The organism is Streptomyces sp. NPDC044106, from assembly GCF_056433985.1.
The window spans coordinates 448,414-543,414 of record NZ_JBWKFZ010000003.1 but is presented as its reverse complement, the minus strand read 5'-3'; the positions used below and the strand labels follow the sequence as shown (position 1 = coordinate 543,414).

General features: G+C 71.8%; 87 protein-coding genes, 1 tRNA gene and 1 riboswitch (1 of these 89 only partly in view). Of the genes, 39 read left to right on the top strand and 49 right to left on the bottom strand.

The annotated features are described in order from the left end of the window. Positions 1 to 494: 494 nt before the first annotated feature. Positions 495 to 1,268: a GntR family transcriptional regulator gene (locus AC07DI_RS07580; protein WP_478902839.1), complete on the top strand. Its 774-nt coding sequence runs from the start codon at positions 495 to 497 to the stop codon at positions 1,266 to 1,268. Next, on the top strand, positions 1,265 to 1,828 hold the full coding sequence (locus AC07DI_RS07575) for a GNAT family N-acetyltransferase (protein WP_478902837.1): 564 nt from the start codon (positions 1,265 to 1,267) through the stop codon (positions 1,826 to 1,828). The genes AC07DI_RS07580 and AC07DI_RS07575 overlap by 4 nt, the downstream gene beginning before the upstream one ends. A gap of 210 nt (positions 1,829 to 2,038) precedes the next feature. Here the strand turns inward: AC07DI_RS07575 and AC07DI_RS07570 are convergent, their stop codons facing one another. Both AC07DI_RS07570 and phoU read right to left on the bottom strand, forming a co-directional pair. Continuing rightward, the gene (locus AC07DI_RS07570) at positions 2,039 to 2,254 is read right to left on the bottom strand and encodes a hypothetical protein (protein WP_384261200.1); all 216 of its coding nucleotides are present in this window, start codon (positions 2,252 to 2,254) and stop codon (positions 2,039 to 2,041) included. Positions 2,255 to 2,762: 508 nt separating this feature from the next. Next, positions 2,763 to 3,476, bottom strand: coding sequence for a phosphate signaling complex protein PhoU (phoU, locus tag AC07DI_RS07565; RefSeq protein WP_384261197.1), 714 nt, complete (start codon positions 3,474 to 3,476; stop codon positions 2,763 to 2,765). A 340-nt stretch (positions 3,477 to 3,816) separates the two neighbouring features. On the opposite strand from phoU, the gene phoR reads away from it, so the two are divergent. Together phoR and phoP are read left to right on the top strand one after the other, a co-directional pair. After that, a complete protein-coding gene (phoR, locus tag AC07DI_RS07560; RefSeq protein ID WP_384261195.1) occupies positions 3,817 to 5,082 on the top strand; it encodes a two-component system sensor histidine kinase PhoR in 1,266 nt (421 codons plus the stop codon). After that, the gene (gene phoP / locus AC07DI_RS07555) at positions 5,079 to 5,759 is read left to right on the top strand and encodes a two-component system response regulator PhoP (protein ID WP_030362171.1); all 681 of its coding nucleotides are present in this window, start codon (positions 5,079 to 5,081) and stop codon (positions 5,757 to 5,759) included. The genes phoR and phoP overlap by 4 nt, the downstream gene beginning before the upstream one ends. Before the next feature lie 107 nt (positions 5,760 to 5,866). On the opposite strand, the gene AC07DI_RS07550 is transcribed toward phoP, so the two are convergent. Then, positions 5,867 to 6,619 (bottom strand): copper chaperone PCu(A)C domain-containing protein, encoded by a 753-nt coding sequence (locus AC07DI_RS07550; RefSeq protein ID WP_478902834.1) that lies wholly within the window; start codon positions 6,617 to 6,619, stop codon positions 5,867 to 5,869. Positions 6,620 to 7,363: 744 nt separating this feature from the next. On the opposite strand from AC07DI_RS07550, the gene AC07DI_RS07545 reads away from it, so the two are divergent. From AC07DI_RS07545 to AC07DI_RS07520, 6 genes are all read left to right on the top strand, one after another. Continuing rightward, positions 7,364 to 7,846, top strand: a complete 483-nt coding sequence (locus AC07DI_RS07545; RefSeq protein WP_003953493.1) for a CarD family transcriptional regulator — start codon at positions 7,364 to 7,366, stop codon at positions 7,844 to 7,846. A 333-nt stretch (positions 7,847 to 8,179) separates the two neighbouring features. Continuing rightward, positions 8,180 to 8,911 carry a 2-C-methyl-D-erythritol 4-phosphate cytidylyltransferase gene (gene ispD, locus AC07DI_RS07540; protein ID WP_384261191.1) on the top strand — a complete coding sequence of 244 codons (732 nt, stop codon included), beginning with the start codon at positions 8,180 to 8,182 and terminating at the stop codon, positions 8,909 to 8,911. Then, positions 8,901 to 9,407: a 2-C-methyl-D-erythritol 2,4-cyclodiphosphate synthase gene (gene ispF, locus AC07DI_RS07535; protein ID WP_478902832.1), complete on the top strand. Its 507-nt coding sequence runs from the start codon at positions 8,901 to 8,903 to the stop codon at positions 9,405 to 9,407. The genes ispD and ispF overlap by 11 nt, the downstream gene beginning before the upstream one ends. Before the next feature lie 88 nt (positions 9,408 to 9,495). Next, positions 9,496 to 10,896 carry a cysteine--tRNA ligase gene (gene cysS / locus AC07DI_RS07530; protein WP_478902830.1) on the top strand — a complete coding sequence of 467 codons (1,401 nt, stop codon included), beginning with the start codon at positions 9,496 to 9,498 and terminating at the stop codon, positions 10,894 to 10,896. A gap of 110 nt (positions 10,897 to 11,006) precedes the next feature. Further along, entirely contained in the window at positions 11,007 to 11,954 is a 948-nt protein-coding gene (gene rlmB / locus AC07DI_RS07525) for a 23S rRNA (guanosine(2251)-2'-O)-methyltransferase RlmB (RefSeq protein ID WP_478902828.1), read from the top strand. Between the two features lie 95 nt (positions 11,955 to 12,049). Further along, positions 12,050 to 13,738 carry a DoxX family membrane protein gene (locus AC07DI_RS07520; RefSeq protein ID WP_478902826.1) on the top strand — a complete coding sequence of 563 codons (1,689 nt, stop codon included), beginning with the start codon at positions 12,050 to 12,052 and terminating at the stop codon, positions 13,736 to 13,738. Between the two features lie 106 nt (positions 13,739 to 13,844). Here the strand turns inward: AC07DI_RS07520 and AC07DI_RS07515 are convergent, their stop codons facing one another. From AC07DI_RS07515 to AC07DI_RS07505, 3 genes are all read right to left on the bottom strand, one after another. Next, a complete protein-coding gene (locus AC07DI_RS07515) occupies positions 13,845 to 14,567 on the bottom strand; it encodes a nucleotidyltransferase family protein (protein WP_384263952.1) in 723 nt (240 codons plus the stop codon). Between the two features lie 102 nt (positions 14,568 to 14,669). Then, complete coding sequence (locus AC07DI_RS07510; RefSeq protein WP_384263950.1) at positions 14,670 to 15,122, bottom strand: hypothetical protein; 453 nt, start codon at positions 15,120 to 15,122, stop codon at positions 14,670 to 14,672. A gap of 216 nt (positions 15,123 to 15,338) precedes the next feature. Next, complete coding sequence (locus AC07DI_RS07505; RefSeq protein ID WP_384263225.1) at positions 15,339 to 16,475, bottom strand: ABC transporter ATP-binding protein; 1,137 nt, start codon at positions 16,473 to 16,475, stop codon at positions 15,339 to 15,341. Positions 16,476 to 16,843: 368 nt separating this feature from the next. On the opposite strand from AC07DI_RS07505, the gene AC07DI_RS07500 reads away from it, so the two are divergent. Continuing rightward, positions 16,844 to 16,917: transfer RNA gene (locus AC07DI_RS07500), tRNA-Thr, on the top strand. A 113-nt stretch (positions 16,918 to 17,030) separates the two neighbouring features. On the opposite strand, the gene AC07DI_RS07495 is transcribed toward AC07DI_RS07500, so the two are convergent. Continuing rightward, on the bottom strand, positions 17,031 to 18,059 hold the full coding sequence (locus AC07DI_RS07495; RefSeq protein ID WP_478902824.1) for an aldo/keto reductase: 1,029 nt from the start codon (positions 18,057 to 18,059) through the stop codon (positions 17,031 to 17,033). 159 nt (positions 18,060 to 18,218) lie between these two features. Between AC07DI_RS07495 and AC07DI_RS07490 the strand changes: the two genes are divergently transcribed. Next, a complete protein-coding gene (locus tag AC07DI_RS07490) occupies positions 18,219 to 19,097 on the top strand; it encodes a helix-turn-helix transcriptional regulator (protein WP_478902822.1) in 879 nt (292 codons plus the stop codon). Positions 19,098 to 19,118: 21 nt separating this feature from the next. Here AC07DI_RS07490 and AC07DI_RS07485 read toward each other — a convergent pair whose 3' ends face one another. Then, positions 19,119 to 20,603 (bottom strand): NAD(P)/FAD-dependent oxidoreductase, encoded by a 1,485-nt coding sequence (locus AC07DI_RS07485; protein ID WP_478902820.1) that lies wholly within the window; start codon positions 20,601 to 20,603, stop codon positions 19,119 to 19,121. Between the two features lie 137 nt (positions 20,604 to 20,740). Here AC07DI_RS07485 and AC07DI_RS07480 point away from each other — a divergent pair, with 137 nt between their 5' ends. Further along, positions 20,741 to 21,607, top strand: coding sequence for a DsbA family protein (locus tag AC07DI_RS07480; protein WP_478902818.1), 867 nt, complete (start codon positions 20,741 to 20,743; stop codon positions 21,605 to 21,607). On the opposite strand, the gene AC07DI_RS07475 is transcribed toward AC07DI_RS07480, so the two are convergent. Further along, complete coding sequence (locus tag AC07DI_RS07475) at positions 21,585 to 22,307, bottom strand: rhomboid-like protein (RefSeq protein ID WP_478902816.1); 723 nt, start codon at positions 22,305 to 22,307, stop codon at positions 21,585 to 21,587. The two genes, AC07DI_RS07480 and AC07DI_RS07475, sit on opposite strands and share 23 nt — an antisense overlap. 34 nt (positions 22,308 to 22,341) lie before the next feature. Between AC07DI_RS07475 and AC07DI_RS07470 the strand changes: the two genes are divergently transcribed. Beyond that, on the top strand, positions 22,342 to 23,229 hold the full coding sequence (locus AC07DI_RS07470) for an aminoglycoside phosphotransferase family protein (protein WP_478902814.1): 888 nt from the start codon (positions 22,342 to 22,344) through the stop codon (positions 23,227 to 23,229). A gap of 134 nt (positions 23,230 to 23,363) precedes the next feature. Here the strand turns inward: AC07DI_RS07470 and AC07DI_RS07465 are convergent, their stop codons facing one another. The 3 genes from AC07DI_RS07465 to AC07DI_RS07455 form a co-directional block, all read right to left on the bottom strand. Further along, a complete protein-coding gene (locus AC07DI_RS07465) occupies positions 23,364 to 24,590 on the bottom strand; it encodes a GNAT family N-acetyltransferase (protein ID WP_478902869.1) in 1,227 nt (408 codons plus the stop codon). A 93-nt stretch (positions 24,591 to 24,683) separates the two neighbouring features. Next, positions 24,684 to 25,700: a zinc-binding dehydrogenase gene (locus AC07DI_RS07460; protein ID WP_478902868.1), complete on the bottom strand. Its 1,017-nt coding sequence runs from the start codon at positions 25,698 to 25,700 to the stop codon at positions 24,684 to 24,686. Positions 25,701 to 25,887: 187 nt separating this feature from the next. Further along, positions 25,888 to 27,135, bottom strand: a complete 1,248-nt coding sequence (locus AC07DI_RS07455) for an NAD(P)-binding protein (RefSeq protein ID WP_478902813.1) — start codon at positions 27,133 to 27,135, stop codon at positions 25,888 to 25,890. Between the two features lie 152 nt (positions 27,136 to 27,287). Between AC07DI_RS07455 and AC07DI_RS07450 the strand changes: the two genes are divergently transcribed. Both AC07DI_RS07450 and AC07DI_RS07445 read left to right on the top strand, forming a co-directional pair. After that, on the top strand, positions 27,288 to 27,962 hold the full coding sequence (locus AC07DI_RS07450; RefSeq protein ID WP_478902811.1) for a pentapeptide repeat-containing protein: 675 nt from the start codon (positions 27,288 to 27,290) through the stop codon (positions 27,960 to 27,962). Positions 27,963 to 28,308: 346 nt separating this feature from the next. Beyond that, complete coding sequence (locus tag AC07DI_RS07445) at positions 28,309 to 29,421, top strand: FAD-dependent oxidoreductase (RefSeq protein WP_478902809.1); 1,113 nt, start codon at positions 28,309 to 28,311, stop codon at positions 29,419 to 29,421. Positions 29,422 to 29,435: 14 nt separating this feature from the next. Here AC07DI_RS07445 and AC07DI_RS07440 read toward each other — a convergent pair whose 3' ends face one another. The 3 genes from AC07DI_RS07440 to AC07DI_RS07430 all read right to left on the bottom strand — a co-directional run bounded on the left by AC07DI_RS07440 (position 29,436) and on the right by AC07DI_RS07430 (position 31,945). Continuing rightward, complete coding sequence (locus tag AC07DI_RS07440) at positions 29,436 to 29,939, bottom strand: hypothetical protein (RefSeq protein WP_384263196.1); 504 nt, start codon at positions 29,937 to 29,939, stop codon at positions 29,436 to 29,438. Positions 29,940 to 30,053: 114 nt separating this feature from the next. Then, complete coding sequence (locus AC07DI_RS07435) at positions 30,054 to 30,737, bottom strand: response regulator (protein ID WP_478902808.1); 684 nt, start codon at positions 30,735 to 30,737, stop codon at positions 30,054 to 30,056. Next, complete coding sequence (locus AC07DI_RS07430) at positions 30,734 to 31,945, bottom strand: sensor histidine kinase (protein WP_384263190.1); 1,212 nt, start codon at positions 31,943 to 31,945, stop codon at positions 30,734 to 30,736. The genes AC07DI_RS07435 and AC07DI_RS07430 overlap by 4 nt, the downstream gene beginning before the upstream one ends. 218 nt (positions 31,946 to 32,163) lie before the next feature. Between AC07DI_RS07430 and AC07DI_RS07425 the strand changes: the two genes are divergently transcribed. Both AC07DI_RS07425 and AC07DI_RS07420 read left to right on the top strand, forming a co-directional pair. Next, on the top strand, positions 32,164 to 32,727 hold the full coding sequence (locus AC07DI_RS07425) for a GlcG/HbpS family heme-binding protein (protein WP_478902807.1): 564 nt from the start codon (positions 32,164 to 32,166) through the stop codon (positions 32,725 to 32,727). 72 nt (positions 32,728 to 32,799) lie between these two features. After that, positions 32,800 to 34,227 carry a M1 family metallopeptidase gene (locus AC07DI_RS07420; protein WP_478902866.1) on the top strand — a complete coding sequence of 476 codons (1,428 nt, stop codon included), beginning with the start codon at positions 32,800 to 32,802 and terminating at the stop codon, positions 34,225 to 34,227. Between the two features lie 76 nt (positions 34,228 to 34,303). On the opposite strand, the gene AC07DI_RS07415 is transcribed toward AC07DI_RS07420, so the two are convergent. The 4 genes from AC07DI_RS07415 to AC07DI_RS07400 all read right to left on the bottom strand — a co-directional run bounded on the left by AC07DI_RS07415 (position 34,304) and on the right by AC07DI_RS07400 (position 36,898). Further along, positions 34,304 to 35,383, bottom strand: a complete 1,080-nt coding sequence (locus AC07DI_RS07415; RefSeq protein WP_478902805.1) for a hypothetical protein — start codon at positions 35,381 to 35,383, stop codon at positions 34,304 to 34,306. After that, entirely contained in the window at positions 35,367 to 35,720 is a 354-nt protein-coding gene (locus AC07DI_RS07410) for a PadR family transcriptional regulator (RefSeq protein ID WP_384263181.1), read from the bottom strand. Before AC07DI_RS07410 ends, AC07DI_RS07415 begins: the two co-directional genes overlap by 17 nt. A gap of 129 nt (positions 35,721 to 35,849) precedes the next feature. Next, positions 35,850 to 36,227: a VOC family protein gene (locus AC07DI_RS07405; protein WP_384263178.1), complete on the bottom strand. Its 378-nt coding sequence runs from the start codon at positions 36,225 to 36,227 to the stop codon at positions 35,850 to 35,852. A gap of 95 nt (positions 36,228 to 36,322) precedes the next feature. Then, positions 36,323 to 36,898: a TerD family protein gene (locus AC07DI_RS07400; protein ID WP_384256824.1), complete on the bottom strand. Its 576-nt coding sequence runs from the start codon at positions 36,896 to 36,898 to the stop codon at positions 36,323 to 36,325. A gap of 209 nt (positions 36,899 to 37,107) precedes the next feature. Here AC07DI_RS07400 and arfB point away from each other — a divergent pair, with 209 nt between their 5' ends. After that, positions 37,108 to 37,536 (top strand): alternative ribosome rescue aminoacyl-tRNA hydrolase ArfB, encoded by a 429-nt coding sequence (gene arfB, locus AC07DI_RS07395; protein ID WP_384256826.1) that lies wholly within the window; start codon positions 37,108 to 37,110, stop codon positions 37,534 to 37,536. A gap of 170 nt (positions 37,537 to 37,706) precedes the next feature. On the opposite strand, the gene AC07DI_RS07390 is transcribed toward arfB, so the two are convergent. After that, positions 37,707 to 38,198 carry a flavin reductase family protein gene (locus AC07DI_RS07390; RefSeq protein WP_384257006.1) on the bottom strand — a complete coding sequence of 164 codons (492 nt, stop codon included), beginning with the start codon at positions 38,196 to 38,198 and terminating at the stop codon, positions 37,707 to 37,709. A gap of 528 nt (positions 38,199 to 38,726) precedes the next feature. Between AC07DI_RS07390 and cdgB the strand changes: the two genes are divergently transcribed. Both cdgB and AC07DI_RS07380 read left to right on the top strand, forming a co-directional pair. Next, positions 38,727 to 40,364, top strand: coding sequence for a diguanylate cyclase CdgB (gene cdgB / locus AC07DI_RS07385; protein ID WP_384256828.1), 1,638 nt, complete (start codon positions 38,727 to 38,729; stop codon positions 40,362 to 40,364). Positions 40,365 to 40,451: 87 nt separating this feature from the next. Next, entirely contained in the window at positions 40,452 to 41,459 is a 1,008-nt protein-coding gene (locus AC07DI_RS07380) for a carbohydrate-binding protein (protein WP_384256831.1), read from the top strand. Between the two features lie 65 nt (positions 41,460 to 41,524). Here AC07DI_RS07380 and AC07DI_RS07375 read toward each other — a convergent pair whose 3' ends face one another. The 5 genes from AC07DI_RS07375 to AC07DI_RS07355 form a co-directional block, all read right to left on the bottom strand. Beyond that, a complete protein-coding gene (locus AC07DI_RS07375; RefSeq protein ID WP_478902803.1) occupies positions 41,525 to 42,373 on the bottom strand; it encodes a class II fructose-bisphosphate aldolase in 849 nt (282 codons plus the stop codon). A gap of 49 nt (positions 42,374 to 42,422) precedes the next feature. After that, a complete protein-coding gene (locus tag AC07DI_RS07370; protein ID WP_478902801.1) occupies positions 42,423 to 43,364 on the bottom strand; it encodes a 1-phosphofructokinase family hexose kinase in 942 nt (313 codons plus the stop codon). Positions 43,365 to 43,523: 159 nt separating this feature from the next. After that, positions 43,524 to 44,669 carry an N-acetylglucosamine-6-phosphate deacetylase gene (gene nagA / locus AC07DI_RS07365; RefSeq protein ID WP_384256837.1) on the bottom strand — a complete coding sequence of 382 codons (1,146 nt, stop codon included), beginning with the start codon at positions 44,667 to 44,669 and terminating at the stop codon, positions 43,524 to 43,526. Further along, entirely contained in the window at positions 44,669 to 45,670 is a 1,002-nt protein-coding gene (locus AC07DI_RS07360; RefSeq protein ID WP_478902799.1) for an ROK family protein, read from the bottom strand. The genes nagA and AC07DI_RS07360 overlap by 1 nt, the downstream gene beginning before the upstream one ends. A gap of 273 nt (positions 45,671 to 45,943) precedes the next feature. After that, entirely contained in the window at positions 45,944 to 46,837 is an 894-nt protein-coding gene (locus AC07DI_RS07355; RefSeq protein WP_478902797.1) for an SIS domain-containing protein, read from the bottom strand. A 308-nt stretch (positions 46,838 to 47,145) separates the two neighbouring features. On the opposite strand from AC07DI_RS07355, the gene AC07DI_RS07350 reads away from it, so the two are divergent. From AC07DI_RS07350 to otsB, 3 genes are read left to right on the top strand one after another with little or no spacing between them, the layout of a single operon-like run. Beyond that, complete coding sequence (locus AC07DI_RS07350; RefSeq protein ID WP_478902796.1) at positions 47,146 to 48,411, top strand: ABC transporter substrate-binding protein; 1,266 nt, start codon at positions 47,146 to 47,148, stop codon at positions 48,409 to 48,411. Between the two features lie 38 nt (positions 48,412 to 48,449). Next, on the top strand, positions 48,450 to 48,773 hold the full coding sequence (locus AC07DI_RS07345; protein WP_478902794.1) for a DUF3263 domain-containing protein: 324 nt from the start codon (positions 48,450 to 48,452) through the stop codon (positions 48,771 to 48,773). A 19-nt stretch (positions 48,774 to 48,792) separates the two neighbouring features. After that, positions 48,793 to 49,668 (top strand): trehalose-phosphatase, encoded by an 876-nt coding sequence (otsB, locus tag AC07DI_RS07340; RefSeq protein WP_384256847.1) that lies wholly within the window; start codon positions 48,793 to 48,795, stop codon positions 49,666 to 49,668. Positions 49,669 to 49,693: 25 nt separating this feature from the next. On the opposite strand, the gene AC07DI_RS07335 is transcribed toward otsB, so the two are convergent. After that, positions 49,694 to 51,103: an alpha,alpha-trehalose-phosphate synthase (UDP-forming) gene (locus tag AC07DI_RS07335; protein ID WP_478902792.1), complete on the bottom strand. Its 1,410-nt coding sequence runs from the start codon at positions 51,101 to 51,103 to the stop codon at positions 49,694 to 49,696. Between the two features lie 131 nt (positions 51,104 to 51,234). Further along, a complete protein-coding gene (locus AC07DI_RS07330; protein WP_384256851.1) occupies positions 51,235 to 52,179 on the bottom strand; it encodes a glucosyl-3-phosphoglycerate synthase in 945 nt (314 codons plus the stop codon). Between the two features lie 142 nt (positions 52,180 to 52,321). Next, positions 52,322 to 52,467, top strand: a riboswitch (SAM riboswitch). Positions 52,468 to 52,484: 17 nt separating this feature from the next. Between AC07DI_RS07330 and thrC the strand changes: the two genes are divergently transcribed. The 4 genes from thrC to groL all read left to right on the top strand — a co-directional run bounded on the left by thrC (position 52,485) and on the right by groL (position 56,734). After that, on the top strand, positions 52,485 to 53,780 hold the full coding sequence (thrC, locus tag AC07DI_RS07325; protein ID WP_478902790.1) for a threonine synthase: 1,296 nt from the start codon (positions 52,485 to 52,487) through the stop codon (positions 53,778 to 53,780). A gap of 110 nt (positions 53,781 to 53,890) precedes the next feature. Continuing rightward, the gene (locus AC07DI_RS07320; protein ID WP_478902789.1) at positions 53,891 to 54,166 is read left to right on the top strand and encodes a MoaD/ThiS family protein; all 276 of its coding nucleotides are present in this window, start codon (positions 53,891 to 53,893) and stop codon (positions 54,164 to 54,166) included. Positions 54,167 to 54,585: 419 nt separating this feature from the next. Further along, on the top strand, positions 54,586 to 54,789 hold the full coding sequence (locus AC07DI_RS07315; protein ID WP_005315736.1) for a cold-shock protein: 204 nt from the start codon (positions 54,586 to 54,588) through the stop codon (positions 54,787 to 54,789). Between the two features lie 319 nt (positions 54,790 to 55,108). Then, positions 55,109 to 56,734: a chaperonin GroEL gene (gene groL / locus AC07DI_RS07310; protein WP_384256858.1), complete on the top strand. Its 1,626-nt coding sequence runs from the start codon at positions 55,109 to 55,111 to the stop codon at positions 56,732 to 56,734. An 87-nt stretch (positions 56,735 to 56,821) separates the two neighbouring features. Here groL and AC07DI_RS07305 read toward each other — a convergent pair whose 3' ends face one another. From AC07DI_RS07305 to AC07DI_RS07285, 5 genes are all read right to left on the bottom strand, one after another. After that, on the bottom strand, positions 56,822 to 58,096 hold the full coding sequence (locus AC07DI_RS07305) for an esterase/lipase family protein (RefSeq protein WP_478902788.1): 1,275 nt from the start codon (positions 58,094 to 58,096) through the stop codon (positions 56,822 to 56,824). A gap of 1,840 nt (positions 58,097 to 59,936) precedes the next feature. After that, the gene (locus AC07DI_RS07300; RefSeq protein ID WP_478902786.1) at positions 59,937 to 60,206 is read right to left on the bottom strand and encodes a type II toxin-antitoxin system RelE family toxin; all 270 of its coding nucleotides are present in this window, start codon (positions 60,204 to 60,206) and stop codon (positions 59,937 to 59,939) included. Next, entirely contained in the window at positions 60,203 to 60,490 is a 288-nt protein-coding gene (locus tag AC07DI_RS07295) for a type II toxin-antitoxin system Phd/YefM family antitoxin (RefSeq protein ID WP_478902784.1), read from the bottom strand. The genes AC07DI_RS07300 and AC07DI_RS07295 overlap by 4 nt, the downstream gene beginning before the upstream one ends. A 52-nt stretch (positions 60,491 to 60,542) precedes the next feature. Further along, a complete protein-coding gene (gene murQ, locus AC07DI_RS07290) occupies positions 60,543 to 61,553 on the bottom strand; it encodes an N-acetylmuramic acid 6-phosphate etherase (protein ID WP_478902783.1) in 1,011 nt (336 codons plus the stop codon). A gap of 103 nt (positions 61,554 to 61,656) precedes the next feature. After that, positions 61,657 to 62,595, bottom strand: coding sequence for a MurR/RpiR family transcriptional regulator (locus AC07DI_RS07285; RefSeq protein WP_384256869.1), 939 nt, complete (start codon positions 62,593 to 62,595; stop codon positions 61,657 to 61,659). A 109-nt stretch (positions 62,596 to 62,704) separates the two neighbouring features. Between AC07DI_RS07285 and AC07DI_RS07280 the strand changes: the two genes are divergently transcribed. Beyond that, entirely contained in the window at positions 62,705 to 63,064 is a 360-nt protein-coding gene (locus AC07DI_RS07280) for a hypothetical protein (protein WP_478902782.1), read from the top strand. Continuing rightward, positions 63,061 to 63,327, top strand: a complete 267-nt coding sequence (locus tag AC07DI_RS07275; protein WP_478902780.1) for a DUF4031 domain-containing protein — start codon at positions 63,061 to 63,063, stop codon at positions 63,325 to 63,327. The genes AC07DI_RS07280 and AC07DI_RS07275 overlap by 4 nt, the downstream gene beginning before the upstream one ends. Here AC07DI_RS07275 and AC07DI_RS07270 read toward each other — a convergent pair. The 4 genes from AC07DI_RS07270 to AC07DI_RS07255 form a co-directional block, all read right to left on the bottom strand. Further along, the gene (locus AC07DI_RS07270; protein WP_478902779.1) at positions 63,284 to 68,005 is read right to left on the bottom strand and encodes an HD domain-containing protein; all 4,722 of its coding nucleotides are present in this window, start codon (positions 68,003 to 68,005) and stop codon (positions 63,284 to 63,286) included. The genes AC07DI_RS07275 and AC07DI_RS07270 overlap by 44 nt on opposite strands. 10 nt (positions 68,006 to 68,015) lie before the next feature. Then, a complete protein-coding gene (locus AC07DI_RS07265) occupies positions 68,016 to 68,366 on the bottom strand; it encodes a Pepco domain-containing protein (protein WP_478902777.1) in 351 nt (116 codons plus the stop codon). Between the two features lie 137 nt (positions 68,367 to 68,503). Next, positions 68,504 to 69,580: a GNAT family N-acetyltransferase gene (locus AC07DI_RS07260; RefSeq protein WP_478902776.1), complete on the bottom strand. Its 1,077-nt coding sequence runs from the start codon at positions 69,578 to 69,580 to the stop codon at positions 68,504 to 68,506. Positions 69,581 to 69,624: 44 nt separating this feature from the next. Next, positions 69,625 to 70,278, bottom strand: coding sequence for an HD domain-containing protein (locus AC07DI_RS07255; RefSeq protein ID WP_478902774.1), 654 nt, complete (start codon positions 70,276 to 70,278; stop codon positions 69,625 to 69,627). A gap of 129 nt (positions 70,279 to 70,407) precedes the next feature. Here AC07DI_RS07255 and AC07DI_RS07250 point away from each other — a divergent pair, with 129 nt between their 5' ends. The 5 genes from AC07DI_RS07250 (at position 70,408) to AC07DI_RS07230 (ending at position 75,934) form a co-directional block, all read left to right on the top strand. Continuing rightward, complete coding sequence (locus AC07DI_RS07250) at positions 70,408 to 71,082, top strand: maleylpyruvate isomerase family mycothiol-dependent enzyme (RefSeq protein WP_478902772.1); 675 nt, start codon at positions 70,408 to 70,410, stop codon at positions 71,080 to 71,082. A gap of 124 nt (positions 71,083 to 71,206) precedes the next feature. Then, positions 71,207 to 71,854 (top strand): CatB-related O-acetyltransferase, encoded by a 648-nt coding sequence (locus AC07DI_RS07245; RefSeq protein ID WP_478902864.1) that lies wholly within the window; start codon positions 71,207 to 71,209, stop codon positions 71,852 to 71,854. 181 nt (positions 71,855 to 72,035) lie between these two features. After that, positions 72,036 to 74,342 (top strand): heavy metal translocating P-type ATPase, encoded by a 2,307-nt coding sequence (locus tag AC07DI_RS07240; RefSeq protein ID WP_478902771.1) that lies wholly within the window; start codon positions 72,036 to 72,038, stop codon positions 74,340 to 74,342. Positions 74,343 to 74,490: 148 nt separating this feature from the next. Then, positions 74,491 to 75,180, top strand: a complete 690-nt coding sequence (locus AC07DI_RS07235) for a copper homeostasis protein CutC (protein ID WP_384256885.1) — start codon at positions 74,491 to 74,493, stop codon at positions 75,178 to 75,180. A gap of 151 nt (positions 75,181 to 75,331) precedes the next feature. Next, positions 75,332 to 75,934 (top strand): DUF2165 domain-containing protein, encoded by a 603-nt coding sequence (locus AC07DI_RS07230; protein WP_478902769.1) that lies wholly within the window; start codon positions 75,332 to 75,334, stop codon positions 75,932 to 75,934. Here AC07DI_RS07230 and AC07DI_RS07225 read toward each other — a convergent pair. From AC07DI_RS07225 to AC07DI_RS07215, 3 genes are all read right to left on the bottom strand, one after another. Next, positions 75,931 to 78,063: a HelD family protein gene (locus AC07DI_RS07225; RefSeq protein WP_478902768.1), complete on the bottom strand. Its 2,133-nt coding sequence runs from the start codon at positions 78,061 to 78,063 to the stop codon at positions 75,931 to 75,933. The genes AC07DI_RS07230 and AC07DI_RS07225 overlap by 4 nt on opposite strands. Positions 78,064 to 78,567: 504 nt before the next feature. Beyond that, positions 78,568 to 81,177 (bottom strand): helicase-associated domain-containing protein, encoded by a 2,610-nt coding sequence (locus tag AC07DI_RS07220; protein WP_478902767.1) that lies wholly within the window; start codon positions 81,175 to 81,177, stop codon positions 78,568 to 78,570. Between the two features lie 107 nt (positions 81,178 to 81,284). After that, positions 81,285 to 82,031 (bottom strand): metallophosphoesterase family protein, encoded by a 747-nt coding sequence (locus AC07DI_RS07215; protein WP_478902766.1) that lies wholly within the window; start codon positions 82,029 to 82,031, stop codon positions 81,285 to 81,287. Between the two features lie 235 nt (positions 82,032 to 82,266). Here AC07DI_RS07215 and AC07DI_RS07210 point away from each other — a divergent pair, with 235 nt between their 5' ends. Further along, positions 82,267 to 83,907, top strand: coding sequence for a DNA repair helicase XPB (locus AC07DI_RS07210; RefSeq protein ID WP_384256896.1), 1,641 nt, complete (start codon positions 82,267 to 82,269; stop codon positions 83,905 to 83,907). A gap of 330 nt (positions 83,908 to 84,237) precedes the next feature. On the opposite strand, the gene AC07DI_RS07205 is transcribed toward AC07DI_RS07210, so the two are convergent. Then, positions 84,238 to 85,497, bottom strand: coding sequence for a glycosyltransferase 87 family protein (locus AC07DI_RS07205; protein ID WP_478902863.1), 1,260 nt, complete (start codon positions 85,495 to 85,497; stop codon positions 84,238 to 84,240). A gap of 167 nt (positions 85,498 to 85,664) precedes the next feature. Continuing rightward, complete coding sequence (locus AC07DI_RS07200; protein ID WP_478902764.1) at positions 85,665 to 85,874, bottom strand: hypothetical protein; 210 nt, start codon at positions 85,872 to 85,874, stop codon at positions 85,665 to 85,667. Between the two features lie 291 nt (positions 85,875 to 86,165). Between AC07DI_RS07200 and AC07DI_RS07195 the strand changes: the two genes are divergently transcribed. Next, complete coding sequence (locus tag AC07DI_RS07195; protein ID WP_478902762.1) at positions 86,166 to 87,368, top strand: HAAS signaling domain-containing protein; 1,203 nt, start codon at positions 86,166 to 86,168, stop codon at positions 87,366 to 87,368. A 57-nt stretch (positions 87,369 to 87,425) separates the two neighbouring features. Here the strand turns inward: AC07DI_RS07195 and AC07DI_RS07190 are convergent, their stop codons facing one another. Genes AC07DI_RS07190 through AC07DI_RS07175 form a run of 4 tightly spaced genes read right to left on the bottom strand, consistent with a single transcriptional unit; the run spans position 87,426 to position 91,379 of the window. Continuing rightward, positions 87,426 to 88,412: an ABC transporter substrate-binding protein gene (locus tag AC07DI_RS07190; protein ID WP_478902760.1), complete on the bottom strand. Its 987-nt coding sequence runs from the start codon at positions 88,410 to 88,412 to the stop codon at positions 87,426 to 87,428. Positions 88,413 to 88,423: 11 nt separating this feature from the next. Beyond that, positions 88,424 to 89,263, bottom strand: coding sequence for an ABC transporter ATP-binding protein (locus tag AC07DI_RS07185; protein ID WP_478902759.1), 840 nt, complete (start codon positions 89,261 to 89,263; stop codon positions 88,424 to 88,426). Further along, the gene (locus tag AC07DI_RS07180) at positions 89,260 to 90,384 is read right to left on the bottom strand and encodes a FecCD family ABC transporter permease (RefSeq protein ID WP_478902758.1); all 1,125 of its coding nucleotides are present in this window, start codon (positions 90,382 to 90,384) and stop codon (positions 89,260 to 89,262) included. The genes AC07DI_RS07185 and AC07DI_RS07180 overlap by 4 nt, the downstream gene beginning before the upstream one ends. Continuing rightward, on the bottom strand, positions 90,381 to 91,379 hold the full coding sequence (locus tag AC07DI_RS07175) for a FecCD family ABC transporter permease (protein ID WP_478902757.1): 999 nt from the start codon (positions 91,377 to 91,379) through the stop codon (positions 90,381 to 90,383). Before AC07DI_RS07175 ends, AC07DI_RS07180 begins: the two co-directional genes overlap by 4 nt. A gap of 116 nt (positions 91,380 to 91,495) precedes the next feature. On the opposite strand from AC07DI_RS07175, the gene AC07DI_RS07170 reads away from it, so the two are divergent. Beyond that, positions 91,496 to 92,125: an HAD family hydrolase gene (locus AC07DI_RS07170; RefSeq protein WP_384256911.1), complete on the top strand. Its 630-nt coding sequence runs from the start codon at positions 91,496 to 91,498 to the stop codon at positions 92,123 to 92,125. Here AC07DI_RS07170 and AC07DI_RS07165 read toward each other — a convergent pair. Continuing rightward, positions 92,118 to 92,369 carry a hypothetical protein gene (locus tag AC07DI_RS07165; RefSeq protein ID WP_384256913.1) on the bottom strand — a complete coding sequence of 84 codons (252 nt, stop codon included), beginning with the start codon at positions 92,367 to 92,369 and terminating at the stop codon, positions 92,118 to 92,120. The genes AC07DI_RS07170 and AC07DI_RS07165 overlap by 8 nt on opposite strands. Before the next feature lie 192 nt (positions 92,370 to 92,561). On the opposite strand from AC07DI_RS07165, the gene AC07DI_RS07160 reads away from it, so the two are divergent. Next, positions 92,562 to 92,945, top strand: a complete 384-nt coding sequence (locus AC07DI_RS07160) for a cold-shock protein (RefSeq protein ID WP_384256915.1) — start codon at positions 92,562 to 92,564, stop codon at positions 92,943 to 92,945. A 59-nt stretch (positions 92,946 to 93,004) separates the two neighbouring features. On the opposite strand, the gene AC07DI_RS07155 is transcribed toward AC07DI_RS07160, so the two are convergent. The 3 genes in view from AC07DI_RS07155 to AC07DI_RS07145 are tightly spaced (each overlapping or abutting the next) and all read right to left on the bottom strand, a layout consistent with a single transcriptional unit that may run on beyond the window. Next, positions 93,005 to 93,937: a 1,4-dihydroxy-6-naphthoate synthase gene (locus tag AC07DI_RS07155; RefSeq protein WP_478902756.1), complete on the bottom strand. Its 933-nt coding sequence runs from the start codon at positions 93,935 to 93,937 to the stop codon at positions 93,005 to 93,007. Then, positions 93,918 to 94,625: a futalosine hydrolase gene (locus AC07DI_RS07150; protein WP_478902861.1), complete on the bottom strand. Its 708-nt coding sequence runs from the start codon at positions 94,623 to 94,625 to the stop codon at positions 93,918 to 93,920. The genes AC07DI_RS07155 and AC07DI_RS07150 overlap by 20 nt, the downstream gene beginning before the upstream one ends. Then, positions 94,622 to 95,001: the 3' portion of a DUF2771 domain-containing protein gene (locus AC07DI_RS07145; protein WP_384256920.1), read on the bottom strand. It continues 130 nt past the right edge of the window; only the last 380 of its 510 coding nucleotides appear in the window; its start codon lies off the right edge, out of view — the gene reads right to left on this strand; the stop codon is at positions 94,622 to 94,624. The genes AC07DI_RS07150 and AC07DI_RS07145 overlap by 4 nt, the downstream gene beginning before the upstream one ends.

Below are 95,001 nucleotides of genomic sequence, written 5' to 3'. Positions count from 1 at the left end.
TGTGCTTGCTCTTGCCGAACATGGCGAGGTCCTCTCACGGATGCAACGGCATGAGCAGCGGCCCCGGTGTTCCAGCACCGGGGCCGCGCGCCGTTAGGAGGAAGCCGCACAGGGTGCGGCGGCGCGGTCAGCGAGTGCGACCGCAGCGCCCCGGGCGGGATTCGATCCCGCGCCCCTCACGGCGAGATACCGAGGCAGTAGAAGTGCGCGGACCTGGTCCGCGCGGTCCGTCTTTTCGACTCGGGGAGACGGGGCCCACCTATTCAGTTCTCAAACAACGACAGCTCCTCGATGAGCGCGGTAGCCGCAGCTCCCGTCCTCACGGGACTCACCAAGCACTGTCCTTACAGGCGGCACACTCAAGGGAATTGAACCGCTTGCTCAACTTGTTGGTACAAGCTGATGCAGTGATGCTGCACCCACGGACAGTGAGTCGTCAAGGGATTGGGGCCCACATGTACCAACAAGTTGCGCGAGTGCGTCATGATGAGGGCATGAACAAGCAACCGAAGTACCGGCAAGTGGCCGATGCTCTGCGCCGCGAGATCGACAACGGCACGTACCCGCCGGGGTCTCGGTTGCCGTCGGAGAGTGAGCTTTCCGCCCGGTTCGATGCGTCCCGGAACACGGTCCGATCGGGACTGAACCTGCTGGTCACCCAGGGTTTGATCTCGTCAAGCCAGGGGCTCGGATACGAGGTGACCAACCATGAGGTCTTCGAACTCAACGCTTCTCGATTCGAGAACCTGAGCTTCCCTCAGAACGGTGACGCGTACAGCACGGACGTGACGAACGCAGGACGCCGGCCGTCCCAGACCTTCCGGGTGGAGATGAAGCCTGCCCCCGTGTACATCGCGGAACGGCTCAAGGTGGAAGTGGAAGCCACGACCGTGCTCCGCTTCTGCCACCGCTTCGTCGACGACGTGCCGTGGTCGACCCAGGCGACGCACTACCCGGAATGGCTGGTCAAACAGGGGCCGCGACTGACGGAGCCAGGCGACATCGCGGAGGGTACGACTCGGTACCTCGCGAGCCTGGGCATCACGCAAGTCGGCTACTTCGACGAAATCGCAACTCGCATGCCCACCCCGGACGAGGCGCGGCTACTGGAGATCGGAGCGGGCGTCCCCGTCATGCTCTGGACCCGCACCGGCTACTCGGAAGACCAGCCGATTCGCTGCACCATCACGACCTTCCGGGGTGATCTGAACCGGATGAACTACGAGATCGGCGACCTGTCCGCCCGAAGCGAGAATGAGCCCCAGTGAGAATCATTCCTGCTCAACCCAATGACGTGACCAAGCTGCTGGCCTTCCGCGAGGAGGCTGCGGCTTGGCTCACCCGTCTCGGCAGCGACCAATGGCAGCGCCCGTATCCTGCCGACCGGCTGCTAGCCACGATCGAAGCAGGGACCGTCTTCATGGTGATGGATGGCGCGGATACGGCGGCAACCATCACCCTCACACCAGATGCGGAAGACGGGCTCTGGACAGCACGGGAGCTGCAAGAACCCTCTTTGTTCATCAACAAACTGACCGTGGCGCGTACACACGCGGGGCGGAACGTTGGTGGTCGCACGCTCGATTGGGCAGGCGAGCGGGCGTTCCATGCCGGCGCCAAGTGGCTACGCTTGGACGCCTGGACGACGAACGAGAGACTTCAGCACTATTACCTTCGCCAGGGGTTCGAGCACGTGCGCACCGTCAAGGAGGGCAGCGCTGTGAACGGAGGGCCGCGCGTCTCTGGTTGGCTGGCGCAGCGCCTCACCGGTCCGACGGAGCATGGATTCGAGGATCTGACGCCCGCGCCTGAGCCTCTTTCGCCCTGAGAGCCGGGCCGTCTCCGGGCCGTCCGAGGACAACCGGCAACGACCAATGACGACCAACGACGACCGTCGGTTCGCAGCTCAGTTGGTGTGTGCAGTCCGCTGACCAGGGGCGAAAAACGGGCCCACCAGACCCAGGGCAAGAAGAAGTAACTCTGCGGCTGCGACTGCACGCCCCCTGCCTGCGGGTTCCCCGTCGGTAGGGGGCTGCTCTCAGGGGCTGCCGGAGTCCGTGACGCCCTTCGCGAGGCTGCCGACCACGTCGAGGATCCACTGGCCGAAGGCCGTCGGGGCGATCAGTACGCCGAAGACGAGCACGATGACCACCGTCAGCTGCTCGTCATTGCGGCTGCGGGCCTGGGTTCGCCTCCGCAGGCGCAGCACGATGATGACGGCCAGAAGCACCGCCACGTTGATCGTCAGTACCACGACCAGACCCCCTCACGTGCGAACGTCCCGGCTTTCCTGTGTAACCCGGACCACCTTCCGTGGCCCCGCGGCCACCCTTAGTTGGCAGCAAACCGTTCATCGACGGCCGGATCGGCACGTGCACGACGTGTATGCCGTGGTCACGGCGGGGGGATTCCGGCGCGGTCGGCCTGCCCGCCACGCGCGCGTGCGCCGTTGATGCGCCCCGCCCCCCTGGGCATGCAATGGGAAACAGGCAGTACCTCGTACGCCTTCGAGGAGGAGACCATGGCCGAGTCCCCCGTGCGCGAATCCGTCCCCGAGCCGCCCGTCGACACGCCTGGGCTGCCCACCCTCGTACTCCTGGGAGCCTGCGGCTGCGGCTCGGGGTGCGGTTGCGGGTGTCAGTCCGGTGGGCCCTGCTCGTGCGGCGGCGGCTGCGGCTGACCCACGGCCGGAGCACACACGCGCACACGAACCGTGCCCCGCACGACACCTGATGTCGAGCGGGGCACATGGGTGCGGAGGGCTACGCGCCGCCGCCCTCCACCGGCGCCGGAGCCGCCGCCGGGCCCGCCGCAGGACCCGTCGCCTGGATCTCGTCCGCGTGTTCGCCCGTGACCAGGTACACGACCCGCTTCGCCACCGACACCGCGTGGTCCGCGAAGCGCTCGTAGTAGCGGCCGAGGAGCGTCACGTCGACGGCCGTCTCGATGCCGTGCTTCCAGCGGTCGTCCATCAGGTGCTGGAAGAGCGTGCGGTGCAGCTGGTCCATCTCGTCGTCGTCCTGCTCCAGCTGGAGCGCCAGGTCGACGTCCTTGGTGATGATGACCTCCGCCGCCTTCGCCATCAGGCGCTGCGCGAGCTGGCCCATCTCCAGGATCGTGGCGTGCAGGTCCCGCGGCACCGCCGAGTCCGGGAAGCGCAGCCGCGCCAGCTTCGCGACGTGCTGGGCGAGGTCGCCCGAGCGTTCCAGGTCGGCGCTCATGCGCAGCGAGGTGACGACGATGCGCAGATCCGTGGCGACCGGCTGCTGGCGCGCGAGCAGGGCTATCGCGCGGGCCTCCAGGTCGTGCTGCAGATCGTCGACCTTCTGGTCGGCGGCGATCACGCTCTCCGCCATCTTCAGGTCGGCGTCGAGCATGGCCGTCGTGGCGCGCCCGATCGCGGACCCGACGAGGCGGGCCATCTCGACCAGGCTCTCGCCGATCGAGTCAAGTTCCTCGTGGTACGCGTCCCGCATGTGGCTGTCCCTCTCTAGGTACGTCTCAGGGGGCTGGCCCCGAATACTCCAGTACGTCTCAGGGGGCTGGCCCCTACGCTCCAGTACGTCTCAGGGGGCTGGCCTCTACGCTCCCACGGTGCGGGCCCGACGCGTCCGTTTCCGGCACCCCAAATGAATCACCCCCGTCATCAAGGTGAACTGTGGGCGACGGAGGGCGACGACCCCGCCCGCACCCGCCCCCGCCCGGCCGGGGGAAGTGAACCGGCACCGTCCCCACGGTGAACTCTGGGCGACGAGTGTTCGAGGCGGCACCCGTTTGGCTGTGGGCCACGCTGACCAGGCGCATAACCTTGGACCCATGGACGTGAACGCGGCGGTCGCCGCAGCGGCAGCGATCGCCGGGGTGTGCACCGGTGTCATCGCCATGCTGGCGTTCCGATGGAGCGAGCGCGACCAGAAACGCCCCACCCGGACCTCCCTGCACACCGACCCCGTACTCCCGCCGGGGGTGGACACGGTGCTCTCCGTGCTGCGCTCCTCCGCGGTCGTCCTCGACGAGGCCGACAGCGTGGTCAAGGCCAGCTCGGCGGCGTACGCGCTCGGTCTCGTACGCGGCGGGAAACTCGCCGTCGAACCGATGCTGCAGATGGCCCGCGACACCCGCCGCGACGGGGAGATACGCCAGGTCGAACTGGACCTGCCGCGGCGCGGCACCGGCCGCGGCGAGGCCCTCGCGGTCTCGGCGCGCGTCGCCCCGCTCGGCTCCCGGCTCGTTCTGCTCCTCGTGGAGGACCTCACCGAGGCCCGCCGCATCGAGGCCGTACGGCGCGACTTCGTCGCGAACGTCAGCCACGAGCTCAAGACCCCGGTCGGCGCCCTCTCCCTCCTCTCCGAAGCCGTCATGGACGCCTCCGACGACCCCGAGGCCGTCGAGCGCTTCGCGGGCCGCATGCAGATCGAGGCGACCCGCCTGACCAGCCTCGTCCAGGAGCTCATCGACCTCTCCCGGGTGCAGAACGACGACCCCTTGGAGGACGCCGAACCGGTCCGTGTCGACGAACTGGTGGCGGAGGCGATCGACCGCAGCCGCCACCAGGCCTCGCACAAGCAGATCACCATGGCGGCGGGCGGCACCGCGGAGCTCCAGATCTGGGGCAACCGCGGCCAGCTCGCCGCGGCCCTCGGCAACCTCGTCGAGAACGCCGTCAACTACAGCCCCGCCCGCACCCGCGTGGGCATAGCCGCCCGCCGGGTCGCGGCACCCGGCGGCGACCTCATCGAGGTCGCCGTCACCGACCAGGGCATCGGCATCTCCGACAAGGACAAGGAGCGCATCTTCGAGCGCTTCTACCGCGTCGACCCGGCCCGCTCCCGGGCCACCGGCGGCACGGGCCTCGGCCTCGCCATCGTCAAACACGTGGCCGCCTCGCACGGCGGGGAGGTCACCGTGTGGAGCTCCGAGGGACAGGGCTCCACCTTCACCCTGCGGCTGCCCGAGGCGGCCGCGCACCGCGACCGCGGAACCGGTCGCGGCGGCGGCCTCGACGAGGAGACCGCCGCGGGCGACGAATCCGCCGCGAACACCGCGTACGAACCCATTCCTGCCCCGGAGGTCCTTCCGTGACCCGAGTGCTCGTCGTCGAGGACGAGGAATCCTTCAGCGACGCCCTGTCCTACATGCTCCGCAAGGAGGGCTTCGAAGTCGCCATCGCGGCGACCGGCCCGGACGGACTCGACGAATTCGAGCGCAACGGCGCCGACCTCGTCCTGCTCGACCTGATGCTGCCCGGCCTGCCCGGTACCGAGGTCTGCCGCCAGCTGCGCAGCCGCTCCAACGTCCCGGTGATCATGGTCACCGCCAAGGACAGCGAGATCGACAAGGTGGTCGGCCTGGAGATAGGAGCCGACGACTACGTCACCAAGCCGTTCTCCTCGCGGGAGCTGGTGGCCCGCATCCGGGCCGTCCTGCGCCGCCGCGGCGAGCCCGAGGAGGTCGCCCCGCAGGCCCTGGAGGCGGGCCCGGTCCGCATGGACGTGGACCGGCACGTGGTCACGGTCTCCGGCTCCAAGGTCGACCTGCCCCTGAAGGAGTTCGACCTCCTGGAGATGCTCCTGCGCAACGCGGGCCGCGTCCTGACCCGCATGCAGCTCATCGACCGCGTCTGGGGCGCCGACTACGTGGGGGACACCAAGACCCTCGACGTCCACGTCAAGCGCCTGCGCGCCAAGATCGAGCCGGACCCGGGGGCGCCGCGCTACCTGGTGACCGTCCGCGGTCTCGGCTACAAGTTCGAGCCGTAGGCCGTAGAAACGCAGGCGGCAGCCAGCAGGCCGTAGGCAGTGATGAAGGGCGGGACCCCGACCGGGTCCCGCCCTTCATCACTGCCGTGCTGCGTTACGTACGCCGATCAGTGCTCGGCGCCGGTGTCGGTACCGGTACCGGTGTTGGCACCGGCATCGGTACCCGCGTCGGTGCCCGTACCGGCGTCGGTACCCGCACCGTCGGCCTTGTCCGAAGGCTTCGTGCTTCCGCCGTCCGACGGCTTGTGGGAGCCCTTGCCGGAGTCGCCGGGCGCCGGCTCACCGGACTTCACGGGCTTGCCCGGCTTCCCCTCCGGCGACTGCGGGGCCTGGCTCGGGCCCCACTTGCTGAAGTAGCTGCCGGCGGGCACGACGAACGCCTTCATCTTCACGTCGCCGGTCTTGCCGAACGAGAAGGTGACCGGCTGCGCGTTGCCGTCCTTGATCGACTCGCGGCCGGCGGTCAGGACCGCGGAGGCGTTGTTCTTGCCGCCGATGACGATGGAGCCACCCGCCGGGATGGTCAGCGGACCGTTCGGCTTGGAGGCCTTGTCGTCCTTGCCCGCGGTGAGCTTGGCCTTCTTGGACGAGCCTTCGACCGAGATGGCGTTCAGGGTCTCGGGCTTGTCGCCGGCGTTGAAGATCGTCGCGGAGACCGCGGCCGGGCCCTCGGTCTCCTTGTCCGGCTGCGTGATGACCATGGCGTTCTGGATCTTGATGTCGCCGACGGAGGTCGCGGCGTTGTCCGGCTTGACCTCCATCGTCTGAGCGTTGTTGCCTGCGGCGCACGCGGAGAGCGACGCGAGCGAGAACGCGAGGGCGGTGGCGGCGAGGGCGCCGCGTCGAAGGCTGCGGCTCACGGCGGCGGCAACTCCTTGAACGTGGGCGGTACAGGACAGGACGGGCGACAGTAAAGCCGCCCTAAGGGTGTGTCAGCGCGCTTAGGTTACCGAGCCGTTCCCGCACCATCGCACCCGACCCGCCCCTTAGGGCACCCGGGCCACATCCGGACCGCACCCACGCCACATCCGGACCGCACCCGGACCGCACCTGGACCGCATCCGGACCGCGTCCGAGCCGCATACCGCGCCACATCCGCGCCGCCTCCCGGTCCGCGCGCCCCTTGCCTACTCCTCCGCCACCCTCCGCCTCACCGGCCCCAATGACCCCACCGCCACCATTCGCATAAGCGCCGTCAAGTGCTCCGGCGGGCCGTCCTGGGGATTTCCGGTAAGGAATGCATGGTGGTCCGGAGAATTGATCACACGACTGCTTGATCAATTCCGGAATCGCCGGGAAACGCTTCGGGTGGCGCTCAGCACACCTCTTCGACCCCCGAACGGAGTATCGAAAGTTCACCGCTTGGAACCGCGCAAACCGGGACGTTCGGCCGTCCTGGACGCTCTTGAGGGGCGCGCGGCAGGCGCGTTTCCGGCTCCCCGAAGAGCCGCTCCGACCTGCGAATACCCCGTTCCGGGAGCCCTCCGCAGCACGTTCCTGTTGCTGTTGTCAAGCCCCGAGATATGCCCTGACCTGCGAAAACGCCATTCAGAAGAGGCGATTCTCGTGTTAGGATGGATAGCCACGGAAGGGGTACCTGTCACATGACGTTCAAGGTTGGCGACACCGTGGTCTATCCCCATCACGGGGCCGCGCTGATCGAGGCTATCGAAACTCGCCAGATCAAAGGCGTGGACAAGACCTACTTGGTGCTGAAGGTCGCTCAGGGCGACCTGACGGTGCGTGTGCCAGCGGACAATGCGGAGTTCGTCGGTGTGCGTGATGTGGTCGGGCAGGACGGCCTCGACCGGGTCTTCGAAGTACTGCGCGCGCCGTACGCCGAAGAGCCCACGAACTGGTCGCGTCGCTACAAGGCAAATCTCGAGAAGCTCGCCTCCGGCGATGTCATCAAGGTCGCGGAAGTCGTGCGTGACCTGTGGCGTCGTGAGCGGGAGCGGGGCCTGTCGGCCGGCGAGAAGCGCATGCTCGCCAAGGCCCGCCAGATCCTGGTGAGCGAGCTCGCCCTCGCGGAGAACACGAACGAGGACAAGGCCGAGGCCCTGCTTGACGAGGTCCTCGCGTCCTGACGCGGACGGTCCGAGGCGCCTGCCTCGGCGGTCTCGCGCCGCATCGGCGCAGCGCTGCCCGGTGCGGTAATGATCGGCGCAATAATGCCGCGGTGCCCGCTGACCCTTATGGGAGTCGCCGGGCGCTGCGGCATGTTCGTACCCAGCCGTGTGCGGCCCCGTGGGAGCCGTGTTGGGCGTGCCGGGCTCCGGCAGCCGACTCGACCAGATGTCACGGAAGGGGTCCGGTCGAGGCTCGTGCCCGGCACTCCCCTGGCTCCGCACTGCGCTCGAGCCGGGGGCACGCCCAGGCCATACCCACGTCGGTCGAGCACACAAACCTGAACGGAACCGATGTCTAGCGAATCCCGTACCGCGGTGGTCATTCCCGCGGCTGGGCGGGGCGTGCGCCTCGGCCCTGGCGCCCCCAAAGCGCTTCGCGCGCTGAACGGCACCCCGATGCTCATCCACGCCGTGCGCGCCATGGCGGAATCCCGGGCCGTCTCCCTCGTCGTCGTGGTCGCACCGCCCGACGGCGCCCCCGAGGTCAAGACCCTCCTCGACGACCACGCGCTGCCCGAGCGCACCGACTTCGTCGTCGTACCCGGCGGTCAGAGCCGCCAGGAGTCCGTGCGCGCCGGTCTCGACGCCCTGCCGCCCGGCTTCGACATCGTCCTCGTGCACGACGCGGCCCGCCCCCTGGTGCCCGTCGACACGGTCGACGGCGTCATCGAGGCCGTACGCGAGGGAGCGCCCGCCGTGGTCCCCGCGCTGCCCCTGGCCGACACCGTCAAGCAGGTCGAACCGGCCACGGAGCCCGGCGGCCCCGAAGCCGTCGTGGCCACCCCCGAGCGGGCCCGGCTGCGCGCCGTGCAGACCCCGCAGGGCTTCGACCGCGCCACGCTCGTCCGCGCCCACGAGAGCGTCACCGGCCAGGTGACCGACGACGCCGGAATGGTCGAGCAGCTCGGCCTGCCCGTCGTCTGCGTGCCGGGCCACGAGGAGGCCTTCAAGGTGACGCGGCCCCTCGATCTGGTGCTCGCCGAGGCCGTCCTCGCCCGCAGGAGGGCCAACGATGGCTTCTGACGCCCACCAGGTGCCGCTGCTGCCGCAGGTCGGCATCGGCACCGACATCCACGCCTTCGAAGAGGGCCGCGAACTGTGGTGCGCGGGCCTGAAGTGGGAGGACGAGGGCCCCGGACTCGCCGGCCACTCCGACGCCGACGTCGTCGCGCACGCCGCCTGCAACGCGCTCTTCTCCGCGGCGGGCCTCGGCGACCTCGGCGCGCACTTCGGCACCGGACGCCCCGAATGGTCCGGCGCCTCCGGTCTCACCCTGCTCACCGAGGCCGCCCGCATCGTCAGGGCCGCCGGCTTCACCGTCGGCAACGTCGCCGTGCAGGTCATCGGCGACCGCCCGAAGATCGGCAAGCGCAGGGAAGAGGCGCAGAAGGTGCTCTCCGAAGCGGCCGGAGCCCCCGTCAGCGTCTCCGGCGCCACCACCGACGGCCTCGGCTTTCCCGGCCGCGGCGACGGGCTCGCGGCGATCGCGACCGCCCTGGTCGTCCGTACACCGGCGTAAGAGCCGCAGGACGCGGCGACGTCACAGTTCGGTGCCCTGTGGCCCAACGGGGCACAGGGCACTGCCCGGCGCCCACTACCCTGGAGTGGTGACGATTCGCCTGTACGACACCAGCGCCCGGCAGATCCGTGACTTCAGCCCCCTCAACGACGGCTGTGTCTCGATCTACCTCTGTGGTGCCACGGTGCAGGCGGCCCCGCACATCGGGCACATCAGGTCCGGCCTGAACTTCGACATCATGCGCCGCTGGTTCACCTACCGCGGGTACGACGTGACGTTCATCCGGAACGTGACCGACATCGACGACAAGATCATCAAGAAGTCGGCCGACCAGGGCCGTCCCTGGTGGTCGATCGGGTACGAGAACGAGCGCGCCTTCAACAGCGGATACGACGCGCTCGGCTGCCTCCCGCCCACCTACGAGCCGCGCGCCACCGGGCACGTGACCGAGATGGTCGAGATGATGCGCGGCCTCATCGAGCGCGGCCACGCCTACGAGGCCGACGGCAGCGTCTACTTCGACGTGCGCTCCTGGCCCCAGTACCTGGAGCTCTCCAACCAGGACATCGACGACCTGCGCCAGCCCGACGAGGGCGTCGCGGGCAAGCGCGACTCGCGCGACTTCGCCATGTGGAAGGCCGCCAAGCCCGGCGAGCCCGCCTGGGAGACCCCGTGGGGCCGCGGCCGTCCCGGCTGGCACCTGGAGTGCTCGGCGATGGCCCACAAGTACCTGGGCCGCGAGTTCGACATCCACGGCGGCGGCATCGACCTGATCTTCCCGCACCACGAGAACGAGATCGCCCAGGCCAAGGCCTTCGGCGACACCTTCGCGCGGTACTGGGTGCACAACGGCTGGGTCACCATGAGCGGCGAGAAGATGTCGAAGTCCCTCGGGAACTCGGTCCTCGTCAGCGACATGGTCAAGCAGTGGCGCCCCATCGTCCTGCGCTACTATCTCGGCACCCCGCACTACCGCTCGATGATCGAGTACAGCCCGGAGGCGCTGCGCGAGGCCGAGTCCGCGTTCTCCCGCATCGAGGGCTTCGTGCAGCGCGTGGTGGAGAAGGCCGGCGGGATCGTCGAGCCCGCCGCCCAGGTGCCGCCCGCCTTCGCCGACGCCATGGACGACGACATGGGCGTACCGCAGGCGCTCGCCATCGTCCACACCACGGTCCGCCAGGGGAACTCCGCCCTGGCCGCCGACGACAAGGAAGCCGCCGTGGCACGCCTCGCCGAGGTGCGGGCCATGCTCGGCGTCCTCGGCCTCGACCCGCTCGACCCGCACTGGGCCGGTGGCCAGAGCGACCGCGGCGACGACCTGCACGGCGTCGTGGACACCCTCGTCCGTCTCGTCCTCGACCAGCGCGAGGCCGCCCGCGGCCGCAAGGACTGGGCCACCGCCGACACCATCCGCGACCAGCTGAACCAGTCGGGCCTCGTCATCGAGGACAGCCCGACAGGGCCCCGCTGGACCCTCGGTCCGCGCTAGGCGACACCGCTGATGTGCCGCCCGGCCTTTCGGGCGGCACACTTCATAGACGTACACCTCCGTGCGCGTACGCATGTACGCGCCCACGCACCACAACAGACAGGTAGGTCATGGCCGCTAACAACCGCCGCATGTCCGGCAAGAAGGGCGCGCAGGTCGGCAGCGGCGGCAATCGGCGCCGCGGCCTCGAGGGCAAGGGTCCGACGCCGCCCGCCGAGGCGCGCAAGGGGCACGTGAAGAACCGCATCGCCACCGCCAAGGCCAAGAAGGCGGCCGGCGGCCGTCGTCCCGCGGCCAGGAACCGCGGCGGCAAGGGCACCTCCGAGATGGTCGTCGGCCGCAACCCCGTCTTCGAGGCGCTGCGCGACGGCGTGCCCGCCACCACGCTCTACGTCCAGCAGTTCATCGACAACGACGAGCGGGTCCGCGAGGCGCTCCAGCTCGCGGCCGAGCGCGGCGGCATCCACCTCATGGAGGCCCCGCGCCCCGAGCTCGACCGCATGACGAACGGCCTCAACCACCAGGGCCTCGTCCTCCAGGTCCCGCCGTACGAGTACGCGCACCCCGAGGAGCTCGCCGCCGCCGCGTACGACGCGGGCCAGGACCCGCTGATCGTCGCCCTCGACGGCGTGACCGACCCGCGCAACCTCGGCGCCGTCGTCCGCTCCGTCTCCGCCTTCGGCGGCCACGGCGTCCTCGTCCCCGAGCGGCGCGCCGCCGGCATGACGGCAGGCGCCTGGAAGTCGTCCGCGGGCACCGCCGCCCGTACGCCGGTCGCGCGCTGCACCAACCTGACGCGCGCTCTGGAGGCGTACAAGAAGGCGGGCGTCGCCGTCGTCGGCCTCGCCGCCGACGGTGAGCACGAGGTCGGCGACCTCCAGGCGCTCAGCGGCCCGGTCGTCATCGTCGTCGGCAGCGAGGGCAAGGGCCTGTCCCGCCTCGTCGGCGAGACCTGCGACTTCCGCGTGCGCATCCCGATGCCGGGCGGCGCCGAGTCGCTGAACGCCGGTGTGGCGGCGGGCGTCGTGCTCTACGAGGCGTCGCGCCACCGCAGCTGACCGGCGGCGATGTCCGGGCCGCGGTGATCTCTTGACGCGGCCCGGACACTTCCCCATGGTCAAGGCAGTGTCCTAAACACACATCACTCGGTTAGATGAGTGTGGACACCAGAACACCCCGCACTCCCACGGGGGGAAGCTCGTCAGGTTTCGACGATGCTCCCGCGCTGAGCATGGTGAAGGTGCCGAGCGACCCGGCGCAGGTCATCGTCAATCACGCGAGTTTCCGCGTGCAGCTTCCCGCCGCTGGGCGCACTCAATCCCCGCGCATCTCACGGCACTTGGGCATCCCCGACGAGACGGTGCGCATCCCCGCCACCGGGGCCGCCGCCAAGCGCCGCGCGCCCGTCGTCTGGAGCGGGAAGTCCGATCCGGACGACACCGGCGCGATCAGACTGCTGCAGGCCGTACGCGGCAACAGCGTGCGCCGTTCGGCCGAAGAGGCAGGACCCTACGACGACGCGGGCGCCACCCAGGTCATCCCGCGCATCGAGGACGAGGGCCCCGAGACCGCCGAGACACCCGCCGTCATCGGACCCCGCACCCCCGCCTCCGGCACCCGGTTGCTGCCGCAGATGCGGCTGCCCGGCAGCGACTACGACGAACGGCTCGCCCAGCAGGCCGACGAGAACGCCCACGACGCGTACGACGGCTACGACGACGGCTACGACGAGGGCTACGACGAGGAGGGCGACGAGGGCGAGGAGCGCCCCCGCAGGCGCGGCTCGGACCCGGTCCGGCACGCCTACTACCCCGGACGCCGCATGAACCTCGGCGTCGTCCTGCTCCCGCTGCGCGTCTTCCTCGGCTTCATCTCCATCTACGCCGGGATGGGCAAGCTCTGCGACCCCGTCTACTTCGACGGCGGCGAACGCGGCTCCATGGTCAAGTGGCTCACCTCACTGCACCCCTGGGCACTCGCCGAGCCACTGCGCGACTTCGCCCTCCAGCACCCCGTGGGCGCCGGACTCTGCATCGCCTTCCTCCAGGTCGTCGTCGGCGTCCTGACGGTGCTCGGACTCTGGCAGCGGGTCGCCGCCTCGATCGGCGTGCTGCTCTCGGCCGCGCTCATCGTCACCGTGAGCTGGAAGACCGTCCCCGCCTACGACGCGCCCGACATCATCTACCTCGCCGCCTGGTCACCGTTGATCATCGCGGGCGCGCCCGTCTACTCCGTCGACGGACGCCTCGCAGGTGAGGCCTGGCGCACGCTCGGGCCCCGCGTCGACATCTGGGACCTGCGACGGCGCGTGCTGCGCCGCGGCGGCCTGATCGGGGCGGTCGTGGTCGGCCTCACCCTGCTCATCGGATCGATGCTGGGCGGCGCGGTGCGGGACGCGGACCGGGTCACCGCGCCGGGTCCCGGCGAGGCGCCGCGCAACGAACTGCCGGGCTCCCCGCTCCCCGGAGACCCCGCGAAGAAGCGGCAACACCGCCAGTCGCAGAGCCCCACCGCATCGGCGGGCCCCTCCCCGACGCAGGGCAGCTCCGCGAGCCCCACGCAGGGCGCCACGGCGCCGGGCGCGGCCCGCTCCCGCGAGAGCGGCACGGTCGGCTCCACGCAGCCCAGCCAGCCGCAGGGCAGCAGCGGCACGGCGGGCCAGGCCCCGCCGCAGCAGTCGGCGCCGCAGCGACAGCAGCAGCCGGCGGCCACGACCGCGGGCCCGTCGTCCAGCGGCGGTTCCGGCGGCGCGGGCGGTGCGGCGGGTGGCGCCGGTACGTCGGGTGGCTCAGGGGGCGGCGAGGAGCCCCGCGGACTGCTGGGCGGAGTGCTCGGCCACTGACGCTCCGACGTCCCGCCCACGCCTGTTCCGCCTACGCCGACGGGGCCCCGCACACGTATCGTGCGGGGCCCCGTCGGCGTATCCGGAAGGGAAACCTCCTGGGCCCTCAACGGCCCTGTGCGGCGAGCTCCTTGGCGGCCTCGGTGAGGTCCTTGGCGGTGTCGATCGCCCGCCAGTAGGCGCCCTGCGGCAGCGGGAACCCCGCCAGGCGCTTGGCACGGGCGAGGCGCGGGAACGTGGTGCGCTCGTGGTCGCCGAGGTCCGGCAGCAGCTCGGTGAAGGCCGCCGAGAACACGTACACGCCCGCGTTGATGAGGTACGGGGACGGCGGCGCCTCGATGAAGTCCGTGATGTGGCCGAACGCGTCCGTCTCCACGGCGCCCCACGGGATGCGAGGGCGGGCCAGGGCGAGGGTCGCGGTGGCGTCGCGCTCGGCGTGGAAGGCCGCCATGTCGCGCAGCGAGAAACGGGTCCAGATGTCGCCGTTCGTCGCGTACCAGGGCTGGTCGGCGTGCGGCAGGTGACGGGCGGCGTACTTGAGGCCGCCGCCGCGGCCGAGCGGTTCCTTCTCGACGACCGTGGTCACGTTCAGCGGGAGGTCGGCGGCGTCCAGCCACTCCTGGAGGACCTCGGCGAGGTGGCCGCAGGAGACGACGGCGTCCGTCACGCCCTCCGCGGCCAGCCAGGCAAGCTGATGGCCGATGATCGGGGTCCCCGTGCCGGGGATCTCGACCATCGGCTTCGGCCGGTCGTCGGTGTAGGGGCGGAGGCGGGAGCCTTGGCCTCCGGCGAGGATCACGGCTTGCCTGGGAGGCGGGTCAGCAGTCATGCACTGCACGATAAGCGGACAGCGCGGAGCTCTGCCCCCGGCCCCACCCGCTGCCCCGCTTCCCGCCCCGCCCCCGGCTTCCGCTCCCGGTCGCGGGACGGCTCAAGAGGCGTACCGGGCGACGCCTGTGGCGTAGGACGTGTCGCAGACGGGCCTGGCGTACGACTGGGCGCGGCTCGGGCCGTACACCCGCACTGCGGCGCGGCCGAGTGCGCGGGCGAGCGAGGCGCAGTGCCGGGCCAGCGAGGGGTGGCGGTTCACCTCCTGCTGAAGGTGGGTGAGCGCGACGCCCGGGTTCTTCTCCTGCAGTTCCAGGAGGAGCCGGTCGCGCAGGATGTCATGCGGGGCGCGCGACTTGGCGGGCTTGGAGAGGTTGTCGGCGGACGCGGTCAGCATCGAGTCCGAGGAGTCTCCCGACCAGTTGACGCTGGTGACCGCGAGGGTCCCGGAAAGCACCAGCATCACGGGCAGGACGAGGGCGAGCGTGCGGCCGATGCGGCGGGCGGGTCCCCGATGGGATCGGCGCTTCTGGGTGTAGTTGGCGGAGTGCGTCACGCGAGTGAGCGTAGCGCTCGGTGATGATTTGGCGACATTTAGTCACTCGGTTGAGCGACAGAGAAGAATGTTTTCCTGGAGCGGTGTTGACGCGGCCCCGGTGAAATGACCCGTTGTGCCGGGGTATTTGTCGACACCCGCACCCCTGTGCGGCAGGCCGTACGCGAAGGGCCCCGTACCTGCGGTACGGGGCCCTGTCGGCTGTTTGACGGTGCGTCAGTCGGTGAGGCGCTCGCCCGTCGACGTCGAGAACACGTGGGTCTCGCCCGGCCGCGGCACGACGTGCAGCTGGGCGCCCTTCTCCGGGACCCGGCGGCCGTTCACCCGGACCACGAGGTCCTGGTGCTCGCCGCCGACCTCCGCGGAGCCGTAGACGTAACCGTCGGCGCCGAGCTCCTCGACGACGTTCACGGAGACGGCCAGACCGGCCGGCGCGTCGGCGGTCTCCTTGGAGAGGGTCTTCGCGGTGGTGCCGTCCTGCTCGACGATGTCGAAGTGCTCCGGGCGGACGCCGACGGTGACGGTGCGGTCGCCGCGGTCGGCGGCGGCGGACAGCGCCTCGCGGTTCACCGGCACCACGGAGTTGCCGAACTTCACGCCGCCGTCGGTGATCGGGACCTCGACGAGGTTCATGGCGGGGGAGCCGATGAAGCCCGCGACGAAGAGGTTGGCCGGGCGGTCGTACATGTTGCGGGGCGAGTCGACCTGCTGGAGCAGACCGTCCTTGAGCACGGCCACGCGGTCGCCCATGGTCATGGCCTCGACCTGGTCGTGCGTGACGTACACGGTGGTGATGCCGAGACGCCGCTGGAGGCTCGCGATCTGCGTACGGGTGGACACGCGCAGCTTGGCGTCGAGGTTGGAGAGCGGCTCGTCCATGAGGAAGACCTGCGGCTCACGGACGATCGCGCGGCCCATCGCCACGCGCTGGCGCTGACCGCCGGAGAGCGCCTTGGGCTTGCGGCCCAGGTACTCGGTGAGGTCGAGGATCTTCGCCGCGTCCTCGACCTTCTGGCGGATCTCGGCCTTGTTGACGCCGGCGATCTTCAGGGCGAAGCCCATGTTGTCGGCGACGGTCATGTGCGGGTACAGCGCGTAGTTCTGGAACACCATGGCGATGTCCCGGTCCTTCGGCGGCAGGTGCGTGACGTCGCGCTCCCCGATGCGGATCGCGCCCTGGTTCACGTCCTCGAGCCCCGCGAGCATCCGGAGCGAGGTCGACTTGCCGCAGCCGGAAGGGCCGACGAGGACGAGGAACTCCCCGTCCGCGACGTCGAGCTCAAGCTGGTCGACGGCGGGCTTGTCGCCACCCGGATAGATGCGGGTCGCCTTGTCGAACGAAACAGTGGCCATGGTGAGGGCCCCCTTCACCGGCAGGAACGTGCCGGACGATCCGTTGTAAAGAGAGGAGTGGTGTAGTCCACCTGAGCGAACTGCTCGGACGGTACCCCGGGGGGGACCGGTCTGTCAGTAGTCGTGCGCGGGCGACCTTCGAGGAACATTTCGAACTTGGCGGAGCGGTTACCTTTTGGCTCGGGCCCCCGGAACGCAGGGCCAACCCTTCGTTGCTCCTTGGTGGGGCTCTTTATAGGCGACGCCGGGCGGGCGTGGTGCTTGCGTCGGTCGGCGATGCCGAGCGCCTCGCGCTTGGCCTGTGGCTTCGGGAAATATGCGCTGTGTACAGTGGGAGCGCCTCGGGCCAGCCTTGTGCTGTGCGTGCTGCCCCCTTAGCTCAGTTGGCCAGAGCGGGTCACTTGTAATGATCAGGTCGTCGGTTCGATTCCGACAGGGGGCTCGAAAAGCCCAGGTCAGAGTGCATCTGGCCTGGGCTTCTCCATGTCGTGAAGTATCTCCCGTGCGGTACCTCCCGTGCAGTACCTCTCGTGCCCGCGTCGAGCTCCTGCCCTGTCAGCGGCGGCGCAGCGTCCTGTCCGTGAGTGCGGGCGGGTCGTAGTGGGTGACGTCGTGGTTTAGATCGGTGCCGGGAGGCACGATCTCGTCGATGCGGTCGAGGATGTCGCCGCTCAGGGCCGTTCCCGCGGTGCCGAGCAGCGAGGTGAGCTGGTCGTGGGTGCGGGGGCCGATGATCACGGAAGTGACGGCGGGGTGCGACAGGACGAACCCGGTGGCCAGAGCGGGCAGCGTCAGGCCGGCGTCGGCGGCCACCTTTCGCAACTCGGTGACCGCGGTGAGCTTGGCGGCGTTGCCGGGCAGGCTGGTGTCGAACAGCTGCGGCAGGAAATTCGAGCGGGTGGCTTCACCGGGGGCCGCGCCGTCCGGTCCGCCGTACTTGCCGGACAGCCAGCCGCCTGCGAGGGGGCTCCAGGTGAGGACGCCCATGCCGTACTTCTGCGCGGTGGGGAGCACCTCCCGTTCGATGGCGCGGGCCAGGATCGAGTACGGCGGTTGCTCGCTGCGGAAGCGGACGTGGCCGCGCTTCTCGGCGACCCACTGGGCCTCGACGATCTCACCGGCGGGAAATGTGGACGAGCCGATCGCCCGGACCTTGCCGGAGCGCACGAGGTCCGACAGCGCCGACAGGGTCTCGTCGATGTCGGTGTCCGGATCGGGGCGGTGCACTTGGTAGACGTCGATCCAGTCGGTGTCGAGGCGGCGCAGGCTGTTCTCGACGGCGCGGACGATGTAACGGCGGGAAGCGCCGCGTTGGTTGGCGTCCGTGCCCATCGGGTTGCTGAACTTGCTGGCGAGGACGATGTCGTCCCGGCGGCCTTTGAGGGCCTTTCCGACGATCACCTCGGACTCGCCGTCGGAGTACATGTCGGCGGTGTCGAGGGTGTTGATGCCCGCGTCGAGAGCGGTGTGCACGATGCGGACGGCCTCGTCGTGGTCCTTGGTGCCCCACGCGCCGAGCATCATCGTGCCGAGGGTGTACTCGCTGACGGAAATGCCGGTGCCGCCGAGAATCCTGCGGTTCATGAGTGCTTCCCTGTCCTTCTGTCCTGCGTGCAGCTGGTGTCGTGAGTGATCACCAGGTCTCGTGGTCGACCTTGCCCGCCGGTCGTGGCGGCTGCCAGGCCCGGCGGAGCCTGGTACCCGCAGGGCCTGGTTGGGCCGGGGGTGCCGGAGAATGGCCGGATGCATGCCGAGCCGGAGATCAACGCGTTCTTGAAGGCCCGCAGGGCGGCCCTGGACCCGGCCGCGTTCGGCCTGCCGTCCGGCGGGACGCGGCGAAGGGTGCGCGGGCTGCGCCGCGAGGAGGCGGCCCGCCTCACCGGGATCAGCGTGGAGTACTACACGCGCATCGAGCAGGGCCGCGGCGGGAACGTCTCGCCGGAGGTGCTTGACGCCCTCGCCCGTGGGTTGCGGCTGACCGCTGCCGAGCACGAGTACCTGCGGAACGTGGCGCACCGGGCGGCGCACAGCGGGGCCGCACGGCGGCAGGTGCGGGAAGAGCCGCAGGTCGTACGGCCCGGTCTGCGGGTCGTGCTCGATGCGATGGACGGTGTCGCTGCCCTGGTCTACGGCCGGGCCATGGACGTTCTGGCGTGGAACCGCCTCGGCGGGGAGCTGGGGTGCGACTTCGCGCAACTGCCCCCGGAGGAGCGCAACATCGCCAAGCAGATGTTCCTGCACCCGGACGCGGAGGCCACGCACCCGGAGGCGGCGCAGATCCGCCGCGAGATCGTCGCCGTGCTGCGTGCCGAGGCCGGCCGTACTCCGGATGGTGAGCGGCTGTGTGTGGTGGTCGGTGAACTCCGCCAGCGCAGCGCGGAGTTCGCGCGGTTGTGGGAGTCGCAGGAGGTCGAGGAGAAGGGGCACGGTGTCAAGCGCGTCCGGCATCCGGAGCACGGGTTGATGGAGCTGCATTTTCAGGCGCTGCGGCTGCCGCCGCCCGACGAGGGGCTGACGCTGCTGCTGTACGCGGCCGAGCCGGGCTCGCCGTCCCATGCGGCGCTGCTGGCGCTGTCGGGCGGGGCCCGGCCCCTTGCGGACGCCGGTGGTCCGGGTCGCTGAAGCCGCACCTGCGCGGGCGTGTCAGTGGCGTCCCGACAAGCGGTCCGCGATGCGGGCGAGCCGGGGGGCCGTGCTGGTCGGGGTGGTCAGTTCTTGGCGGTCCGCGTTGCGGTAGGTCGCGTACATGCCGTGGACGCCGAGCCAGCGGAAGGGTTCCGGTTCCCATTTGCGGACCTTGTGGTTGACCCAGGGGAGGGTGGTGAGGTCCGTGGGGCCTGCCTGGCCGGAGTCCTGTTGGATCAGGTCGCGCAGGGTGCGGGCGGCGAGGTTGGCGGTGGCGACGCCCGAGCCGACGTAGCCGCCGGCCCAGCCGAGGCCCGTGGCGCGGTCCAGGGTGACCGTGGCGCACCAGTCGCGGGGGACGCCGAGGACGCCGGACCAGGCGTGGGCGACGCGGATGCCCGCGAGTTGGGGGAAGAAGCGGGTCAGGATGGTGTGGAGGGCCTCGATGGTGGGCTGCTGCGTGCGGCCGTCGTTGTCCGTCTTCGAGCCGTAGCGGTACGGGACGCCGCGGCCGCCGAGCGCGATGCGGCCGTCGGCGGTGCGCTGGGCGTACATGTAGGCGTGGGCCATGTCGCCGAGGGTTTCGCGGCCCTCCCAGCCGATCGACTTCCACTGGGCGTCCGTCAGCGGCTCCGTGGCGATCATGGAGGAGTTCATGGGGAGCCAGGTGCGGCGCTGGCCCTTGAGTGCTGCGGTGAACCCTTCGGTGCAGCGCAGGACGTAGGGGGCGCGGACCGTGCCGTACGGGGTGACCGCGTGCTTGGGCCTGATCTCGGTGACGGGGGTCCATTCGTGGATCGTCACGCCGAGCGCATCGACGGCCGCCGCGAGGCCCTGCACCAGTTTGACCGGGTGCAGGCGGGCGCCGTGCGGTGTCCAGGTCGAGCCGACCGCGCCGGTCACCCGTATCCGCTCGGCCGTCTCGCGGGCGCCGTGCAGGGTGCGGTCCTTCTCGCCGTACGAGAGTTCCGTGTCGTGGAAGGCCTTGAGGCGGCGCAACTGGGCGGGGGTGTAGGCCACTTCGAGTACGCCGCCGTGGTGGATGTCGGCCTCGATCGATTCCTCGGCCGCGGTCCGGATCACCTCGTCCACCGTGTCGTTCATCGCCCGCTGGAGGCGGACCGCCGCTTCGTGGCCGTGCAGGCGGGCGTAGCGGTCGCGGCCCGCGATGCCGTTGTAGAGCCAGCCGCCGTTGCGGCCGGAGGCGCCGTAACCGCAGAACTTCTGCTCGAGGACGGTGACGCGGAGGAAGGGGGCGGCCTTCTTCAGGTAGTACGCGGTCCACAGGCCGGTGTAGCCGCCGCCGACGACGCAGACGTCCGCCGTCGCGTCGGAGGTGAGGGGTTCGCGGGCGGCGGGCAGGCCCTGGTCCGCGTACCAGAACGATATGCCGCCGTTGACGGTGCCGGTTCCCGTGCTGGTGCTGGTGCTGGTGCTGGTGCCGGTTCCCGTGTCCGTGCCCGTACTTCCGCTTGTGCTGCTCGTGCTCCTCGCGCTGCTCATGGGCGGACGTTACTGCGCAGGTGGGGGCCGTGTGGAGGGGGTGAGTCGGGCGGTGCTCGGGGCGCGGGATAGATTCCGATACTTTGAGCGGTACCTGACGAAATGCGGTACCTGTCGACATCTGGAGGGCTCAACTCATGGCCGTACACAAGGCCGGGCGGATGGCCGGAAGCAGGGCCGGTCGCGTCGCCGTCGCGGTCGCCGCGGCGGCGCTGATCGGAGTGACCGCGTCCGCCTGTGGCCCCGATGACGACCACAATGGCAGCACGCTCGGCCGCGTGAGCGAGAAGCCGGCCGCTTCGGCTTCGTCCGGCGAGAAGAATCCGGAGCCCGGCGCCCCGGCTTCCGGCGGCTCGGCGTCCGGTGGCTCGGCTTCCGACGATCCCGGAACCGGTGGCCCCGAGGCCAAGGCACCCCCGGCCGCCAGTGCCCGAATCGCCAAGGTCCCCGCCTCCGTGAAGGGAGGCGTGATCACCGTCGGCGATCCGAAGGCCAAGCATACGGTCAAGGTGTACGAGGACCCGCGCTGCCCGTTCTGCAAGAGGTTCGAGGACGGCGGGGCGCAGGCGCTGGTGAAGCCGGTCGCCGACGGCAAGGTCAAGGTCGAGTACACGATCGCGTCGTTCCTCGACGGCAGCCTCGGCGGCAGCGGCTCGGTGAACGCGGCCAACGCCCTGCGGGCGTCCGTGGACGCGGGCAGGTTCCCGCAGTTCCACGCCGCCGTCTTCGCCAACCAGGCGGCGCAGGAGACGGACGACGCGTACACGCCCGCCTTCCTGCTGAAGATCGCGGGCAAGGTCGAGGGCCTGCGCGGCGGTGCCTTCGACAGGGCGGTCACCAACGGGACGTACAAGAAGTGGGTCGGGGAGGCGATGAAGGCCTTCTCCGAGGACGGCATCACGGGCACGCCGACCGTCCTCGTCGACGGTGAGAAGTCCGACGGCAACTCCCTCTACGAGCAGGCGGCGTTCGCCGAGGAGCTCAGGGCGGCGGGCATTTCCTGAGGTGCGGGCGCGGGCGCGGAGTCCGTGCGGCGCCCCGTGTCAGCGGGTAGCAGGCCAGACCGATCAGGACCGAGGTGAAGTGGCCCAGGTCGGTGAAGGTCCTGCCGGTGATCAGCGGGGTGCCGTACACCGCGAGGACGACGAGGAGGTACCCGTACCGCCACGGCGTCGGGACGCGATACGTGAGCACGGCGACCACGCCCGCGAGCGCGTAACTCACGCCCACGTCAAGGGTGTTCACCGACGAGCGGGGTGCGGCGCCGTGGTGGACGGCGAGCGCGAGGACGCCCTCGCTGACGAGCGTGGCGAGGACGTGGGCGGGCACCGCCACCGCCAGCCAGCGCCGGGTGCCGAGCCACCGCTCGGCGCTCGCGTGGAACACCGTGTACAGGACGGCGTACGGCAGCCAGCCGCCGCCGTCGATCCAGAACGCGCTGGAGATCAGCACACGCACCGGGTTCCGTGACAGCTCGTGGATGTTGGTGGAGCGCTGGCGCAGGAAGTCGGCCTCGAACTCCGGCGACATGTGGCGCATCGCGACGGTCGTCACGAAGAGGACCACCAGCCAGATGTACGTCCCCGGGGCGCTGCGGACGTACGAGGCGATCCCCCGGACCGTGCCCCGGGTCGCGCCCCGGGTCCCGCCCCGGGTCCCGCGCAGCCCCCGTCCCCCCTGGATCGTGCCCCGGAAAATCCTCATGCGGTGATTCACGCACGTCGGTAGGGTCGCGCTCGTGATCGACATTCGGATTCCGGACGAGCTGGTCGAGTCGCAGCACAGGTACGCGGGGGAGCCGGGGCGGGCCTTCATCGCCGCGCTGCCGGAGCGCGTGGAGGAGATCGTCGAGCGCTGGGACCTGACGCTCGACGGGGAACCCATGCACGGCATGGCCGCGCTCGTGCTGCCCGTGGTGCGCGCCGACGGTACGCCCGCCGCGGTGAAGTTCCAGCTCCTCGACGAGGAGACCGAGGGCGAGCCGGTCGCGCTGCGGCTGTGGGGCGGCGACGGGGCGGTCCGCCTCCTCGACCACGACGCGGCCACCGGCACCATGCTGCTCGAACGCCTCGACTCCGGGCGGATGTTGTCGACGATGGCCGACACCCGCAAGGCGGTCCTCGTCATCGCCGAGCTCCTCGCCAGGCTGACGGCCGGGCCCGCGCCGGACGGCATGCGCCGGCTCGGCGACATCGCGGCCGAGATGGTCGACGACCTGCCGGGCGCGCTGAAGTCGGTCGCCGATCCGGCCGAGCGCGCGCTCGTGGAGCGGTGCGGGGGCGCGGTGCGCGAGGTCATGGGTGAGCCGGGCGACCGGATGCTGCACTGGGACCTGCACTTCGAGAACGTACTGGCGGGCGAGCGCGAACCGTGGCTCGCCATCGACCCCAAGCCGCTCGCGGGGGACCCCGGCTTCGATCTGTGGCCCGCCATCGACAACAGGTTCGACGCGGACGACGTGCTGTGGCGGTTCGACGCGATGACCGAGGTGCTGGGCCTGGACCGCGAGCGGGCGCGCGCGTGGACGCTGGGGCGGGTCCTGCAGAACGCGCTGTGGGAGATCGAGGACGGGCGGCCGCCGGTGGCCGACGACATGGAGATCGCGCGGCGGCTGCTCGGACGGTGAGACGGCGTTGTGTGCGGAGTTCCAGGTCATGTGGCGGAGCCACCTGTCCTGGGGCTCCGTGCGCCGAGCGTGCGTGCCGGGCGCCGGGGCGCAGGCGGGGGTTCAAAGACAGGCTATTAGAGCCTCCACCAGGGTCAGAACTCGTCGACCGTGTGCGGGAGTCGCGTGGTGTGCAGCGCCGCGTCCAGCGCCGCCGTCGTCCCCGGCGTGTGTTCCGTCGCCAGGCCCGCACGGACGAGGGCGTCGATCCGCGTACCGCCCAGGTAGGCCGCGGCCAGGTCGCGCGCGTCGATGGTGAGGTCCGCCGGGCGGCTGTGCGCCCTCTCGTACGTACAACCGTCGGGGGACGCCGTCAGGCGGTGGCGGCCCGCGTTGGCCGGGAGGCGGTCGTCCCGTACGTCGAGGACCGCGTCCACCGGCGCCGCCCAGGAGCGGGCGGTGAGCGCGGCACGCACGTCGATCAGGCGGAGCCACAGGGCGGGGAACTCGCCCGTGACGCGCACCTGGTCGCGGTCGGCGGCGAAGAGGTGCAGCGGGTCGTCGACGGGGCGGCCCCAGGCACGGATCAGGCCCGTCAGGTCGATCGACGCGAGATAGCGCCAGAGCGCGGCCGCGGCGGCCGGTGTGTCGGCCTCCAGCTCGTCCAGGCGGACCAGGCCGGGGGCGTCGTCTCTGGTCTTGGTGCGGTAGACCGCGTACCCGGCGACCGGTTCTCCCGGGGCGCCGAGGACGACCACGCGGGCCGGTGACAGCTCGTCGTCCTCCTCGTCCTCCTCCACCAGCCACTCCTCGCGCCACCACGCCTCACTGCGGGCGATGCGTCCCGCGCGCTCGGCGCGTGTGCGGTCGTAGTACTCGCCGAGCAGGCCGGGGGCGTCGGCCGGGGGGATCAGGCGCAGCGGGCGGTCGTCGGGGGTGATGCGCAGGGCCAGCGGGCGCCGGGAGTCGATCTCGATGGTGTGGCCGTAGGTGGCCGTGCCGAAGCCGAACCTGCCGTAGATCGAGTCCTCCGACGCCCACAGGGACGCGATCGGCGAACCCTCGCCCGCCGCTCTCGCGAACAGCTCCGCGAGCATCCCGGACAGCACGCCGCGCCGTCGGTGGGTCGGGGCGACCGAGACGAAGGTCAGGCAGGGGCAGGGCAGTTCGCCGCCCGGAACCGACAGAGTGAAGGGGAAGGCGGCGACGAACCCGACGAGTTCGCCGTTCTCGTACGCGCCGATGCGGGTGCAGCCGCGCAGCAGGTCGTGGTGGTGCTTGCGCTTCTCGTCCTCCGGGCTCTCGTGGAAGACGAGGTAGGCGAGGGAGAGCGCGCGGTCGATCGCCGTCTCGGGGATGTCGCGGAACTGGACGGTTTCCATACCCATATAACGGACGGTAGTTCCCGGAATGGGGACGGGCATCCGAATTTGTGCGCCAACCCCATCGCGTCGCGGGGGCGCGGGGTCGCGGGATCACGGGATCAGGACCACCTTGCCCATCGTTTCGCGGTTGCGCAGCGCGCGGTGGGCCGCTGCCGCCTCCGCGAGGGGGTAGCGCTGCACGGCCGGCGTGAAGTGGCCGAGTCTCCCGGCGGTGAGAGCGGCCAGTTCGAGGGCTCGGGTGGGGTTGTCGCCGCCCGTCCTGCGCATCATCGCCGGGCCGAGGACGTCGATCCGCTTGATCCCGCGAGCGGCCAGCTCCCCCTCGGTGAAACTGAGTTCCGCGCCGTCGCCGGAGCCCCGGCCGGACCAGCCGAAGACGAGGTGGAGGCCGCCGGGGCCGAGCAGGTCGACCGCGGCACGGCCCGCCCTGCCGCCCACGCCGTCGAAGACGACGGTGGCCGCGCGGCCGTCCAGCTGCTCCGCGAGGTACGCGCGGACCTCCTCCGGCCACGCCGGGTCCGTGTAGTCCACGGCCAGGTCGGCGCCGTTCGCGCGGACCCGGTCCGTCTTCTCCGGGCCGCCCGCCAGGCCGATCACCGTGGCGCCCCGGTGTGTTGCGTACCTCGTGAGGAGCGTGCCGATGCCGCCCGCGGCCGCGGGGATGACGGCCACGGAGTTCCGGGTCAGCTTCGCGAACTGGAGGATCCCCATCGTCGTACGCCCCGTGCCGATCAGGGCGACCGCCTCCGCGGGGTCGAGCCCGTCGGGGACCTCGTGCAGGCGGGACTCCTCGGTGACGGCGCGCTCGGCGTATCCCCCCGGGGCGAAGCCCATGTGGGCGACGACGCGCTTGCCCAGCCAGTGCGCGGGGACGCCGTCGCCGAGCGCGTCGACGGTGCCCGCGACTTCCCTGCCGGGGATGGTGGGCAGGGTGGGGAGCGCGGGGAGCGGGCCCTGTATGCCCTCGCGGATCGTGGTGTCCAGGAGGTGCACGCCGGCTGCCGCCACGGTGATACGGACCTGGCCGGCGGCCGGTTCGGGGATCTCCGTCTCCTCGTGTACGAGGTTCTCGGCGGGGCCGAAGGCGTGGAGGCGGATGGCGTGCATGGTGGGGGTGGGGGTGGGGGTGGGAGTGCGGGGGGTGTCCGTGGTGTCTGCGGTGGCGGTTCTGGTGGGGGCGTGTGTGGCAGCGTGTGTGGTGGGCATCGGGGGGCTCCTCGCTGGGTTCGGCCGGTGCGTGGTGCGGGTCGGCCGGGGGGGCGACTGGGGAGGCGTCGGTACGTCCCCTCACCCTTCAACCTGAAGTGGACTTGAGGTCAAGGGCCGACGATCCGGCCAGCGCGAGCGTGACCGCTTCCAACGCGCTGTTGAACGACACCTCGGACAGCAGGCCCGGCGCCGCGACCTGGTCGCCCGCCAGGTAGATCCCGTCACCGCGGTCGATCGCGGGGCGGTCCCGCCACGTGGTGCCGGGGCGGTCCAGCGCGCCCGTACGGCCGTTGGCGATCGTGGCGCGGCGCCAGGTCAGGCGTTCGCGCCAGCCGGGGTAGCCCAGGTCGAGCAGGCGTTCGGCGCGGGCCACGCCGTCCGCCTTGGTCTCGCCAGGGGCGAGCGGGATCTGCGCCTGTACGAGTTGTTCGCCGTCGGGGGCGAGCGTGTGGTCCTGGGCGGTGAAACGTTCGACCCAACCCGTCCCGTCCAGGTCGGAGATGACGAAGGCGTCGCCCCTGCGGGAACGGAACGCCACGTCGACGAGTGTCGTGCGGCCGCTCTCCCAGTGCAGGGACTCGTCGCCGAGCAGGCGGCGCGCCGAGTCGAGCGACGTCGCGACGACGACCGGGCCGTTCTGCGGCAGTTCGCCCAGGTTGTCGACGCGGTCCAGCGTCTCCGTGCGTACGCCCATGTTCCAGGCGAGCGCGGCCATGCGGTCGATGAGCGAGCCCCAGCCGCCGCGCGGGTAGTGCGCTTCCGGGGGCAGCTTGGCGGCGCGGCGCAGGCGCTCGTGCACGAAGCGGGCGGAGAGCGAGCCGGGGTCGTGGTGGAAGGTGGCCACGGCGACGTAGTGCGCGGCGGCGCGTGCGCCCTCCTCGCCGACCTCCTCCGTCGCCCAGCTCGTGAAGTCGCGGTCCACCGGCGCGTGTTCCGCCTTGCGGCGCAGCAGCTTGAGCATGGCCAGGGGTGGCATGCGACGCAGCTCGCCGTGGTGCAGCAGGCGCAGACGGGCCCCTTCGAGGGGCGGCAGGGGAGCGAGCGGGCCGATGAGGTTGCGCTGCTTGAGCCAGGTCCAGTGCGGGCCGCCGTTGTAGAGGGCGTGCGGGCCCTCGTTCGTCTTGTACGTGCCTTCGGAGGTGCGGGCGCGACCTCCGAGCGTGTGGTGGGCCTCGCGGAGGGTCACGCGGGCGCCTGCCTCGGCGGCGGTGATGGCAGCGGTGAGACCGGCGAAGCCGCCGCCGATGACGGTGAGGTGGCGGGGGCGCGGTGCGGTGCTGGGTTTGGTGCTGGTGTTGGTGGTGGCGTCGGTGTTGGTGTTGTTCTGGGGCATGGGGGTGATCTCCCTGGGGAGTGCTTGGGCTTCACCTCTTGGACGCTCGGGCGTGGGCCGGATGTGACATCGGGATGGGGCGATCTGTCGGGTCGGGGGCCGGGAATGGCTGGATGAGGGGCGTTGTCAGTCCTGGCGTGCACGATGGGGGCATGACTCCGAAAGCGAAACCGGCGCGTGTGGTCAAGGCGGCACAGCGGGTCCAGGTGCGGTTGCCTCCGCTCCGGCCCTTCGACGGAGGCGGTCTCGATCCCGACGGTGACTACGACGGGGTCGAGTTCCGCGGCCTGGACCTCGGCGGGCAGGACGGCGGCGGCGCGCTGTTCATGGACTGCGCGGTGACGGGGTGCGCGGTCGACGGGACCCGGCTCGTCCGGGCGCGGTTCGTCGACTCCGTGCTGACGGAGCCGCGGGGTGTCGGTACGGACCTCGCCGAGGCGTCGCTGCGGGACGTGGAGGTGGTCGACGCGCGGCTCGGTGGCGTACAGATGCACGGGGGCGTGCTGGAGCGGGTGGTCGTGCGGGGCGGGAAGATCGACTACCTGAACCTGCGGCAGGCGCGGTTGCGGGATGTCGTCTTCGAGGAGTGCGTGCTGGTGGAGCCGGACTTCGGGCTTGCCACGCTGGAGCGGGTGGAGTTCCGGGGGTGTGTGGTCCGGGGGGTCGACTTCACGGGGGTGAGGATGACGGACGTGGACTTCCGGGCGGCGGGGGAGCTGGAGATCGCTCGGGGGATCGAGTCTCTGGCCGGGGCGGTGATCAGTCCTGGGCAGTTGGTGGAGTTGGCGCCGGTGTTCGCGGCGCAGGTGGGGGTTCGGGTGGCGTAGGGGTTGCGGGTGCGGGTGCGTTGTGGCTGGGGCGCCTGTTGTTCGGTTGTGGGGCGGGGCCGCGGGGGTATGTGCGTACTCGCTATCCCTGCGTCGCGCTGCCCGAACAATGGGGCTATAGCGTGCTCAGTGCTCCGTTCGCACATACCCCCACGTCCCCTCGCGTCTCGCGCGCGACCGCGGCCCGGTGGGGGTGTAGCCGTGCACACGGCCGGGGGGTTCGGCCCCGGTGTCGGGTGGATGTCGGTGGGGTCGGTGATCTGTCGGTGGTCTGTCGACGGCGGGGCGGACATTGGTGGTGTTCGGCGCCGCTCAAGCGGCGGGCCACCACCTGGAGGAAGTCCCCATGAACACTGACGTCACCATCATCGGTGCCGGGCTCGGCGGCCTCGCGCTCGCCCGGGTTCTGCACGTTCACGGCATACCGGCCACGGTCTACGAGGCGGAGTCGTCGCCGACGGAGCGTTCGCAGGGCGGGATGCTCGACATTCATGATTATAACGGTCAAATCGCCCTTGAGGCGGCCGGGTTGATGGAGGAGTTCCGGGGGCTCATCGTCGAGGGCCGTCAGGCGTTGCGGGTCCTCGACCCGGACGGGAACGTGCTTCTGGAGATGCCCGACGACGGTACCGGCGGGCGTCCCGAGGTGCAGCGCGGTGAGCTGCGGCAGATGCTGCTCGACTCGCTCCCGGCCGGCACCGTGCGGTGGGGTCACAAGGTGAGCGGTGTCCGTTCCCTCGGTGGAGGACGGCACGAGGTGACGTTCGCCGATGGCGGCACCGTCGTCACGCGTCTCCTTGTCGGCGCGGACGGCGCGTGGTCCAAGGTCCGGCCGCTGCTCTCCGACACCGTGCCCGCCTACACCGGCAAGTCGGTCGTCGAGATCTACCTGTTCGATGCCGACACCCGGCACGTGGCCGCCGCGAAGACGGTCGGCGGCGGGTCCATGATCGTGCCCACGCCGGACAAGGACCTCTTCGCGCACCGGGAGAAGGGCGACACCCTGCATGCCTACGTGGGGCTGTCCAAGCCGGAGGAGTGGTTCGGCGGCATCGACTTCAGCGATGGTGCCGCGGCCGCCGCGCGGATCGCGCGGGAGTTCGAAGGATGGGCGCCGGAGCTCGTCGCGCTGATCACCGACGGCGACACCGCGCCGATCCTGCGCCCTCTCTACGCGCTGCCGGTCGAGCACCGGTGGGACCGCGTGGCCGGAGTGACCCTGCTCGGCGACGCCGCCCACCTCTCCGCTCCGAACGGTGAGGGCGCCAACCTGGCCATGCTCGACGGCGCCGAACTCGGCAAGGCCCTCGCCGCCCACCCCGACGACGTCGAGACCGCGCTCGCCGCGTACGAGCAGGCCATGTTCCCGCGCAACGCCGAAGTCCACGAGGCCCACGCCGACCCGGACCAGGACCCGATCGCCCAGTTCACGCAGCATGAGCAGGAGACCAGGCTCTAAGGGGAAGGGCTGGGCTAGCGCGGGAGCCGGGGGAAGCGGGACAGGAGGGACCAGAGCGCGGGGTTGTCCGCGAGGGAGTCGTGCAGGTCCGTGAGGTCCGCCACGAGGTCGTGGAGGAAATCGCGCGCCTCGCGGCGGAGCTCCGCGTGGGAGAAGGAGAGCGGGGGCTCCTCCGGATCCATCCAGTCCGCCTCGATGTCCACCCAGCCGAAACGGCGGGCGAACAGCATGCGGTCGCTCGACTCCGTGAAGTCGAGCTCCGCGTACTGGGGGCGGGAGGCCCGGCTCCCGAGCGGGTCCTTGTCCAGCGTCTCCACGATGTCGCACAGCGCCCACGCGAAGTCCAGGACGGGAACCCATCCCCAGGCTGTGGAGAGTTCCCGGTCCGCCTTGGTGTCCGCCAGGTACACGTCCCCGCAGAAGAGGTCGTGCCGCAGCGTGTGGACGTCCGCTCGGCTGTAGTCCAGCTGAGGGGGGTCAGGGAAGCGGGCGGAGAGCGCGTAGCCGATGTCGAGCACGGTGCCGATGGTGTCATGGCCCGGGCGTGGGGGCGGGAGCGAGGTTCTGACCTGGGGTAATGGTGCCGGGCAAGCGTTCGTATGGTCCGTGCGGCCGGTTCGACCCGAGCGCGGTCACCGCAGCAACCGCTGCTCCTTCGCCACCGCCACCGCGCCCGCCCTGGTGTCCACGCCCAGCTTGTCGTAGATCCGGCCCAGGTGCGTCTTCACCGTGGCCTCGCTGATGAACAGGGCGCGGGCGATCTCGCGGTTGCCGAGGCCCCGGGAGAGCTGGCCGAGGATGTCCCGTTCGCGGTCCGTGAGCGTGGGGTGCGGGGTGCGCATGCGCGCCATGACGCGGGAGGCGACCGGGGGCGAGAGCGTGGTGCGGCCCCGGGCCGCGGCATGGATCGCGGAGAAGAGTTCCTCGGGGCGTTCGGCCTTGAGCAGATAGCCCGTCGCACCCGCCTCGATGGCGCGGGTGATGTCCGCGTCCGTGTCGTAGGTGGTGAGAACCAGGACGTGGGGGGAGGAGGCGTCGTGAGGGGAGGGGGGCCGGGCCGTGATGCGGCGCGTCGCCTCCACGCCGTCGATGCCGTCGCCCAGCTGGAGGTCCATCAGGACCACGTCCGGCGTCAGCTTCGCGGCCAGGGCGATCGCCTCTTCACCCGTGCCCGCCTCACCGACCACCTCGATGTCGGGGGCGCTGCCGAGCAGGGCGAGCAGACCGGCGCGTACGACGGCGTGGTCGTCGCAGACCAGCAGGCGGACCGGGCGGTCGCCGCGGCTGTCGGGGCGGGCGGCGGGGGCGTTCGTCACTGCGGCTCCAACGGGATCGATACGGAGAGGACCGCGCCTTCGCCCGGCGCCGACTCGACCGTCAGTGTGCCGCCGAGCTGCCCGGCCCGGGCCCGGATCGCGGGCAGGCCGTGTCCGCGTACGCCACCGGACGCGTCCGACGGTGCGGTCCTGGTGGGAGGTGTGAAGCCCCGGCCGTCGTCCGCGATGTCCAGGACCACCTGGTCGTCAAGGAGCGTGAGGGTCAGCGCCGCGGTGGTCGCGTGCGCGTGCTCGCGTACGTTGGCCAGCGCGCCCTGCGCGATGCGCAGCAGCGCCGAGCTGACCCGGTCCGGCAGCGGCACGGGGGCGCCCTCCGCGTGGAAGCGGACCGTGAGGCCCGCGTCCGACTCGCGCTCCGCGAGCGCCCGCAGCGCCTGCGCGACGCCACCGCCGTCCGCGAGGTCGGCGGGCGCCAGGTCGTGCACGAAGCGGCGGGCCTCGGCGAGGCCGTGCTCGGTGATCGACTCGGCGGTACGGACGTGGGTGCGGGCCGTCGCCGGGTCCGTGTCCCAGAGGCGGTCCGCCGCCTGGAGCAGCATCTGCTGGCTGGACAGGCCCTGCGCGAGGGTGTCGTGGATCTCCATGGACAGGCGCTGGCGTTCGGCGAGGGTGCCTTCGCGCCGCTCGGTCGCGGCCAGTTCGCGGCGGGTGCGGAGGAGATCGTCGATCAGTTCGCGCTGGCGGGCCGCCTGGCGCTGCATGTGCAGGAACACGGCGGTCGCGACGGCGGCCCAGGCGGGCGGCGCGAGCAGCAGGTTCGGGTCGAAGCGGCCCGCGAGTTGCAACTGTGCGACCACCACGAGGGCGGTCAGGACGGCCACGAGGAAGATCGCGGTGCGCGGCGGGAGCGTACGCAGGCCGGTGTAGAAGAGCGGCACCGCGCACCACGCGAAGCTCGGCGCGAGAACGACGAGCACGACCCAGACGGCGACGACGAGCGTGAGCCAGCCGAGGCGGCGCGGTGCGGTGGGGCGGGCGCCGATGGCGGGGCCGAGTACGTAGAGGAGTGCCAGGGACGCCGAGAGCACGATGATCCACGGCGTACGCGGTTCGCCGGGGTGCCGCATCAGGAAGCGGGCCAGCGAGGAGGCCAGGAGCAGGAAGAACGCCGTGTGCATGACGGCTGCGAGCCAGCGGGCGTCGGGGTCGGGGCTCCGGAGGGCGGGACCCGGCGTGCGCTGTTCCATGTGGGGCACCTCCCTTGCTGAGCTGGGCAAACACCTTCATTGTGGCCCGCTGGGGCCACGAGGGGGTCGACCGATCGGTTGACCCTGGTGTCGGCCGAGTCGCGCGCGGCTGCCGACCGGTATGTCGAGGGGTACGGGAGGGAGTCGGCCGGAGGATCGATGGCAGAGGGAAATCACCCCCCTACCCGGCACCCACGCCCCACTCCCAGGAGTCACCGATGAACAAGCCGTCGCACCGCGCCCGCACCCGCGTCCTCACCCTCGCCGCCACCGCCGCCGTCCTCGGTGCCGGTACCTTCGGAGCCGTCTCCGCCACCGCCGGTACCCCCGACGCCGCCGCCAAGGCCGCCGTCACCGCCGACGCGGGCGACAAGAACCTCACGCAGTCGACGCACCTGACCGTCGCCGCGGCCACCAAGGCCGCGCAGGCCACCCTCGACGCCGCGAAGAAGGAGAACCAGCGCGTCTCCGTCGCCATCGTCGACCGCAACGGCAACACCGTCGTCACGCTGCGCGGTGACGGCGCGGGCCCGCAGTCGTACGAGTCCGCCGAGAAGAAGGCGTACACCGCCGTCTCCTGGAACGCGCCCACCTCCGAACTGGCCCAGCGCCTGGAGAAGACCCCGAACCTGAAGGACATCCCCGGCACGCTATTCCTCGCGGGCGGCGCGCCGGTCACGGCCAAGGGCGCGCCCGTCGCGGGCATCGGTGTCGCGGGCGCCCCGAGCGGCGACCTGGACGAGAAGCTCGCGAAGGCGGGGGTGGCGGCGCTCAGCCGTTGAGCCGGACCCCAGGTCAGAGCCCCCTACAGATGCCGTATCGCACATTTGCCGCATAAGATCACCGCCGTGGACCTGCGATCTCCGGCCGCCCGAGCCGCCACCGTCACCTGCGCCCTCGCCCTGCTCGCCGCGACCGTCGGCGCCTGCGGCGCGGGCGTGGACGGCACGCCGGGCGCCGACGGGGTGCGCGACCCGTACTTCCCGAAGCTGGGCAACGGCGGGTACGACGTGGCGCACTACGGCCTGACCCTCGACTACGAGCCCGGCTCCCGGCACCTCACGGGCACCGCCGAGATCACCGCCCGCGCCACCAAGAACCTCAGCTCCTTCAACCTCGACCTCAAGGGCCTGGACGTCTCGGGCATCACCGTCGAGGGCAAGGCGGCCCGCTTCCAGCGCGCCGGTCAGGAGTTGCGGGTCCGTCCGGCCGACGAGCTCGACCGGGGCGAGACGTTCCGCGCGACCGTCCGCTACTCCGGCACCCCGCAGACCGTCACCGACAAGGACGACTCCGAGGAGGGCTGGCTCAGGACGGCGGACGGCGCGCTCGCGCTCGGTGAGCCGGCCGGGTCCATGGCGTGGTTCCCCGGCAACCACCACCCGAGCGACAAGGCGTCGTACGACATAGAGATCACCGTCCCCAAGGGCCTGAAGGCCGTGTCGAACGGTGAGTTGACCCGCGAGTCGGCCAAGGGCGGGCGCACCACCTTCGCCTGGCACAGCGCCGAGCCGATGGCGAGCTATCTGGCGACCGTGGCGATCGGGAAGTACGAGATGCGGACGTCGACGACGGACGACGGGCTGCCCGTCGTCACCGCCGTCGACTCCACGCAGGTGAAGGAGGGGAAGAAGGCGATCGCGAAGATTCCCGGCATCATCGAGTGGGGGGAGTACAACTTCGGTCCGTACCCCTTCTCCTCGGTCGGCGCGATCGTCGAGCGCGAGGGGGACGCGGGGTACGCCCTGGAGACCCAGACCCGGCCCGTCTTCCCCGGCGCCCCCGGCACCGAACTCCTCGTCCACGAGCTGGCCCACCAGTGGTTCGGCGACTCCGTCACCCCCAAGTCGTGGCGCGACATGTGGCTCAACGAGGGCTTCGCGACGTACGCGCAGTGGCTCTACGAGGAGGACCACGACGGCGACAGCGCGCAGAAGACCTTCGACGCGCTCTACAAGGGCGACTACTACGAGGACGCGGAGGACAACGAGGCGATCTGGGCCTTCCCGCCCGCCAGGCCCACGGACGCCGCGCACATCTCCGATCCGCCCGTCTACGACCGGGGCGCGATGGTGATCCACAAGATCCGTCAGGCGGTCGGCGACGACGCGTTCTACGAGATCGTGCAGGGCTGGACGAAGACGTACCGGCACAAGAACGCGGACACCGGGGACTTCACCGAGTACGTCGAGAAGCACGCTGGCGGCGACGCGGCGCGGCGGAAGGTCGGCCGGATCTGGGGCGACTGGCTGTACGGGGACGGGAAGCCGGACCACCCCTGAGAGCCTGTCCGGCGAGACGCGCCGGACAGGCCACCCTTGGCCGACGCGCTCCTCGTCCGGCCGGCGCGCTCCTCGTCTAGCCGACGGGCTTCTCGTCGCGCGTCTCGGGGGCGCGTCGCAGCTTGCGCAGTTCACGCCACTCGCCGACCGCCGCCCAGGCCGAGCAGCCGAAGGCGCCGATGTAGCAGGCGAGCCAGCCCGAACCGCGCTCCGCGTCGAGCATCAGGTCCACGGCGAGGGCGGCGAAGAACAGGGACGAGAGAAGGGAACCGGTCAACTTCTGGCGGGCGATGCGCTGTTTCCTGCGCGGGCCTGCGGAGAGGCGCATGGCGTAGATCTCGACGTCACCGAAGACGTCCTTCGCGGGCCCGGCCTCCGGGTCGCTGGCGAGATGCTGCCGGGCCTCGCGCACATGGCCGCGCGCCTCGGCGGCCCGCATGCCGTGCCGCCCGCGCAGGAGGCCTTCCAGTCGGGCGAGCCAGCGTTCGTCGTCGGAGCCGCCGTCCGCACGCGCGGGCGTGAACCAGCTGTTGATGGTGTCCTCGGGGAGCAGGAAGGCGCAGGCGGCCCAGGCGGCGCCGATCAGCATGACCACCGGGGCGGGCACCCGGAACAGCTCCCCCTCCGGCATGGCCGCGGCGATCGCGGACCCGCCCGCGATGGCGGCGACCATCCCCGCGAGGAAGGCCCACATGCCGCGCAGCCGCCCGGCCGAGCGGACGATGAAGGCGAGGCACAGGAGGGAGACGGCGACCACGACGGCCGCGCTTCCGGCGAGCGAGGCCCAGCTGATCCCGATCCAGAGCCCGTCCTGGATCCAGTAGAGGCCGAAGAGGGCGAACACGAGGAAGCCGAACGTCCCGAATGACGCGACGACCCGGTCGCCGGGGCGCATGCCGTGTGTGTCGATGCCGGCCCGGTACCGCTCGCTGACGCGCTCCTTGGCGACCGTACGGGCGTACGCGACGGGGTCGCCGAGCACGTCGACGGCGGGCTGCCCGGCCTCGGCCACGAGCTGGTGGGCCTCGGCGAGTATCTCCTCGGCGAACCCGGCCGGCGCCTCCTCGTCGAGCGCGAGCCGCACGTGGACGGTGTCGGCCCAGTCCTGGTCCTCCTCGCGTTCCCAACGGAGTTCGGCGTTACGTGTCTTGGTCATCGTCATCCCCCTTCGCCGGGAGGAGCGAGGCGACGGTCCGGGAGAAGTCCCCCCAAGCGGCCTGGTCACGCCGCAGCCTCGCTCGCCCCTCCTCGGTGATCCGGTAGTACTTGCGTCCGGGCCCGCCTTCTCCGGCCCCCCACTCGACCTCGACGGCACCTTCCTCTTCGAGGCGGGTGAGCGCGGGGTAGAGGGTCGCCGCCTTGACTCCTTCGAGCCCGGCGTCACCGAGCCGGCTGAGCAGGGCGTACCCGTAGCTCTTCTCCTCACCGTCGAGGATGCCGAGCAGGCACAGGGGGAGGGCGGCACGGGTCCAGACGGCTGGCGCGGAGGTCACGGGTCCCGGCTTTCTGGATAGTGGACTATTTGGGTTTCCGTAATAGTAGATCATCCGGAAGTGAGAGGCTGCCGCGCCGCGCCCGCGTGCCGGGCGTCGGGGCGCAGACGGGGGTTCAAAGACAGGCTCTCAGTGGCGAACCAAGCAGAACGGGTGTCCCGCCGGGTCCGCGTACACCCGCCAGCCGCCGCCCCCGGACTCCTTGTCCAGGACCGTCGCGCCCGCGGTCAGTACCTGCTCGTGGGCGGCTTCGAGGTCGGGGACCTGGAAGTCGAGGTGGAACTGTTGGGGAGCGGACGGGTCGGGCCAGCGGGGCGGGGTGTAGGGCGTCACGCGTTGGAAGGCCAGGACCAGGCCCGTCGGGGTGTGCAGGGTCGACCAGTGTTCGCCCAGGGACCAGCGGGGATCCGGGGAGTTCACCGAGCCGCCGATGAGGGCGCGGTAGAACTCCGCGAGGGGCAGGGGCTCGGCGCAGTCCAGGACCACGCACTGCATTTCGGCGATCATGGGCGCACAGCGTACGGCTCCGGCCCGGGCACGCCGAAGGGCCCCGGCGGCGGTCTTGCCGGAGCCCTTCGGGTGTGTCAGCAGGTCACGTCGTGTCAGACGTTGACGCCGAAGTCCTGCGCGATGCCGACCAGGCCCGAGGCGTAGCCCTGGCCGACCGCGCGGAACTTCCACTCCGCGCCGTTGCGGTACAGCTCGCCGAAGACCATGGCGGTCTCGGTCGCGGCGTCCTCGGAGAGGTCGTAACGCGCGATCTCCGTGCCACCCGCCTGGTTGATGATGCGGATGAACGCGTTGCGGACCTGGCCGAAGTTCTGCGAGCGGTTCTCGGCGTCGTAGATCGAGACCGGGAAGACGATCTTCTCGATGTCGGCCGGCAGGCCTTCGAGGTTCACGTTGATCTGCTCGTCGTCGCCCTCGCCCTGGCCCGTGACGTTGTCACCGGTGTGGACGATGGTCTGGTCCGGCGTCGCCTTGTTGTTGAAGAAGACGAAGTGGCCGTCCGAGTAGACCTTGCCCTGCGTGTTCACCGCGATCGCGGAGGCGTCCAGGTCGAAGTCGGTGCCAGTGGTGGTGCGGACGTCCCAGCCGAGCCCCACGGTGACGGCGGTCAGGCCCGGAGCCTCCTTGGTGAGCGAGACGTTGCCACCCTTGGACAGGCTTACTGCCATTGTTGGGAGTCCCTTCCCTCGTTTACGACGCACCGCCCTGCGCGGGCCGTGCGTACGGGCTTCGTACTGGGGACGAAGCTACCTTCACTCCTACCAACGCCGACCGGGGTCCCCAAGGTTCCGCTTCGCTTTACTTTCTTTACCCGTAGGTTTCCGCGCCCCGGGAAAAGAGCGTGACGTGAGCCCGACAGGCGCGCGACCATGGAGGCATGTCCGGTCCCTATGTAATCCGCGGTTCGGTCTCCCTGCCGGAGGCCGAGCTCATGTGGCGTTTCTCGCGGTCTTCCGGGCCGGGCGGGCAGCACGTCAACACCAGTGACTCCCAGGTCGAGCTGCGGTTCGACCTCGCGGGCACCGACGCGCTCCCCGAGGTGTGGAAGGAGCGCGCCCTGGAGCGCCTGGCCTCCCGGCTCGTCGACGGCGTCGTCAGCGTACGGGCCAGTGAGCACCGTTCGCAGTGGCGGAACCGGGAGATGGCCGCCGCTCGGCTCGCCTCCCTGCTCGCCGAGGCGAGTGCGCCGCCGCCCAAGCCGCGGCGCGCCACGAAGGTTCCTCGCGGCATCAACGAACGGCGCCTCCGTACGAAGAAGGCGCGCAGCGAGACCAAGCGGGGGCGCTCCGGGCAGGGGTGGGGCTAGCGCTGTCCCGACAGGGGTGCGGGTGCGGGGCGCTGCGTGGTCCGTGGTCCGTGCCCCACACCCCTCACGGAGCCGCAGGCGCGTCTGCCGGGGTCCCGGGTGTTGCGGCTGCGGCCGCGTCGTGGTTGCTCGCACAGTTCCCCGCGCCCCTGACGGGCCGCTCGCGCGCCCTACCCCAGCTGGCGGTACTTGCCCCGGAAGTACGTCAGCGGGCCGCCCTCGCCGCTCGGCAGCGACGCGGTCAGGACTCGGCCGATCACCAGCGTGTGGTCGCCCGCCGTCACCGTCTGCTCCGTGCGGCACTCCAGGGTCGCCAGCGCGCCGCCGACCAGCGGGGCGCCCGACACCGCACCCCGCACGTACGGGATGTCCTCGAAGAGCAGGCGGTCGCTGATGCGGCCCTTCATGGCGAAGCGACCCGCGATGTGGCGCTGGCTCTCGGCCAGGACCGACACCGCCCACAGCGGCTGCTCGGCGAGCAGGTCGTCCATGCGGGAGCCCTCGCGCAGGCTCACCATGACCAGGGGCGGGTCGAGGGAGACCGACAGGAAGGCCGTGGCCGTCATGCCCACGTCCTCGCCCGCGGGGGCGCCCGGGTCGTCCGGGTCCAGGCCCGGCTCGCGCGCCGTCACCAGGACCACCCCCGCGGCCAGCCGGGACATCGCCGCGCGGAACTCGTCGTTGCTCACCCCATCAGCATGCCCATCCGATGACGGGTGCCGTGGGGTGGGCGGGGCCGGGAGAGTCTTCAGTACGTGAGCCACGAGTTCGAAGCTAGCCCGTGCGCACGCCTCGAAACATCGGGCTCTGGGCCCAGACCGGTCCTAGGTCCGACGGCCGACACCACCGGGAGGGACCGGGAAGGACTCGAGTGGCACGCAGTGCCTCTTGCCGGTGGACTAGTCCAAGGGACTGGACCAACGGCGGCGCCCCGCCTGTGACTTGAGTCACAGGGCCCATATTTTGTTGACCCTGTGTACCGAGTGGGCAGCTCGCTGTGATTCAGTGACGGTGGCAATAAGACACTGAGGGCACCAATGGCACAAGGGCGCGGAAGAGGCCACTGCCGCAGAGGCGCCGGAGAAGCACGAATCACGCCGGAGAAGCACGCATCACGAAGCACGGCACAGAGGAACACTGCGGGCGCTGCGCATCCTGGAGTTGCTGTCGAGGTCTCGGGGAGAACGAGCATGGAGACCGAGTCGGAGCCGTACGTCCGTCTTGCGACCCTGCGGCAGCTGCACCAGGTGGTAGCGGAGCTGAATACGGCCCGGAGCCTGGCGGACACGCTGCAGACCGTCGCCGACGGCGTCGTCAACGGCCTTGGCTATGAGCTGGCCTGTGTCAATCTCGTGCGCCCGGACGGCGACCTCGTCGTCGCCGCCTTCGCGGGCAACCCCTCCGCCGAGGCTCTCATCACCGGACGCGTCGGCTCCAGGGACGCCTGGGAGCGCCGCCTCGCCATGGGCGAGGCCTGGGGCGCCCTGCGCTTCATCTCGTACACCGAGGGCTGGGTCCTCGACGACGACGACGTACCGCAGTGGTACACCGAAGGGCCCGAGCCCCGCTTCGAGGACGAGTGGCACCCCTCGGACCGGCTCTTCGCCCCCATGTACGCGACCGGCGCGGCCGGCGGCGAACTGCTCGGCGTGATCTCCGTGGACCGGCCCCGCAACGGCCGCAGACCCGGCGCCTGGGGCCGTGAGGCCCTCCAGATGTACGCCTTCCAGGCCGCCATCGCGATCAGCAACGCCCGCCTGCGCGCCAACATGCAGCGTGCCCTGGTGCGCCTGGAGCGGGAGCAGCAGGCACTGCGGGCCAGCGAGGAGAGCTTCCGGCAGGCCTTCGAGTACGCGCCGTCCGGCATGGCCATCGCCGAGATGGGCGGCGACCAGCACGGGCGGATCCTGCGGACGAACGACGCGCTCTGTCGACTCCTCGGCAGGCCCGCGTCGGCCATGCGGCGCTACTCGTTCTCCGATCTCGTGCACCCCGAAGACATCGGGACGCTCCTGCGCACCTCCGCCGAGGGCGGCCGCGCCGAGCTGCGCCTCGCGCGGCGCGACGGAACGTACGTGTGGGTGAGCCTGCGCAACTCCGTCGTGGCCGACGCCGCCGACGGGCCCCGCTTCCTGCTGACCCACGTCGAGGACATCGAGGAGCGCAAGCGCCGCGAGCTCCAGCTCGCCCACCGGGCCAGCCACGACTCGCTGACCGGACTGCCCAACTCCGCCGAACTGCGGGCCAGGCTCGGCGCCCGCCTCTGCCGCAGGCCGCACGCGGGCCGGCCAAGCGCCGTGGACTCCCTCGACGCCGCCTACGAGCACGGCTTCGACTTCGGGCCCGCCGCCCACCAGCAGGACGACGGGTTCGACCACCACGTCCACACCGTGGCCCCCGAGGGCGGGGAGAACGACGTGGACGACGGCACCAAGGGCCTCGCCGTCCTCTTCTGCGACCTGGACGGCTTCAAGTCGATCAACGACAGGTTCGGGCACCACACCGGTGACGCCGTGCTCATCGAGGTCGCCAGGCGGCTGACCAGCGGGGTGCGGGACGGTGACACGGTGGCGCGGCTCGGCGGCGACGAGTTCGTGGTGCTCGCCGACGGGCTCGGCCGCGCCGACGCGCAGGACCTTGCCGTCCGGCTGCGGAACGCGATCATCCCGCCGATCCGCGTCGATGGACGGGCCGTCCGCGTGGGGGCCAGTTTCGGCATCGGCTGGGCGCACTGCGGGATGTCGGCCGACGAGGTGTTGCACTCGGCCGACCAGCGGATGTACGTGGAGAAACGCTCCCGTGCCAAGCAGCACCGGCGGGCCGGGTAGCGGTCTCGATGAGGTGGACGCCACCCCTTGGGCCCGTGCGGACCGGGTAGGCTCCCCGCGTCAGCGATGTGAGGGAGTGACCAGGGAATGACGCCCGGCAATAACGGCGAGACCACGCCGAGCGCGCCGCAGGGCGACGACGATCCGTTCGGCTACCTGTACGAGGACGGACAGGCGGCCGGAGCGACCCCGCCCAGCGGTGGGGGCGGCTACGGGTACCCGGGTCCCCGCTCCTCGTACAACCACGTCAGGGCGGTCGGCGACCGGCGCCCCTACACGCCGCAGCAGGGCCAACAGCCGTACGGGCAGCAGACGTACGGCCAGCAGGTGCCGCAGCAGCAGGCCCAGCAGCCCTATGGGCGGCCCAACGCCCACTACACCGCGCCGGAGGCCCAGCCAGGCGGCGCGCCCGTCACCTCGCCGCAGTACGCGCCCGCGGGCGGCGGCGGGGGCCGCGGCCGGGGGCCGAACACGAAGGGGCTGCTGATCGCCGCCATCGCCGTGGTGGCCGTGGTCGCCATCGGCATCGGTGCCGCGATGATCTTCGGTCGCAACGACGACAAGAGCGGCGGCGACACGGACGCCGGCGGGAAGCCGACGCAGGCCGAGTCCGTCAAGCCGAGCGAGAAGCCGAGCAAGAAGCCCGAGAAGAAGGTCGACCTGCCCAAGACGGACGCGAAGGCCCTGAAGCTGGAGGGCGGCACGACGACGGCGTCCGACGTGGCGGGCGCCAAGGCGGACGGCGGCGTCTACGTGGCCGGGTTCGACAAGGTCGGCGCCCAGGTCACCTGGACCGTCAACGGCATCCCCAAGTCCGGCTCGTACAGCCTGCGCGTGAACTACGGCGTGCCCGGCAAGGACTCCAACGCCACCATCCTCGTCAACGGCAAGAAGCAGACCCGCCCCCTGAACATGACGAACTTCGCCCACGCGGAGGAAGGTTCCTGGGACAAGGGCTGGACCAACACCTGGGCCGTGGTCCAGCTCACCAAGGGCACCAACACCATCACGCTCACCTGCGCGCAGAGCGACCTGTGCGGGACGACCGGGGCGAACATCGACCAGATGTGGCTCGTGAAGGGCAGCAACGGCTAGGGCCTGTCTTTCGGATCAGGCCGGACCCCGCGACCCCATGGGGCCCTCCTGGGGTTGCGTCAGCGTTACGTCAGCAGCCCCAGGAAGCCCGCCACCGTCCCGGCCATCGCCTCGCGAGCCGGGGCGAGGTATTTCCGGGGGTCGACGCCCTTCTCGTGGGCGTCCAGGTAGGCGCGGACCTCGCCGGTGAACGCCGTGTTGAGGGCCGTGCCCACGTTGATCTTCACCATGCCGGAGGCGATGGCGCGGCGGATCTGCTCGTCCGGTACGCCACTTGAGCCGTGCAGGACGAGGGGCACGGGCACGGCCGCCGCGAGGGCGCCGATCAACTCGTGGTCCAGGGACGCCGTGCGCTCCGTCATCGCGTGCGAGGAGCCGACCGCCACCGCGAGGGCGTCGACGCCCGTCTCCGCCACGTACGCGGCCGCCTCCACCGGATCGGTGCGGACACCCGGCGCGTGCGCGTCCAGCGGGGCCTCGCCCTCCTTGCCGCCCACCGTGCCGAGCTCCGCCTCGACCCAGATGCCGCGCTCGTGGCCCCAGCGCACCGCGTCCGCCGTCGCCTTCACGTTCTCGCCGTACGGCAGCTTTGAGGCGTCGAACATGACGGAGCTGAAGCCCTCCGGGTGGGCCGCGCGCAGCAGTTCGGCGTCCGTCACGTGGTCCAGGTGGAGGGAGAGCCGCGCCGTGGAGGCGCGGGCCACCGCCGCCGTCGCCGCCGCTATCGCGGAGAGCCGGCCGCCGTGGAACTTCACGGCGTTCTCGGATATCTGCAGGATCGCCGGGGCTCCGGCCCGCTCGGCGCCGAGCGCGACCGCCTCCGCGTGCTCCAGGGTGATGACGTTGAACGCGGCGACGCCGTGCCCCGCCGCGCGCGCCCGCGTGACGAGTTCTCCGGTGCTGACCAGTGGCACGTGCTCCCCAATTCCCGGGGCGCTGCACCCCGTTGTGCGGTGGGCTGCTCTACATGGGTACGGACGCCGCGGTGCTCACCGCGACCCGCGGCAGGAGCTCTTCGTACGCGGAGGGGTCGAACTCACCCGCCACCGGCGCCACCACCGTCGCCGCCGACAGCGCCACGGCGCGGGCGAGCCGGTCCGGCCACGGCAGCTGTTCGGCGAGCCCGGAGAGCAGCCCCGCGACCGCCGAGTCACCGGCGCCGGTCGGGTTGCCGCGCACGCGCTCGGGAGGCCGCGCCTGCCAGTTGCCGTCCGGCGTCACGGCGAGGAGCCCCTCGGGGCCGAGCGAGGCGACCACGGCGTGCGCGCCCCTGCGGCGGGCGTCGCGGGTGGCCCGGGACGGCTCGTGGGTGCCGGTCAGCTCGGCGAGTTCGTCGGCGTTGGGCTTGATGATGTCGGGGCGGGCGGCGACGCCGCGGCGCAGCGGTTCGCCGCTGGTGTCGAGCAGGACGGGGACGCGGGCGGCGCGTGCGGCGCGTATGAGCAGGGCGTACGCGCCGACGGGGACGCCGGGCGGCAGGCTGCCGCAGAGCGCTATGGCCGCCGTGCCCGGGCGGTGCGCCAACTCCTCGTAGGCGGCCAGGAAGGCGGCCCATTCGGCGGGCGTGACGGTCGGGCCCGGCTCGTTGAGCTGGGTGGTGTCACCGGTCGCCGCGTCGACCACGGCGAGGGTGCGGCGGGTGGCGCCCGAGATCGGGGCGAGCGCGTCCGTGACGCGGGGTTGTTCGGTGGCGAGCCGCGCGCGCAGGGAGCGGCCGGTGTCGCCGCCCGCGAAACCGGTGACCGTCACGTCGTGGCCGAGGGCGGCGAGCACGCGGGCGACGTTCAGGCCCTTGCCGCCGGGGCGCTCGGTCACCTCGGTGACGCGGTGCGAGGCGTGCGGGGTGAGGGCGGGCACGCGGTAGGTCAGGTCGACGGCGGCGTTCAACGTGACGGTGAGGATCATCCGTGCCACCCCCCGAAGTGCCTTGCCGACGACCCGTACACGAACCTGATCATGCCAAACGGAAGGCGGTTGGCCCAGGGGTGAGGACCGACCGCCTTCTGTCACGCGGCGAGTGAACGGGTGGCCGGTTCACCCGTGTTGGGGCTTTCGGCAGCGGCCCTAGAGGGGCTCAACCACCCATTCGCCCTTGCGCATCACGCCCTTGACGTCGAACGACGCGTCCAGGACCACCAGGTCCGCGTCCTTGCCGGGCTCCAGGGAGCCCACCGTGTCGTACATGCCGAGGAGCCTCGCCGGATTGGCGGAGATGGCGCGGACGGTGTCCTCGACGGACAGCCCGTCGACGGTCACCGAGCGCTTGAAGGCGCGGTCCAGGGTCAGGGTCGAGCCCGCGATCGAACCGCCCTCGACCAGCCGCGCCACGCTGTCCTTCACCTCGACCTCCAGCGGGCCGAGCATGTAGCGGCCGTCGCCGAAGCCCGCCGCGTCCATCGCGTCGGTGATGAGCGCGACACGGGCCGCGCCCGCGTGGTGGAAGGCCAGCTCGAAGGCGGCGGGGTGCAGATGGGTGCCGTCGTTGATCAGCTCGACGGTGATCCGCTCGTCCTCCAGGAGGGCGGTGATCGGGCCGGGGTCCCGGTGGCCGAGGGGCGGCATGGCGTTGAAGAGGTGCGTCGCGACGGTGGCGCCCGCGTCGATGGCCTCCACCGTCTGCTCGTACGTCGCGTCCGTGTGGCCGATGGCGGCGATGACGCCGTGCTCGGCGAGGAGACGTACGGATTCGATGCCGCCCGGCAGCTCGGTGGCGAGCGTGCACATCTTCGCCCGGCCGCGGGCCGCGTCGATCAGCTTGCGGACGTCGGCGGGGTCGGGGTGCCTGAGCAGGCCCTCGCTGTGGGCGCCCTTGCGGCACGGGGAGATGAAGGGGCCCTCGAAGTGGATGCCGGCGATGTCGCCCTGCTCGGCGAGTTCGGAGAGCAGGGCGGCGCGCTCGGCGAGGAAGTCCATCTCGCCGGTGACGGTGGAGGCGACGACGGTGGTGGTGCCGTGCAGGCGGTGCGTGTGGACGCCCTTGAGGACGTCCTCGACGGTGCCGGAGGTGAAGGAGGCGCCGCCGCCGCCGTGGTTGTGGATGTCGACGAAGCCGGGGACCACCCAGTGGCCGGTGAGGTCGAGGGTCTCGGCGTGCGCAGGGGCGCTTCCGCTGATGCGGGTGCCGTCGACGATCACTCGGCCGTTGGTGAGGGTTCCGGTGGGCAGTACCACCTGGGCACCGGCGAGAACCTTGCTCTTGCTAGTGGCCATCAGGTGGTTACCTCCGTGGGGTCGGTGTCGGTGTCGTGATGGGGGTTGGGGTCTCGGTCGGGGTGTGGGGTGGCGGGTGTTCGGTCGAGGAGGTCCCAGGCGAGCAGGCCCGCGCCCAGGCACCCGGCGGTGTCGCCGAGGGCCGCGGGGACGATGTCCGGCAGCGTCTGGAACTGGACGACGCGGGCGGTGACGGCGGCCCGCAGCGGCGTGAACAACGTTTCCCCGGCCTCGGCCAGACCGCCACCGATGATCAGGGTCTGCGGGTCCAGCAGAGTGAGGGCGGTGAGCAGGCCGTCGGCGAGGGCGTCGACCGCGTTCCGCCAGACCTCCTGGGCCCTCGGGTCGCCGGACTCCACGGCCTTCGCGCAGTCCGCGGCGTCCGCCTGCGGGTCGCCGCTCGCCTCGGCCCACGCCTCGCTCACCGCGGACGCGGAGGCGAGCCGCTCCAGGCAGCCGCGCTGGCCGCAGCCGCAGGGCGGGCCGCCGGGGCGTACGACGATGTGGCCGATCTCGCCGGCCGAGCCGTGGGCGCCGGGTTCGATGGCGCCGCCGATGCCGATCGCGCCGGCGATGCCGGTGCCCAGCGGTACGAACAGGAACCGGTCGGCGCCCTTGCCCGCGCCGATGCGGCCCTCGGCGAGGCCGCCCGTGCGGACATCGTGGCCGAGGGCCACGGGGACGCCTTCCAGGCGGGTGCTGAGGAGGTCCCTCAGAGGGACGTCGCTCCAGCCGAGGTTGGCCGCGTACACGGCTGTGCCGCGCTCGGCGTCGACGATGCCGGGGACGGCTACTCCCGCCGCGGCGGCGGGTTCGCCGAAGTGGGCGATGCCGTGGGCCCGCAGGTCCTCGGCGAAGCCGAGGATGCCCTCCACGACGGCGTCGGCGCCCCGTTCGCGTCCGGTGGGCCTGCGCGCCTCGTGCAGCAGGGTGCCGTCCGCCCCTACCAGGGCGGCCTTCATTCCGGTGCCGCCCACATCGAGGGCGATGACGTGTCTCACGGGGGACAGTCTCGCGCGTCACCCCGTGAGAGGTCTAGTCCACTTTGGGGTCGGCGTGGTGCGGGTGGGGGTTTTTGGTGGGAGTGTCCTGGGGTGGGGGCGGCGACGCGGGCGGGGGGAAACGAGCCCCGCCCCCGTCCAAGGCGCCCCGCCGGCACCTAGAGCCTGTCTTTGAACCCCCGTCGTCCGCGCGAAGCGCGGGCGCAGCGGCGGTCCGTGCGCCGAGGGCGCGTGCCGGGCGTCGGGGCGCAGACGGGGGTTCAAAGACAGGCCCTAGCTCAGAATCACGCTCCGCGTAAGGTTCCGCGGCCGGTCCGGGTCGAAGCCGCGGGACTCCGCGAGGGCCACCGCCAGGCGCTGGGCGCGGACGAGGTCGGCCAGGGGGTCCTCCTCCTCGCGGGCGACCAGCTCGCCGCCGACGCGGGACACGTCACCCGCGAGGCCGTCCGGCAGTGTGCCGAACATCCACGTCACCCGGCCGGGGCCGGTGATGGAGATCGGGCCGTGGCGGTACTCCATCGCCGGGTACGACTCCGTCCACGCGCCCGCCGCCTCCCGCATCTTCAGCGCCGCTTCGAGCGCCAGCCCGTACGTCCAGCCCCGCCCCAGGAACGTCCACTGCTCGGCGCCAAGGACCGGCGCCGGCAGCGGCTCGGTCACCGCGAGTTCCGCGTCGAGGGCCGCCTCGTCCACCGTCTTGAGGCCGGGGACGGCGCCGAGCCCGGCCCGCAGGAAGGCGAGGGCCGTCGTCGCGAAGCGGGTCTGGACGACCGACTCCTCGTCGGCCCAGTCCAGGACGGCGACGGTGTCCGCCGCGTCCATGACCGGGGTCTTCGGGTCGGCGGTCAGCGCGAGCGTCGCGACCTTGCCCTTCAGCCGGTTCAGGAGCTCCAGGACCTCCGTCGTCGTACCGGAGCGGGTGATGGCGACGACCCGGTCGTACGTCCGTCCGGCCGGGAACTCCGAGGACGCGAAGGCGTCCGTCTCGCCGAGACCCGCCGCCTCGCGCAGGGCCGCGTACGCGATGGCCATGAACCACGACGTCCCGCATCCGGTGACGGCGACCCGCTCACCCGGCTTCGGCAAACCCTCGAAGGAGGCGGCCGCCTCCACCGCCCGTCGCCAGCAAGCGGGCTGGGTGGCTATCTCTGCTGCGGTACGCGACATGCGCCAAGGCTCCTCGGTCAGTGCGGGACTGGTGCGGGGTTTCCGGTGTGCTGTGCAGGAACGTGCTGTGCAGGAACGTGCTGTGCAGGGACGTGCTGTGCAGGAACGTCACGTGCATAGCAGCAGCCCGACCGGCCCGGCAATGGCGGCCCGCCGAGCCGGGGCCGCTGTGGCCCCTGGGACCGCCGTTGCACAAGTGATATCCGGGTGGTGTAGACCTTGTGTCCGGACTCGGGGGAAACTCGCAGTTCAAGGGCATTGGGGCGCAGAGCGCCCCGGAACGCGGAAGCGATGAGGGTGGGACAGCTGTGCAGCGGCGCGTGACAGGACTGACCGCGGCGGTGGCCGCACTTGGCATGGCGGGTGTACTCGCCGGCTGTGGCGGTCCCGGCGACTCCGGCGACGTCACCCTCAAGCTGGTGGCCGCCGACTACGGCGACTCCGCGGCGAACAGTTCCAAGAAGTACTGGGACAAGCTGGCCAGGGGATTCGAGAAGGAGAACCCCGGCATCAAGATCGACGTGACCGTCCACTCCTGGAACGACGTGGACCGCGAGGTCAAGGAGATGGTCAAGAAGGGCGACGCCCCCGACCTGGCGCAGATCGGCGCGTACGCCGACTACGCCGCGCAGGGCAAGCTCTACGAGGCCGACGAGCTCCTCTCGATCGCCACCCAGGCCGACTTCCTGGCCCCGCTCTCCCGGGCCGGCGAGGTCAACCGCATCCAGTACGGCATGCCGTTCGCCTCCTCCACCCGCCTGCTCTTCTACAACACCAAGCTCTTCAAGGACGCCCACCTCACCCCGCCGCAGAGCTGGAGCGAGCTGCAGGCGGACGCGAAGGCCCTGAAGGCGCGCGGCGTGAAGATCCCGTACGCGCTGCCGCTCGGCCCCGAGGAGGCGCCCGCCGAGACGCTGATGTGGATGCTCAGCGGCGGCGGCGGTTACACCGACAACGTCGGCTCGTACGACGTCGACTCCAAGCAGAACGCGAAGACGTTCACCTGGCTCAGGGACAACCTCGTCGGACAGGGACTGACCGGCCCGACCGCGCCCGGCGAGATGAACCGCGCCGAGGCCTTCGCGGCGTTCTCGCGTGGCGAGGTCGGCATGCTCAACGGCCACCCGACGCTGATGAAGATGGCCGCCAAGAAGGGCGTGAAGTTCGGCATGGTGCCGGCGCCCGGCATCAACGGCAAGGCGCAGGCCACGATGGGCGTCGCCGACTGGATGATGGCGTTCAAGCAGAACGGCCACCGCAAGGAGGCCGGCAAGTTCCTCGACTACGTCTACAGCAAGAAGAACGTGCTCGACTTCTCGAACGAGTACGACATCCTGCCGGTGACGACCTCCGCCTCGCAGGCGATGGCCGAGGACCGCGGCCACACCGAGCTCGGCAAGTTCCTCGACGAGCTTCCGACCTCGCAGCTCTACCCGGTGGGCAAGACGTCCTGGGCGCAGGTCTCCGCGGACATCAAGAAGGAGATCGGCAAGACGGTCGAGAAGGGCAGCAGCCCCGACTCGGTCCTCAAGCGCATCCAGAACCGCGCGGTGACCGAGGAGAACGCCGAGTAGGGCGACGGCAGGAGCAGGCGTAGGGCTAGCGTGTCGGTATGAGCGACCAGGGCGATCAGGGCGACCAGAGTGCTCAGGACCCGCAGGGTTCACGGGATCCGCAGGGTTCACAGGACCCGCAGGACCCGGGGGGCCCATCCGCCCTCTCCGCGCGCGACCGGGCCGTCCTCGCCCTGGAGCGGCGCTCGTGGCCCGGTCCCGGCGCCAAGGAGCGCGCCATCCGCGAGGAGCTCGGCATGGTGCCGGTCCGCTACTACCAGCTCCTGAACGCCCTGCTCGACGACGCCCGCGCGCTCGCCCACGACCCGATTACGGTCAATCGGCTGCGTCGCGTGCGGGAGTCACGGCGCGACGAGCGCTGACCCGGTTAAGGTCGGGCCCATGGGTGACCCTACGTACACGCAGCCCGACAGGCCCGGACGTCCCGGCCTGCCCGAGCCCGTGACGCCCGCAGGGCGCGACGGTCTCGCCGCCCTCCTCGCCCGGCCCGGACGGGCCGTCGTGGCGCTCGACTTCGACGGCACGCTCGCGCCGATCGTGTCCGACCCCGAACAGGCCCGCGCCCACCCCGGCGCCGTGCCCGCGCTCGCCGCGCTCGCCCCGCGCCTGCGGTCGGTCGCCGTGGTCACGGGCCGCCCGGCGGGTGTCGCGGTCCGCTACGGCGGCTTCGCGGGCGCGGCGGGTCTTGAGCACCTCGTCGTCCTCGGGCACTACGGCGCCGAGCGCTGGGACGCCGTCACCGGCACGGTGCACGCCGCCGAACCGCACCCCGGCGTCGCGGCCGTCCGCGCCGAGCTGCCCGGGTTCCTCGACGCGATCGGCGCCTGGCGCGGCACCTGGATAGAGGAGAAGGGCCGGGCCGTCGCGGTCCACACGCGCCGGGCCGCGGACCCGCAGGCCGCCTACGAGACGCTGCGCGAGCCGCTCGCCGAGCTCGCGGGGCGGCACGGCTTGATCGTCGAGCCGGGCCGGATGGTCCTCGAACTGCGGCCGCCCGGCATGGACAAGGGCGTGGCCCTGGAGGAGTACCTGCGCGAGGTGGGGGCCGAGTCCGTCCTCTACGCGGGCGACGACCTCGGCGACCTGCCCGCCTTCGGCGCGGTGGAGAAGCTCCGCTCGGACGGTGTCGCGGGCCTGCTCGTGTGCAGCGGCAGCGCGGAGGTCGAGGAGCTGACGGGCCGGGCCGACCTGGTGGTGGACGGCCCGGCGGGGGTCGTGGAGCTGCTCTCGTCGATCGCGGCGGCCGTCGGCGGCTGAGCGCCGTCCGGTCGCGGGCCGAGCGTCAGCCCGTGAGCGCCCGCAGCTGGTCCAGGAACCACTGGGCCGGCGGCAGCGCCGTGGCCGCCGACGCCAGGCGCTTGGTGCGCTCGGCCCGCTCCTCGGGGGCCATGGTGAGCGCCGTGTGCAGGGCCTGTGCCGTGCCCGTCACGTCGTAGGGGTTGACCGTGATCGCGTCCTCGCCCAGCTCCTCGTGGGCGCCGGCCTCCCGCGAGAGCACCAGCGCGCAGCCCTCGTCCGAGACCACCGGGACCTCCTTGGCGACGAGGTTCATGCCGTCGCGGATGGGGTTGACCAGGGCCACGTCCGCCATGCGGTAGGCGGCGAGGGAGCGCGCGAAGTCGTCGTCGACGTGCAGCAGGACGGGGGTCCAGCCGGGCGTCCCGTACGCGGAGTTGATCGACTCTGCGACCCGGGAGACCTCCGCGGTGTAGTCGCGGTAGACCGAGAGGTCCTGCCGTGAGGGGTAGGCGAAGGCGACGTGCACGACGCGCTCGCGCCACTCGGGGTGGGTGTCGAGCAGCTCGCGGTAGGCCAGCAGGCCCCGCACGATGTTCTTGGACAGCTCCGTCCTGTCCACCCGGACGATCAGCTTCCGGTTCTCGCCGTCCTGCTCGCCCGCCTGCTCCCGCAGCGTCCGCATCCGCTCCTCGACGTCGTCCCGCCGCGAGCGCTCCCGCAGGAAGTCCGCGTCGGCGCCGAGCCCGTGCACCCCGATCCGGGTCCCCGAGGTCCCGCCGACGATCCGCACGCAGCACTCGGTGAACGCGTCGGCCCACCGCCCGGTCAGGAAGCCGAGCCGGTCCGCGCCGAGCATCCCGCGCAGCACCTGCTCCGCCACGTCGTCAGGCAGCATCCTGAAGTAGTCCACGGGCGCCCACGGCGTGTGCGAGAAGTGGCCGATGCGCACGTCGTCGCGCAGCTCCCGCAGCATGCCCGGCACCAGCGTCAGGTGGTAGTCCTGCACCAGGACCGCCGCCCCCGGCGCCGCCTCCGCGGCCAGCGCCTCGGCGAACGCGCGGTTGTACGCCTCGTACGCCGCCCACTGCGCGCGGAACTCCGGCCCGAAGGCCGGCTCCAGCGGGGTCTGGTAGAGCATGTGGTGGACGAACCACAGCACCGAGTTCGCGATGCCGTTGTACGCGTCCGCGTGGACCCGCGCGTCGATGTCCAGCATCCGTACGCCGGGCTCCCCGACGCCGCGCCGCACCGCCTCGCGGTCGCCGTCGCCGAGCGCCGCGCACACCCACAGGGCGTCCGCGTCGCCGCCGATGGCGCTGAGCCCGGAGACCAGGCCGCCGCCGCCGCGTCTGGCGCTCAGCTCCCCGTTCTCCTCGACGGTGTACGAGACGGGGCCGCGGTTGGACGCGACCAGTACCTGCGCTGCTGCTGTGGATGCGGACTCGGAGACCATGTGGCAACACGTAGCCCGTCCAGGGGCCGGGCAAACGTACGACCGGACTCCGCGTGGCGCCCGGCTGGAATGTGTTCCGTGCCCGGTGGGGGCGGGATCATGCGGGCCGGGCGGTTCACCGGCCACCGCGGTCACGCCACGCGTCGGTGCGCGTACTCCGCGACGTCCGTCATCGGCGGCCTCTCCTCGGTGTCGACCGCGTACGTCCGCGGGACGAAGCCGTGCTCGCCCCGCTCGAACTGCGTCAGTTCGGGACGTACGAGATGGCCGCGCGCGAGCCGCAGCTGCGCCGTGCGGTAGATGGCCGCCGCCATCCGGCCGAGCGCCTGCCCGTCCTGATGGCGGTGCCTGCGCACCCCCACGTCGACCTGCGCGAGTGCGTCCAGGCCCACGGTGTGCAGCGCGTCGACGAGCAGCCCCAGCTCCACGCCGTACCCGACGGGGAACGGCAGCCGCTCGAGGAGCGACCTGCGCGCCGCGTACTCGCCGCCCAGCGGCTGGACGAACCCCGCGAGGCGCGGCCAGTGCATGTTCAGGAGCGGGCGCGCCATCAGCTCCGTCACCCGGCCGCCCTGGCCCGCGGCCTCGCCCAGCGGACGGTCGTACATCGCCTTCACGAAGGCCACGTCGGGGTCGGTGAGCAGCGGGCCCACTATCCCCGAGACGAAGTCCGCGGAGAACTCCCGCAGATCCGCGTCGACGAACGCGACGACGTCCCCGCTCGTCACGAGCAGCGAGCGCCACAGCACCTCGCCCTTGCCGGGTACGGCCGCGACACGCGGCAGGATCTCGTCGCGGTGCACGACCTTGGCGCCCGCCGCCGCCGCGACCTCGGCCGTACGGTCCGTCGAGCCGGAGTCGATCACCACGAGCTCGTCGACCAGCGGGGCCCGCTCCATCAGGGCGCGGCGGATCTCGGCGACGATCTCGCCGACCGTCCCCTCCTCGTCGAGCGCGGGCAGCACGACACTCACCGAGGTGCCCGAGGCACGTTTGGCGGCGGTCAGAAGGTCCAGCGGACGATCGGCGACGGACCAGGAACGCCTGCTCAGCCAGTGCTCGGCCTCTTCCAGCACGGTCGCGGTCCTCCCATATGTGATCCATCTCGCGGTTCGGACGACTATCTCAAGGGTCCGGGGCTTCGGTTACAGTCTTGAACAACGCCGGAGACCATCGCATGCCGGGGTCACCACGGCGTTGAGATCAACAATCGAATACCGCTCATCCAGAGGGGCAGAGGGATACGGCCCGTTGAAGCCCCGGCAACCATCCAGTCGGTCTCGTACGTCATCGTCGCGAGGCTCCCGGCTAGGGAAGGTGCCAATTCCGTCTCGCGGCGAAATGCGTCGCGAGGAAGATGAGGAGAAAGGGCCTCGCCTCCATGGCTGTGCAGACCGTCGCCACCGAAAGCACCACCTCTCCCGTAGACCTCGGTCCCGCCTCGGGCCTCTCCTGCCGGGAATGCGGCACCAGGTTCCCGCTCGGTCCGATCTTCGCCTGCGTCGAGTGTTTCGGCCCCCTCGAAGTCGCGTACGACCTGCCCCTCGGCGACCCGGAAGCCCTGCGCAAGCGGATCGAGGCCGGCCCCGCCAACATCTGGCGCTACGCCCCGCTCCTCCCCGTCCCCGCCGACGTGGCCGACAAGCCGAACCTGAACCCCGGCTGGACCAAGCTCGTCAAGGCCGACAACCTCGCCGCCGAACTCGGCGTCCAGCAGGGCAAGTTGTTCGTCAAGGACGACTCCGGCAACCCCACGCACTCCTTCAAGGACCGCGTCGTGGCCCAGGCCCTCGAAGCGGCGCGCGCCTTCGGCTTCACCACCCTCTCCTGCTCCTCCACCGGCAACCTCGCGGGCGCCGTCGGCGCCGCCGCCGCCCGCGCCGGCTTCCGCTCCTGCGTCTTCATCCCGCACGACCTGGAGCAGGGCAAGGTCGTCATGGCCGCGGTCTACGGCGGTGAGCTCGTCGGCATCGAGGGCAACTACGACGACGTCAACCGCTTCTGCTCCGAGCTCATCGGCGACCCGCTGGGCGAGGGCTGGGGCTTCGTCAACGTCAACCTGCGGCCGTACTACGGCGAGGGTTCCAAGACCCTCGCGTACGAGATCTGCGAGCAGCTCGGCTGGGAGCTGCCCGACCAGCTCGTCATCCCGATCGCGTCGGGATCGCAGCTCACGAAGATCGACAAGGGGCTCAAGGAGCTCATCGCGCTCGGCCTCGTCGCCGACAAGCCGTACAAGATCTTCGGTGCTCAGGCGGAGGGCTGTTCGCCGGTGTCGGCGGCGTTCAAGGCGGGCCACGATGTCGTACGCCCCCAGAAGCCGAACACCATCGCCAAGTCGCTTGCCATCGGCAACCCCGCCGACGGGCCGTACGTCCTGGACATCGCGCGCCGCACGGGCGGGGCGGTGGAGGACGTGAACGACGAGCAGGTCGTCGACGCGATCAAGCTTCTCGCCCGCACGGAAGGGATCTTCGCGGAGACCGCGGGCGGGGTGACGGTGGGCGTCACGAAGAAGCTCGTCGAGGCGGGCCTCATCGATCCCTCGCTGACCACGGTGGTCCTCAACACGGGTGATGGCCTCAAGACGCTTGACGCGGTCGCCGATACGTCGCAGGCCACCGCCACGATCAAGCCGAGCCTTGAGGCGTTTCGCTCCGCGGGGCTCGCCGGCTAGTCGCCGTAGGGCCTGATCGGCGTCGTCGACCGCCGGTCGTGGTCCGTCCTCGCGCAGTTCCCCGCGCCCCTTCCAGGGGCGCCCCGCCCCCGTACTTCTGAGGTGAACCCATGAGCGTCAACGTCCGTATCCCCACCATCCTTCGTACCTACACCGGCGGGCAGGCCGAGGTTGCCGCCGAGGGGGCGAATCTCGGGGAGGTCATCGCCGATCTGGAGAAGAAGCACAGCGGCATCGCGGCCCGCGTCCTGGACGACCAGGGCAAGCTGCGCCGCTTCGTGAACGTGTACGTCAACGACGACGACGTCCGCTTTGAACAGGGCCTGGAGACGGCCACCCCGGACGGCGCGGGCGTCTCGATCATTCCGGCCGTCGCCGGCGGCTGATCCTTTTCCGCAAGAAGCCTGCGTAACCCGAATTGCCCTCTCCGCCGAGAAACGGAGGGGGCAATTCTGCATGGTTGAGCGCGGTACAGTTGGGAAGAGTGCTTCGCCGTTAATGCCGTGTGCATATACGAAGTCGGCCCGGGCCGACAAGAAGTAGCCAAAGAGCGCTGCCCATGTGAACCTTATGCGGCTTTCGTATGGCCCGACTTGCCCTGAATCCTGGCGAATTCTCCGCATATTACCGTTCGGGCGTGCCCAGAATTCTCGTCCGATTGACCTGTTGCAGACGGCAGTTGGACAGATACATTCAGCGGCGGTCGACGCGTTCCGGCGCACACCCCCAGGCATTGGGGGGTGAGGTCTGACCCGGGTCCGCGAAGTGCGGTCCTGTGCAAGGGCCAGTAATAGGGGAGTTAGGCATGGCTCAGGGCACCGTCAAGTGGTTCAACGCGGAGAAGGGGTACGGCTTCATCGCGGTCGACGGTGGTGCGGATGTTTTCGTCCACTACAGCGCGATCCAGATGGACGGGTACCGCACCCTTGAAGAAGGTCAGCGAGTCGAGTTCGAGATCTCGCAGGGCCAGAAGGGTCCGCAGGCGGACATGGTCAAGCTCGCCGTCTAGCTCGGCGCGACCGACCACCGAAGCAAGCATCGCGAGGGGCTCGTATCCCAACAGGGGTACGGGCCCCTCGTGTGTGCGGGGCGCGCCCGGCGCGCGCCCGGCGGCGGGGCGGGGATCCTTGAGAGGCGCTTGCACTCGCAGGGGTCGAGTGCTAATCATTGGGCTTAGCACTCTACGAGTGAGAGTGACAGAACTTGGGTCGGGTCAGCGAGGCCCGCGAGCCGCGTGGGGCAAGGAACCACACGGCACGCAGGCCGTCCGTCGCGGGCGCGGGCACGATCCGTTTGCGTTTCCACCCCGTCCGGGAGGACCACTTCACATGGCCAAGATCATCGCGTTCGACGAGGAGGCACGGCGCGGCCTCGAGCGCGGCATGAACCAGCTCGCCGACGCCGTCAAGGTGACCCTGGGCCCCAAGGGTCGCAACGTCGTCCTCGAGAAGAAGTGGGGCGCCCCCACGATCACCAACGATGGTGTTTCCATCGCCAAGGAGATCGAGCTCGAGGACCCGTACGAGAAGATCGGCGCCGAGCTGGTCAAGGAGGTCGCGAAGAAGACGGACGACGTCGCCGGTGACGGCACGACGACCGCGACCGTCCTGGCCCAGGCCCTGGTGCGCGAGGGTCTGCGCAACGTGGCCGCCGGCGCCAACCCGATGGCCCTCAAGCGCGGCATCGAGAAGGCCGTCGAGGCTGTCTCCGGCGCCCTGCTCGAGCAGGCCAAGGACGTGGAGACCAAGGAGCAGATCGCTTCGACGGCCTCCATCTCCGCCGCCGACACCCAGATCGGCGAGCTCATCGCCGAGGCGATGGACAAGGTCGGCAAGGAAGGCGTCATCACCGTCGAGGAGTCGCAGACCTTCGGTCTGGAGCTTGAGCTCACCGAGGGCATGCGTTTCGACAAGGGCTACATCTCGGCGTACTTCGCCACCGACATGGAGCGTATGGAGGCGTCGCTCGACGACCCGTACATCCTGATCGTCAACTCCAAGATCTCGAACGTGAAGGACCTCCTTCCGCTCCTCGAGAAGGTCATGCAGTCCGGCAAGCCGCTGCTGATCATCGCCGAGGACGTCGAGGGCGAGGCCCTGTCGACCCTGGTCGTCAACAAGATCCGTGGCACCTTCAAGTCCGTCGCCGTCAAGGCCCCGGGCTTCGGTGACCGCCGCAAGGCCATGCTCGGCGACATCGCCATCCTCACCGGTGGCACCGTCATCTCCGAGGAGGTCGGCCTCAAGCTGGAGAACGCCGGTCTCGACCTGCTCGGCCGCGCCCGCAAGGTCGTCATCACCAAGGACGAGACGACCATCGTCGACGGCTCCGGTGAGAGCGACCAGGTCCAGGGGCGCGTCAACCAGATCCGCGCCGAGATCGAGAACTCGGACAGCGACTACGACCGCGAGAAGCTGCAGGAGCGCCTGGCGAAGCTCGCCGGCGGTGTTGCGGTCATCAAGGCCGGTGCCGCGACCGAGGTCGAGCTCAAGGAGCGCAAGCACCGCATCGAGGACGCCGTCCGCAACGCGAAGGCGGCCGTCGAAGAGGGCATCGTCGCCGGTGGTGGCGTCGCCCTCCTCCAGGCCACTTCGGTCTTCGAGAAGCTGGACCTGCAGGGTGACGAGGCGACCGGCGCCAACGCCGTGAAGCTCGCCCTGGAGGCCCCGCTCAAGCAGATCGCCGTCAACGGCGGTCTCGAGGGTGGCGTCGTCGTCGAGAAGGTGCGCAACCTGACCGTCGGCCACGGCCTGAACGCCGCGACCGGTGAGTACGTCGACATGATCGCCGAGGGCATCCTCGACCCGGCGAAGGTGACGCGCTCTGCCCTGCAGAACGCCGCCTCCATCGCCGCGCTGTTCCTCACCACCGAGGCCGTCATCGCCGACAAGCCGGAGAAGGCGGGCGCTGCCCCGGCCGGCGGCGGCATGCCGGGCGGTGACATGGACTTCTGATCGACCTCTGGTTGATCACTGTCCTTCACGTACCGAGGGCGGCACTCCTTCTCACGAAGGGGTGCCGCCCTCGGGCGTTTCCCGCTCCTACGGCAGACGGTCCAGGATCCAGGTGCAGAGTTCTTCCGTCACCAGGGTGTGCGGCTCGTTCCGCGACGCGCAGAGGAATTCGTCCAGCTCGCTCTCCTCCTCGGCGGAGGCGGTGACCGGGGAGTACAGCTTCTCGTGGGTGTCGATGTCGCGCAGGGCGATCGCGCTGACCACGGGCACGAAGCAGTGCTCGCGGATGTCCGCCTCGGAGCCGAACCCGATGATCGCCGGGATCTTGTCCAGCTCGTCGGCGAGGATGCCGAAGCCCTCCAGGGTGCCGCCGGGGGCGCCGTCCGTCTCGGGCAGGCCGGAGGTGCGGATCTGCGGCTTGCGCAGGGTCACCACCCGCAGTTGCGCGACGAGTTGGTTCTCGCCCGCGGACTGCGTGTGCAGGCGGGTGCCGGTGATGGCGAGGCCCTTGCCGCGGAACGCCTTCTCGCCGCCGCGGATGCCGTTGCCCTCGCCCGTGCGCACGCCGTTGGCGACGCCGATCGTGTGGGGCTGCCGGGGCCAGCCGCCGACGCGGTCCAGCTCGGCGAGGAACTCCACCCGCTCCTTGTCCGTCTCCGGGGTGTCGTCCCACTCGGCGATGTGCCGGCACAGGAGCTGGCGGGCGGCCGGGCTGTTCATCTGGTTCGAGAACGCCGCGTTGAGACGCCGGATGTAGTGCGCGAACGACTGCAGCGCGATGGGGATCCAGGCGCCGCGGTGCGGGCTGTCGTACGAGAAGTAGAGGGCCGTCTGGTGGTTCTCGCCGTCGTGCTCCATCTTGGCGAGCGCGTACCGCGTGACGAGACCGCCCATGCTGAACCCGCCGACCGTCAGCGGCCGGTCGCCCCGGCGCCGCGCGATCGCCTCGAAGATGGCGGACCGTGCGACCTGCGCGTTCTCCAGGATGGACGCGCTGCGCTCGTCGAAACCGAGCAGGACGACGTCGTAGCCGCGTCGGCGCAGCTCGCTGACGAACGGGTACGGGCCGCGCTCCAGGATCTCCCACGAGAAGTCCAGCTCGCTGGGCCCGCTGTTGAACCCGTCGCCGAGGATGACGGGGCGGGTCAGCCCCTGGGCGGGGTCGGCCAGGTACACCCAGGCCCTGCCGTTCGGCAGCGTCCACTCGTCATCCGGCTCCGGCGCGGCCGCGGGGGCCTCCCTGGCCTCCCTCGGGCCGGGGGCCAGGGTGATGCGGGCGGCGACCCCGAAGGCTTCGGCGATCTGCGGGTCGGCGGGCTCATGCGGTTCGTTCGACGCGTTGGGATCGGTGGGCTTGCTCATGAGGGTCCCCTCCGGTTGTGCGCTTCGATGGCGTACGCGTACGGGTAGGGGCATGCGTGGCCGTGCCCCGGTTACGTGCGGTGCCATCTTTGGTACGTGCGGTAGTCGCCGGGTAGGGGGAGTCCCCGATTCGGACGGGCGCGGGGGTCCTTTCGGACAGGGCGGGTTCGGCCGTTTACGGGTGGGGCGATTGGGGTTCGGCGGCCTGGCCAGGGGTGTGCGGGGGCTGTTGGCGGGTGCGGGCGCTACGGGTGCTGGCGCGTCGGCCAACCTGGCGTCCTTGTCTCTCGCGAGGCCCGCCTCGAACCGGGGGAACTATGTCGTGAAGTGGAGGGGGCGGGGGGTGGGTCTTGGGCGGCGTCTTTGGTGGGCCGGTGCCTTTGGGGGTGGGCGGGGCCGTCCGGGGTTTTGCGGAGTGTGGCGGTTCCGGGCCGGGAGTAAAGGGCGCTCCGCTGCGCTGCGCGTCGGCTGCGCCGATTCCGCTGCGCTCCACCCTTGACTCCCGTCCCTCCACCGCACGTTGACTGTGACCCGGACGCCCAGGGGTGGGGCCGCCGGGGGGGCGTGGGATGGGTCATTCCCTTTCGCCGCCGGGTGCGGCCCGGTCCAACGCGAGCCGACGTCACGGTCGGGGCGCGGCTGCCCCTGCGGCCTAGCCGCTCGGGCCATCCCTTTGCGCTGCCGGGTGCGGCCCGGTCCAACGCGAGTCGACGTCACGGTCCGGGCTCGGCTGCCCCTGCCGCCTCGCCGCTCGGGTCATCAGCCTTCACGGCCGGGTGCGGACCGGCCCATCGTGAGTCACCGTCACGCGCCCGGGGTGCTGCCGAACACTCGGGTCGCCGCCCGGTCCGGCATCTACTTTGGGAAAGTTGCGAATCCATCCGCCGCGCGCCCCCCTGTCACGCCCCGCACGCCCCGCCCGTCTCGGATACGCGACCTATCGCCCGGGGGGGGGGCATCAACTTTCGCTAAGTTGCGAAGCGGTCCATCGCGCGCCCTCCTGCCACGCCTCGCGCGCTGCCTCATGCGCCTCGGCAGACTCCCATCCGGGGCGGCGCATTGGGAGTGAGGAGGGGGCGCGCGGCGACTCCATTCGCAACTTTCCCAAAGTAGGTGCCCCGGAGCGGCAGGCGACCGCCCGGCGATGAATGGTCTGACCGAGCGCGACCCTGGCGCCCGCCCACGATGGGCCGATCCGCACCCGGCAGCGCGAGGGGATGGCCCGAGCGGCGACGCCGCAGGGGCAGCCGAGCCGGGAACGTAGCGTGCGCTCGCGTTGGACCGGGCCGCACCCGGCAGCGCAAAGGGATGGCCCAAGCGGCGACGCCGCCTGGCCGACCCAGCCGGGGCCGTAGCGTGCGCTCGCGTTGAGCCGGGCCGCACCCGGCAGCGATGGCTGATGGCCCGAGCGGCTGGGCCGCTGGGGCAGCCGAGCCCGGACCGTAACGTCGGCTCGCGTTGGACCGGGCCGCACCCGGCGGCGAAAGGGAATGACCCATCCCACGCCCCCCGGCGGCCCCACCCCTGGGCGTCCGGGTCAAAGCCAACGTGCGGTGGAGGGACGGGAGTCAAGGGTGGAGCGCAGCGGAATCGGCGCAGCCGACGCGCAGCGCAGCGGAGCGCCCTTTACTCCCGGCCCGGAACCGCCACACTCCGCAAAACCCCGGACGGCCCCGGTGACCATCAACGTTCCCGGCCCACCGAAGCCCCCGGCTTGCTTGATGCGCGTCACGAAAGCGGACCAGCTCGCGGCGCAGTTGGCCGATGAATGAGCCACTGACAAGGAGCTGAACTGAACCGACAGGTCCAGGCCCGGCCCGGTGAGCGGGATCATCCAGGTTCACAGGCCGCGGTACACGTCCCGGCGATTGCCGACGTGGACGACGAGGATGACCAGGACGTCGTTCCGGATTTCGTAGACGATGCGGAAGCTGCCGACACGGAGGCGATATAGACCGTCGTGCCCGGCGAGCTTCGTGGTGTCGGCGTCGTCGCGGTGCGGGTCCTCGCCCAGCGAGGTGAGGGCGGTGAGGATGCGCATGGCGTCCTGCCGGTCGATGGACCGGAGCTGGCGCTGCGCGTGCGTGGTGAAGCGGAAGGCGTACTTCACGCGGCGTCGCCCGCGGTGGTGGCGCCGTGGTCCTTGCCGTCGCCTTCGAAGAGGTCCGCCAGGAGTTCTGCCATGCCGACGGTGGGATCGTCACGGTGGCGTTCGGCCTCACGTGCCGCGAGTTCGTCGGCCGCTTCGTCCAGCGCGTCCAGTACCTCTATGGGCACCAGGGCGGCGACACGCTTCCCCTTGCGGGTCAGTACGGTCACCTCCCCCGCCTCGGCCTTGTCGACGACCTCGGCGAGGTGGGCGCGGGCTTCCCGGATGGTGACGTACTCACTCATACCTCAAGCGTACACACCGGTGTGTACACGTGCGGGGCTGGTCGCCGGGGGTCTACTCGGCGGGGGGCCGGGTGGCGGCGTGGTCGAGGGCCGCGCGGAGGTGGCCGTCCGAGGAGGTGAGCAGGTCGGCGGCGGTGGGGCCGTCGACCCGGCCGAGGATGGTGAGGATGGCGTTCTTCACCTCTCCGTCGGTGGCGGCGAGGGCGGCCTCGATCTCGTCGTCCGCGGCGCCGGTGGCGAGGGCGACGATGCGGCGGGAGCGGGCGCGCAGCTTGTCGTTGGACGCGCGCACGTCCACCATCAGGTTCCCGTACGTCTTGCCGAGCCGGATCATGGTGATCGTCGACAGCATGTTGAGGACGAGTTTCTGGGCCGTGCCCGCCTTGAGGCGGGTGGAGCCGGTGAGGAGTTCGGGGCCGACGACGACCTCGATGCCGTGTTCGGCGGCGGCGGCGAGCGCGCTGTCCGCGTTGCAGGAGAGGCCGATGGTGAGCGCGCCGTACCGCTCGCGGGCGTGCTCGACGGCGCCGATCGCGTACGGGGTGCGTCCGGAGGCGGAGATGCCGACGACGACGTCGTCCGCGGTGAGGTCCAGGCCGTCCAGATCCGCCGCCGCCAGCTCCTTGCTGTCCTCGGCGCCCTCGACCGCCTTGACCATGGCGCTCGGGCCGCCCGCGATGAGGCCGAGGACCTCGCTCGGGTCGGTGTTGAAGGTGGGCGGGCACTCGGAGGCGTCGAGCACCCCGAGCCGTCCCGCGGTGCCCGCGCCCGCGTAGACGAGCCGGCCGCCGCGGGCCATGCGCTCGGCGGTGCCGTCGATGGCGACGGCGATGGCGGGGAGCTGTTCGGCGACGGCGGCGGGGACGGTGGCGTCCTCGCCGTTCATGATCCGGGCGATCTCCAGGGTGGGCAGCCGGTCGATCTCGGAGAGCTCGGGCCGGAACGCCTCGGTGGTGAGGGTGGCGAGCTGGGCGCGCAGCTCTCCGTAGGTGGCGTTGTGGTTGTCGTCCTGGTGGGAGGGGGTTGCGTCGGGGGCGTCAGGGGCGTCGGTGGTGGAGGTCATGGCGTCTGCGGCTCTTCCGTGTCTCTCGTGGCCAAGGGGGGGCGACGCGGGGTCGGGCGGCTGGCGGTCGGTGGTTCGGTGGTTCGACGGTTCGGTGGCCGGTTCAGCGGTTGCGGTTGCCGTTGCTGTTGCCGCGCGGGCTGTGGCGGTGGGCGAGCGCTTCGTAGGAGGCGGCGAGCGCGGGCGCCGCCGTCTCGTACGTCCGCTGGGCGACGCCCACGAACAGGCAGTCCACGACGAGGAGTTGACTCGTGCGGGACGACATCGCGGCGGGCCTCAGCTCGCTCTCGCGGGCCGTGGACGTGGTCAGTATGTGATCGGCGTACTGGGAGACGGCGGCGCCGGGCCGGCCGGTGACGGCGATGGTCGTCGCGCCGTGCTCGAAGGCGACGCGGAGGGGTTCGATCACGTCGCCCGTGGACCCGGAGTGGGTGATGGCGATGGCGACATCCTTCGCGCGGAGCGTCACCGCGTTGGTGACGGCGAGGTGCGGGTCGGAGTGCGCGTGCGCGATGTGCCCGATGCGCAGGAGCTTCTGGGCGAGGTCCTGGGCGACGAGCCCCGACGCGGCGACGCCGTAGATCTCCACGCGGCGGGCGGTGGCGAGCGCGGCGACGGCGGCGCCGAGCTGCACGGTGTCGAGTCCGGCGGCGGTGTCGGCGAGGGTCTGCTGCTCGTCGCGGGCGAGCTTGGCGACGACGTCCGCGATGGGGTCGTCGACGGCGATGTCCGCGGTGACGGCGGGCGCGCGGCCCGACTGCTGCTGGGCGGCGAGTCCGGCGAGGGCGAGGCGCAGGTCACGGTAGCCGGGATAGCCGAGGAGGCGGGCGGTGCGGACCACCGTCGCCTCACTGGTGCCGGTGAGCTCGGCGAGGCCGGTGACCGTGAGGGCGGCGCATCCGGCGGGATCACCGGCGACGGCCTCGGCGACCCGCTGCATGGAGCGGGTCATCGACGGCGCCAGCGTCCGCACCTTCGCCGCGAGGGCGGCGGGGGCGGGCGGCGCGACGTCCGCGAAAATTTCCTTCACGCTATGGGTCACGCCTGAAAGGTATTTTCGGACTGTTGACCGGTCAAGACCCCGAAGGCCGCGGGCTCCGTCCTGTCGGCGCGTTGTCGCGGTCGCCGCGTACCGGGTGACAATGGGCTGCATGGACGCGATCGACCCCTTGGAGCAGGCGTTGCACGCCGCCCGCGCACTCGTCCTCGCCGACCTCGTCGCCCGTGAGGTCGCCGAGGCCGAGGTCGTCTCGATGGTCGAGGAGGCGGTGGCGCACCGCCGCTGGTGGGTCGAGCAGTGGCCGGAGGGCGTCGCGTACGTCGCGGGCCTCATCGCCCAGGACGTCCAGGACGCGCTCCTGGAACGCTACGGACGGTGGCCGCTGTGCCCCGTGTGCGGCTCGGGAGACCCCCACGCGCTGGACGTGGAGCCGGAGCTGGGGGCCGATCCGCACTGGGTGTGCGGCAAGGCGGGGGTCGTGGTGGCGCCGGTGGGCGGTCTGACGGCATGACGCTCTACATAGACCCGCCGACGTGGCCGGGCCACGGCCGCATGTGGTCCCACCTGGTCAGCGACGTGTCGTACGAGGAACTCCACGCCTTCGCGGCCACCCTCGGCTGCCCGCCCCGCGCCTTCGACAGCGACCACTACGACGTGCCCTCGGAGCGGTACGCGGACGCGGTACGGGCGGGCGCCGTGGAGATCGGCTCGAAGGAACTGGTGCGCAGGCTCACGGGGGCGGGCCTGCGACGGCCCAAGGGACGCCCGGCGTAGCGGTTCCGGGTGCCGGGCCCTCCGGTGGGGCGAACCAGCCCTCCGCTTCGTGGCGCAGGCCGAGGGCGGTGGCCCCGCGGGCGACCTCGTGGAACGGGAGTAAGAGCCGGGCGGCGACGGTCACCAGGGTGGTGAGGGTGAGCGGAGGGTGGTCCTCGTCGCCCAGCGCCAGGTCCGGGGTGCCGCTCTCGAGGGACCGGGTCAGGCTCCACTCGGCGTCGCGGGCGCGGCTCCACTCCGGTGTGCCGGGGGCCAGCTCGTAGCCGAGGCCGTGCAGGGCCCGCGTCATGTCGTCGATATCCGCGTACTGGCCGGTGTGCAGGGCGATGGCGTACTGGTCGGGGAGGGATACCGGGCCGTGGCGGTCCGGGTCGGGTACGCCGTACCCGTAGCGCACGACGCTGATGTCCTCGGGCCGCAGCGAGGCGAGCACCGCCGCATCGGGCGCGCAGGTGAACCCCAGAGCCGTCAACCGCTCGGCTGCCTCGGCCAGCGAGACATCGGCTTCCTGTGCCACCTCCGCGATGTCGGGCAGCGACAGGGGTGGCTCCTCACGGCCGACACCCGCCAGCGGACCGAGGAACTCGATGTCGCTCTTGGACAGCCCCTCCTCGGCCGGCCGGGGAGGAGAGACCTCGAAGCCGAGCGTCCGCAGCCGGTCCGCCGCGCTCTCCAGCGACCCGAACCGACCGGCGACAGCCACCACATAGGCCCACGGCACGGGGCTGTACGGGGAGGGCTGCGTTCCCTCGTAGTCCATGAGCGACCGGTCGTCGTCGGTCAGCTCGGTCTCCGGGGCATCGACGCCGAATCCGAGGCCGGCAAGGAGTTCGGCGGTCTGCCGGATGGAGAGGCCGGAGCCGTAGGCAACGACCGCCAGTTCGGCGGACGAGACTCGGTGCGGTGCGCCTGAGGGCGGGGGTTCGGAGCGCGCCGACCACCAGTACCGGACCACCGCCCGATCCTCATCGCTCCAGGTCTTCCGGACGGGGACGTCCGAGGGCACGGTGAAGCCCAGCTCCCGCAGCCGCTCGACGGCCTGCTGGGTCGGCCAGTCGGCGCGTACCGCGCTGACACACACCTGCGCGGTGGTGAGCGTCGACCCCGGCGCCAGCCAGTGGCCGAAGGGGGCGGTGGCCAGCAGAGGGAGGTCCGCCCGGCGGACGGCCGAGCATCCGTGGAGAGGTTCGACGCGGTAACCGAGAGCGGTGAGACGGGCTGTCACCTCCGCGGCGGGCAGTTCGGTGTGCGCGACGCGCCGGAAGATGTCGTCGGCCGTGAACGTGGTGTTCGCATCCCACCAGGAGAACAGCAGCCTGAGGCTGGGCGCGCCGGTCCGGACCAGGGTCGGCGACGGGTGTATCCCGGACCTGTTCGAGCCCTGCTGCCAGGCGGCGAAGTCATCGTCCCAGCGCTCGAACCTGCCGTCCCTGCTCAGCAGCGCCACGTCCGACGGGCGGGCACACGGATCCGGCATGTCCGGGATCTCACCGGTGAGCGGCACGCCGAGACCCGCCCGGTACAGCGCCGCCAGACGCCAACGCAGCACAGGCGATGGCACGTTGGACAAGTACGACGCCGCCCCCGGGGAGGCCTGCCCGGTGAAGTCGCCGGTGACCAGGGGGAGCAGTGCCGCGTCGGGCGGGAAGAAGCCGACCGCGCCGAAGGGCAGGACGATCTCGTCGGTCATCTTCCACGGCACGTCCGCCTGCCGGGCGTGATCGGCGACGCAGTCGGCCAGGTCCACGGACAATTCGCAGAGCCGGGTGAGCCAGGACACCGTCGGCAGGGGGCGCGGAGAGGTGAAGAGGCTGGGCACGGCCGTGATGACACGTTCCTTGACGTGCTCCCAGTCGAATCCTTGGATGCTGGAGCGGCTGACGCTCAGCTCGGGCTGCCGCTCCCCGTACAGGTTCAGTACAAAGCCGTGCGGCTCGGCGTAGTTGCGCATGGCGGCCCACAGGCCGTCCGCGAGGAGCCAGCCCCGGCCGTCCACCCACCACAGATCGGGATCGGACGACGGCAGGACGGTGCTGCAGCGCCTGCTCGCCGGAACGCTCTCCCGCGGTGACCTCTGGACCATCTCCACCCCCACGAACGAGGGCTCGCCCGGCACCCACTCATGGCGGCGCGCCCCGTGCTCGGCCGTCGTGCGGTAGGGGGCGACCCAGAGCACCTGTTGCAGCACGTCCACGCAGGAGACCGGCCTGCTGTGCCGGGTCAGCAGCAGCCGGACCGTCGTGCCGCACTCCGTTCCCGGCCCCAGGTCCTCGACCCGGAAGAGATTGCCCGGCCCGGCGATCGACACCTGCAGCAGCCGCCCGGGGCGGCCGTCCCTGCCCAGCCGGCACGTGCGTACGACGATCTCGTCGGCCAGCATGAAATAGCTCAGCACCCCGATGCCGAAGCGGGAGTTGGGATACAGCTCGATCCTCGGCTCGGGCAGCTCTGCCCAGGCCGCCTGCTCCTCGATGTACTCGGGGAGGTCGACGAAGCGGGCGCCGCCCTGGGAGAAGACATCGCGCAGCTCCCGTACGCCCATGCCGATGCCGTTGTCGCGGCATTCCAGGTAGGGGCGGCCGTCGTCGTCCCCCACGCCCTGGACGAATTCGATCCGTCCCTCCCATGGCGCGGTCGGGCGCTCGGTGCGGCGCAGGAACTCGCGGCGACGGTCCGCGTAGCGCACCGCGTCCAGCGCGTTCTGGTAGATCTCACGGACCGCCAAGTCGCGTTCTCCGTACAGCTCCTCGCCCATCAGCAGCTCCTGGACCCGGTCCTCCGCGAGCTGGAAACGGATGCCGTCGGCGAGCTGTTCCGGTGTGTTGCCGCCCAGGCGCACGCGCGAACCGTCCGCATAGGGAGGCAGGCCGCCCAGTGCCATCAGCGTCGGGTTCTTCGCGCTGTTGATGTCGCGGAGCAGACCGTCCACCCGCGACGCGTGCTCGCGCAGAGCGATCTGCACTGCCGGGTGCCCGCACACCGCGTTCAGGGAGCGGCCCGTGCCCGACGTGCGCCAGTCCGAGGAGCGCACCGTGGTCAGCAGTTCGTCGAGGTCCACGCTGTCGGAGATGCCGAGGTGCTCCACGACGATCTCGGGCAGGTCGACGGGGTCCACCGCCATCGCGTACGCCGCTTTGGTGAGCGCCGCGACCACCGGCTCGCGCACCTCGTGCTCGTCGGCGGCGCTCGCGGCGACCGTGTCGTGGTCGTGGAGGCCGTCACCGCGCGAGGTGGCGAAGGGTGTCGCGCGATGCTCCTGGAGGAAGCGCATCAACCGCTTCTCGGAGAGCGCCTCGGTCACCCAGCGGGGGTGGTCGCAGGTGTGCGCCGGGCCGCCGACGAGTGCCTTCAGGGATTCGGCGGCGTACACCTCGGGCTGCTGGATCAGCCAGCGGTGGAAGAGCCACCAGCGGATGCGTTCCACCGAGCCGTCGGCGGGCTTCGCCTGCTCCAGGGCGCGCAGCCTGCGCTTGATCCGGGGAAAGCCCTGCGCGAATTTGCGGAAGCGGTCGCGGTCCGGGTCCGCGCCCCGTCCGTCCTCCGCCAGGACGCCTCGGCGGCGGTCCGCCTCCTGTGCCCAGAAGGTCTGCTCGACCAGGGGCAGCAGGACGGCGAGGGCGGCCTCGGTCGGCGACAGCTCCACGTCGTCCCTGAGCCGGTGGGTCAGGAAGCCGAGGCGTTCATGGGCGCGCTGGGCCAGGGCGGCGTCGTGCCACGGGTCGCCGCACAACGCCGCCGCGGCCGTCTCGTAACCGGCGGCGAGGCGGCTCGCGAGAGCGCCGCAGAGCTCGTGCAGGGCGTCCCGCGCCGGGCCGGGGCGCGTTCGCTGCCAGACGGGGTGCTTGGCGACCGAGCGGACCCACGGGTGGGCCTCGGTGTGCCGGTCGGGGCCCGGCAGCAGCGGGAAGTTCCGCTCGGTGGCGCCGATCTCACAGACCACCTTGATCTGCTGGGGCGTGCGGTCCCGCTTGTACGCGGCGTGCAGGGTGTCCAGGCGGCGCTGGGTCTCCTCGAAGAACTCCTGGAGGTCCATCGCGTGCGGCCGTTGTCCGGCCACGTCCGAGACGGCGCGCGAGAAGAGGCTGAACGACTCGCCGGGCGGGATACCGGTCTCGGATTCGGGGGCCGGTGACTCCGACTCCTGGACGAACAGGGCCTGTTGAGCCGCGGAGCAGGCGTAGACGTACGCGACCCTGCGGCGCAGCGAGTCGGACACCTGCCGCTTGGACCAGCGCTGGATGCCCGGCGCGACCGCCTTGGTATCCCGCTGGATGCCCTCGCGGCACGCGTCCACGAGGAAGACGACGTGCCCCGCGCGCGACTCCTCCAGCTCTTTGCGCCAGTCGATCTCGATGCACGAGTCGGCGAACGGGTCGACGTCGAACGTCGCGTCCTCGGGAATCAGATAGTCCTGGCCCTCGAAGTGGTGGCCGTGCCCGCTGAGCAGGATCAGCAGCGTGTCGTCCGGCTTGGCGTCCCGCAAGAAGCCGCGGACCTGGGCGTTGACGACGCTGGGGATGATGCCCCGCTTGTTCTCGACGATCTCCACCGAACGGAAACCGCGGTCGGTGAGGACGTCACGCATCCGCACCAGGTCGTCCTGGATGAAGGGCAGGCTGTTGATGCGCGGCTCGTCGTAGTCGCTCGCCCCGATCAGCAGGGCCCTGTGCTGCGCCACGGTCGCGGGCTCAGGACGAGGGGCGCTTGAACGTCAGGGTCAGACCCCTGGTTCCCTGCACCTGGCCGGTGCCGATCAGCTGGATGGAGCCGCTCGCGGTCACCTGGAACGAGAGCTGCGCCTCGGTGAACGCGAGCGTGTCGTCCCGTTCGGCCACGTCCTTGAAGACCTGCTGCAGCGCGTCGACCGTGTCCGCGAGGTTCTTGCGGAGCGGGCCGAGGGGGACGGCGCGCAGCGCGGCGTCGCCGTCCCGGTCGAAGAGGCCCATCGAGTCGTTGCCGGTGGCGTCCTCGTCGGTGACCGTGACCCAGAAGGGGAGGGACATCCCCTCGATCGGGTCCGTCGCGTCGTTCTGCGTCATTCCGCCCCCTGGTCCGTGCGCCGCCGGGGCACAACTCTAGTTCCAGGAAGGGCTTTTGGCGCTCACCTCGGAGAGTTCGGAGGGGATGCGTCCGCCGCGCGGCGGCGGGCCCGGGCGGGCCCGGGCGAGGATGCCGCTCACGCCCGGCGCAGGCCGTACGCCCAGTTGCCGTCCCGGTCGGCCAGTCGCACGTATCCGGCCCGTGCGACCACCCCGTGCGAGGCGGTGTTGGACGGCTCGACCAGGGCGAGCAGGGACGTGACCTCGGGGTGTGTCAGGGCCCACTGCGACAGTGAGCGCAGCGCCTCCGTGGCGTAGCCACGCCCCCGCGCCGCCTCCACGAGGTCGTATCCCACCTCCACGCAGCCGTTGTCGTCCGGCGGCCCGTGGAAGCCCATGCCACCGACGGCCACCTCGTCCGCGGTGCGGACCAGCGCGTACAGGCCCCACTCGGGCCGGTGCACCCCGGCGGCGTACGCCTTCGTCACCATCTCCGCGGCGGTCCGCGTCCCGTCGAAGGGGCTGCCGCCGAGCCAGTCGAGGCCGCCGTCGCCGCCGAGGGCGAGGTCAGCGGCGGCGGCGGGGGTCATCTCGCGGAGGGCGAGGTCGCCGGCGGGGAGCGAGGAGGCGTTGCGCCAGCGCCACTGGGGGAGCCGGGCCCGGCCGGGCAGGGTGCCGCGGCCCGTGGCCCACAGGAGCGTCGTCCACGGCGTGCCGCCCGCGGGAGTGGGCGGCACGTGCGGGAAGAGGTGGCCGAGGACCGCCTCGCAGAGGGGGGTGGGCGGCTCCGCGTCGACGCCGAGCGCGAGGGCGATGTCGTGGGTGTGGAGAAGGACCTCCGCGATGCCCATCGCCGCGAAGCCCGCCGCGTCCGCGGACCCGGCGGGGTAGGGGTGGTAGGCGCGCACGCCGCGAGGTGTCGTACGGACCGCCGCCGCCAGCAGGCCGCCCGTCGCCTCGATCACCCGGATCGCGTCCTCGGGGCCCGAGCCTTCGTCGAGCGTGATCTCGAAGGGGACGTAGGAGCTGGTGGACCGGCCCGTCAGCTGGGCCGCGTACCCGACGAAGTCGCCCGCGATGTGCTCGGCCGTCAGCAGACAGCTCCAGTCGAGCCCGCCCGCCTTCACACTCCAGTCGCGGTCCGCCGCCGCGCGCAGCACCTTCGCCGCGTGTGCCACGGCCTCGTCGATCCGGTCCCCGCCCATGAGAAGCATGCGGAGAGAGTACGGGAGTGGGGCCCGGTCGTCCGCCGAGTTTTTCAGGGGGCGAGCAGGGCCAGTTCCGTGGCGAGGTTCTCGCGGGCCGGCGCCTCCCAGTCGGCCGCCCCGTGCGGGGTGCGGAACAGGCGGGGCAGGGAGAGGAGTTGGCGCAGCACGTCCGCCCTGCCCCGGCGGAACGCCTCGTCCGGCACGAAGCCGTACTCCTCGCGGACGGCGGCGGCGTAGGCGGCGTACGCGTCCGGGGGCGCCGCCAGGATCGCCAGGTCGGCGTCGCACAGTGCCTCGCCGTTGTGGTCGCCCTCGGCGGGGTCGTGCGTGACGGTGAGGCGGACCAGGCGGGCGACCTCGGCGGTCTGGGCGCGCGACAACCCGGCCTCGGTGAGGGCGCGTTCGGCGAGGCGGGCCGAGCGTTCCTCGTTCTCGGAGCGGTCGGGGGCGTACACCGCGTCGTGGAACCACGCCGCCAGACGTACGAGGTCGGCGTCGTCGGCGTGCTCCTGAAGGACGTCGAGGTGGTCGAGGACCGCGGCCAGGTGCGTGAGGGTGTGGTACTTGCGCTGCGGTTCGGACCAGCGGGCCAGGAGCCGGTCGGCGTAGGGCGCGGGGTCGGGGGCGTCCTTGCTCGCCCGGAGCAGGGTCGCGTGCCAGCGGGTGCGGAGCGCGGCGTGCAGCTCGTCGTCGTGGTCGGCCATGCGGCGACCTTAACCGCCGGCCGGAAGGCGCGGGCCGACGCACGCGGCGGCGTACCTGGTCCTGCCGTTGCCGTGCGCGGCATCGCCCTGCCGTTGCCAGGGGCGGCCTCCTGCCTGTTGGCTTCCGTCATGACTCACATCGACGAGAACCACGAACCCGAGCGCGCCGGGCGTCTCCTGCGCACCGAGCGCGACGCCTTGATCCCGCTGCTGCGGGCCGCGCCCGACGAGGCGTACGCGATCCGCACCTGTTGTCCCGGCTGGACCGTGCGGCACGCGCTCGCGCACTGCGGAGCCGCGCTGATGCGCGTGGTCGAGAACCGGTTCGAGGAGGGCGTGTTCAGCCCCGAGTCCAACGACCGCGACATCGCCGAGCGCGCCGACTGGCCCGTCTTCCGCGTCGTCGACGAGCTGGAGCGCGGCATGACGGAGGCCGGGGCGGCCCTGGTCGCCGCCGGGGGGCGTCTGGACGCCGTCGCGCTGGGGGAGTGGATACACGCGGGTGACGTACGGGAGGCGTGGGGGAAGCCGGGCGCGTACGGCGGGGAGGGGCTGGCCGACGCGCTTGCCCTGCTCGGACAGGTCAGCAGGTCGGCGCGGGCCGCCGCCGCGCCGCCGCTGCACGCGGACATCGACGGCCGGGACGAGCCGCTGGTCCTGGGCGTCGCCGACGGCAAGCGCCCGCCGGCCCGTTACATCGGCGACGCGCCGGCCCTGATCCGGCTCTGCTCGGGCCGGCCGCTGACGGGCACCCGGTACGAGCTGGCGGGCGCCACCGAAAAGGAGTTGGCCTTCTTCGGCTGACGCGGATCATGGGGGGATGTCGAAACACTCAGATCCCTCCGCCCGCGCCGCCTCGGGCGCCCCCGCCACCGCCCCGGCCACCGGTGAGCCCCTCGTGCCCGCCGACCCGAACGTGCTGCACCCGATGCCGGGCCAGTCGCGCGTGGTGCTGCTCAAGCCGCTCGTGACCTCGCCGCTGATCGAGGTCGGGGACTTCTCGTACTACGACGATCCCGATGACCCGACCGCCTTCGAGACGCGCAACGTGCTCTACCACTACGGTCCCGAGCGGCTGGTCATCGGGAAGTACTGCGCGCTCGGCGAGGGCGTGCGGTTCATCATGAACGGCGCCAACCACCGCATGGACGGGCCGTCGACCTTCCCCTTCCCGATCATGGGCGGGTCCTGGAGCGAGCACTTCGACCTGATCAGCGGGTTGCCGGGGCGGGGCGACACGGTCGTCGGCAACGACGTCTGGTTCGGCTATCGCTCGACCGTCATGCCGGGCGTCCGCATCGGGCACGGCGCCGTCATCGCCTCGGGCGCGGTCGTCGTGGACGACGTGCCGGACTACGGGATCGTCGGCGGCAACCCGGCGAAGCTGATCCGCCGCCGCTTCAGCGACGACGACGTCGAGAGGCTGCTCGAACTGGCCTGGTGGGACTGGCCCGCCGAGCATCTGACCGCCCACATCCGGGCCGTCATGTCCGGCTCGGTGGACGAGCTGGCCGCGGTGGCGCCGGCCGGGGGCGCGGCGCCCGCCGGGGAGGGCCCTGCCCCGGAGGGCGACTGACCTCCGGGAGTTCTCGTACAACTGAATGTCTGATCCATACGCGGACTGTACCCCCGGGGGGTATCAAGACGGGAGGGGGATTCCCTTGCGCCTGGTACCCCCCAGGGGTATACATGGAGCCGTCAGGCCGCGATACCCGCCCCGGGTATCGGCTTCCCTCCCGCCCAGAGGAGACCCCGCCATGGTCACCACCGCCCCCGGCACCCCCGACACCTCGCCAGCCGCAGAGGTCGAACTCGCCATCGGGGGCATGACCTGCGCCTCCTGCGCCGCCCGGATCGAGAAGAAGCTCAACCGCATGGACGGCGTCGAGGCGACCGTCAACTACGCCACCGAGAAGGCAAAGGTCAGCTACCGCGGGCAGGACGTCTCCGTGCGCGATCTGATCACCACGGTCGAGGCCACCGGGTACACCGCTCAGGAGCCCGCCCCCGCCCGTAGGGAGACCGGGCCGGGGGGAGGTGATGAGGGCCCCGGGGACGGCGAAGGCGGCGAAGGCGACGACGGGCTGCGGTCGCTCCGGCAGCGGCTGACCGCCGCCGTCCTGCTGTCGGTGCCGGTCATCGCGATGGCGATGGCGCCGGCGCTGCAGTTCGAGTACTGGCAGTGGCTGTCGCTCACCCTGGCCGCGCCCGTCGTGACGTACGCCGCCTGGCCCTTCCACCGGGCCGCGTACACCAACGCCCGGCACGGCGCGGCCACCATGGACACGCTGATCTCGGTCGGTACGTCGGCGGCGTTCCTCTGGTCGCTGTGGGCGCTCTTCTTCGGCACCGCGGGCATGCCCGGCATGACGCACCCCTTCGAGCTGACCATCGCCAGGAGCGACGGCGCAGGGAACATCTATCTGGAGGCGGCGGCCGGAGTCACCGCGTTCATCCTCGCCGGGCGGTACTTCGAGGCCCGCTCGAAGCGGAAGGCGGGCGCCGCGCTGAAGGCGCTGCTGCAACTCGGCGCCAAGGACGTCACGGTGGTGCGCGAGGGCGGGCGTGAGGAGACCGTCCCCGTGGGGGAGCTGGCGGTCGGGGACCGCTTCCTGGTGCGGCCCGGCGAGAAGATCGCCACGGACGGCGAGGTCGTCGAGGGGGCATCGGCCGTGGACGCCTCCATGCTCACCGGCGAGTCCGTGCCCGTCGAGGTCACCGTCGGCGACGCGGTCACCGGCGCCACCCTCAACGCCGGCGGACGCCTCGTCGTCGAGGCCACCCGCGTCGGCGCCGACACCCAGCTCGCCCGGATGGCCAAGCTGGTCGAGGACGCGCAGAACGGCAAGGCCGCGGCCCAGCGCCTGGCCGACCGGATCTCCGCCGTGTTCGTGCCCGTCGTCATCGGCCTCGCGCTCGCCACCCTCGGCTTCTGGCTCGCCGGCGGCGCGGGCCTGACCGCCGCGTTCACCGCCGCGGTCGCCGTACTGATCATCGCCTGCCCGTGCGCCCTCGGCCTCGCCACCCCGACCGCCCTCATGGTCGGCACAGGGCGGGGCGCCCAGCTCGGCATCCTGATCAAGGGCCCGGAGGTTCTCGAGCACACCCGCAAGGTCGACACCGTCGTCCTGGACAAGACCGGCACCGTCACCACCGGCCGGATGACCCTGCTCGCCACCCACACCGCGCCCGGCACCACGGCCACCGAGGTCCTGCGCCTGGCCGGCGCGCTGGAGCACTCCTCGGAGCACCCCATCGCGCAGGCCGTCGCCGCCGGAGCCGTCGCGGAGGTGGGCGAGCTGCCCGCCCCCGAGGACTTCGCGAACATCGCGGGACTCGGCGTGCAGGGGATCGTGGAGGGCCACGCGGTCCTCGTGGGGCGCACGCGGCTGCTCGGCGAGTGGGAGATCCGGCTGCCCGCGGATCTTGAGCGCGCCCGGGCCGCGGCCGAGGAGGCCGGACGCACGGCCGTCGCGGTCGCCTGGGACGGCGAGGCCCGCGCGGTCCTCGAGGTCGCCGACGCGGTCAAGGACACCAGCGCCGAGGCGATCGAGCGGCTGCGCGCCCTCGGCCTGACCCCCGTCCTGCTGACCGGCGACAACAAGGCCGTCGCCGCGTCGGTGGCCGCCGAGGTCGGCATCGCGCCCGAGAACGTGATCGCCGAGGTCATGCCGCAGGACAAGGTCGACGTGGTGAAGCGGCTGCAGGCCGAGGGGCGCAGCGTGGCCATGGTCGGCGACGGCGTGAACGACGCGGCGGCGCTGGCCCAGGCCGACCTGGGCCTGGCGATGGGCACGGGCACGGACGCCGCGATCGAGGCGGGCGACCTGACGCTCGTACGGGGGGATCTGCGCGCCGCGGCGGACGCCATCCGGCTCTCCCGCCGCACCCTGGGCACCATCAGGTCCAACCTCTTCTGGGCCTTCGCCTACAACGTGGGCGCGCTGCCGCTGGCCGCGGCAGGCCTGCTCAACCCGATGATCGCGGGCGCCGCCATGGCCTTCTCCTCGGTCTTCGTGGTCGGCAACAGCCTGCGGCTCCGGCGGTTCAAGCCGCTGTCCTGACACGTTCCGGACATATGTCCCAGCACCCCGGTACGGGCGATCCGCTCGCGCCGGGGTGATCTGCGCGTAGGCTGTAATTGGACTAGACCTATGTGCAGACCTTCGTGTCCCATGTGCCTGGTATCACGACCAGAAGGAAGAGACATCCATGAGCAAGCGTGCAGTCCTGGAGGTGATCGCCCTCGATGCCGAGGACGCCGTCGCCGCCCAGGCCGGCGGAGCGGACCGCCTCGAGCTGGTGACCGACATGGCCGCGGACGGCCTCACCCCGTCCCGTGAGACCTTCGCCGCGATCCGCTCATCCGTCGACATCTCGCTGCGCGTGATGCTCAGGCTCGCCGACGGCTTCGCCGCGGGCGACATCGACGAACTCGTGCGCCGCGCCCACGAGCTGCGCGGCGAGGGCGCCGACGAGTTCGTGCTCGGCTTCCTCGACGAGGCGGGCGGCCCCGACCTGCCCGCCATCGAGGCGCTGACCGAAGCCGTCGACGGCTGCCGCTGGACCTTCCACCGCGCCATCGACCGCGCCGCCGACCGCGACGCCCTGCGCAAGCAGCTCGCCGACCTGCCCGGCCTGGACACCTACCTCACCGCGGGCTCCGCCACCGGCGTCGACGACGGCCTGCCGACCCTGTGCGCGGAGGCGGCGCGGCGCGGCGAACCGGGCTACGCGCCGCAGCTCCTGATCGGCGGCGGCCTGCGCCTCGACCATCTGCCCCGGCTGCGGGAGGCCGGCGTCGACGCGTTCCACATCGGCGGGGCCGCCCGGCCCGACGGCTGGTCCGCGCCGGTGAGCGCCGCGGCGGTCGCGCAGTGGCGGACGGCGCTCGACGGCTGACCCCTGCCGCGTGCGGGCTGATGTGTGGCGGCTGATGCGTACTGATGCGGCGCGGCATCTGTGTGACGGCTGATGTGTGACGGCCGGTGTCCGACAGTTGATCGTTTCTCCGTGGGACGCGATAGAACTGGGTTGACACGGAGGGGACCTCATGCCGACACCACCCATACATCAGCCGCGCCCCGCGGAACGGATCCTCGCGGCCGGGACAGTGCCCGTCGCCGCGATGCTGCTCACCGGGACGGTCGCGCTCTACATCGCGCTCGTCGCGTTCGGGAACATCACCGACTTCGACACCAACCAGCAGTTCGTACACCACGTCCTGTCGATGGACACCACCTTCAAGGACAACGGTCTGCGCTGGCGCGCGGTGGACTCCACCGCGCTGCAGGACGCGGCCTACGTGGGCATCATCGCCTGGGAGACCCTGGCCGCCCTGATGCTCGCCACGTCGACGGTCCTGTGGGCGCGGGCGCTGCGCCGCCCACACGGACGGCGCCGCGCCCAACAGGCCGGTACGACCGGCCTGTTGATGATCCTCGTCCTGTTCGGGGTCGGATTCATCGGCATCGGTGGCGAATGGTTCGCCATGTGGCAGTCGGACGCCTGGAACGGCCTGGACGCGGCCACGCGCGTGATCACGCTCGCGGGCATCGTGCTCATCGTGACGCACCTGCCGTCCGCGGAGGCGCCGACGGACGCCGTCGCGGCCACCGGTCCCGCGGCCGGCGGCCCCGAGAAGGACACCGCCTAGCCCAGCTGCGCGGGCAGCGGGGCGCGGTGTACGACGATCAGCCCGGACACGGCACGGGTCAGCGCCACATAGAGCCGGCGCAGACCCGTCCGCTCGTCGGGCTCCCCGTCGACGACGGCGGCGGGCTCGTCGAGGACCACGTAGTCGTACTCGAGGCCCTTCGCGAGGGACGCGGGCACGAGCGTGAGACGGGTGTCTGGCGTCGTCTCCTGGCCGGGCGAGAGGTACGTGATCCCGGCCGCCGTCAGCGCCTCGGCGAGCGCGGGAACGCGGGCGTCCGCCGCGATGAGACCGACGGACCCCTCCTGCCGCAGCGACTCGGCGCAGGCCGCCAGACAGGCCGCGTCAAGGCCATCGGCGGCGTCCGGGCCATCGGCGCCCACGTCGTCGGCGCCCGGACCATCGGCGTCCGCCACCTGCCGCACCGCCAGCGAACCGGGCGACTCACGCACCGACTCGACCGCCGCGAGACCCGGCGCGATGTGCGGCAGCAGCCGCGACGCGTACGCGATGACCTCGCGCGGCACACGGAAACCGGCCGTCAGCTCCTCCACGACGGCCGTCTCCTTGCCGAGATGCCGCAGCGCCTCGGCCCAACTGCGGGTGGCCCACGGGGTGGTGCCCTGCGCGAGATCACCGAGGACGGTCGCCGAACCCGTTGTGCAGCGCCGCCCCACCGCGCGGTACTGCATCGGTGAGAGGTCCTGCGCCTCGTCGAGGACGACATGCCCCAGGGAGTGCGTGCGCGAGACGAGGTCGGTGGCCTCGTCGATCAGCACGGCGTCGGCGGTGGACCACTTCGCGGACTTCACACTCCGCGCGGGCTTCGCCCACAGGACGGTCCGCTGCTCCTCCTCGCTCAGGATTCCCGCCGCGTGCGCGGCGAGGAACTCCGCGTCGGACAGCAGCCGCAGCACGAGCTTCGCAGGATCGACGGGTGGCCAGATCGCTTTCACGGCCGCCTTCACCGCGGCGTTGCGGGCGACGGCGTCCTGCACCCGGTCGTCCGGTGCCTCGCCCGCCTGCTCCATGCGGACGAGCACGGCGTGGGCGATGCGCTGCGGAAGGGCGTCCCGCGCGGCCCCGTACCGGATGTCCCGCGCCAGCAACTCCTGGACGATCTCCTCCACTTCGTACGCGGGGACACGCCACCGGCGCGAACCGCGCACGACCACGATGGGCTCGGTGGGCATGCTGACGTGCGAGCGCACGGCGTTGCGCAGCACCGCGGCCATCCGCGCGTCGCCCTTGACCGTCGCGGCGGCCGACTCGTCCGTGCCGCGCACCTCCACGTGGGCGACGAGATCGTCGACGGTGGCCTGCTTGACCTCCAACTCGCCGAGCGCCGGTAGTACTTGCTCGATGTAGTGGAGGAAGGAGGCGTTCGGCCCGATGACGAGGGTGCCGGTGCGGGCGAGCCGCTCGCGGTGCGCGTACAGGAGGTAGGCGACCCGGTGCAGGCCGACGGCCGTCTTGCCGGTGCCGGGACCGCCCTGCACGCACACGCTCCCGCTCAGCCCGCTGCGGACGATCTCGTCCTGCTCGGGCTGGATGGTGGCGACGATGTCCCGCATCGGCCCCACGCGCGGCCGTTCGATCTCCTGCTGGAGGAGCTTGCTGGTCCGCTCGGCCTCCGTGGCGTCGCTGAGGTGCTCGTCCTCGTACGCGGTGAGGTCACCGCCCGTGTAACCGAACCGGCGGCGCAGCGCGATGTCCATCGGGTCCTTCTTGGACGCCCGGTAGAACGGCTGTGAGACCGGCGCGCGCCAGTCGATGACCATCGGGTCCCCGTCGGCGTCGTGGACGTGCCGCCGCCCGATGTAGAACTGCTCGCCCTCGGCGCCCTCCGCCTGCTCGGCGCCCGGCGCGTGCAGGTAGTCGAGCCGCCCGAAGAAGAGCGGGGTGTGGGCGAGGTCGGCGAGGGACTTGATGCGTTCGTCGAGTTGCCGCTCCAGGACCGCGGCGTTCACCCAGTTCGCGGTGACGTCCCGGATGTCGAGGGCCTCGGCGTCCTCACGCATGGCCCGCAGGGCGGCACGGGACGCGGCGAGATGCCGTCGTTCTCTGGCCAGGGGACCTTCGGAATCGAGCGGGGCGGGACGGTCGGGATGGGCGTGCTGCGCGTGCACGGGGTGCCTCCGGCGGTTCTGCGATGTCTGGGTGCGGCCTCTGCTCTGCTGCTGCTCGGGCAAGTGACCGACCGGTTTCCGTCCGGGCGGCGGCGCTCCGCGGGGGAGGCGGGGAAGGAGGCATCCTAGGCGGCCGCTGCCTGCGCGGGCCAACGAGTTTTCCCGTGGGGGGCCGGGGGGGGGGAGATCCCGTGCCGTCGGCGGGGGGCTGGGCCCCGCCCCGTCAGGGGCGCGGGGAACTGCGCGCTCGGCCCCCACCGGCGTGCGGCCGGGGGTACCGGCTGGCGGGTCGGGTCGGTTTTGCGGGTGCGGCTGTGTTGTGGCTGGTCGCGCAGTTCCTCGCGCCCCTGTGGGGGCGGGCACCGTTAGGGGCGCGGGGAACTGCGCGCTCGGCCCCCACCGGTGTGCGGCCGGGGACAGCGGCTGGCGGGTCGGGGTCGGCTTCCCGGGTGCGGCTGTGTCGTGGCTGGTCGCGCAGTTCCTCGCGCCCCTGACGGGGCGGGGCTAGTCGTCGGCGAGCTCGGCCACCCCGGTGACGCGATGCAAGGGATACGTACGGACCTCATCCGCCGTGTGGTCGTACGCGGTGACGAAGCCGCCCTCCACCCGCACGGGGGCGATCACCCGCTGACTCGCGGAGCCCTCCGCGTTCACGTACCCGATCCAGACGGCCTCCCCCGTCAGCACCGCGGCCTGCATCGTCGCGAGCGTCTCCGCGGCCGTGGTGCGCGGCAGCCGCCCGTCGGAGGCGGAGGCGGAGGCGGGAGTCTCCTTGCGGGGCGCCGTAGTCGCCAGATCACCCGCACGGATCGCCCGTACCGCCGCGTCGATGAGCGTAGGACCGGGCAACGGCGGCCCGTCCGGCACCGGCTCGGGCGCCGAACGCGGCGGCGTGCGATGCGCATGGGCACGGGTGATGAGGACGTCGCCCTCCGCGCTCTCCGCAGCCGGCGCGAACCCCATGGCGCGCAGCCCCTCCAGGAGTGCGGCGGGATCCGCCTGGGCGGCGAGCACGGTGGGCGCAAGACGCCGCAGCCGCAGGCTCTGGGCGCGCTTGTCGGCCAAGATCTCGTTGAGCAGGGCCTCGTCGTCGCAGCGTACGTACGCGGAGGCGGCACCGATCCGCAGGTGGCCGTGTCTGCGCGCCACGTCGTCGATCAAGTAGGCGAGGGGCTGCGGAACCGGCGTACGGGAGTGGGCGGCCAGGAAGGCGTGCAGGTCGGACGCGGCCTGCCCGGCGTCGAGCGCGCGGCGTACGGAGCCGGGCGTGAAGCGGTAGACGGTGGCGCCGCCCTTCGACTCGACGTCGGCGAGCACGGCGAGGGCGTCGGCGAGAGGTCGCTCCAGCGGGCCGGGGGCCACGGCGGTGAGGTCGGCCTGGAGCAGGACGTGGTCGAGGGGTTCGGGGAGGAGGGGCGCGAGGAGCCGCGCGGCACGGGCGGCGGCGACACTCTGCTCGCCGGTTCCGCCGGTTCCGCCGGGCCCTCCGGCTTCGCTGCCCCCTCCGCGCTGCGTTCCGCCCTCCGGCAACAACGCCCGCCCGTGCGCCGACAGCGCCCCGCGCCCCGTGACACCCAGCAACTCGGCCTCGCTCAGCGTCCATCGGGCGATACGGGAGCGCAGGTCCTGGAGGGTCGGGGAGTCGGAGGGATTGGCGGCGCCGTCCTTGGCGGAAGCGGAAGCGGAGGCGGAGGTGGAAGCGGGGACGGGACGCGGGCGCCCGGCGGCGGGGCGCTCCCAGCGGAGCCGGGCGAGGAGGGAGTCGGGGTCGGGCGCGGCGCCCTCGGGCAGCGCGGCGAGCAGGTCGAGGACGCGGTGGCGGACCTCGGGGGCGGCGGAGCGGTCCAGGTGCGGGCCGAGCGCGGAGAGCGTGCGGTCCTTGCCGTCGCGACCGCCGACGAGGCCGGCCGTGCGGGTGGCGGCGAGCCACGCGGTGGCGAGGGCGGACCAGCGCTCGGCGGCGGGCAGCTCCTGCCACTCGTCGTAGGCGGGGGTCGCGGCGTACCGCTCGTCGGCCTCGCCGTCGGAGGCGAGCAGGCCCGCCGCGTAGGCCAGTTCGACCCAGAAGGCGGCCATCGGCTCCGACGTGTCGAGCGCCACCGCCGTCCGCTTCAGGTCGCGCACGCTGAGGCCGCCCGCGCGCAGCACCGCGGGGCCGCCCTCGTCCCATTCCTTCAGGAGTTCCTCGACGGTGGCGAGCGCGGTGTACGCCTGGCCCGCGGCGGTCGCGTCCACAACCTGTGGACGGTGCTCGCGCGCCGCCCCGACGGGCGGCGGCGTCGGCTCGGTCGTGCGGTGGGCGCGTCCTGCGCGCAGGTGCAGGGCGGCCTCGCGGGGCAGGACGACCGTGCCGGGAGCGGTGGGCAGGAGCAGCCCCCGGTCCAGGAGCCACCGCAGGTGCCGGGCGGGCTCGGCGGTGACCTGCCCGTACGGAGGCCCCCACACCAGCCGGGACAGTACTTCCACGGACTCGGTGGGCGCCTCGTCGAGCAGTGCGGACATCCGGGTGCGGTCGGTGAACAGCGCGGTCAGGGACCGCACGGCGGAGACGGGATCGTGGGTCGTGGGCAGCCCGGCCGCCGCGACGATGTCCTGCACCCGGTTGGGCGACATCCCCGCCGTGGCCTCGGCGACGGTCGGCCCGAGGCCGGTCGGGGACGGATGCTGCGGGGTGGGGGCGAGCAGCTCACGGGCGGTACGGACGAGCCGGAGCCGGTCGTCGGAGCCCCACACCAGAGCCTGCTCGTGCAGGGTGGCGAGGGCGCGGGGCAGCGCCTCCTCGACGGCGGGGTCCCCGTCGTCCCCCGCGAGCAGCGCGCGCACCTCGTCGTACGAGGCGGGCTCCGACGCCACGGCGAGCGCCTCCGCCACCTGCTGTGCGAACCGGTCGAGCCGCTCAAGGGCCCGCACCACGGAGGCGCGGGTGCCCGCGCGGGTGGCGAGCTGGGTGAGGTCCGTCGGCACGGGGCTGAGCAGATCGGGCCGCGCCCGCAGCAGCCCGGCGAGCGCGCCGTCGCCACGCGACCGGAGGGCCTCGGCGAGGGAGCGGGGCGTGTCCGCGCCGCGCGGCGACGCGCTGGCGCTGTCCGTGGGCTGCGGCTCGTCGGTGCTCATCCGGTTCACGGTAGCGGGTCGGGTTGGCGTGGTGGGGGTGTCGACCGGTGCCGACGCGCCTGCCGCACGCCCACCACCGCGACACGCGCCCCGAGTTCGGCCGCCGCCTACCCCTCCCTTCCGCCGAACGCCGCCAGTGCCTCCGCGTCCGTGGCGCGGGCCCGCACGTAGTAGTCGGCCCATGCGGTGATCTCCGGGTAGTCGGAGTCCCGGGTCACGTCGGTGACCGCCGCCTCGATGTCGTAGTGCGTCGTCCGCAGGTCGATGCCCGGGCCCAGGAGTGCCCAGTGGGCGCCCGGGCTGCCGTAGGGCATGCCGACGCTGCCGGGGTTGATCACCGTGCGGCCGTGCGCGAGGCGGACGAACGGCATGTGGGTGTGGCCGCAGACCACCGTGCGTACGTCCGGGTCCACCCCGCCGAGGACTTCCTGCCACCGTTCGAGGGGGGAGTCGACGAGGACGATCTCCTCGTCGTCGCGCGGTGTGGCGTGGCAGAACAGGACGTCGCCGAGGCCGTCGAGGCGCAGGCGCGCCGAGGGCGGCAGGGCGGCGAGCAGGGCGAGGTGGTCGCCGCGGAGCTGCTCCGCGGCCCAGGGCGCGATGGGGTCGGGGAACGTGTCGCGCTCGCCGCGGCGGTGTTCGAGCAGCTCGCGGTCGGCGTTGCCGCTGATCCAGACGGCGCGGTCACCGAGGCCGACCAGCGCGTCGAGGACCTGGACGGGCTGCGGTCCTGCCGCGATGTCGCCGGTCAGCACGATGCGGTCCGCCGCGCGTATGTCCGGTTCGGCGAGGACCGCCTCCAGGGCGGGGAGGACGCCGTGGATGTCGGACAGGACGGCTATTCGATTCAGCATGTGACCAGGGTGAGGCGGGGGGCGCGTGGGGGCGGTCTCTTTCGCTGCGCGCGTACGAGGGGAGGGGGGTACGAGGGAGGGCGTACGAGGGAGGGCGTACGAGGGCAGAGCGCAGCCAAGACGATTCTGGCCGGTGGCCCGGGCCGGGCCCCGGCGCCCCCTGTAGCCGACCTCACCACCGCGAACCGCCCCCATGCGGCACACTGGACGTTTGGCCTAAGGAAAGGGCGCTCGCGTGAACGGTCCCCTCATCGTCCAGTCGGACAAGACTCTCCTGCTCGAGGTCGACCACGAGCGGGCCGACGCCTGCCGCCGGGCCATCGCGCCCTTCGCGGAGCTGGAGCGGGCGCCCGAGCACATCCACACCTACCGCGTCACCCCGCTCGGGCTGTGGAACGCGCGAGCGGCCGGGCACGACGCGGAGCAGGTCGTGGACGCGCTCGTGGAGTTCTCCCGTTACCCCGTACCGCACGCGCTGCTCGTCGACGTGGCCGAGACGATGGCGCGGTACGGGCGGCTCACGCTCTCCAAGCACCCCACCCACGGGCTCGTCCTCACCACCACCGACCGGCCCGTCCTCGAAGAGATCCTGCGGTCGAAGAAGGTGCAGCCGCTCGTCGGCGCCCGGCTCGACCCGGACACCGTCGCCGTGCACCCCTCCGAGCGCGGGCAGATCAAGCAGACGCTGCTCAAGCTGGGCTGGCCCGCCGAGGACCTCGCCGGATACGTCGACGGTGAGGCCCACACGATCGACCTGGACGAAAGCGGCTGGTCGCTGCGGCCCTACCAGCAGCAGGCCGTCGAGGGGTTCTGGCACGGCGGCAGCGGTGTCGTCGTGCTGCCCTGCGGCGCGGGGAAGACCCTCGTCGGCGCCGGGGCCATGGCGCAGGCCAAGGCCACGACGCTCATCCTCGTCACCAACACCGTCTCCGCCCGCCAGTGGAAGCACGAGCTGGTGAAGCGGACCTCCCTCACGGAGGACGAGATCGGCGAGTACAGCGGGACCAGGAAGGAGATCCGGCCCGTCACCATCGCCACGTACCAGGTGCTGACGACCAAGCGGAAGGGCATCTACCCGCACCTCGAACTCTTCGACTCGCGCGACTGGGGACTCGTCATCTACGACGAGGTGCACCTGCTGCCCGCGCCCGTCTTCAAGTTCACCGCCGACCTCCAGGCCCGCCGCCGCCTCGGGCTCACCGCGACCCTCGTACGGGAGGACGGGCGCGAGTCCGACGTCTTCTCGCTCATCGGGCCCAAGCGGTTCGACGCCCCGTGGAAGGAGATCGAGGCGCAGGGCTACATCGCGCCCGCCGACTGCGTCGAGGTCCGGGTCAATCTGACGGACGGCGAGCGGCTCGCGTACGCCACCGCGGAGGCCGAGGAGAAGTACCGCTTCTGCGCGACCACCGCCACCAAGCGGAAGGTCACCGAGGCGCTGGTCAAGAAGCACGCCGGTGAGCAGACCCTCGTCATCGGGCAGTACATCGACCAGCTCGACGAGCTCGGCGAGCACCTGGACGCGCCCGTCATCAAGGGCGAGACCACGAACGCGCAGCGCGAGAAGCTCTTCGGCGCCTTCAGGGAGGGTGAGATCTCCGTCCTCGTCGTGTCGAAGGTCGCCAACTTCTCCATCGACCTGCCGGAGGCCACCGTCGCCATCCAGGTGTCCGGCACGTTCGGCTCGCGGCAGGAGGAGGCCCAGCGGCTCGGCCGGGTCCTGCGGCCCAAGGCCGACGGGCACGAGGCGCGCTTCTACTCCGTCGTCGCCCGCGACACCATCGACCAGGACTTCGCCGCCCACCGGCAGCGGTTCCTCGCCGAGCAGGGGTACGCGTACCGGATCGTGGACGCGGACGAGCTGCTCGCCGGATAGCGGCGCGCGGTGGGTGCTCAGCCCCTCGCGAGCATGACCACGGGAATCGCCAGGGGCGACGTCAGCGCGAACGCCGTCCGCAGCCATGCCGCGCGCGAGTCGCGCGGCGTCAGCCAGCCCGCCGTCAGGCAGCCGAGTCCCGCGAAGGCCGCGAGGCCGTAGCGGGCCACCAGATCCTGGTGTTCCGACGACGCCGCGTCGCCGAGTTCCGCGTCGAGCGCGACGATCCACCAGCCGATGACGAGGAGCAGCAGGACGGCCGGGGTCGCCAGGGCCAGCGCGACGACGCGGGCTTGGCGGGGGATGGGGTTCGCGGCGGCATGGGCGGCGTTACGGGCGGCCCAGTCGGCGCGCGACTCCGGCTCGGCGCGGGGCTCCGGCTCGGCGCGCGACTCCGGCTCGGCGCGCGACTCCGGCTCGGTGCGGGAGGTCGTCTCGGCGCGGGAGGTCGTCTCGGTTCGCGGCTCGGTGGTCATGGGAGGAGTCAACCGCCGCGCGCGGGGGCGGCACCTCTGTCCGCGTACTCAGGTACGTACTCAACATCGGCAGCAGCGCCAGCGCGAGCAGCGGGTACGGCGCCGCCAAGGCCTGCTGCCACCACGGCAGGTGAAGGTCCAGGTCGCCCTCGTGCGGCAGCAGCCAGAACGTGCGGGACGCGAAGAGCACGGCGTGGACCGCGGCCAGGCGCCGTTGGCCCTCCGTGACCAGCACGGCGAGGAGCGGCACGCACCACACCCAGTGGTGGGACCAGCTGATGGGCGAGATCAGCAGGGTCGTGAACGCGGTCAGGAGCAGCGCGCGGGGTTCGTCGCGGATGCGACTCGCCAGCCAGAGGCCGACGGCCGCTGTCAGGGCAGCCGGTAGGGCCCAGGCCGCGCCCGGCTCCGCATCGTGCAGCAGACGTGCGATCAGGCCTTGCAGCGACTGGTTGTCGACGATCCACGCCTTGCCGACGCGGCCCGTTTCGAAGACCCGCCGCGTCCAGAACTCGACACTGGCGGCGGGCAGCACCAGCGCGCCGAGCAGCACCGTGCCGGTGAGCGAGGCGAGCGCGGTGGCCGCCTCACGGGTGCGGCCCCGCAGGAAGAGGTGCGCGATGAAGACGGCCGGGGTCAGCTTGATGCCGGCCGCGACGCCGAGCGCGAAGCCCTTGCCGACGGCGCCGGGCGGCCGGGTCAGGTCCCACAGGACCAGGCAGACGAGCGCGAGGTTGATCTGGCCGAACAGCACGGTCTGGAAGACGGGTTCGAGCCAGAGGGCGAGGGCCGTGGCGGCGCAGAGGAGCGGGGCTCGGGCGGGGCGGCCCGCCAGTCGGCAGGAGAGGTGGACCAGGAGGGCGAGGAGGGCGACGTTGCCCGTCAGGAAGACGGCCTTCAGCGCGCCGAGGGGAAGCCAGACCGTCGGTACGAAGAGGATGGCGGCGAACGGCGGGTAGGTGGCGGGCAGTTGCCACCGGGTGACCGTGAACCCGTACAGATCATGGCCGCCCGCGACGGCTGCGCCCTCGGCCCGGTAGACCAGGGTGTCGGCCATCGGGACGTGCTGGACGACGCAGAGAGCGGCCAGCGAGGTGAGGGAGACCGCGAGCAGGGTGACGCCTGATGCGAGGGGTGATGGAGTGGTCACGTTGCGTGGTGGCACGGCGTGACTTTAGTGGATGGCGGGGCTGGAGGTGAGGGAGGTCGGTGGGCGACGTAGGGGTACTGGGCGCCGGGTGGTCGGCGAGGGGCTGTCGGGTCGGCGGGGGCGGGCGCGGGTCAGCGGCGCCGTACGCCCGCTTCCTCCGCGTACTCGCCGAGCACCACGACCCCGAACGCGGCGCTCACGAAGGCCTTGGCGGCGCGCAGGGCGCCGCCCGAGCGGGGCGGATGCGTGGTGCCGCCGCGGGCGGCGGTCGCGGAGTCGGCGGTCTCTGCGAGGGTGGCGGCGGACCGGGCGGACGCGGGAGTGAAGGTCGCTGTGCTCATGTCTCCATGCTGCTTTCCCGCCTCCATCCGCGCATCGGCCTGCGGTGCAACCCGCCCTCGGCCTCCGGTGCACCCTGCGAGGGATCCCGTACGCCTTAAGAGGGATGCCTCCCCCTAGGGTCCGGGTCCCGGTCCGAGTCCCGTCTCCTGAGTCCCTCTCGGGGTACGGGGGCGGGGCTGGGGAAGCCGCTGGGGACGAGTCCGCGTAGGCGCCCCCGCCCGGAGGCGGTACCGTCGAGAGCGCTGGGCACAACCGCGGCGCGTCAACGCAGCCGCCCCGGAGGGGACTTCGTGGGGATCGAGAGCGATCAGCTGGTCTACGACTATCTGAGCCGGGTCGGAGACCTGGCGCAGCAGCGGCAGTTGCCGTCCGGCGACCGGATGCGGCTCGTCTCCGAGCTGCGGAACCGGATCGACCGGGGGCGGGCCACAGGCGCCGGTGACAGCCCCGCCACCGTCCGCCGCATCCTCGCCCGCCTCGGCACCCCGGAAGAGATCGTCGAAGCGGCGGGCGGCGCCTCCGGTGACGTAACGGACGGGGCGGGTGCGTCGGACGCGTCCGGTTCCACGGGTGCGCCGACGGGCCCGAGCGTGCCCCGGCCGAGACTGCCCCGCCCCCGACCCCGACAGCGGCTCCAGCCCCGCGCCCACCTGCGCCAGGAGTCCGACGACGGACCGGACGCGGACGGCGACGGCGCCCCCCGGCGGCTGCGGCGCATCGTGCCCCGGCCCCGCCGCTCCACCCCGGAGCCCCCCGGACCCGTGGAGTTCGAGGGGGCCTCGCCGCCGCACCTCGCGGGCTCCGACGAATTGGGGCCCAGCGGGTCCGAACCCGACTGGTGGCGGGTGGACAGCAGCCCGTTCGGCGTCGCCGACAGCGTTCCCGGGTTCGTCGGCGGCGTGGAGATCCCCGAGATACTCAAGCCCCCGCCCTCGAAGGACGACGCGCGCCGGCGCGGCCCCCGCCTCACCAAGGGCGGCCCCGCGACCTCGGACGAAGAGGAAGTTGAGGACGAGTACGAGGAGTACGAGGAGGGCGAGGAAGAGGAGGAAGGAGCGGAGGAAGCGGAGGAACCGGGGGTCGGGCGGCGCCGGTGGCGGTTCCCCCGGGGCCGAGCAGCCACGGGCGCAGGCACAGGCACCGGCACCGGAATCAGCTTCAACAACCCACTGCTCCTGCTCGCCGCCGCGCTCCTCACCGTCGGCGCGATCCTCGGCAACTTCCTCGCCCTCGGCGTCGGCTGGCTCATCGCCTACACCACCCGCAGGCTTTCCCGCGCCGAGGCGAAGTTCGCGGCGCTGGGGCTGCCCGCGCTCTCGGTGGCGGCCGGGATCGGCTGGCTGTGGGGGCGCGGCAACGGCCGTTGGGGCGAGCCGATAGCGGACGGGCACATGAGCGACGCGATCGCCGACACCTGGCCGTGGGTGGTGCGCGGCGCGGCCGTCGCCTCCGCGCTCTTCCTGCTGTGGAGGTCGCAGCGGCAACGGCTCTGAGGGGCTGGGGGACGCGGACGACGAGGGTTCGAAGACAGGCTCCGACAGCGGCGCCCGCTACTTCTCCGTCAGGTCCGCCCGCAGCTCGTCCAGGATCTTGTCCGCAGCGGTGTAGCCGATGCCCTGGATCCACAGCTCGTCCTGGACGGTGTGGACGTTGCCCGACCTCACCGCCTTCATGTTCTTCCACAGGCCGCTGCCGACGGTCTGCGTCTCCTTGGACTTCTTCGGATCGCCGTACGTGGAGCGGAAGATGACGTCCGTGTCCGCGAGATCGATCTTCTCGGGGGACAGGTCGTAGGAGAAGCCGTCCTTCGCCTTCGCGGAGATCGGCGCGCGGCCGAGGCCGACGTCCTTGAGGATCGTGGCGATGAAGCTCTGGTCGCCGTAGAGGCGGATGTCGGCGCCCTCCATGAAGCGGAGGATGTTGACGTGGGTCCGCGCGGCCTTCGCGGGGCCGCCGATGGCCGCGGTGACCTTCTTGGCGTGTGCCCGGTAGTCGGCGACGGCCTTCGCCGCCTCGGCCCGCTTGCCCAGCGCCTCGGCGTGCAGCTGGAAGTTGGCCTTCCAGGGGTAGCCGGTGGTCTCCGTCATGACGGTCGGGGCGATCGCCTTGAGCTGGTCGTACTTGGCGGCGTGCCGGATCTTGGAGGTGAGGATCAGGTCCGGCTTGAGCCCGGCGACGGCCTCCAGGTTCGGGTTCATCATCTCGCCGACGTCCTTGATGCCGCTGACCTTGTCCCTGGGCAGGTAGCCGGGGAGGCCCGACGCCGCCTCGACGTGCGTGGAGCCGACCGGCTTCACGCCGAGCGTGATCGCCGAGTCGAGTTCGGCGGTGTCGAGGACGACGACGCGTTCGGGCTTCTCGGGCACCTTCACCTCACCCATGGCGGTCTTCACCGTCCGGGTCCTGCCGGAGGTCCCGGAGCCTCCCGAGCCGTCGGAGTCCGAGGAGGAGCCGCAGGAGGTCAGGATGAGCGCGCCGGTCAGGGCCAGCACGCCGGTGAGGAGTGCGCGGCGCAGCGGGGAGCGGAAGCGGGTCATGGGGACACCTTTCACGAGGGCCTCGGGAACCTCGGGGCGGGGGCGGTCGCGGACCAGGGCGCTCCGGGGACGACCAGGGGGGAGCCGGTCACGGGGTCCGGTACGACCACGCACTCCAGGCCGAAGACCTCGCGCACGAGGCTCTCGGTGACGATCCGCGCGGGGGCGCCCTCGGCGACGACCGCGCCGTCCTTCATGGCGACGAGGTGGTCGGCGTACCGTGCGGCCTGGTTGAGGTCGTGCAGGACCACGGCGACCGTGCGGCCCCGGTCGTGGTTCAACTGGCGTATCAGGTCGAGGACTTCTACCTGGTGGGCGATGTCCAGGTAGGTGGTGGGCTCGTCCAGGAGCAGCAGGCCGGTGTCCTGGGCGAGGGCCATCGCGATCCACACGCGCTGGCGCTGGCCGCCGGAGAGCGCGTCGACGGGGCGTTCGGCGAGCGCGGTGACGTCGGTACGTTCCATCGCCTCCGTCACCGCCTTCTCGTCGGCGTCGGACCACTGCTGCCACCAGTGCTGGTGGGGCTGGCGGCCACGGGCGACGAGGTCGGCGACGGTGATCGCCTCGGGGGCCACGGGCGTCTGCGGGAGCAGCCCGATCTGTTGCGCGATCTTCTTGGTGGGGAGCGCGGCGAGCGATGCGCCGTCGAGGAGGACGGCGCCGCCGCGCGGTTTGAGGAGGCGGCCGAGGGCCCGCAGCGTCGTGGACTTGCCGCAGGCGTTGGGGCCGACGATGACCGTGACCTTGCCGTCGGGGAGCGCGAGGTCGAGGCCGTCGACGACCGTGCGGTCGTCGTAGGCGAGGGTCAGCCCGCGGGCCGAGAGGCGGGTGGCGGCGGGGGCGGCGGTCACTGCGTGCCTCCAGAGCGGCGGACGGAACGGGTGCGCGTGCTGTGGCCGCTCATGAGCAGCCAGATCAGGTACGAGGCGCCGACCGCCGCCGTCAGGACGCCCACCGGCAGCTCGGTGGGGGCGAAGAGGCGGCGGGCGAGGAGGTCGGCGAGGACCACGATCAGCGCGCCGAGCAGCGCCGAGGAGAGCAGCGGGAGCTGGGCGGTGCGGGTCAGTCTGCGGGCGGTCTGCGGGGCGAGGAGCGCCACGAAGTCGACGGGGCCCGCGGCGCCGGTGGCGACCGAGGCGAGGACGACGCCGAGCAGGACGAGCCCGAGGCGTACGTGTCCCAGGCGGGTGCCGAGGGCCGTCGCCGTGTCGTCGTCCATGGTGACCGCGCGCTGGGCGCGGGCCGCCCACAGGACGCAGGGGAAGAGGACGAGCAGGGTGAGGCCGAGCGGGTTCGCCTCGGCCCAGCCGCGGCCGTTGAGGGAGCCCGTCAGCCAGATCTGGGCCTGCTGGGCGACGAGGTAGTCGCCCTTCGTCATGAAGAGCGTCGTCACCGAGCGCAGGGCGATGGCGAAGCCGATGCCGATCAGGACGAAGCGGGTGGCGTGCAGGCCGCCGCGCCATGCGAAGACGTAGACGAGGGCCGCCGCGGCGATGCCGCCGAGCACGGACAGGTAGGGCAGGACGGTGTACGAGGTGACCCCGAAGGTCATCGCGCCGACAGTGAGCGCGCTCGCGCCGTGGCTGACGCCGATGATGTCGGGGCTGGCGAGGGGGTTGCGGACGACGGTCTGGATCAGCGCTCCCGCGACCCCGAACGCGGCGCCGGTCAACAGGCCGACGGCCAGGCGGGGTTGGCGCAGGGTGCCGACGACCAGCTCGTCGGGGGAGGGGCGGCCGAGGACGACCTTGAGGGCCTCGGTGGGCGGTACGAAGGTCTCGCCGACGCAGAGGTACGCGAGGCAGCTCGCGGCGAGCAGCAGGGTGAGCGCGGTGGCGGCAAGGGCGGCCCGCCGGTGCACGAGGAAGGTGGCCCCGCGCACGCGGAGCACCGCGTATCCGGTGGGGCGGACGCGGCGTGGGGTGCGGGCCGGGGCGGGCGCGGGAGCGGGGGCCGGGGAGGCCGTGGTCACGCGGCCACCGCCCTGCGGCGTACGAGCGTCACGAGGAAGGGCACCCCGATGAGCGCCGTCATCACCCCGGCGGGCACCTCGCCGGGCGGGAAGACGATCCGCCCGGCGGTGTCGGAGGCGAGGAGCATGACGGGGCCAAGTGCGGCCGCGAGCGGCAGCACCCATCGGTGGTCGCCGCCGATGAGGGCGCGGGCGATGTGCGGCACGGCCAGGCCGATGAAGGCGATGGGTCCCGCGGCGGCCACGCCCGCTCCGGTGAGGACCGTCGCGCCGAGCCCGCCGACGATCCGTACCGCCGCGACGTTCTGCCCCAGTCCCTTCGCCACGTCCTCGCCGAGCGCGAGCGCGTCCAGGCCGCGTGCGACGGCGAGGACGAGCACCAGGCCGACGAGGAGGAACGGCCAGATCCGGCCGACGATCTGGGCGTCGCGTCCGGAGAGCGAGCCGACCTGCCAGAACCGGAACTCGTCGAGAGCGGAGGCCTTGGTGGTGAGGACGGCGGTCGTCACGGAGACGAGGAGTGCGTTGATCGCGGCGCCGCCGAGCGCGAGTTTCACGGGGGTCGCGCCGCCCCGGCCGCCGGCCGCGACGGCGTAGACGGCGACGGAGGCGAGGGCGGCGCCGGTGAACGCCCACCAGACGTATCCGGTCAGGGTGTGGACGCCGGCGTAGGCGATGGCGAGGACGACGGCGGCCGATGCGCCCTGGCTGATGCCGAGGATGCCGGGGTCGGCGATGGGGTTGCGGGTCATGCCCTGGAGGACGGTGCCTGCCAGTGCGAGCGAGGCGCCGACCAGCACGCCGAGCACCGTGCGGGGCAGCCGCATCCCGCGGACCACCTCGGCGGAGTCGCCGTGCCCGCCGTGCAGCAGGGCGTCGAAGACGGCGGTGGGCGCGATGGCGCGGGCGCCGACGGCGAGGCTGAGCAGAACGGCGAGCAGCAGGGCCACGACGGCCGCCGCCAGCACGGCGGCACGTCGGACGGGCACACGCATCGGCTGGGCTCGTTTCACGCGGAGGGCGGGCAGGCACTCGTGGAGCATGACGTGGCTCGGTAAGGCGAGGCTAAGTCTAGGGCGGGCGGTGCGCCCGGCCTCGGCAGAATGGACGCATGAGCTCACACACGCTGACCGTCGGCTTCGACCTCGACATGACCCTGATCGATTCCCGGCCCGGCATCAAGGCCGCCTATCAGGCGCTTTCCGCGGCGACGGGAACGTACGTCGACGCCGACCTGGCCGTGACGCGGCTCGGCCCGCCCCTGGAGGAGGAACTGAAGAACTGGTTTCCGCAGGAGAAGATCCAGGAGGTGGGCGACCTCTACCGTGAGATCTACACCACACACGCCATCGCGCCGACGCTCGCGATGGCCGGTGCCCGTGAGGCCGTCGCGGCGGTCCACGCGCACGGCGGCCGGGCGATCGTCGTGACCGCCAAGCACGAGCCCAACGCGAAGCTCCACCTGGCGCACCTCGGCATCGAGGCCGACGCCGTCATCGGCTGGCTGTGGGCGGAGGCGAAGGCCGAGGCGCTGCGCGAGTACGGCGCGGCGGTGTACGTCGGGGACCACACCGGTGACGTACGCGGCGCACGTACGGCGGGCGCGCTGTCCGTCGCGGTGGCGACCGGGCCGTGCGACGCAGCGGAACTGCGCGCGGCGGGCGCGGACGTGGTGCTCGGCGGCCTCGCGGAGTTCCCCGCGTGGCTCGACGCGTACGTGGCGCGGGGCGCGGCTAGCTAGTGCCGGACCTGGCCCGGCGCCGCTGGAAGGCGATGCCGCGCAGCACCCCGGCCGCGGCGATGAGGAACCCGACGCCCATCAGCATGCACACCGCGTACGCGATGGACGGGAAGGGGTCCTTGTCCAGGAACAGCGGGGCCACCGTGACCAGTGTGGCCACGGCTCCGACGAAGAAGACGATTGCTCCGGTCCGAACCATTCCATCGCCCGGTCCGGCGGAATTCGCTTGGGTTTTGTCACGCACCCGACCAGGGTAGTTCCCAGCGCGAAGGAACAATCCGGGGACGTCTTGTCACCGGCTCCCGGACCAATAGTCTTGGTCCCGGCGGGTCGGGCGACCCGCTGTAGTGCTATCCAGAGCCGTTTACGCCCCGTCGCACCGGACGGGCGGACCCGGCACAGACGAGTACGACGAGTACGAGGACGAGGACTTCACGTGCCTACCGGCAAGGTCAAGTGGTTCAACAGCGAGAAGGGCTTCGGCTTTCTCTCCCGCGACGACGGCGGCGACGTCTTCGTGCATTCCTCAGTACTGCCCGCCGGCGTCGACACACTCAAGCCCGGCCAGCGCGTCGAATTCGGCGTGGTCGCGGGACAACGCGGTGACCAGGCCCTTTCGGTCGCGGTTCTCGACCCGACGCCGTCGGTGGCGGCCGCGCAGCGCCGCAAGCCGGACGAACTGGCGTCGATCGTCCAGGACTTGACGACACTTCTGGAGAACATCACGCCCATGCTGGAGAAGGGCCGCTACCCCGACAAGGCGTCCGGCGCGAAGATCGCGGGACTGCTGCGGGCGGTCGCGGACCAGCTGGACGTGTAGAGCGGGATGCAGAGCGGGGTCCGAGCCGCGCCGGCGTGTGGAGCGCGGCTCGAGTCCCGCTAGGGAAACGCCAGGGCGTCCGGGCCGAGGGGCGGTACGAGTCCCTCGGCCGCGGCGCGCGTCAGCAGGCCGCGGACCGCCGCGTAGCCGTCCTCGCCGAGGTCGGCGGTGAACTCGTTGACGTACAGGCCGATGTGCTGGTCGGCCACCGCCGGGTCCATCTCCTGGGCGTGCTCGAGGACGTACGGGCGGGAGGCCTCCGGGTCGTCCCACGCCATGCGGACCGAGGCGCGGGCGGCGTCCGCGAGGGAGCGCAGCCGCTCCGCGCCGAGGGACCGCTTCGCGATGATCGCGCCCAGCGGGATCGGCAGGCCCGTCGTGGCCTCCCAGTGCTCGCCCATGTCGGCGAGGCGGTGCAGACCGTAGTTCTGGTACGTGAAGCGCGCCTCGTGGATGACCAGGCCCGCGTCGACCTTGCCGTCGCGCACCGCGGGCATGATCTGGTCGAAGGGCAGCACGACGATCTCGCCGACGCCGTCACCGGACAGCGTGTCCGCCGCCCACAGCCTGAAGAGCAGGTAGGCGGTCGACTTCTCGCTGGGCACGGCGACGGTCTTCCCGGTGAGGTCGACGCCCGGCTCGCGGGTCAGGACCAGCGGGCCGCAGCCGCGGCCGAGGGCGCCGCCGCAGGGCAGCAGGGCGTACTCGTCGAGCACGTACGGCAGGACGGCGTAGGAGACCTTGAGGATGTCGAGGTCCAGGTCCGTGGAGGACGGGGCGGGGGGCGGCGAGGAGTGCCGGGCCGCGGCGCGCTCCGCGATGCCGTTCGTGATGTCGATGTCCGCGAACGTGACGTCGAGTTCCGGCGCGTCCGGCACCCGGCCGTGCGCCCAGGCGTCGAAGACGAACGTGTCGTTGGGGCAGGGGGAGTACGCGATGCGCAGCGGGCGGCCGGGGCGGGCCGCGGCGGGCTCAGTCGTGTGTGACGTCATGTGTGGTGCAACCTCTCAGTACCGGCGCGCACTTCCCGAACGCGTCGCTCAGCGCGGCCAGCGCGTCGCCGATCCGCCAGGCGGCACGGTCACGCGGGCCGACGGGGTTGGAGACCGCGCGGATCTCCAGGACGGGCAGGCCGTGCAGGGCCGCCGCCTCGGCGACGCCGAAGCCCTCCATCGCCTCGGCCAGGGCGCGCGGGTGGCGCAGCCGCAGCTCGGCGGCGCGCTCGGCGGAGCCGGTCACGGTGGAGACGGTGAGGACGGTGCCGGTCGCGGCGCCGCAGGCGTCGGCCACGTCCCGTACGAGGGAACGCGGCGGACGGTGCGTGACGGCGCCGAAGCCGAGCTCGGTGACGGGGGCGAAGCCGTCCGGCGTCTCGGCGCCCAGGTCGGCGACGGTGATCTCGTCGGCGACGACGAGCGAGCCGAGGGGGGCGTGGGGCGTGAAGCCGCCGCCGATGCCGGCCGAGACGACGAGGGCGTAGGGGCGGGCCTCGGCGGCGGCTCGGGCGAGTGCGGTCGCCGTGCCCGCCGCGGCGGCGGCCGGGCCTACGCCGACGGCCAGGACGTCGGTGTCCGGGCCGCCCTCGGTCAGCGCCCCGGCCACCGCGTCCCGTTCGGCCGGGACCGCGGTGGCTACCAGGATGCGGGGCCCGGGTGGGGCCGGCGTGGCGGACGTGGTCAGGAGTCCTTCTCGAACTTGAACGACCAGAGGCCCGTGGCCTTCGACTCGGAGCCCTTGCCGCCCTCGAGCAGGCTGACGGTCGACTTGCTGCCGCCACCGCCGTACTGCTGGTTGAAGAAGACGCTGCCCGGGATGACCACGTACGTCTTCTTGCTGGCCTCGGTCAGCGGCTGACCGTTCATCAGCAGCGTCCAGCCCTTGTCGGCCAGCTCCGGGTCGACGCCGAAGCGGACCTTCTCATCGGGGTCGATCTTGATGGACTTGACGTTCTTGTCCTGCAGGCAGGACTTCAGCTGCGACTTCTTCAGCTCCTTGCCGTCGTTGTAGCAGGAGGCTTCGGTGTGCACCGAGTCGCTGCCGACCGTCACGGTGGCCA

Coding starts and splice junctions, on each gene's coding strand:
- AC07DI_RS07580 (WP_478902839.1), top strand. CDS start 495: ATGAACAAGCAACCGAAGTACCGGCAAGTGGCCGATGCTCTGCGCCGC.
- AC07DI_RS07215 (WP_478902766.1), bottom strand. CDS start 82,031: ATGCTGAATCGAATAGCCGTCCTGTCCGACATCCACGGCGTCCTCCCC.
- AC07DI_RS07495 (WP_478902824.1), bottom strand. CDS start 18,059: ATGAACCGCAGGATTCTCGGCGGCACCGGCATTTCCGTCAGCGAGTAC.
- AC07DI_RS07545 (WP_003953493.1), top strand. CDS start 7,364: ATGACGTTCAAGGTTGGCGACACCGTGGTCTATCCCCATCACGGGGCC.
- AC07DI_RS07305 (WP_478902788.1), bottom strand. CDS start 58,096: ATGAGCAAGCCCACCGATCCCAACGCGTCGAACGAACCGCATGAGCCC.
- AC07DI_RS07370 (WP_478902801.1), bottom strand. CDS start 43,364: ATGATCCTCACCGTCACGTTGAACGCCGCCGTCGACCTGACCTACCGC.
- AC07DI_RS07425 (WP_478902807.1), top strand. CDS start 32,164: ATGAACAAGCCGTCGCACCGCGCCCGCACCCGCGTCCTCACCCTCGCC.
- AC07DI_RS07390 (WP_384257006.1), bottom strand. CDS start 38,198: ATGTCCCGGCTGGCCGCGGGGGTGGTCCTGGTGACGGCGCGCGAGCCG.
- AC07DI_RS07380 (WP_384256831.1), top strand. CDS start 40,452: ATGACGCCCGGCAATAACGGCGAGACCACGCCGAGCGCGCCGCAGGGC.
- AC07DI_RS07190 (WP_478902760.1), bottom strand. CDS start 88,412: ATGACCCGCTTCCGCTCCCCGCTGCGCCGCGCACTCCTCACCGGCGTG.
- AC07DI_RS07450 (WP_478902811.1), top strand. CDS start 27,288: ATGACTCCGAAAGCGAAACCGGCGCGTGTGGTCAAGGCGGCACAGCGG.
- AC07DI_RS07515 (WP_384263952.1), bottom strand. CDS start 14,567: ATGACTGCTGACCCGCCTCCCAGGCAAGCCGTGATCCTCGCCGGAGGC.
- AC07DI_RS07445 (WP_478902809.1), top strand. CDS start 28,309: ATGAACACTGACGTCACCATCATCGGTGCCGGGCTCGGCGGCCTCGCG.
- AC07DI_RS07240 (WP_478902771.1), top strand. CDS start 72,036: ATGGTCACCACCGCCCCCGGCACCCCCGACACCTCGCCAGCCGCAGAG.
- AC07DI_RS07480 (WP_478902818.1), top strand. CDS start 20,741: ATGGCCGTACACAAGGCCGGGCGGATGGCCGGAAGCAGGGCCGGTCGC.
- AC07DI_RS07265 (WP_478902777.1), bottom strand. CDS start 68,366: ATGACGCAGAACGACGCGACGGACCCGATCGAGGGGATGTCCCTCCCC.
- AC07DI_RS07455 (WP_478902813.1), bottom strand. CDS start 27,135: ATGCCCCAGAACAACACCAACACCGACGCCACCACCAACACCAGCACC.
- AC07DI_RS07405 (WP_384263178.1), bottom strand. CDS start 36,227: ATGATCGCCGAAATGCAGTGCGTGGTCCTGGACTGCGCCGAGCCCCTG.
- thrC (WP_478902790.1), top strand. CDS start 52,485: ATGGCTGTGCAGACCGTCGCCACCGAAAGCACCACCTCTCCCGTAGAC.
- AC07DI_RS07430 (WP_384263190.1), bottom strand. CDS start 31,945: ATGGAACAGCGCACGCCGGGTCCCGCCCTCCGGAGCCCCGACCCCGAC.
- AC07DI_RS07255 (WP_478902774.1), bottom strand. CDS start 70,278: ATGGCCGACCACGACGACGAGCTGCACGCCGCGCTCCGCACCCGCTGG.
- AC07DI_RS07520 (WP_478902826.1), top strand. CDS start 12,050: ATGAGTGTGGACACCAGAACACCCCGCACTCCCACGGGGGGAAGCTCG.
- ispF (WP_478902832.1), top strand. CDS start 8,901: ATGGCTTCTGACGCCCACCAGGTGCCGCTGCTGCCGCAGGTCGGCATC.
- murQ (WP_478902783.1), bottom strand. CDS start 61,553: ATGACCTCCACCACCGACGCCCCTGACGCCCCCGACGCAACCCCCTCC.
- phoU (WP_384261197.1), bottom strand. CDS start 3,476: ATGCGGGACGCGTACCACGAGGAACTTGACTCGATCGGCGAGAGCCTG.
- AC07DI_RS07200 (WP_478902764.1), bottom strand. CDS start 85,874: ATGAGCACAGCGACCTTCACTCCCGCGTCCGCCCGGTCCGCCGCCACC.
- AC07DI_RS07355 (WP_478902797.1), bottom strand. CDS start 46,837: ATGTCGCGTACCGCAGCAGAGATAGCCACCCAGCCCGCTTGCTGGCGA.
- AC07DI_RS07170 (WP_384256911.1), top strand. CDS start 91,496: ATGAGCTCACACACGCTGACCGTCGGCTTCGACCTCGACATGACCCTG.
- AC07DI_RS07260 (WP_478902776.1), bottom strand. CDS start 69,580: ATGCTTCTCATGGGCGGGGACCGGATCGACGAGGCCGTGGCACACGCG.
- ispD (WP_384261191.1), top strand. CDS start 8,180: ATGTCTAGCGAATCCCGTACCGCGGTGGTCATTCCCGCGGCTGGGCGG.
- AC07DI_RS07275 (WP_478902780.1), top strand. CDS start 63,061: ATGACGCTCTACATAGACCCGCCGACGTGGCCGGGCCACGGCCGCATG.
- AC07DI_RS07280 (WP_478902782.1), top strand. CDS start 62,705: ATGGACGCGATCGACCCCTTGGAGCAGGCGTTGCACGCCGCCCGCGCA.
- AC07DI_RS07315 (WP_005315736.1), top strand. CDS start 54,586: ATGGCTCAGGGCACCGTCAAGTGGTTCAACGCGGAGAAGGGGTACGGC.
- AC07DI_RS07245 (WP_478902864.1), top strand. CDS start 71,207: ATGCCGGGCCAGTCGCGCGTGGTGCTGCTCAAGCCGCTCGTGACCTCG.
- rlmB (WP_478902828.1), top strand. CDS start 11,007: ATGGCCGCTAACAACCGCCGCATGTCCGGCAAGAAGGGCGCGCAGGTC.
- AC07DI_RS07250 (WP_478902772.1), top strand. CDS start 70,408: ATGACTCACATCGACGAGAACCACGAACCCGAGCGCGCCGGGCGTCTC.
- nagA (WP_384256837.1), bottom strand. CDS start 44,669: ATGGCCACTAGCAAGAGCAAGGTTCTCGCCGGTGCCCAGGTGGTACTG.
- otsB (WP_384256847.1), top strand. CDS start 48,793: ATGGGTGACCCTACGTACACGCAGCCCGACAGGCCCGGACGTCCCGGC.
- arfB (WP_384256826.1), top strand. CDS start 37,108: ATGTCCGGTCCCTATGTAATCCGCGGTTCGGTCTCCCTGCCGGAGGCC.
- AC07DI_RS07230 (WP_478902769.1), top strand. CDS start 75,332: ATGCCGACACCACCCATACATCAGCCGCGCCCCGCGGAACGGATCCTC.
- AC07DI_RS07460 (WP_478902868.1), bottom strand. CDS start 25,700: ATGCACGCCATCCGCCTCCACGCCTTCGGCCCCGCCGAGAACCTCGTA.
- AC07DI_RS07505 (WP_384263225.1), bottom strand. CDS start 16,475: ATGGCCACTGTTTCGTTCGACAAGGCGACCCGCATCTATCCGGGTGGC.
- AC07DI_RS07220 (WP_478902767.1), bottom strand. CDS start 81,177: ATGAGCACCGACGAGCCGCAGCCCACGGACAGCGCCAGCGCGTCGCCG.
- AC07DI_RS07485 (WP_478902820.1), bottom strand. CDS start 20,603: ATGAGCAGCGCGAGGAGCACGAGCAGCACAAGCGGAAGTACGGGCACG.
- AC07DI_RS07175 (WP_478902757.1), bottom strand. CDS start 91,379: ATGCGTGTGCCCGTCCGACGTGCCGCCGTGCTGGCGGCGGCCGTCGTG.
- groL (WP_384256858.1), top strand. CDS start 55,109: ATGGCCAAGATCATCGCGTTCGACGAGGAGGCACGGCGCGGCCTCGAG.
- AC07DI_RS07490 (WP_478902822.1), top strand. CDS start 18,219: ATGCATGCCGAGCCGGAGATCAACGCGTTCTTGAAGGCCCGCAGGGCG.
- AC07DI_RS07415 (WP_478902805.1), bottom strand. CDS start 35,383: ATGACCAAGACACGTAACGCCGAACTCCGTTGGGAACGCGAGGAGGAC.
- AC07DI_RS07295 (WP_478902784.1), bottom strand. CDS start 60,490: ATGAGTGAGTACGTCACCATCCGGGAAGCCCGCGCCCACCTCGCCGAG.
- AC07DI_RS07465 (WP_478902869.1), bottom strand. CDS start 24,590: ATGGAAACCGTCCAGTTCCGCGACATCCCCGAGACGGCGATCGACCGC.
- AC07DI_RS07335 (WP_478902792.1), bottom strand. CDS start 51,103: ATGGTCTCCGAGTCCGCATCCACAGCAGCAGCGCAGGTACTGGTCGCG.
- AC07DI_RS07320 (WP_478902789.1), top strand. CDS start 53,891: ATGAGCGTCAACGTCCGTATCCCCACCATCCTTCGTACCTACACCGGC.
- AC07DI_RS07400 (WP_384256824.1), bottom strand. CDS start 36,898: ATGGCAGTAAGCCTGTCCAAGGGTGGCAACGTCTCGCTCACCAAGGAG.
- AC07DI_RS07155 (WP_478902756.1), bottom strand. CDS start 93,937: ATGACGTCACACACGACTGAGCCCGCCGCGGCCCGCCCCGGCCGCCCG.
- phoR (WP_384261195.1), top strand. CDS start 3,817: ATGGACGTGAACGCGGCGGTCGCCGCAGCGGCAGCGATCGCCGGGGTG.
- AC07DI_RS07345 (WP_478902794.1), top strand. CDS start 48,450: ATGAGCGACCAGGGCGATCAGGGCGACCAGAGTGCTCAGGACCCGCAG.
- cdgB (WP_384256828.1), top strand. CDS start 38,727: ATGGAGACCGAGTCGGAGCCGTACGTCCGTCTTGCGACCCTGCGGCAG.
- AC07DI_RS07235 (WP_384256885.1), top strand. CDS start 74,491: ATGAGCAAGCGTGCAGTCCTGGAGGTGATCGCCCTCGATGCCGAGGAC.
- AC07DI_RS07475 (WP_478902816.1), bottom strand. CDS start 22,307: ATGAGGATTTTCCGGGGCACGATCCAGGGGGGACGGGGGCTGCGCGGG.